The organism is Catonella massiliensis (assembly GCF_016651435.1).
Taxonomy (GTDB): Bacteria; Bacillota; Clostridia; order Lachnospirales; family Lachnospiraceae; genus Catonella; species Catonella massiliensis.
In genome coordinates this window covers 461,371-576,713 of sequence record NZ_JAEPRJ010000001.1, presented here as the reverse complement: position 1 = coordinate 576,713, position 115,343 = coordinate 461,371, and the positions used below count along the sequence as shown (strand labels likewise).

The 115,343-nt window shown below is 40.0% G+C and carries 102 protein-coding genes, 2 tRNA genes and 1 pseudogene (2 of these 105 only partly in view); 6 read left to right on the top strand and 99 right to left on the bottom strand.

Annotated elements, in window-relative coordinates; all coding sequences use genetic code 11:
* The 52 genes from JJN12_RS02475 to JJN12_RS02220 all read right to left on the bottom strand — a co-directional run.
* Positions 1-996, bottom strand: the 5' portion of a protein-coding gene (locus tag JJN12_RS02475) for a type 2 periplasmic-binding domain-containing protein (protein ID WP_208428213.1). The gene continues 801 nt to the left of window position 1, outside the view; only the first 996 of its 1,797 coding nucleotides appear in the window; its start codon is at positions 994-996; its stop codon lies beyond the left edge, outside the window.
* A gap of 190 nt (positions 997-1,186) precedes the next feature.
* On the bottom strand, positions 1,187-2,902 hold the full coding sequence (locus tag JJN12_RS02470) for a cache domain-containing sensor histidine kinase (RefSeq protein WP_208428212.1): 1,716 nt from the start codon (positions 2,900-2,902) through the stop codon (positions 1,187-1,189).
* Complete coding sequence (locus JJN12_RS02465; protein WP_208428211.1) at positions 2,899-4,035, bottom strand: response regulator transcription factor; 1,137 nt, start codon at positions 4,033-4,035, stop codon at positions 2,899-2,901. The genes JJN12_RS02470 and JJN12_RS02465 overlap by 4 nt, the downstream gene beginning before the upstream one ends.
* A gap of 294 nt (positions 4,036-4,329) precedes the next feature.
* Entirely contained in the window at positions 4,330-9,255 is a 4,926-nt protein-coding gene (locus tag JJN12_RS02460) for a S8 family serine peptidase (RefSeq protein WP_208428210.1), read from the bottom strand.
* Between the two features lie 14 nt (positions 9,256-9,269).
* Positions 9,270-10,223, bottom strand: a complete 954-nt coding sequence (locus JJN12_RS02455) for a hypothetical protein (protein WP_208428209.1) — start codon at positions 10,221-10,223, stop codon at positions 9,270-9,272.
* A 174-nt stretch (positions 10,224-10,397) separates the two neighbouring features.
* Positions 10,398-15,212, bottom strand: coding sequence for a SpaA isopeptide-forming pilin-related protein (locus JJN12_RS02450; RefSeq protein ID WP_208428208.1), 4,815 nt, complete (start codon positions 15,210-15,212; stop codon positions 10,398-10,400).
* 341 nt (positions 15,213-15,553) lie between these two features.
* Positions 15,554-19,225 carry a DNA-directed RNA polymerase subunit beta' gene (gene rpoC / locus JJN12_RS02445; RefSeq protein ID WP_208428207.1) on the bottom strand — a complete coding sequence of 1,224 codons (3,672 nt, stop codon included), beginning with the start codon at positions 19,223-19,225 and terminating at the stop codon, positions 15,554-15,556.
* Positions 19,226-19,342: 117 nt separating this feature from the next.
* Complete coding sequence (gene rpoB / locus JJN12_RS02440; protein WP_208428206.1) at positions 19,343-23,224, bottom strand: DNA-directed RNA polymerase subunit beta; 3,882 nt, start codon at positions 23,222-23,224, stop codon at positions 19,343-19,345.
* 461 nt (positions 23,225-23,685) lie between these two features.
* The gene (gene rpsR / locus JJN12_RS02435) at positions 23,686-23,964 is read right to left on the bottom strand and encodes a 30S ribosomal protein S18 (RefSeq protein ID WP_208428205.1); all 279 of its coding nucleotides are present in this window, start codon (positions 23,962-23,964) and stop codon (positions 23,686-23,688) included.
* 18 nt (positions 23,965-23,982) lie between these two features.
* Positions 23,983-24,429, bottom strand: a complete 447-nt coding sequence (locus JJN12_RS02430) for a single-stranded DNA-binding protein (RefSeq protein WP_208428204.1) — start codon at positions 24,427-24,429, stop codon at positions 23,983-23,985.
* 21 nt (positions 24,430-24,450) lie between these two features.
* Positions 24,451-24,738, bottom strand: a complete 288-nt coding sequence (gene rpsF / locus JJN12_RS02425) for a 30S ribosomal protein S6 (RefSeq protein ID WP_208428203.1) — start codon at positions 24,736-24,738, stop codon at positions 24,451-24,453.
* A 179-nt stretch (positions 24,739-24,917) separates the two neighbouring features.
* Positions 24,918-25,106, bottom strand: a complete 189-nt coding sequence (locus JJN12_RS02420; RefSeq protein WP_208428202.1) for a DUF951 domain-containing protein — start codon at positions 25,104-25,106, stop codon at positions 24,918-24,920.
* Between the two features lie 7 nt (positions 25,107-25,113).
* Positions 25,114-26,172, bottom strand: coding sequence for a type IV pilus twitching motility protein PilT (locus JJN12_RS02415; protein WP_208428201.1), 1,059 nt, complete (start codon positions 26,170-26,172; stop codon positions 25,114-25,116).
* Positions 26,173-26,198: 26 nt separating this feature from the next.
* A complete protein-coding gene (locus tag JJN12_RS02410; RefSeq protein WP_208428200.1) occupies positions 26,199-26,675 on the bottom strand; it encodes a hypothetical protein in 477 nt (158 codons plus the stop codon).
* Positions 26,675-27,160 carry a hypothetical protein gene (locus JJN12_RS02405; protein ID WP_208428199.1) on the bottom strand — a complete coding sequence of 162 codons (486 nt, stop codon included), beginning with the start codon at positions 27,158-27,160 and terminating at the stop codon, positions 26,675-26,677. Before JJN12_RS02405 ends, JJN12_RS02410 begins: the two co-directional genes overlap by 1 nt.
* Positions 27,161-27,180: 20 nt before the next feature.
* Positions 27,181-27,660, bottom strand: coding sequence for a DUF4860 domain-containing protein (locus tag JJN12_RS02400; RefSeq protein WP_208428198.1), 480 nt, complete (start codon positions 27,658-27,660; stop codon positions 27,181-27,183).
* Position 27,661: 1 nt separating this feature from the next.
* Positions 27,662-27,991, bottom strand: a complete 330-nt coding sequence (locus JJN12_RS02395; protein ID WP_208428197.1) for a hypothetical protein — start codon at positions 27,989-27,991, stop codon at positions 27,662-27,664.
* 10 nt (positions 27,992-28,001) lie between these two features.
* Positions 28,002-29,045 carry a type II secretion system F family protein gene (locus tag JJN12_RS02390; RefSeq protein WP_208428196.1) on the bottom strand — a complete coding sequence of 348 codons (1,044 nt, stop codon included), beginning with the start codon at positions 29,043-29,045 and terminating at the stop codon, positions 28,002-28,004.
* Positions 29,046-29,195: 150 nt separating this feature from the next.
* A complete protein-coding gene (locus JJN12_RS02385; RefSeq protein WP_208428195.1) occupies positions 29,196-29,435 on the bottom strand; it encodes an acyl carrier protein in 240 nt (79 codons plus the stop codon).
* A 136-nt stretch (positions 29,436-29,571) separates the two neighbouring features.
* Positions 29,572-31,353 (bottom strand): HAD-IIIC family phosphatase, encoded by a 1,782-nt coding sequence (locus JJN12_RS02380; RefSeq protein ID WP_208428194.1) that lies wholly within the window; start codon positions 31,351-31,353, stop codon positions 29,572-29,574.
* 1 nt (position 31,354) lies between these two features.
* Positions 31,355-31,642, bottom strand: coding sequence for a DUF4160 domain-containing protein (locus JJN12_RS02375; protein WP_208428193.1), 288 nt, complete (start codon positions 31,640-31,642; stop codon positions 31,355-31,357).
* Entirely contained in the window at positions 31,635-31,868 is a 234-nt protein-coding gene (locus tag JJN12_RS02370) for a DUF7723 family protein (protein WP_208428192.1), read from the bottom strand. Before JJN12_RS02370 ends, JJN12_RS02375 begins: the two co-directional genes overlap by 8 nt.
* Positions 31,858-32,130: a DUF7724 family protein gene (locus JJN12_RS02365; protein WP_208428191.1), complete on the bottom strand. Its 273-nt coding sequence runs from the start codon at positions 32,128-32,130 to the stop codon at positions 31,858-31,860. Before JJN12_RS02365 ends, JJN12_RS02370 begins: the two co-directional genes overlap by 11 nt.
* Positions 32,131-32,184: 54 nt before the next feature.
* Positions 32,185-32,922, bottom strand: coding sequence for an acyl-CoA dehydratase activase (locus tag JJN12_RS02360; protein WP_208428190.1), 738 nt, complete (start codon positions 32,920-32,922; stop codon positions 32,185-32,187).
* The gene (locus tag JJN12_RS02355; RefSeq protein ID WP_208428189.1) at positions 32,910-34,061 is read right to left on the bottom strand and encodes a 2-hydroxyacyl-CoA dehydratase family protein; all 1,152 of its coding nucleotides are present in this window, start codon (positions 34,059-34,061) and stop codon (positions 32,910-32,912) included. Before JJN12_RS02355 ends, JJN12_RS02360 begins: the two co-directional genes overlap by 13 nt.
* Before the next feature lie 12 nt (positions 34,062-34,073).
* Complete coding sequence (locus JJN12_RS02350) at positions 34,074-35,024, bottom strand: 2-hydroxyacyl-CoA dehydratase family protein (RefSeq protein WP_208428188.1); 951 nt, start codon at positions 35,022-35,024, stop codon at positions 34,074-34,076.
* Positions 35,024-35,731 (bottom strand): lipoate--protein ligase family protein, encoded by a 708-nt coding sequence (locus JJN12_RS02345; protein WP_208428187.1) that lies wholly within the window; start codon positions 35,729-35,731, stop codon positions 35,024-35,026. Before JJN12_RS02345 ends, JJN12_RS02350 begins: the two co-directional genes overlap by 1 nt.
* An 11-nt stretch (positions 35,732-35,742) precedes the next feature.
* On the bottom strand, positions 35,743-37,023 hold the full coding sequence (locus tag JJN12_RS02340) for a dihydrolipoyl dehydrogenase family protein (RefSeq protein ID WP_208428186.1): 1,281 nt from the start codon (positions 37,021-37,023) through the stop codon (positions 35,743-35,745).
* Position 37,024: 1 nt separating this feature from the next.
* The gene (locus JJN12_RS02335; RefSeq protein ID WP_208428185.1) at positions 37,025-37,387 is read right to left on the bottom strand and encodes a glycine cleavage system protein H; all 363 of its coding nucleotides are present in this window, start codon (positions 37,385-37,387) and stop codon (positions 37,025-37,027) included.
* Between the two features lie 60 nt (positions 37,388-37,447).
* A complete protein-coding gene (locus JJN12_RS02330; RefSeq protein ID WP_208430289.1) occupies positions 37,448-37,912 on the bottom strand; it encodes a DUF3990 domain-containing protein in 465 nt (154 codons plus the stop codon).
* A 58-nt stretch (positions 37,913-37,970) separates the two neighbouring features.
* Complete coding sequence (locus JJN12_RS02325; RefSeq protein WP_208428184.1) at positions 37,971-39,725, bottom strand: ABC transporter ATP-binding protein; 1,755 nt, start codon at positions 39,723-39,725, stop codon at positions 37,971-37,973.
* 19 nt (positions 39,726-39,744) lie between these two features.
* The gene (locus JJN12_RS02320) at positions 39,745-41,112 is read right to left on the bottom strand and encodes a sugar phosphate nucleotidyltransferase (RefSeq protein WP_208428183.1); all 1,368 of its coding nucleotides are present in this window, start codon (positions 41,110-41,112) and stop codon (positions 39,745-39,747) included.
* A 40-nt stretch (positions 41,113-41,152) separates the two neighbouring features.
* Positions 41,153-42,217 (bottom strand): glycosyltransferase family 10 domain-containing protein, encoded by a 1,065-nt coding sequence (locus JJN12_RS02315; RefSeq protein ID WP_208428182.1) that lies wholly within the window; start codon positions 42,215-42,217, stop codon positions 41,153-41,155.
* A complete protein-coding gene (locus tag JJN12_RS02310; RefSeq protein ID WP_208428181.1) occupies positions 42,192-42,800 on the bottom strand; it encodes an acyltransferase in 609 nt (202 codons plus the stop codon). Before JJN12_RS02310 ends, JJN12_RS02315 begins: the two co-directional genes overlap by 26 nt.
* Before the next feature lie 27 nt (positions 42,801-42,827).
* Positions 42,828-43,910, bottom strand: coding sequence for a DegT/DnrJ/EryC1/StrS family aminotransferase (locus tag JJN12_RS02305; protein ID WP_208428180.1), 1,083 nt, complete (start codon positions 43,908-43,910; stop codon positions 42,828-42,830).
* An 11-nt stretch (positions 43,911-43,921) separates the two neighbouring features.
* A complete protein-coding gene (locus JJN12_RS02300; protein WP_208428179.1) occupies positions 43,922-44,326 on the bottom strand; it encodes a cupin domain-containing protein in 405 nt (134 codons plus the stop codon).
* A gap of 9 nt (positions 44,327-44,335) precedes the next feature.
* Positions 44,336-44,833, bottom strand: coding sequence for a dTDP-4-dehydrorhamnose 3,5-epimerase (gene rfbC / locus JJN12_RS02295; RefSeq protein ID WP_208428178.1), 498 nt, complete (start codon positions 44,831-44,833; stop codon positions 44,336-44,338).
* A 23-nt stretch (positions 44,834-44,856) separates the two neighbouring features.
* Positions 44,857-45,888, bottom strand: a complete 1,032-nt coding sequence (gene gmd, locus JJN12_RS02290) for a GDP-mannose 4,6-dehydratase (RefSeq protein ID WP_208428177.1) — start codon at positions 45,886-45,888, stop codon at positions 44,857-44,859.
* 78 nt (positions 45,889-45,966) lie between these two features.
* Positions 45,967-47,067: a hypothetical protein gene (locus JJN12_RS02285; protein WP_208428176.1), complete on the bottom strand. Its 1,101-nt coding sequence runs from the start codon at positions 47,065-47,067 to the stop codon at positions 45,967-45,969.
* Between the two features lie 12 nt (positions 47,068-47,079).
* Complete coding sequence (locus tag JJN12_RS02280) at positions 47,080-47,880, bottom strand: hypothetical protein (protein WP_208428175.1); 801 nt, start codon at positions 47,878-47,880, stop codon at positions 47,080-47,082.
* Between the two features lie 15 nt (positions 47,881-47,895).
* On the bottom strand, positions 47,896-48,855 hold the full coding sequence (locus tag JJN12_RS02275) for a glycosyltransferase family 2 protein (protein ID WP_208428174.1): 960 nt from the start codon (positions 48,853-48,855) through the stop codon (positions 47,896-47,898).
* A 53-nt stretch (positions 48,856-48,908) separates the two neighbouring features.
* Entirely contained in the window at positions 48,909-50,393 is a 1,485-nt protein-coding gene (locus JJN12_RS02270; protein ID WP_208428173.1) for an MBOAT family O-acyltransferase, read from the bottom strand.
* Complete coding sequence (locus JJN12_RS02265; RefSeq protein WP_208428172.1) at positions 50,390-51,385, bottom strand: hypothetical protein; 996 nt, start codon at positions 51,383-51,385, stop codon at positions 50,390-50,392. Before JJN12_RS02265 ends, JJN12_RS02270 begins: the two co-directional genes overlap by 4 nt.
* A gap of 10 nt (positions 51,386-51,395) precedes the next feature.
* Positions 51,396-52,481: a glycosyltransferase gene (locus JJN12_RS02260; RefSeq protein ID WP_208428171.1), complete on the bottom strand. Its 1,086-nt coding sequence runs from the start codon at positions 52,479-52,481 to the stop codon at positions 51,396-51,398.
* A complete protein-coding gene (locus JJN12_RS02255) occupies positions 52,481-53,602 on the bottom strand; it encodes a glycosyltransferase family 4 protein (RefSeq protein ID WP_208428170.1) in 1,122 nt (373 codons plus the stop codon). Before JJN12_RS02255 ends, JJN12_RS02260 begins: the two co-directional genes overlap by 1 nt.
* Positions 53,586-54,620: a hypothetical protein gene (locus JJN12_RS02250; protein WP_208428169.1), complete on the bottom strand. Its 1,035-nt coding sequence runs from the start codon at positions 54,618-54,620 to the stop codon at positions 53,586-53,588. Before JJN12_RS02250 ends, JJN12_RS02255 begins: the two co-directional genes overlap by 17 nt.
* 15 nt (positions 54,621-54,635) lie before the next feature.
* On the bottom strand, positions 54,636-55,667 hold the full coding sequence (locus tag JJN12_RS02245; RefSeq protein ID WP_208428168.1) for an acyltransferase family protein: 1,032 nt from the start codon (positions 55,665-55,667) through the stop codon (positions 54,636-54,638).
* Between the two features lie 51 nt (positions 55,668-55,718).
* The gene (locus JJN12_RS02240) at positions 55,719-55,967 is read right to left on the bottom strand and encodes a hypothetical protein (protein ID WP_208428167.1); all 249 of its coding nucleotides are present in this window, start codon (positions 55,965-55,967) and stop codon (positions 55,719-55,721) included.
* A gap of 72 nt (positions 55,968-56,039) precedes the next feature.
* A complete protein-coding gene (locus tag JJN12_RS02235; RefSeq protein WP_208428166.1) occupies positions 56,040-56,249 on the bottom strand; it encodes a hypothetical protein in 210 nt (69 codons plus the stop codon).
* 95 nt (positions 56,250-56,344) lie between these two features.
* Positions 56,345-57,526 carry a non-hydrolyzing UDP-N-acetylglucosamine 2-epimerase gene (gene wecB, locus JJN12_RS02230; RefSeq protein WP_208428165.1) on the bottom strand — a complete coding sequence of 394 codons (1,182 nt, stop codon included), beginning with the start codon at positions 57,524-57,526 and terminating at the stop codon, positions 56,345-56,347.
* 137 nt (positions 57,527-57,663) lie between these two features.
* Positions 57,664-58,875, bottom strand: coding sequence for a polysaccharide biosynthesis C-terminal domain-containing protein (locus tag JJN12_RS02225; RefSeq protein ID WP_208428164.1), 1,212 nt, complete (start codon positions 58,873-58,875; stop codon positions 57,664-57,666).
* A 179-nt stretch (positions 58,876-59,054) separates the two neighbouring features.
* Complete coding sequence (locus JJN12_RS02220) at positions 59,055-60,092, bottom strand: polysaccharide biosynthesis protein (protein WP_208430288.1); 1,038 nt, start codon at positions 60,090-60,092, stop codon at positions 59,055-59,057.
* Between the two features lie 655 nt (positions 60,093-60,747).
* Between JJN12_RS02220 and JJN12_RS02215 the strand changes: the two genes are divergently transcribed.
* The gene (locus JJN12_RS02215; protein WP_208428163.1) at positions 60,748-61,908 is read left to right on the top strand and encodes a GGDEF domain-containing protein; all 1,161 of its coding nucleotides are present in this window, start codon (positions 60,748-60,750) and stop codon (positions 61,906-61,908) included.
* Positions 61,909-62,285: 377 nt separating this feature from the next.
* On the opposite strand, the gene JJN12_RS02210 is transcribed toward JJN12_RS02215, so the two are convergent.
* From JJN12_RS02210 to JJN12_RS02150, 13 genes are all read right to left on the bottom strand, one after another.
* Positions 62,286-63,455 (bottom strand): glycosyltransferase family 4 protein, encoded by a 1,170-nt coding sequence (locus JJN12_RS02210; protein ID WP_236013656.1) that lies wholly within the window; start codon positions 63,453-63,455, stop codon positions 62,286-62,288.
* A 61-nt stretch (positions 63,456-63,516) separates the two neighbouring features.
* The gene (locus JJN12_RS02205) at positions 63,517-64,182 is read right to left on the bottom strand and encodes a NeuD/PglB/VioB family sugar acetyltransferase (protein ID WP_208428161.1); all 666 of its coding nucleotides are present in this window, start codon (positions 64,180-64,182) and stop codon (positions 63,517-63,519) included.
* Positions 64,183-64,200: 18 nt separating this feature from the next.
* Positions 64,201-66,165, bottom strand: coding sequence for an NAD(+) synthase (locus JJN12_RS02200; protein WP_208428160.1), 1,965 nt, complete (start codon positions 66,163-66,165; stop codon positions 64,201-64,203).
* Positions 66,166-66,342: 177 nt separating this feature from the next.
* A complete protein-coding gene (locus tag JJN12_RS14345; RefSeq protein ID WP_208428159.1) occupies positions 66,343-70,617 on the bottom strand; it encodes a SpaA isopeptide-forming pilin-related protein in 4,275 nt (1,424 codons plus the stop codon).
* A gap of 380 nt (positions 70,618-70,997) precedes the next feature.
* The gene (locus JJN12_RS02190) at positions 70,998-72,200 is read right to left on the bottom strand and encodes an FprA family A-type flavoprotein (RefSeq protein WP_208428158.1); all 1,203 of its coding nucleotides are present in this window, start codon (positions 72,198-72,200) and stop codon (positions 70,998-71,000) included.
* 143 nt (positions 72,201-72,343) lie between these two features.
* A complete protein-coding gene (locus JJN12_RS02185; RefSeq protein ID WP_208428157.1) occupies positions 72,344-72,760 on the bottom strand; it encodes a FoF1 ATP synthase subunit delta/epsilon in 417 nt (138 codons plus the stop codon).
* The gene (gene atpD / locus JJN12_RS02180) at positions 72,761-74,161 is read right to left on the bottom strand and encodes a F0F1 ATP synthase subunit beta (protein WP_208428156.1); all 1,401 of its coding nucleotides are present in this window, start codon (positions 74,159-74,161) and stop codon (positions 72,761-72,763) included.
* A gap of 2 nt (positions 74,162-74,163) precedes the next feature.
* Positions 74,164-75,054, bottom strand: a complete 891-nt coding sequence (atpG, locus tag JJN12_RS02175) for an ATP synthase F1 subunit gamma (RefSeq protein ID WP_208428155.1) — start codon at positions 75,052-75,054, stop codon at positions 74,164-74,166.
* Positions 75,055-75,056: 2 nt separating this feature from the next.
* Positions 75,057-76,886 carry a F0F1 ATP synthase subunit alpha gene (gene atpA / locus JJN12_RS02170; protein WP_208428154.1) on the bottom strand — a complete coding sequence of 610 codons (1,830 nt, stop codon included), beginning with the start codon at positions 76,884-76,886 and terminating at the stop codon, positions 75,057-75,059.
* Positions 76,876-77,367, bottom strand: coding sequence for a F0F1 ATP synthase subunit B (gene atpF, locus JJN12_RS02165; protein ID WP_208428153.1), 492 nt, complete (start codon positions 77,365-77,367; stop codon positions 76,876-76,878). Before atpF ends, atpA begins: the two co-directional genes overlap by 11 nt.
* Before the next feature lie 20 nt (positions 77,368-77,387).
* A complete protein-coding gene (atpE, locus tag JJN12_RS02160; RefSeq protein WP_023353816.1) occupies positions 77,388-77,609 on the bottom strand; it encodes an ATP synthase F0 subunit C in 222 nt (73 codons plus the stop codon).
* A 32-nt stretch (positions 77,610-77,641) separates the two neighbouring features.
* Positions 77,642-78,322: a F0F1 ATP synthase subunit A gene (locus JJN12_RS02155; protein WP_208428152.1), complete on the bottom strand. Its 681-nt coding sequence runs from the start codon at positions 78,320-78,322 to the stop codon at positions 77,642-77,644.
* Positions 78,323-78,419: 97 nt separating this feature from the next.
* On the bottom strand, positions 78,420-79,640 hold the full coding sequence (locus JJN12_RS02150; protein ID WP_208428151.1) for an EAL and HDOD domain-containing protein: 1,221 nt from the start codon (positions 79,638-79,640) through the stop codon (positions 78,420-78,422).
* Positions 79,641-79,721: 81 nt separating this feature from the next.
* Here JJN12_RS02150 and JJN12_RS02145 point away from each other — a divergent pair.
* Positions 79,722-79,795: transfer RNA gene (locus tag JJN12_RS02145), tRNA-Arg, on the top strand.
* 29 nt (positions 79,796-79,824) lie between these two features.
* Here JJN12_RS02145 and JJN12_RS02140 read toward each other — a convergent pair.
* The 6 genes from JJN12_RS02140 to JJN12_RS02115 form a co-directional block, all read right to left on the bottom strand.
* On the bottom strand, positions 79,825-80,277 hold the full coding sequence (locus JJN12_RS02140; protein ID WP_208428150.1) for a VanZ family protein: 453 nt from the start codon (positions 80,275-80,277) through the stop codon (positions 79,825-79,827).
* A gap of 9 nt (positions 80,278-80,286) precedes the next feature.
* Positions 80,287-81,798, bottom strand: a complete 1,512-nt coding sequence (locus tag JJN12_RS02135; protein ID WP_208428149.1) for a carboxypeptidase M32 — start codon at positions 81,796-81,798, stop codon at positions 80,287-80,289.
* 70 nt (positions 81,799-81,868) lie between these two features.
* A complete protein-coding gene (pheT, locus tag JJN12_RS02130) occupies positions 81,869-84,307 on the bottom strand; it encodes a phenylalanine--tRNA ligase subunit beta (protein ID WP_208428148.1) in 2,439 nt (812 codons plus the stop codon).
* 254 nt (positions 84,308-84,561) lie between these two features.
* Positions 84,562-85,581, bottom strand: a complete 1,020-nt coding sequence (pheS, locus tag JJN12_RS02125) for a phenylalanine--tRNA ligase subunit alpha (protein WP_208428147.1) — start codon at positions 85,579-85,581, stop codon at positions 84,562-84,564.
* Between the two features lie 382 nt (positions 85,582-85,963).
* On the bottom strand, positions 85,964-87,388 hold the full coding sequence (locus JJN12_RS02120) for a diguanylate cyclase domain-containing protein (RefSeq protein ID WP_208428146.1): 1,425 nt from the start codon (positions 87,386-87,388) through the stop codon (positions 85,964-85,966).
* Between the two features lie 30 nt (positions 87,389-87,418).
* Positions 87,419-88,582, bottom strand: a complete 1,164-nt coding sequence (locus JJN12_RS02115) for a PucR family transcriptional regulator (RefSeq protein WP_208428145.1) — start codon at positions 88,580-88,582, stop codon at positions 87,419-87,421.
* 398 nt (positions 88,583-88,980) lie between these two features.
* Between JJN12_RS02115 and JJN12_RS02110 the strand changes: the two genes are divergently transcribed.
* Complete coding sequence (locus JJN12_RS02110) at positions 88,981-89,514, top strand: glutathione peroxidase (protein ID WP_208428144.1); 534 nt, start codon at positions 88,981-88,983, stop codon at positions 89,512-89,514.
* A gap of 211 nt (positions 89,515-89,725) precedes the next feature.
* On the opposite strand, the gene JJN12_RS02105 is transcribed toward JJN12_RS02110, so the two are convergent.
* Both JJN12_RS02105 and JJN12_RS02100 read right to left on the bottom strand, forming a co-directional pair.
* On the bottom strand, positions 89,726-90,934 hold the full coding sequence (locus tag JJN12_RS02105) for an NADP-dependent isocitrate dehydrogenase (RefSeq protein ID WP_208428143.1): 1,209 nt from the start codon (positions 90,932-90,934) through the stop codon (positions 89,726-89,728).
* A 157-nt stretch (positions 90,935-91,091) separates the two neighbouring features.
* Entirely contained in the window at positions 91,092-92,063 is a 972-nt protein-coding gene (locus JJN12_RS02100) for a tRNA dihydrouridine synthase (protein WP_208428142.1), read from the bottom strand.
* 110 nt (positions 92,064-92,173) lie between these two features.
* Here JJN12_RS02100 and JJN12_RS02095 point away from each other — a divergent pair.
* Positions 92,174-92,244, top strand: a tRNA-Gly gene (locus tag JJN12_RS02095).
* A gap of 117 nt (positions 92,245-92,361) precedes the next feature.
* On the opposite strand, the gene JJN12_RS02090 is transcribed toward JJN12_RS02095, so the two are convergent.
* Together JJN12_RS02090 and JJN12_RS02085 are read right to left on the bottom strand one after the other, a co-directional pair.
* A complete protein-coding gene (locus tag JJN12_RS02090) occupies positions 92,362-92,721 on the bottom strand; it encodes a response regulator (protein ID WP_208428141.1) in 360 nt (119 codons plus the stop codon).
* 106 nt (positions 92,722-92,827) lie between these two features.
* Complete coding sequence (locus JJN12_RS02085) at positions 92,828-93,622, bottom strand: esterase (protein ID WP_208428140.1); 795 nt, start codon at positions 93,620-93,622, stop codon at positions 92,828-92,830.
* Positions 93,623-93,665: 43 nt separating this feature from the next.
* On the opposite strand from JJN12_RS02085, the gene JJN12_RS02080 reads away from it, so the two are divergent.
* Positions 93,666-94,868, top strand: a complete 1,203-nt coding sequence (locus tag JJN12_RS02080) for an alanyl-tRNA editing protein (RefSeq protein ID WP_208428139.1) — start codon at positions 93,666-93,668, stop codon at positions 94,866-94,868.
* Here the strand turns inward: JJN12_RS02080 and JJN12_RS02075 are convergent.
* The 6 genes from JJN12_RS02075 to JJN12_RS02050 all read right to left on the bottom strand — a co-directional run bounded on the left by JJN12_RS02075 (position 94,861) and on the right by JJN12_RS02050 (position 99,587).
* Positions 94,861-95,346 (bottom strand): N-acetyltransferase, encoded by a 486-nt coding sequence (locus tag JJN12_RS02075; protein ID WP_208428138.1) that lies wholly within the window; start codon positions 95,344-95,346, stop codon positions 94,861-94,863. The two genes, JJN12_RS02080 and JJN12_RS02075, sit on opposite strands and share 8 nt — an antisense overlap.
* Before the next feature lie 2 nt (positions 95,347-95,348).
* Positions 95,349-97,424 carry a heavy metal translocating P-type ATPase gene (locus JJN12_RS02070; protein WP_208428137.1) on the bottom strand — a complete coding sequence of 692 codons (2,076 nt, stop codon included), beginning with the start codon at positions 97,422-97,424 and terminating at the stop codon, positions 95,349-95,351.
* Positions 97,425-97,604: 180 nt separating this feature from the next.
* The gene (locus JJN12_RS02065; RefSeq protein WP_208428136.1) at positions 97,605-97,901 is read right to left on the bottom strand and encodes a DUF6110 family protein; all 297 of its coding nucleotides are present in this window, start codon (positions 97,899-97,901) and stop codon (positions 97,605-97,607) included.
* A 264-nt stretch (positions 97,902-98,165) separates the two neighbouring features.
* Positions 98,166-98,456, bottom strand: coding sequence for a DUF2325 domain-containing protein (locus JJN12_RS02060; RefSeq protein WP_208428135.1), 291 nt, complete (start codon positions 98,454-98,456; stop codon positions 98,166-98,168).
* 25 nt (positions 98,457-98,481) lie between these two features.
* Positions 98,482-98,913, bottom strand: a complete 432-nt coding sequence (locus tag JJN12_RS02055) for a flavodoxin (protein ID WP_208428134.1) — start codon at positions 98,911-98,913, stop codon at positions 98,482-98,484.
* 35 nt (positions 98,914-98,948) lie between these two features.
* Entirely contained in the window at positions 98,949-99,587 is a 639-nt protein-coding gene (locus tag JJN12_RS02050) for a DUF3793 family protein (protein ID WP_208428133.1), read from the bottom strand.
* 175 nt (positions 99,588-99,762) lie between these two features.
* Between JJN12_RS02050 and JJN12_RS02045 the strand changes: the two genes are divergently transcribed.
* Complete coding sequence (locus JJN12_RS02045) at positions 99,763-100,134, top strand: metal-dependent transcriptional regulator (protein WP_208428132.1); 372 nt, start codon at positions 99,763-99,765, stop codon at positions 100,132-100,134.
* 163 nt (positions 100,135-100,297) lie between these two features.
* Here the strand turns inward: JJN12_RS02045 and JJN12_RS02040 are convergent, their stop codons facing one another.
* The 18 genes and pseudogenes from JJN12_RS02040 to JJN12_RS01955 form a co-directional block, all read right to left on the bottom strand.
* On the bottom strand, positions 100,298-100,738 hold the full coding sequence (locus tag JJN12_RS02040) for a MarR family winged helix-turn-helix transcriptional regulator (protein WP_208428131.1): 441 nt from the start codon (positions 100,736-100,738) through the stop codon (positions 100,298-100,300).
* Positions 100,739-100,752: 14 nt separating this feature from the next.
* A complete protein-coding gene (gene trxA / locus JJN12_RS02035) occupies positions 100,753-101,067 on the bottom strand; it encodes a thioredoxin (RefSeq protein ID WP_208428130.1) in 315 nt (104 codons plus the stop codon).
* Positions 101,068-101,130: 63 nt separating this feature from the next.
* Positions 101,131-101,991, bottom strand: a complete 861-nt coding sequence (locus JJN12_RS02030; RefSeq protein WP_236013655.1) for an NAD(P)/FAD-dependent oxidoreductase — start codon at positions 101,989-101,991, stop codon at positions 101,131-101,133.
* A 19-nt stretch (positions 101,992-102,010) separates the two neighbouring features.
* Positions 102,011-102,127 (bottom strand): annotated as a pseudogene (locus tag JJN12_RS02025) (glutathione peroxidase); the annotation flags it as partial.
* Between the two features lie 196 nt (positions 102,128-102,323).
* Positions 102,324-102,938, bottom strand: coding sequence for a bifunctional phosphoserine phosphatase/homoserine phosphotransferase ThrH (thrH, locus tag JJN12_RS02020; RefSeq protein WP_208428128.1), 615 nt, complete (start codon positions 102,936-102,938; stop codon positions 102,324-102,326).
* A gap of 102 nt (positions 102,939-103,040) precedes the next feature.
* The gene (locus tag JJN12_RS02015; RefSeq protein ID WP_208428127.1) at positions 103,041-103,757 is read right to left on the bottom strand and encodes a succinate dehydrogenase/fumarate reductase iron-sulfur subunit; all 717 of its coding nucleotides are present in this window, start codon (positions 103,755-103,757) and stop codon (positions 103,041-103,043) included.
* Entirely contained in the window at positions 103,741-105,348 is a 1,608-nt protein-coding gene (locus JJN12_RS14075; RefSeq protein ID WP_208428126.1) for an FAD-binding protein, read from the bottom strand. Before JJN12_RS14075 ends, JJN12_RS02015 begins: the two co-directional genes overlap by 17 nt.
* Before the next feature lies 1 nt (position 105,349).
* Positions 105,350-105,904 carry a pilus assembly protein PilX gene (locus JJN12_RS02005; RefSeq protein WP_208428125.1) on the bottom strand — a complete coding sequence of 185 codons (555 nt, stop codon included), beginning with the start codon at positions 105,902-105,904 and terminating at the stop codon, positions 105,350-105,352.
* Positions 105,901-106,344 carry a hypothetical protein gene (locus JJN12_RS02000; protein WP_208428124.1) on the bottom strand — a complete coding sequence of 148 codons (444 nt, stop codon included), beginning with the start codon at positions 106,342-106,344 and terminating at the stop codon, positions 105,901-105,903. Before JJN12_RS02000 ends, JJN12_RS02005 begins: the two co-directional genes overlap by 4 nt.
* A 77-nt stretch (positions 106,345-106,421) precedes the next feature.
* Positions 106,422-106,865: an FMN-binding protein gene (locus JJN12_RS01995; RefSeq protein WP_208428123.1), complete on the bottom strand. Its 444-nt coding sequence runs from the start codon at positions 106,863-106,865 to the stop codon at positions 106,422-106,424.
* Positions 106,866-106,981: 116 nt separating this feature from the next.
* Positions 106,982-107,674 (bottom strand): ABC transporter ATP-binding protein, encoded by a 693-nt coding sequence (locus tag JJN12_RS01990; protein ID WP_208428122.1) that lies wholly within the window; start codon positions 107,672-107,674, stop codon positions 106,982-106,984.
* Between the two features lie 3 nt (positions 107,675-107,677).
* The gene (locus JJN12_RS01985; protein ID WP_208428121.1) at positions 107,678-108,820 is read right to left on the bottom strand and encodes an ABC transporter permease; all 1,143 of its coding nucleotides are present in this window, start codon (positions 108,818-108,820) and stop codon (positions 107,678-107,680) included.
* A gap of 2 nt (positions 108,821-108,822) precedes the next feature.
* Entirely contained in the window at positions 108,823-110,112 is a 1,290-nt protein-coding gene (locus JJN12_RS01980) for an ABC transporter permease (RefSeq protein WP_208428120.1), read from the bottom strand.
* A gap of 11 nt (positions 110,113-110,123) precedes the next feature.
* Entirely contained in the window at positions 110,124-111,428 is a 1,305-nt protein-coding gene (locus tag JJN12_RS14440; protein WP_208428119.1) for a Fe-S-containing protein, read from the bottom strand.
* 190 nt (positions 111,429-111,618) lie between these two features.
* Positions 111,619-112,350, bottom strand: coding sequence for an iron transporter (locus JJN12_RS01970; RefSeq protein WP_208428118.1), 732 nt, complete (start codon positions 112,348-112,350; stop codon positions 111,619-111,621).
* Positions 112,351-112,493: 143 nt separating this feature from the next.
* Positions 112,494-114,026, bottom strand: coding sequence for an FTR1 family iron permease (locus tag JJN12_RS01965; RefSeq protein ID WP_208428117.1), 1,533 nt, complete (start codon positions 114,024-114,026; stop codon positions 112,494-112,496).
* A 106-nt stretch (positions 114,027-114,132) separates the two neighbouring features.
* A complete protein-coding gene (locus JJN12_RS01960; RefSeq protein WP_208428116.1) occupies positions 114,133-114,843 on the bottom strand; it encodes an ABC transporter ATP-binding protein in 711 nt (236 codons plus the stop codon).
* Positions 114,843-115,343, bottom strand: the end of a protein-coding gene (locus JJN12_RS01955) for an ABC transporter permease (RefSeq protein ID WP_208428115.1). It continues 705 nt past the right edge of the window; the window shows 501 of its 1,206 coding nt (coding positions 706-1,206); the start codon falls outside the window, past its right edge — the gene reads right to left on this strand; the stop codon is at positions 114,843-114,845. Before JJN12_RS01955 ends, JJN12_RS01960 begins: the two co-directional genes overlap by 1 nt.

The window sequence follows — 115,343 nt, the reverse complement described above, 5'->3', positions numbered from 1 at the left end:
GCCAAGATACTGTCCCTTGCTGTATTTCTCTCTGATGTCCTCACCCTTTGTGATGAATGCATCAGGATCAAGAAGTCCTTCTCTGTAGAGCTTGTTGTAGAACTTAACACCTGCCCAGAAAGGAGTAACCTTACCACCCTCATCTACATCGTAGATATCTGAAACAAGTTCATTGGTCTTTACATTCTGTACATAAAGTCCACCCTCAAGGTTAACATATCCCTCTGAGAGGCAGCCCTTGTGGAAGTAAGCGTGTAACTTAGCATCGTTGTAGATGGAGTAAGCGTAAGTCTCATCACCTGACTCTGTCTTAGGATATTTTTCCTTCATCTTCTTTAATGCTGCAATATACTCATCATCATTTGTAATCTTAGGAGCACCGATTTCCTTGTATAAATCCCATCTTACTGCATAGCCAAAAGGAAGTATAGCACCAAATGTCTCCTCAACATTGTCAGTTGTAACATGAGGTGTCACAAAGTACTGTCCCTTGCTGTCATCGCTTTTGAAGTTCTTCATTACGTTGTTTCTGAAGGTAAATGCATCAGCAAAGATATTAGGAGCAATAGCCTTATAATCCTCAAGATTAACCGCATGCTTTCCTCTTAATACGCCGTCTATGTTGTCTTCGTTAATCTGAACGATATCTGTGGTGTTCTCACCTGATAAGTCAAGGTTTAAGCTATCCTTCTGATATCCCTTGAACTTGATTGAGCAGTTAAACTTCTTCTCAAGCTCTTCAACAGTCTCGGTAGGCCAGTTAGCTTCATCAGTATCCTTGAGATTAAGTCCTCCGATAGTAATGTCAACATGCTTTGAAGTATCAGCTGCTGCCTTGGAAGCTGTGCTTGAAGCCTTTGCTGATGAGGTACCTGCCCCAGAAGCAGAACCTGCTGCTGAACCCTTAGAATCTGTCTTTGTGCCGCCACAGCCTGCAAGCAGTGTTGTAGCCATAGTCACAGCACACAATAACGATAAAACCTTTTTCCCTTTCATAAACTCTCCTCACTTTCACTACTTTATTTAAGTATTACGGTCTTATTATAAACAATTTGCACAAAGAATACTTGATGTATTTTTGTAAAACTTTGTATTTTTTTATATTTCCTTAAAACTTCTATTTATTTTTTTGACCTTAATTAATGTGATTTGACTTATTTAAAGGATAGTTAATAAATTAACATATCTAAAACCTTATTTCTACCGTCAAAGTGCCTTTATCATCTTGTTCAAGCCATATATTACCTGTATCTTTGTACAAAATATCCAGCCTTTTTTTAGCATTTGATAGTCCAATATGCTCTGAATTACCTGTATTATTCCTTAGCATATCATTGAGACTGTCAAGCTTAGACCTGTCCATATTAACACCACTGTTACTTATAGAGACCTTCATCATCTCTTCTTTTCTTATATTGACAGTTATAACTCTCTTGTCAAGAGGATCGCTTCCATAGATGAAGCAGTTCTCTATCATAGGCTGTAGTATCATCCTTGGAAAATCCTCCTTAAGAAGTGAACCATCACAGATGACCTTATACTCCATAGTATTGCCGTAACGAATATTCATCATAGATACATAGTTCTCACAAAATACCAGTTCATCCTCAAGCTTCCACAAGAAGTCAGGATTTCTAAGGATTGGAGTAAGAATCTTGGCAAGGATTTCAAGTGCGTTTGCCGCCACATTGTTGTTGGTAAGTGCCGCCATCCACCTGATAGAGTTAATGGAGCCAAGCAAGAAGTGTGGATTCATTTGATACTGAAGTGCCAAAAGTTCTTTTTTAGTATTTTCTCTTTCAACTGCTTTGATATCAGAGATGTATTTTCTTAGTTTGACAACGAGGAGGTAAAACTCGTAGTTTAGGGTGTCAAGCTCCTCCCATCCCTGATGTCCGGGCTGCTTGATGTCAAAGTTTTCTTCCTGAACAAGTTTCATCTGATCCATAAGATACTGGATAGGCCTTGTATATCTCCTGCTCCATATAAGGCCTGCTATAAGTATGAGTATACAGCTGATAAAGCCGACAACTGTACCGAATCTTCTAATGTCCTTAGTATCCTTAAGGTAACCTTCTTTGGGAACAAGATTGTAGAGTTTCCAGTCAAAGTTCTTTAGTTCGTGCTCAATAGTCTGAAAGCCGGCCTTTCTCTCAAATCTTTTGCCAAGAAGAGCTTCTCCTGTTTCCGATATTACTATACCGTCATCATTTACAAGGAGGGCAATGCTTCCATTATAGACCACTGATTCATAGGTTTTTCTGACAGATTTTTCATCCACACAGGCTACGATAAAGGCATCCTTTTCTCCCTCAGTTCCTTTTCCCAGGTACTTAATACCGATAAAGGAAGGCTTATTAGCTATAAGACTGAAGGCTTTTTCTCCGTTTTTCTGAATTTCATAACCAGATACCCAAAGCATGTATGGGTATTTATCCTCTGCTTTTTTGAGCACTGCTTTAAGGCTGCCGCTTATTACAGCTTTACCGCTTCTGCTTCTGTCTGATGCGGAAAATATGAAGCTTCCATCTGACTTTATCAAAGAAATGGCACTGATATTTGGATCTAAGAACATCATTCCATCCAGTTCCTTTATTATCTGCATTGAAACTACACTTTTATCAACATCATTTTTATAGTCGTCTCTTAAATACTCTAAAGGAAGGGTGAGGCTTCCATATCTGTTGACCTCACCTTCAACCGTACTAAGCATCTTTTTTAGTTCTTTATCAGCCTGTCTAAACGTAGCTTCAGCTACCTTCTTAGTGTTATCCTCCAGTTTCTTTTCAAAATACACATAGGTAATGCCAAAAAGAATGATAACTATAGCTATCACAGATACAAGTATTGAGAGTAGAGCTTTTATTCTCCAATTAATTTTCTTACTTTGCTTTATATTCAACTATTCTTCCTCCTCCATTTGGCAGGAGACACTCCCATTACCTTCTTAAAATATCTTGAAAAATACTCCTGACTTGGAAAGCCATGTTTTTCAGCAATAAAGGATATCTTGGCATCACTTACCTTAAACTCCTTAAGTACAGCCTTAAGTCTGACTTCGTTGAGGTATTCCACATAGTTTTTGCCTATTTCTTTCTTAAAAAGTGCAGAAAAATACGTAGGAGATACTCCTGCCACACCAGCCACCTTGGCCAGGCTTAGCTGTTCTCCGTGGTTAGCATTGATATAGTCAATCGCTGTCTTTATTGAGTTATCCCAGCTTGCTGAATTGTTTACGTCATCTCCTGATTTCTCGTGTCTTGTAAACCAGTCTGCTATCTTTTCCCTGCTTTGCCTTACACTGTTGGTATAAGAAAGTCTTATGCCAAGAAAGCTCTCCACCAGTTCATTAACCCTTTCCACCCTTTTTTCAAGATTTTCATTGTCTAGAGGGAGGAAAATGTAGAAGTTAACAGGCTTTTCAAACATAAGGACAACACCCTCTTTGAACTGATGGATGAGAAGTTCGTTGATAAATTTAACAGCTGAGTCATTGATTTTATCCCTATCCTCAGCCTTTAATGAAAACTTACAGAGATATTTCATCTTCTCATTTTCATTCCAGATAGGCTCACTGCCTTCACCAAGAAGATATTTCTTCAGCCTTTTTTCTAAGAAATTCTCATTATCAGGCTTATCTTCACCATTTCTGCCGATACTTATCAGATATTCCCTGGTTTCCTGAAGCAGTTTGTTGATTTCCTCCATGTTTAGTGTGGCTTTAAGTACATAGCCGTTTATCTTAAGAGGTACAAGCCTTCTTATAACCTCAAAATCATCTATACAGGATATTACTAAAATGGCACATTCCTTATCTATCTCACGTATTTTCCTTATAAGCTCGTGACCGTCCATCACATCCATTCTTATGTCGGTAATGACTACATCAGGCCTTATCTTCTGAAAAAGTTCAAAGGCCTGGCCGCCATCATCTGCCTGTGCCACCAGCTCCATGGAATAATCGCTCCACTTTATCGCATTTTGAAGCCCTATACGTACCAGTAGTTCATCCTCTGCGAACAAAACCTTATACATATCAAACCCCCATTAACAAATTACTTTTTTCATGATGTGAGTGTCAAAAGTATTTGGCACCCATTGATACAGGCTTGCAACAGCTGCGCTTAGCAAGGCCCTTGCAAAAACATTTGACACTCTGCTTTAAGTCTATATAAAAAGTATACTATAAATTAGATGATTTGCAAATAAAATGATGGCAGCAAAATACCCCGCTAATGTAAACGGGGTATTAAACAGTGATAATATCTTGTTTGATCTAAATCAACCTATATCCTATGCAATTGGTTTGCTACAGCCAGGGTACTCTTGTTATTTGGTTCTAAAAATGCTTATCTCCTTTTCATCCTTAAAGCCTGCCAAATCCACAGCACTGATTTTAATTTTATTTTGTCCAAGGTTCAGCGGCACTGTTATTTCTTTATCAATTACCACTCCTCCGTAAGCCATGGTTCTGTCTGTCTTATCTACAATACCTACAAGGGAGTCTCCATTATAGAGCTTAAGCCTTAAGGAATCATCTGTGGAATGGAGCTTGATAGTCACAGAATGAGAGTCAAGCTTTCTCGTTAAGACTTCATAAGTAAGCACAGGGTCTGTCAAATCATAGAAGGCACGTCTTACTATACTTGCTTTTTCTCCCTTCTTTGTAACCGCCTCTACCCTGATATTTACACAGAAGTCCTTTACGGGAAGTGTAGCGGAAAATGTGTAACCAAGGCCATTGTATGGTGAATTCCCACCGTATGAATATTTCTTAGCAAGGGCTTTAATATCATCGCCACTTAAGACCACCTTTTCACCTACTGCCTTGCCCTTATCATCAACAAGTGATACTTCTATGGTCTCTACCTTATCGTCTGATTTTACATTGCCGATGAAGCCTTCAACCTTTACGGTTTTTTCATTGTTAGAAGGTATCACATCCATAAGGGCAGGGCTTTCAAGAAAGACTACAGGATACTTGGTCTTAGTGTTATTTACACCGTTGTAGCCGTCATTATAGAGGTCATTTCCATAAGGTGTACTTTTTTTATCAGCTTCACTTCCCTCATAGATTATCTCAATCTGAGTATCATCAGTTAAATTATAGTGAATCTGAACTGAAAAGCCCTTAGCAAAGCTGTAGCCACTGGCGCCTGTATCAAGGTCAAGTGCACCCTTTAGCGGAAGAATGATATTTTCTCCGTCCTTTTTATGGAGGATGACTCCCTTAACCACAGGCTTTACTCCGTCCTTAAACCTAAGGTCAAGCTTAATATATCCGCTTCTTGTCTTAAGAATCTCATCTTCACCTATGGTAATATCCTTATTGTCAAGCTTTATTTCCTTAAAGTTGCCAAGCCCCGCCTTTTTAAGATCAACCTTTATATCCTTTTCTTCAGGCTCCTCTGGCATGGCTCCTTTAGCAAAGCTTGTCACTATCTCCTTGTTGCTCCTTAGAGGGTCTATGGTAAAGCTTAATGCCCTCTCATTCTTATCATAAGAATAGTTATATTCTTTTTTCATTCCGGGCTGAAGTCTGCTGTCTCTGATAAGATATTTTACAGAATGCCCCTCTCTTATGTATATCGTGCTTAGATGCCAGTTATCATCAGGCATTACAAGCTTTAAGTCCACCTTTTTGTCAAGTGTATCATACTTGTCATCATCAAGGAGTTTGCCATCAGCGTAAACCTTAACCCCTCTGTCTTTTATTGAATCATAGAAGTTTAAGAAGCTAACAGAATTGTAGCTTGCACTCTCTCCTGTTTTCACTGTCACATTACGCTGATTGCTAAGGTAATCCTTAACTGTAATGTAGATATGTGAAGCATCTGCAAGGAAGCTTGAATCTACCTCTATTTCCTCATTCCTGCTGCCATTTCTGTTAACATATATCTCCCTGCTCTCAGAAGGGTCTGAAGGAATCATATCATCTGAGATAACAAGCTTTCCATCTGTCACCTTAGGCAGTATTTTACCATCTTTTTCTGCCTCATCTGTAAAATTGAGAATAAGGTATTTGCCGAATTTAGGCTTGCCAAGCTTTAAGTCTTCTCCACTTATTCCATCAATTCCAGCAGACATCTTACCAGGTACAACAGGTTCATTTTCAATTGAAGAAGGCTTTTTCTTACCCGGAGGTGTAGGGTCTACACCCGGAGGGAGAGCGGGTCCGCTTTGGTTATTTCCCTCTTCTCCTACAAACTTAAGTGAATTAAGGTAAATCTGTTCTACTCCGCTGCCACCATCCTTTACCCTAAACTTTACCCTCTTTAGTCTGTTTTTCCCCTCTACACTTTTAACTTCAATATCGTCACTAAGCTCCGGCGCTGTGGAGTCTACCTTTAATTTATACCTGTATACCTGCTCATTATTACCACCACCTGAATTGCCGGTATTTAGCTTAGCCTTTATCTGATATATATAATTGACTCCTTCTGTAGCAAGTTTACCTCCTATTCTTCCATCCCACCAGGAATCAGGCATAATGTTAAAGCTTGCCTTTCTTCCGAGGCTGCTTAGCTTTCTTACCTTTAGAGACTTGCCTATTACCCTCAGTGTCTCATTGGTATCACCATCTAAGATAGAATACTCTATCTCATCCATATTTCTAAGTGGTGCTAGCCTTACTGCTACATCCTTGTGGTAAGCACCTGAAGGTGAGAAATAGAGGGTATCATTTACTACAGGAAGCCTTAGTGTAGCACTTGTAATGAACATAGATGAAGCCGCATTAACCAGCTTATTTACATAAAACTGTACATCTCTCTTTTCGTTATCAACCTCTTTTACCTGAAAAGCATCTATAGCCCTTTCACTCTCCCAGTCGCCATAAAAGCCTAAGAAAGGAATGCTAAGTGTGCTCTCATCATCCACCTCTTTAAGCTCTATAAAGCCCTCTAAGAAGTTGTTTATCTTTATTTCATCTGCAGCTGTATAGTCAAAGTCAAGTTCAATTGTATTACTTGATTTTCCTGAAACCGTAACTTCTCTTCCTTCAAAGCTCTGAGGAGCGTGGGCAGCCTCAGGAGTTTCAGTCCTATAGCCTTCAACAACAGGCTCGTATACTGCCTTCGTGCTGATACTGTAGGTCTTTTGGTCATTTCCAAAGTTCTCTAGTGTAAGTTTGGCCCTGAACTTCTTTTCTCCCACTTCCTTTATTTCTAGCTTACCGTCAGCCTTATTGTCATTTGTACCCTCAGCTTTTACTACAACAGTAGTCTCGAGTGCATTCTTAAGGTCAAGAGCACCGCTTCCCTGCTGCCTTACAAAGTAAGGAGTATCTTCTTTGTACAGTACAGGCTTTGCTGTATTCATAAGCAACAGCTTGGTAAAGTCAGAAGCATTGTCTACATTTAACTGATTTTCCCTGATATACTGTCTGATAAGTGCGCTGGCTCCTGCCACCTGAGGTGAGGCCATAGAGGTACCTGACATGTTCTGATACCTGTCATCCTCTGCGGTTGAATAAATGCTGCCGCCGGGAGCTGTAATCTCCGGCTTGATTCTAAGGTCGGGAGTAGGCCCCCAGGATGAAAAGTATGAAAGCCTTCCCGCAGAAGGATTCTCGAAAGGTATCTCATTCATAAAGATATCCACGGTAAATCTCATAGACATTTTATTAGCGATGCTTATTTTATTGAATGTACTGCGCTTAATCCTTACCACAGTTATGTTGCCTGCCTCATCACCAAGGCTTATATTTCTGCCTATCCTCTCTGCCTCTGATTCAGGATTGTAAAATACTATGGCTGATGGCTCAAGCGCTACTATCTTTTTAAGTCTTTCTACAAATGCCTGTTTGCCTTCTGTGTCATTTACAAGCTCAATTACAGCAAAATTCCCTTTTATATTTCTCTTTATAAAAGGGTCATCTTCCCTTCCTTCGGCTAGCTCTATCCATTTCCCTGTAAGCTTGTCAGCCGTTGCATTGGCTCCAGGCACTACATCAGCCTGTTCCTTAAACTCATTGGTTTTCTTTTCCTTCCAGCCTATTGCACGGGAATACTTTTTTAGATTGTCCATAGAGGCAACAGCAAATGAGCCTTCATCAAGTGCAGGATTGGCAATGAGGGCTGTATCAAAGTTTCCTTCAAGCGGTTTCACCCCATAGTAATTACCATCGGTTATAGTTCCGTCATTTCCTGCCGCTACTGTAACTACCACTCCTGCCCTTCTTGCCTTTTCAAACATCTCAGTCTCAGGATATTTCTCTCCTTCTACAGAAAAACCTGCAGATGAGCCGAGGCTCATATTGACAACATCAGCACCGAGAGAAATAGCGTCATCCATTGCTTTAAGCCATATATCCGTAAAGGTAGTAGGATACTGCAAATCATCCGAAAATACCTTAAGAGCTAGTATCTGTGCATTTGGTGCCACTCCATATAGGTTCTTCTCCTTATCATTGGCACCGACTATACCTGATACATGCATTCCATGCATCACTCCATAGCTGTCATAGAGATTGGTATTGAAGTCATAATAATTGTATCCGTAAGGAATCTTTGGTGTATAATATCTTCCACTTAAACCCTTCTCTTCAATCAGCTTGTTTACCTCTGCCTCAGAAAGCCTTGCCTTACTCTCATTATCCAGAGTAAATGCCTTATGGTTATAGTCAATACCTGAGTCTATCACCGCTACTACAGTGCCTTCACCCTTGTAGTCAAAGTTTCCTGCGTAGGTGGCTCCTGTCATTTCACTTGATGAAGTAAGCAGTGGTCTTTCAAATTCCTCTGATATGTATACATTTTTTACTCCATCCAAGTCGTCAATCTTGTCTATATCTCCTGCTTTAACATTAAGTGCTACACCGTTAAATACAGTGTCATAGTTTCTTATATCCGAAGTATCTGCCTCAATATTACTTTTTTTAATCTCAGCAATCACTTCATCCTGCTCTGATTTAAGCTCCTTTTTCTTCTCTTCCTTAAAGCTCTCGCTAAGGGTTGAGAGGCTCATATTTTTTTTGTTAGCCTCATCAAGAACTGAATCCTTATCAAGCTCCACTATGACTCTAACCTGTTTATCTTCTTCAGCTTTAAGAGTATCTGATTTAGGCTCTATGCCTTCTGCCTTACTCGTAATATCAGCCTGCTTAGCCTCTGCTGATACATTCTTTAATCTTGTAACAGCAGGATTTTTCGCTTCATCAGCTGCTTTTACATCCACTTTATAGTTAATTAAAGAAATAGCAAGGGCAGCAGATAAAACCGATGCTAGTATTCTCTTTCCGTCTTTCTTAATCATTATATCATCCTCACTTACTCTACTATGATGTAGACTAAAAACTTAAGTTTACCGTAATCCTTACCTCCGATTACCACATTTTCACTGGTAATACAGGTAAGAACATAGTTTCCTTTGATTCCTTTTTTAATACTCTCAAGGTCTTTGCCTTCCCAGGTGAGCTTATCTTCTATACCTGTATTCTCCCCAGTTGCAACAAAGCCTACATAGCCACTCTCCGGTAAGGATATGGCATTCCCCGACTTGAATCTTATTTTCCCGTCAACATCTGTATATTCGCCAAAAACCGTATACTCTCTAATGATTTTTTCTTTGTTTTCTTTGCCTGATGAGGAATTACTCCTTCCTGATTGTTCATTTACAATTCCCGCATTGCTAAAGTCTGTATTATCCACAGGCTTGTACTTATCAGTCTCTGGTATCTTACCAACCTCTTCTTCTTTAAGGTCTAAGTTCTTTTCCTCATTCACCTTCTTGTTATCTTTCTTTTTATTCTTGTTACCTTTTTTGCTCTTTTTGTTATTTTGATTTTTGTTACCTTTTTTACCCTTTTTTGCTTTGTTCTTAGAGCCTTTCTTACTGCCCTTTTTAGTCTTCTTCTTTTTATTCTTTTTTAACCTATTCTTTTTATTTCTGCCCTTACTTTTCTTCTTATTCTTTTTCTTTTTATTCTTTTTCTTCTTTTTCTTTTCCTTGTTTTCAGCTTTATCAGCTGCACTTTTATCTTGTTTGATAGGAGAAGTCAATTCTTCCTGATTTTCTTTAGGCTCTTTGTCTGACTTCTCTCCAGATGTCTCCTCAGGCTTTTCACCGGATTTTTCATCGTTCTTTGGCTCTTTATCCTTAACAACAACTGCCTCATGCCCTGGTCTTCCCTTCTTTGCTGCAAGCACCTGGGTATCTGCTGAAAATAGTGGTATTAACAGCATTCCACATAACACAAATAACAAGCTTCTCTTATTTTTCATCTCTCTTCCTTTCATGTATCAAAGTTAAACTTTTGCAACCCATTCGCAATTATAACACCATTTACAAAAATTGCAACCCATTCTCAAATCTTTTTTATTATATTTTTCTCAACAAAAAAAAGAGACCACCGTCTTAGCATAATGCCAAAACGATGATCTCTCATTAGTACTTAATTATTTATTAACTTTTTTTCTTCTTACAACAATGCCTGATGCAAGGAAGATGAGCATTGCTCCACCTAAGTAATAAACCATGGTATCTGAACCACCGGTTCTTGGGAGCCTGTTCTTACCACCCTTAGTTCCCTTAGGAGTACCGTCATCATTAACCTTCACATACTCGTTAGTTCCATCAGGTTTTTTCTTCTTTACATATCTACCCTTTGGAGTTCCGTTGTCATCAACCGAAACGAACTCATCCGGACTCTTTGGATCGTTCGGATTTGGGAAATTGTCTGATGGATAGGTAGGTGTATCATTGTTAGGTATATCTGTTGTAGGTACTGTTGGTGTAGGGTTTGGGTTAGGGCTTGGATTTGGGTTTGGGCTTGGATTTGGGTTTGGGCTTGGTGATGGATTAGGACTTGGGCTTGGACCCGGATTTGGGTTTGGGTTTGGACCCGGATTTGGATTTGGATTTGGGTTTGGATTTGGATTTGGGTTTGGGTTTGGACCCGGTACCGGATTAGGAGTTACATTCTCCTTATGATTGAGGACTACAATAGAGTCACCAACCAATCCAACATTTTCATCCTTTTCCACTACTGCTATCTCATCTACCACAGCCTTACCAGCTGCCTTATTGATTGCGGCTGTTGTCACAACCACTGTGTAAGTCTTATCAAGAGCCTTATATCCTGCCTTTGCAGAGGCTTCTTTAAGTGTGTACTTACCACTGGCAAGACCCTCAAATGTAACAATTCCTGCAGGTGTAGAGGTGGTTCCCTCTGCAATTACTGAACTTCCTGAAGTAAGTGTGAACTTCACTCCATCAAGACGTGACTTAATTTCATTGACTGTCACACCTGCCTTGGTTATTACATCCTTGTTTACATCATAATCTGCCTTAATGAGGTTAAAGCTTGTTTCATCCTTTAACTCACCTATTTTCTTGTTGGTAGCTACGATAGTTCTACCATCACTGCCACCTACAACACCGTCACCGAACTTTAACTGCTGCTCGCCTACAGGTGTGCCTTCTACTGCAAATCCACCGATGGTAAGTGTCTTGCCATTAGGAACGGTAATTCGCTCAACATTGAATACATAAGTATTTTTGTCTACTTCATAGCCTTCAGCGCTAAACTCTCTTAACTTGTAACCATTTCCTGCTTCAAGTGAAGCAAACTTAACTACACCTGTTGCATCTGTAGCTGCCTTCTTAACAGTGCCATTTGGATATGTGAGTTCAAACTCAACACCCTTGATAGGTTTTCCTGTCTCGGCATCAGTCTTTACTATCTTCGCAGTTAAATTGCCTTCTGTAACGAAGGTATCGAGTGAAACACCTGCTGAAACTGTATATGTTGCAACTTCAGCTTCTGACTTCTTTTCACCGTTAATACGAATCTGAACTGTATTCTTTATATCCTTAGGTGCATTCTTATCAAGAATGGTACTATATGAGAAAATAAACTTATTCATTCTCTCATTATTAGGTATCTTAAGTGTAAGAGCTTCCTTACCACCTTCCTTACCAAATGAAAGGAGGTCTGTTAACTTAGCAGAATATGGAACACTGTTTCCGTCTTTGTCAACCATCTCAAGGCTGTAATATCCCTTGCCAAGAATTGGCTTGTCATTTTCCTGGAATACATTAAGTCCCTTTTCAAGTATATCGTATAAGGTAATATCTTTCTTATCAGCCGCGCTGTCATCCTTTGCAGCTTCGATTTCACCCTTGGTACCAGCATCCATAATAGCTGGATTGTACTCTATGGTCCATCTTATGATTCCACCCTGCTCTACCTTATATTCCTTACTTAAGAATCTGGTATCATAATCAACAGTCTTGCTGCTTGAAAGGCTGTAATCCTTACCCTTAGTTCCATCAAAGCTTACATCGTGAAGTGTTACTGCCACATCGTTGGTCACAGCACCCTTAGAATTGATAATCTTCTTCTCGTCTCCGTTCTCTCCGTCTCTTATCTGAGCTCTAAGGAGAATAACGTAAGGAGCGTCAAGCTTCTTAAGGGTAAAGGTTGTATCAAGTTTATCTCCGTTTGCTACATTTTCACTTACTGTGAATATGTCATTTGCATCAACAGGGCTTCCCTCAGCTGTTACATAAGCATCATTGGTATAGCCTGCTCCTGTAAAAGCTGTTCTAGGTGTTCCCTTAAATACAAGGTAGTTATACTTATCATTAAGTGGAACTATCTTAAACTTACTGTCTATGCTGTCCTTTATAAATGCTTCAAGCTTGCTTGTGTCTAATTTCTTTATGTTTTCAGCATTTACGCTAAGACGGAATACTACTGACTTATAATCCTTTGCATATGCACCTGATGTACCATTTACAACATCATTTGCATTTGCTGCAGTGTAGCTGCTTTCGCCGCCTGCGATGAGCTTTTCAGCTGCATCACTTGTAAGTGCGTCCTTCTGAATCATTCTATGGTTGTAGTTTGCCCAATAATCACTAAAGCTTCCGTATTCTACGCCTTCTTCACCATTTTTACCAACCTTACCTGATCCATAAAGGTAAGCTAAGTTCATAACCTGATTGTATTTTAAGTTGCTGTCATTACCTCGTCTTGAACCGCCTGTAAGTGAATCAGCGTCAAGTATATTAGTTCTGAATGAGAAAGGATACCACTTGTCACCCTCGTTATCAAGAGTCTTGGTACAATCTTCAAAGCCTGTTACTTCTAAGATTTTACCTACAGCCTTCTTCTCTGTGCCTTTTGTATAGTAAAGAGTATGCACAGTGGCCTTCAGTGCTCCATTATTTAAGCTGTCTACAAATGAACCGTCCTCATAGCTCATTTTTGCAGTACCTGCCTGATATACAATATCAGCTACTTTCACTCCTGAAGCAAATTTCTTGTCGCCATTTTCAAGTGAGAAGTTCTCTCTGGCAGCAACCTTGTCAGCACTTGTACCATTTATAAGCTTATAGTACTCATCTGAGTTTCCAATGCTTGTATCAATCAAAGTATCGTAAACATAGGTCTTGATACCTTTAGCCTTGTTCTCATCAACGGTTCCCTTGCTGACCTTTATATTCCAGGTAGGGTTAGACTCAATATACTTACCCTCTGCCCTTTTAATTATGCTCTTTTTACCGATGTCGAAGCCTTCTGAGAGGTCTACGTACTTCTTGCTGTCCTTACCCCACATAACTCTTGCATTGTTACTGAATCTGTCAATACCCTTTAAGCCTTCTACTTCTGACCAGATTGTTAACTTTGCTACAGTGTTTAGATCGCCTATCGCGTATACACCGTCCTGTGGCTGAGTTGTGATGTATTTTACATCAGTGCCCCAGGTCTTGTTTGCATAATCAAAATAGAGCCACTTATGTCCGGTTACATCCCACTTTCTTACCATTGCCTTATCAAAGGTCATTTCTTTCTTTGAATAACGTCCGGTAAGAGGAAGTTCATCTCTAAGCTTTACATTTGTGAGATTCTTATCTGTTGCATCAAATACGATATCCCACTGTACTTTATGTTTGCCGTTTTCTACTTTAACGTCCTCATCAAGCTCAGCAAAGCTGTCTTTTGTCATTCCTTTGTCACTGAGGTGATCCTTTAAGAGTGCATCTCTTATTCCGTTTTTCTCGGAATAGCCTCCGTGATACTTAACTCCCCACATTCCGCCCCATCTGACAGTTGTGGTGTTCTCAGCGACTTTAACAGTATATTTCCCATCTGTTTCCTTCTGATACAAATACGCAGTGTTGTCTCTGGTAAAGCCATTTCTAAGATCAGTATAGTATGTATCTGAAGAATCCTTCATTAAGCTTGTACTAAACTTAACTATTGCCTTGCCCGGTGCATTCGCAGGGAACACATAGGTAAGTGCATTGTTGTTGCCTGCATCAGTTGCACCTGTTACATACTTAAAATCTGATGAAGCACTGCCGTCATCACCAAATATCCTGTTGCTGGGTGCGTTGTTTGCACCTGCTTCATAGACTGTGAAAGTCTTAGGTATATAGGCACCTACTTTTCCGATAGGATCTTCAAGTCTATAGCCTGCTAATGAAGTCTGCTCTCCAGCAGCACCTTTTTTCTCAACCTTTACAGTCCAGTTGACATTTCCATTGTCGTAGTCTATGGTTCCTGTCTTTTCTACAACAAACTTGTTGTCAAACTTGCCAAGATATATCTTCTTCTCTGCAGAATAGATATAGCTTCCCTTTGCATCTTTGCCCATGCTGTCCTGATCAACATCAAAGTCCATCTTGATATTGGCCCTTAAGTCTGTTGCATCCTGTAACTCGTTGTTGTCAACAAGTAAAGTCATAACCATGTATACGGTTTTTGTAGCATTGTCAGCTTCTACCTTTGCTGAAAACGCATTCTTAACTGTATGCTCGGTACCATTTACCATGAATTTGGCATCTAACTTGCCAAGATCTAAATTGCCTGTTAACTTTACTCCCTTTTCTATCATAGGGATGCGAATAAAGTCGTCCTTTTTCAGATATGGTCTTGCGTTGCCATCTGTAGCTACAGGCAGCTCAACACTCATATTAACTCTGAAGTTCTTATTTGGATTTATTTTGCCGGTTGGTTCGTTTGAGCCATTTTGAATAACATTACCATCCTGCATCACAGTGCGATCCAGACGGTAGCTGTCTTTCCAGGTAAGCTCTTTCGCTCCGGTTTCTGCAAGCACTCTGCTCTCACTGAATGCTGTAGTCTGTTCTCCCCCTGCTTCCTTTGCAAATACGCCAAGAGGGTTGAAACTTGTAAGCACAAGTCCTAAAGCGAGCGTCACACTTAGGGCACCTCTTTTAAGTCTGGTTTTTTCCCACATAACATTCTCCTTTACGTAAGTATTCTTAGTCCATGAATTATATCGGCATTTTACCATCAAAACTTAACCTTTTTTATAATATTTTTTTTAAAATATTTTTATATTTTTTTTATAACAAAAGACCGCAGGAAAATAATACTCCCACGGTCTTGTAGTTACCATATTACATTTACTATTAAGGCTAACACTGTAAGGGCAATGCCCCTTATTACCCGCCTTTTAACAAATCCCTCTTCCATTGTCATTCCTCCATAATTTACAGAGAAGGTTATAATTGATATTCATTATCATTTGTATTATAAGACTTTTTTTATGAAAATGCAAGGAGATTTGTAATTTAATTATTCTTCATCCTGTCCGTTATCTGTTGTCACTACTTCATCATTCTCATAGTGGTCAGCGTAGTTATCATCAAACTCGTTTAGATTGAGGTTCTCCTCACCCATCTCGTCAAATTCGTGATCGCTGTCAAGCTTAACTGAGCGGTAGAACTTCATACCTGTACCTGCCGGAATGAGCTTACCTAAGATAACATTCTCCTTAAGACCGATGAGCTTATCTACCTTGCCCTTTATTGCTGCATCAGTAAGCACCTTTGTGGTCTCCTGGAAGGAAGCTGCTGAGAGGAAGGAGTTGGTTGCAAGAGAAGCCTTGGTGATACCAAGCATGGTTCTCTCACCCTCTGCCTTCTCGAAGCCTTCCTGCTCGAGCTGCTCATTAAGCTCCTCGAACTCGATTATATCGGCATATTCGCCTGTCAGATAATCGGTGTCTCCAGGCTCGGATATCTTTATCTTCTTAAGCATCTGACGAACTATCATCTCGATATGCTTATCGTTAATCTCAACACCCTGCAAACGGTATACACGCTGTACTTCACGGATCATATAATCCTGTACTGCTCTTACACCCTTGATACTAAGGAGATCGTGTGGATTGATACTACCCTCTGTGATTTCATCACCGGCTTCAATTACATCTCCGTCAAATACCTTGATTCTTGAACCGTAGTTGATAGGATACTTTCTTTCTTCGCCGTCATCAGCTGTTACCACAACCTCACGTCTGCTCTTGGTATCCTGGATACTTACCTTACCTGCAATCTCAGAGATAATAGCAAGTCCCTTTGGCTTACGTGCCTCGAAAAGCTCCTCTACACGAGGAAGACCCTGAGTAATATCTCCACCCGCAACACCACCGGTATGGAAGGTTCTCATGGTAAGCTGTGTACCCGGCTCACCGATTGACTGAGCAGCGATAATACCAACTGCTTCACCAACCTGTACAGGATCACCTGTTGCCATGTTTGCACCATAGCACTTCGCACAGATACCCACGTGGCTGCGGCAGGTAAGAACGGTACGTATCTTTATCTTGGCAGCTGTGCCCGCCTCCATAACGGCCTTTGTCTTCATTATCCTGGCTGCACGCTTTGGAGTAATGATATGATTTGCCTTAACTATAACCTCACCGTTGTCATCATATATAGTCTCACAGGAATATCTTCCCTTGATTCTCTCTTCAAGGCTTTCTATCTCTTCTTTTCCGTCCATAAAGGCTGATACCCACATACCAGGTATCTCGCTCTTTCCTGCACGGCAGTCAGTCTCTCTGATAATAAGATCCTGAGATACGTCTACAAGTCGTCTTGTGAGGTATCCTGAATCGGCTGTACGAAGAGCTGTATCTGAAAGACCTTTTCTTGCACCGTGGGCAGAAACGAAATACTCCAGAACGTCAAGTCCCTCACGGAAGTTAGACTTGATTGGAAGTTCGATAGTATGTCCCTTTGTATCCGCCATAAGTCCACGCATACCTGCAAGCTGCTTAATCTGCTTATCAGAACCACGGGCTCCTGAGTGTGCCATCATATAAATGTTATTATATTTATCAAGACCGCTCATAAGCTTAGCAGCAATCTCATCATCGGCCTTCTTCCAGTTCTTAATAACTTCCTGATATCTCTCCTGCTCAGTAAGGAGACCTTTTCTAAAGTTCCTTGTTATAATCTCAACCTTTTTCTGTGCTTCTTTAAGAATCTCTGCTTTTTCAGGCGGAACTGTCATATCTGATACAGAAACCGTCATAGCAGCTATGGTTGAATACTTATAACCAAGACTCTTCACAGCATCCATTATCTCCGCTGTTCTGGTAGCACCGAGGTTTGCCATACACTTCTCAAGTATCTGCTTAAGCTCCTTCTTCTTAACGAGAAAGTCTATCTCAAGCTTTAAGAAATTCTCATCAAGGCTTCTGTCTACAAAGCCCAGATTCTGATCAAGTACTTCGTTGAATATGAATCTTCCGAGTGTAGACTCGATTATCCTCTCCTCCTTAACTCCCTTGGAGTTGATGCCCTCACGTCTCACCTTAATCTTAGCCTGTAAGGTAATATAGCCGTTCTCATAAGCAAGAAGTGCTTCGTTCATGTCCTTAAAGAACATTCCCTCTCCCTTGTCGCCAGGCTTGTCAAGTGTAAGGTAATAGATACCAAGCACCATATCCTGGGAAGGAACCGCAACCACACCACCGTCAGAAGGCTTAAGGAGGTTGTTAGGTGAAAGCAGGAGAAAACGGCACTCAGCCTGAGCTTCAACAGAAAGTGGGAGATGGATAGCCATCTGGTCTCCATCAAAGTCTGCGTTGAAGGCTGTACATACGAGCGGATGTAGCTTAATAGCCTTACCTTCTACAAGTACAGGCTCAAATGCCTGAATACCAAGTCTGTGAAGGGTCGGAGCACGGTTAAGCATAACAGGATGATCCTTTATTACATCTTCAAGTACATCCCACACCTGAGTCTCTACCCTCTCAACCATCTTTTTAGCTGATTTAATATTGTGTGCTATATCACGGGCAACAAGCTCCTTCATAACGAAAGGCTTGAAGAGCTCGATAGCCATTTCCTTAGGAACACCACACTGATATATCTTAAGGTCAGGACCAACTACGATAACTGAACGTCCTGAATAGTCAACACGCTTACCAAGAAGGTTCTGACGGAAACGTCCCTGCTTACCTTTAAGCATATCGGAAAGCGACTTAAGTGCTCTGTTACCAGGACCTGTAACCGGCTTTCCACGGCGTCCGTTGTCAATTAGAGCATCCACAGCTTCCTGAAGCATACGCTTTTCATTTCTCACAATGATATCAGGAGCACCTATCTCAAGAAGCTTCTTAAGACGGTTATTTCTGTTTATTATTCTTCTGTAAAGGTCATTCATATCTGAGGTAGCAAATCTTCCACCATCAAGCTGAACCATAGGACGAAGATCCGGTGGAAGTACCGGAATAGCCTTAAGAATCATCCATTCAGGACGGTTGCCTGACTCCTTAAAGGCCTCTATCACAGCAAGCTCTTTGGCAGCCTTAATCATCTTCTGGCTCTTTGAATTGCCTGCCTTCTTTAATTCCTCCTTAAGGCGCTTTGACTCTTCTTCCAGGTCAATATCTGCAAGAAGCTTATATATAGCCTCTGCTCCTACTTCCGCCTTGAAGGTATTACCATATTTTTCTTTTGCCTCTAAGTATTCTTTCTCAGAAAGAATTGTTTTTTTCTCTAAGTCACTGCTTCCCTTGTCTGTTACGATGTAAGAAGCAAAATAAAGTACTTTTTCAAGGCTTCTAGGAGGTATGGACAATATGGTACCCATACGGCTTGGAATACCTTTAAAATACCAAATATGGGATACAGGAGCCGCAAGCTCAATATGTCCCATTCTCTCACGCCTTACGGTTGCCTTTGTAACTTCAACACCACATCTGTCACAAATAACACCCTTATAGCGGATTTTCTTATATTTACCGCAATGGCACTCCCAGTCCTTACTAGGTCCGAATATCTTCTCACAGTAAAGCCCGTCCTTTTCAGGTTTGAGTGTTCTATAGTTAATTGTCTCAGGTTTTTTTACTTCTCCGTGAGACCATTCCTTTATTTTCTCTGGTGAAGCCAAGCCTATCTTTATCGCATCATAAGTAATTGGCTGAACATTTTCTATGCTCATCTCTGACATCCCGTTACTCCCTTCGTATTAAACCGGCCCTATGGGACTTAAGCCTAGGCAAAAGTCCCATAAGCCTTATATCTTTTGTAAATTCCGATAGAGAAATAAATATTTCACACAGTCAAATTAAAAGTCTTCGTTATCGTCATTACCATCGTAGTCTAAATCTAAATCCTCACCATCAAAATAATCCGGGTCTTCTTCATCCTGTATACCCTCTTCAAGCTCTTCAGGTGTACCGGTAGTGAAGCCGTTCTTTGCTGAAGCATCATCAAAAGTAAATGTATCCTCAGTCTCAATGAGTGGAGTAAGATCCTCGTCACCATACTCAACATTTTCCATCATCTTGATTTCGTTTCCGTCCTCATCAAGCACGGTAACGTCAAGAGCCAGTGACTGAAGTTCCTTAAGAAGAACCTTAAATGACTCAGGTATACCAGGCTCACTTATGTTCTCTCCCTTTATAATAGCTTCATAGGTCTTGACACGGCCAACAACATCATCAGACTTGATAGTAAGAATCTCCTGAAGGGTATATGCGGCACCATAAGCCTCAAGTGCCCAAACCTCCATCTCACCGAAACGCTGTCCACCAAACTGTGCTTTACCACCGAGTGGCTGCTGTGTAACCAGCGAGTAAGGACCTGTAGAACGGGCATGAATCTTATCGTCTACAAGGTGGTGGAGCTTAAGGTAGTTCATGAAGCCTACTGTAGCAGGTGAATCAAAGTACTGGCCTGTTCTACCGTCTTTAAGCCATACCTTACCGTCTCTTCCTATCTTTACACCCTTCCAGTCATTTCTGGAATCAAGATGTGTGAGCAGATAATCCATTACCTCATCACCAAGGTCATCTCTATATTTCTTTTCAAACTCGTCAAGAGGCATATTGATGTAGTCATTGGCAAGCTCAAGTGTATCGCCGATATCCTCCTCGTTGGCACCATCAAAGATAGGTGTGGATACCTTAAAGCCAAGTACCGTGGCAGCGAGGCTCAGGTGAATCTCAAGCACCTGTCCGATATTCATACGTGAAGGCACGCCGAGTGGGTTAAGTACTATGTCAAGAGGGCGCCCGTTAGGAAGAAAAGGCATATCCTCAACAGGGAGCACCCTTGAAACTACACCCTTATTACCGTGGCGTCCCGCCATCTTATCTCCTACCTGGATCTTTCTCTTCTGTGCAATATATACTCTTACGCTCTTCTTTACGCCGTGGGCAAGCTCATCGCCCTTTTCTCTTTCAAACTTCTTAGCATCTACTATGATTCCGTACTCACCGTGAGGAACACGAAGTGAAGTATCTCTTACCTCTCTTGCCTTCTCACCGAAGATGGCACGAAGTAAACGCTCTTCTGCAGTAAGCTCTGTCTCTCCCTTAGGAGTAACCTTTCCTACAAGAATATCTCCGGCACGGACCTCTGCACCTATTCTTATGATACCGTCTTCATTAAGGTCTTTAAGAGCATCATCACCTACACCAGGCACATCTCTTGTGATTTCCTCGTCTCCAAGCTTTGTATCTCTTGCCTCACACTCATATTCTTCTATATGAACAGAGGTGTATACATCGTCTCTTACAAGACGCTCTGAGAGAAGAACCGCATCCTCGTAGTTGTAGCCTTCCCAAGTCATAAAGCCGATAAGAGGGCTCTTGCCAAGACCAATCTCTCCACCCTTTGTAGAAGGACCATCTGCAATAACCTGCTTAGCTTCTACGTGGTCACCGTTATTAACTATAGGACGCTGGTTTATACAGGTTCCCTGATTACTTCTTGCGAATTTGAGAAGTGGGTACTCTGTTATTCTGTTGTCATCATCATTTCTGATTAAAATTCTATCTCCACAAGCGCTTACTACCACGCCTGCCTTCTCAGCAAGTACGCACACTCCTGAGTCTACTGCCACCTTTGCTTCCATACCTGTTCCAACCACTGCTGAATCAGTGAAGAGGAGAGGCACCGCCTGACGCTGCATGTTAGAGCCCATGAGTGCACGGTTCGCATCGTCGTTCTGAAGGAAAGGAATCATGGCAGTAGCTGCTGAAAATACCATCTTAGGAGATACGTCCATCAGCTCTACGTTCTTCTTGTCATAGGTAGAAGTCTCGTCCCTAAAACGGCCTGATACCGTGTTATTTATAAAATATCCATTTTCATCAAGAGGCTCATTCGCCTGTGCAACTATAAATGGGTCTTCCTCGTCAGCGGTAAGGTAAACCACCTCATCAGTTACCCTAGGATTCTCAGGATCTGACTTATCAAGCTTTCTATATGGTGCTTCAATGAAGCCGTATTCATTGATTCTTGCGTAACTTGCAAGCGAGTTAATAAGACCGATGTTAGGTCCTTCCGGCGTCTCTACAGGGCACATTCTTCCATAATGGGAATAATGTACGTCTCGAACCTCAAAGCCCGCTCTGTCTCTTGAAAGACCGCCAGGACCGAGGGCTGAAAGCCTTCTCTTATGTGTAAGCTCACCAAGAGGGTTGTGCTGATCCATGAACTGTGACAGCTGTGAGCTTCCGAAGAACTCCTTGATGGCCGCAGTTACAGGCTTACAGTTGATAAAGTCACCTGGGTTTGTATCATCTACAGCATCGCTTCCGATGCTTCCAAGCTTGTCGCGGACTGTTCTTTCCATTCTGGAAAGTCCGATACGGTATTGATTCTGAAGGAGCTCACCTACGGCACGGATACGTCTGTTACCAAGGTGGTCGATATCATCCTCTGTACCTATTCCACTCTCCAAATTGAAGACATAGTTAATAGAAGCAAATATATCTTCTCTTGTTATATGCTTTGGAATAAGGTCATTTATATGATTTTTAAGTTCACGCTTAAAGTCTTCACTCTCGAAGTCTCCGTTTGCAAGCTCCATAACTTCCACAAGCTTTGGATAGTAAACAAGCTCGGTGATTCCAACTTCTTCCTTGTCAAGTTCAGGAATGAATGCATTTATGTCAACCATGAGGTTAGATAGCACCTTTACATTTCTTTCCTCACCCTGAATAAATACGTAAGGAACTGCAGAGTTCTGAAGCTTATCAGCAAGCTCTGTAGTAATAACAGTACCTTTCTCACCGATAACCTCTCCTGTAGATCTATCCATCACATCCTCTGCAAGCGTATGTCTTACGATACGGTTGCGGAAGGCAAGCTTTTTGTTAAACTTGTAGCGGCCTACCTTTGCAAGGTCATAGCGCTTTGGATCAAAAAGCATGTTGTTTATGTAGTTTAACGCATTTTCTACAAGTAAAGGCTCACCCGGACGAAGCTTCTTATACAGCTCAAGAAGACCTTCATCAGAATTGGTAGAAACATCCTTAGCAAGGCTCGCCTGAAGCTTTGGTTCATCGCCAAAAAGCTCTTCGATATCCTTATTAAGGCTCACGCCGAGTGCCCTTATAAGTACAGTTATAGGCACCTTTCTATTTCTATCTACTTTTACATAAAATACATTGTTTGAGTCTGTCTCGTATTCAAGCCAAGCGCCACGATTAGGAATAACCTGAGAAGTATACAACTCCTTACCGGTCTTATCGTGTGCAATACTATAATAAATACCCGGGGAACGAACTAACTGGCTTACGATTACACGCTCTGCACCGTTGATAATGAAGCTTCCGGTATCTGTCATCAGAGGGAGCTCACCAAGGAAAACACCCTTCTGCTGAGAACGCACCTTCTTTTCTTTGATGTCAACCAACTCTACAACCACTTTAAGTGCTGCCGAATATGTTCCGTCTCTTTCCTTGCACACCTCGATTGTATGATTCTCCTTTGGCTCCAGGGTAAAGTCTACAAATCTTAATCCATAGCGCCCACTGTAATCCACAATCATAGAGATGTCGTCAAATACCTCTTTAAGTCCGTCAGTCAGAAGCCACTGATATGAGTTTTTCTGAACCTCAATGAGATTAGGCATTTCAAGAACTTCTTTCTGTCTGGCATAACTCATTCTAATTCCGTTTCCTGCTTTGATCGGACGAATTCTGTTTTTCTTCATTGACGTTTTCACCCCTTGATATTTTCTAAAATCTGCCGATAACCTATTATGAACTGATTCTCGGTATTTACTTCAACTACAGTTACACTTCTCTTAAGCATAGTTAAAATTATTTAAAATTCAGGATTTTAAACAAAAATCTAAGCATATTATTCAAGAAATGCAACTAAATGCTTGCACTTTTAAGTGGATTATGGTATAATAAGCATAGTTATCCATGTTCAAACATAATAGTGCATTTTTTATAATATCATTTTTTTTTCAAGGTGTCAAGCCTTGGATTTTTTCTTTTAAATTGGAATATTCATTGCAATCCCCCTAAGAGAGCTTTTATTGAACTATGAATTTAAAGAAATTTATTATTAAAATTTTATCTGCTTAGGAAATCAAAAAAAATTCTTAACCTGCAAAAAAGCTCCACCGCCTGATGTTTCAAACGATGGAGCTTACATTATACATTCTTATTCGCAAACGTATGGGATAAGAGCTAAGTGGCGAGCACGCTTAATAGCTGTTGTAAGTATTCTCTGGTGCTTAGCGCTTGTTCCTGTTATTCTTCTAGGAAGAATCTTACCTCTCTCAGAGATGAATTTCTTTAACTTAGCTGCATCCTTATAATCAAGGTTATCAAGCTCTTCAGGTGTCAAAGCACATACTTTCTTTCTTCTGTGCATTGGTCTCCTGCGTGGGAAATCACTTTTATCTTCTCTAGAACCTTTGTTGTCCTTATTGAATGACATAGTTCCTACCTCCTAATATTATTGAAATGGGAGAGTATTGTCGATACCGTCAGGGATGTTCATAAAGCCATCCTCAGGCATCATTGGTTCCTGATTACCGCCTGCAGGAGCACTCTGGAATGAACTTCCACCGCCCGCTGCGTTCTTGCTCTCAGCAAATTCTATCTCTTCTACAATAATCTGAACACTGTATACCTTCTGACCTTCTTTATTTGTATAGTTATCATTCTGGATACGTCCGGTAACTACTATCTTGGTACCCTGCTTAAGATACTTCTCTACAAATTCACCCTGCTTACCAAAAGCAGTACAGTTAAAGAAATCAGCGGTAACTGTATCTCCCTGTCTCTTAAATCTTCTGTCAACTGCAAGTGAAAATCTTGCTATAGCCATCTGGCTGTCACCCTGGGAATATCTAACCTCAGGATCTCTTGTAAGACGGCCCATTAAAATTACTTTGTTCATAAAGGAAAACCTCCTTCTTAGTTATGCTTCCTGTTTAACGCATAAAAATCTAAGAACGTTCTCCATAATACGGACACGGCTCTCAATCTCACTAGGAGCTGATGATTCAGCTTCAAAATGGATGAAATAGTAGAAACCTTCGCTCATCTTCTGAATATCATAAGCAAGTTTCTTCTTTCCCCATTCATCGATATCGGTGATAGTGCCGCCAAAACGTGTTACAAGGCCTTTAACATCTTCTACTACTTTGTTTCTTGCCTCGTCTTCGATTTTTGCATTAACAACTAAGGCTAATTCATATTTGTTCATAGTTGCTCTGCTCCTCCTTCTGGTCTTTTCCGGCCCTTTTATCTGCTAGGACGAGTAGCGTAAAAAGAGCAAGGATTTATTTTTTACATCACGAATATTTATTATGCCATAAAAAAAAGGATTTTGCAAGTACTAAAATCCTTTTTCACCAATTATTTTCTTCTAACTTAGGTTCTCCTTCAAGCATCTGACGCTTTTACCAGCTTTTTCGCACTCTTTTCGACTTGTTTTCTAGGAAGCATGACCTGTCTTCCACAGCCCAGACAGCTAAGCCTTATGTCCATGCCGGTTCTTATAACCTTCCAGTCATAAGAACCGCAGGGGTGTATTTTCTTTAGGGTAATTACATCATCAAGATTTATTTCCATAGGCCTCTTACCTATTACAAGCTCTACCAACCATCTCCTGATTGGTAGCAAAGTTGATAGCAGTCTGGCTGTCTATAAGTCCCTGTGTATAAAGCTCAAGTATACTTGAATCCATGGTTCTCATGTCTTCCTTACCTGAAGAGTAGATAACTGAATCAATCTGATGAATCTTATTATCTCTAATCATGGTCTTAATTGCACTGTTTGCCTTCATTATCTCAAAGGCAGGAAGAAGTTCATTGTTAAGCCCCGGTATCAGCTGCTGAGATACAACAGCCTGAAGCACCATAGAGAGCTGAACCCTTATCTGCTGCTGCTGTGAGGCAGGGAAGACATCTATGACTCTGTCTATAGTGTTGGCAGCCCCTATAGTATGAAGGGTTGAGAGGACAAGATGTCCAGTCTCTGCCGCTGTCATGGCTATATCAATGGTCTCATAGTCTCTCATTTCTCCTACAAGGATGACGTCAGGAGACTGTCTCATGGCTGCTCTTAGCGCAGAAGAATAGCTTTCGCTATCTATCTTTACCTCTCTCTGGCTTACTATGCTCTTCTTATGTCTGTGAAGGAACTCGATAGGGTCCTCAAGAGTGAGGATATGGCAGTTCCTGTTCTCGTTGATTCTGTCAATGATGTAGGAAATGGTTGTACTCTTGCCTGAGCCTGCTGCTCCCGTTACAAGCACGAGCCCTTTGTTAAGCTCTGACAGCTTCATTATGCTCTCAGGAATCCTCATGTCCTTATAGCTTGGCAGTTCAAAGTGAACCACTCTGATAACTGCACCGAAAGTACCTCTCTGTCTAAACACGTTACATCTAAAACGCCCAAGATTGGCAATAGATAGCGAAAAGTCATCGTCCCCCGTAGTCATGAAGTGGCTTAGGCTTCTGCCTGCCTTGTCGTAGATGCTGGTAATAATGTTCTCCGTATCAACCGGCATAAGCTTTGTCTCATCCATCTTCCTAATTGTGCCGTCAAGCTTAAAGGAAACAGCCTGTCCAACTACAAGAAAGATATCCGATGCATCTTCTTTTACCGCCCGTTCAAGGATATTCATTAACTCCATTTTAGACCTCCCATTATATCTAATAATTAATCGGTTATTTCAAGCTCGTATTGCAGGTCTTCCGATTTTGTTTTAGTACTCCATCTGTTAATTGTTGTTTCCTTGCCCGAAACACCAACCTCGACATTTAAGCTTCTCTCATCCTTAACTACACTATAACTGATAAGGAAAGGGCGGTCACCTTCGTACTTAATATCGCCAACCTCTACCAATACACCGCCATCATCCGGCTTAACATCTTTTAATTCTTTAAGCTTTGCAAGGTCCCCGGTTAGGTCTTCACTTGTTTTAATTATTTCATCAATCTTAGCATACACTCTCTCAGCCTCTGCATCCATTCTGTAATAGTTCCTTATGCTTTCGTCCGTCTTTGTCGAAAGCTTCTTTTCGTTAAGGGACGACTGGACTGCAAGTATAGCAAATATAGACATGGCAACAACAAGTATAACCAGTATAACCAAAGCCCCGCCTGAGTTTATTCTGCGTTTAATATTATTTATCATCATCTGCCGCCTTTTAGGTATTTTGCACCTTCAAGATGCACAATTACTATGTTATTATTGACGCCGTCATTTCTGTTGATAAAAGCATTTATCTCTCTAAGAGCTCCACTTCTTCTTGGTATATCCTTAAGCATAACCACAAGAGAATATCTCCAGTTAGTCTTGTAGGCCTTCTTCCAGTCCTTATCAAAATAAGCTTCTATTTGCTTTCCGGCCGCAGTCTTTACAACCTCACCTCCAAGCTCTTCTGCCGCATCCTCAGTGCTATATGCCTTGACAAGTTCTATCGCAGACTCTGCCTTTATAAGTCCTTTACTCAAATCATCTGCCTGTCTACTCATAGTATTGGCTGATGTGAAGAATCTTATTAGAAAAATGCTTATAATTGTAAATAGTCCAATCGCAATAACAAGCTCAAACACTGGAAGCATGACCCCCAGACCTGTTCTCGTATCCTTTGCGCTGTCCACGTTAAAAGAATTCATTATTCCTCCTTAAAGCCCATCTAAGCGGTTCTAAGTTTCACATACAGGGTTTCCGTACTCCCATCATCATCTATTGTAACCAGCTTAACAAGTCCGTCTTTTTCTGAAATTTCAAATGAATCTACGCTTAGTATGGAAAATCCGTCCTCAGGCTTAAACTTCATGCCTCTTGCACCTGTTATTTCATAAAGCTTTCCTTTGTAGAAATAAACTAAGGTATCAAAGATTTCCCCTTCTACATCCTCACTTAGAACCAGCGTCTTGAGGCCGTTCACTTCTTTGATTGCAATCTTTCCGACCTCGTCATACTGATTAATCTTCGTCTTAACATAAGACAGCGAAGTCCTTAGCTCGAAGCTGTCAAGATTCCTTTCAGCTATATTCTTATATACCGAAGCTCCCACACTGCCAAGCATCATAGCCGATATCCCAAACATACAGATTACGGCAAGCACGCAGACAGTATGAACCAGCCCCCTTTCACTCTTTTTATTCTCCATATTACCTCTTCTCATATACCTCTATGGTAGGCATAATATTTGACGCAAATGCATCGTAGTGGATATAATACTTGGATTTATCGTATTTTAACTTATAATTAGCTTCCATGTAGTCTACATTGGGAGGGTATATCCCCTCTATGGAGTAACACTGTACGGCAGTCCTTACAGCCGCCTCACGGGTAAGCTTTATTCCCTGCTCACTTCCAATGTTGCCCATGTAATAAATGCCCGCAACCAAAACCGCCAAAATAACCACTACAAAAGAAACTGTCTTAACTGCCACGAGCCTCTCAGCCCTTCTTGCCTTAACATTTACAAAACTCTTCATATACCGCTCCTTAGCCTATAGATGCGATTACACTCATCAAAGGCATCATAACCGATATGAGTACTGCACCGACAATAATGGAAAGTACCACTACAAGTACGGTTTCTATAATCGAAGCAAGAGAGTTTAGTCTCTGGTTAATATCTGCGTCAAATCTTCCTACAAGCTTAAAGAGAATGGAATCTCCTGAGCCGCTCATCCTAGCCACACCAAACATTTTGGAATGAAGAGAATTGAGAAGGTCTGCCTTCTTAAATGCTTCTTCAGGCTTTTCATCTGCCTCAAGCATGGCTATACATTTATCTATCTTAGCTAAAGTCTTTTTATTCTCTACTACTTTTGAAGCATTTTTAACTGCCTCTGTCATTTCCATACCTGCGGAGTTCATTACCGCAAGAGTAGCAAGGAACTTACCTATGCTTATTCTATCTGCAAGCCCTGCTGATATAGGATTGTTGTCTATTATGTTGGTAATAACTGCACTTCCACCCTTAAATCTATACCACGCAAGGCTGATAAGGAGAAGAGCAAGGAGAACAAGCACTACACCTACAATAATCTTAGAAACGAGGATACTTGTGTTCATAAGTTCTATGGTTGTACCTGTACCACCGTCAAGCTCGAGGAAAATATCCTCAAACATAGGAAGAATCTTCCCAACCAAAACCAAAAGTATGACAGCCATCATACCAAGAAGCACAGTTGGATAACTGATTACGCTTCTGATGCTGTTCTTAACGAGATTCTCTCTCTCATAGTAGTCCGATAAAGAGCGCATAATCTCTTCAAGTTTACCTGTCATCTCGCCAATTCTAACCATTTCACACATATAGGTTGGAAATGAGCCGCTTTCTTTAAGTGCTTCACTAAAAGCCATTCCTGACTTTACATTGTCAGCAACCTTCTTTAATACATCTTTAGTCTTACCTTCATCCATTTCTTCATAGAGAATGTAGGCACCCTCATATACAGGAATACCTCCATTTAGTATCATGGCAATCTGATCACAGAAAATGGATATTTCTTCCGGCGAAAATACTATTGTCTTAGACATATTATTCTCCTTAAATATTATTTGGCAAACTTCCAGATAACGTAAACATACATGCTCATTCTATAACAATCTTTAACTGAAAGCAAGGAAAAAGTGGAACTTACCTACCCAAAGGATAAGCAACTCCACTAATTCTAAGCATTTACGCGATTAATTGAGTCTGCCGATTATTATATCGACCATTTCCCCAACATTCTTCATCTTATTTACTTCACCAATATTAAATTTTATTCCGAATTTGTTCTCAACCGCCACTATAAGATTGATATGTTCAAGGCTGTCCCAATCCTCTATATCATCTGCTGTAGTAGAATCTGTGACAGTAATCTCCTCATCAAATACATCACTGAATACCTCATTTAATCCCTCAAAAATTTCTTCTCTGGTCATCTTATTTTCCTCCATTTATAAAATTTTGTTATAACTAAACCTTATAGCAAATATTTGACACCAACAGGCATGTAATAGCCCTGTGCCACATTAGGTAATCCTTACAAGGATAACCGTATTTTAAGATAATGTCAAACTAATACTGCAAAGTAATCACATTATTTTTGTTCTTGTAATCATCAGTTATGTCAAAAATCCACTCTGTATTGCCATTTTCGTCCTCAGATACCTTGGTAAAGCCCTGAAGTTCATAGAAGTCACGCACCATGTTATTCTTCGCTGTAGGGTAATAATAACCCTTAATCTGCTTCACTCCTTTTTCCTTGCACAACCTTACAAGCTCATCCATCATGGCAAACTCCATATCACGCTTAAGCACGCGGCAGCTCATAAGCCAGAGGTCAATGTGGCAGACTTCACCAACAATATGGCCAATGACAATGGATACTACTCCGTTGTCTCCAAACTTGTCCACAAGCTTTCCATAAAGAGGAATATAGGCTTCATCCTCCATTACCTCTTCAATCTCAGTCTGGGTATAGCGCTTTGTAGTTAGGTTGAACTGGTTGCTCTTGTTGGAGAGCTGTGAGATTCTAGCTGTGTATATAGGCTCAAATCTCTTAATCGTTCCAACCATTTCAAGGGAGATGAGATAATCCTCGTAGTTCTCAAAAGAAGCCTGAAGCTTAGCCCTTTTTACATTCTCCTTATACATCTCATTGCGGCTTAAATCGTCTTTTGAGAGGTTAGTTACCTCAAAGAAGCCCGAGCGGTCTAGTGTCTGGATGTAGTTATGAGCCTCACCTATCTCAGGAGCCCGCACTCCCTTAAGGTTTCCTGCAACTATCGCCCTCTCGGCAGGGTTGTCATCTACAAATACCAGACTCTCAGGAAGTAAAGTAAGGCTCTCAGCTATAGCCGCAAAGTTCCTGTCTTTTGGCTCCCAGTTAGCCCTTATCTCTATGAAGTCATCAGGTTTTAGCACTCCGTCAGGATGGTTAAGCCCTGCTATAGCATTTTCTTCTTCGTTTTTAGAAGCCACATTTAGCACAAGACCAAGGTCCTTATGCTCCTTGATATAGCTCTGAAACTCGGTGTATACCTGCCCGCCCGACTCCTCAGGCCCTATCTCAAGGTTGTCTACTCCGTCATCACCTACTATGCCTCCCCAGAGAGTATTGTCAAGGTCAAGCACAAAGCCTTTTTTGTTCTTACCAAGGAGAGACTTTATTATATTTGCCACATTGTAGGAAAGATACGGGATGGCCGCCACATTTAGGGCATACTTATACATATACCAATAAAACGGCTCCTGCCATTTCTTAAGACCGTAGTCCGCAGATATGTAGTTGATATCGCAGATATAGAAGTTATCGTGCTCCCTTGCATACTTATAAAACTCTTCGTTTAGCCTGTTGATGAAGTTGATTTTACCATGTATGTCACTGGCCTCCTTATTGCCCATAAGGCGGTAGAGAGGCATTTCAAAGTTATTTTGAATAATAGGGCAGTGATACTTCTCCTCTAATTTCTCCCACATTGAGGTGAATTTTAGCATTTCACTCTTAATAAGCTCGTCTATGGTTTCAGGAGAATCGCTTATCTTAGGATAATCTGTGATATTCCTGTTGGTGGTATGGATGTATATTATCTTAGGGGCAAAGCTTTCAAGCTCCTCATTAGGAAATACAGCATCCTGATAATAGCGGTTGTACTCAGACTCGTAGAATGAAGGCTTTATGCCGTAGTCAAGCAGGAAAAGCTCCATAACAAGCTTGATGTCGTTGGTAGTGGAGCCTCCTAAGATGGCTATCCTTGTATCCGTAAAGCCGGTACCCGCTTCAAGGAGCTCCTTTTTTATTTTCTTTTTCTTTGAGAGTATGTAGTTCTCATCAAAGGGGTAGGTAAGTTCTTTCATATCATTCTCCTTTCTCACCGTAAAAACCAGTATCAGACATTTCTCTCCACTTGAGGTACATTTCCTTATAGTGGTGTTTGATAAACAATCTGATTTCTCTAATTTCTATTTCAGTTAGATGCCCCCTGTTCTCTACAGTTGTATCTCCATTATTTTTTACAAAAAACTTCGCAGACCCTGTTCTTGTTAACTTCCTATCGCTAGCATGCACATGCATAGCCTCGATTACGCAGTGTGCAGTATAATATAGATAGTAGCCACAAATTTTAAACTCATAGTATTTAGGCATATGCTTTTTCCTCAATAAATTCTTTATCCTGAAAATAATAATCAAGCACAATTTGGCTTTCAATGTCATCCATATTTGTCTCAACAATTTTGTCGTTATAGATTACCGCAGCATGGCTTAAATTATTTAAGTTTATTACACGAATATAGCCCTTATCTTTAGTATAGGCATATCCATTAACTATCAAGTCTGCTTTATCTGCTATTCCTTTAATATCAAGATGCATATTCAATTCTAACCTCCTTTATAGGCTCTAAAAACTTGTCTACATCATAGTATAGATTTTCCAATATAGGTACCAAGTCAATATATTCCTCTACTTCACCAACCCCTTTATATTCTGCATTAACCACGATGTAACCATGATCCCATTCCATAATTTTAGTATATCTCTTAAGTCTATCTGATGTTGCAAATTTAATTCTATCTTTGTTAAATTCAAATATAGTATATTCGCCTTCGCTTGTTAATATAGCATAATCGTTCATAACCAAGTCCTTTCCCTGAAAAGTTATTTATTTTCCATATTAAGCTTTTGTCACTTACCTTTCCATCAAGGCACAGCCAATTGCTGAAAGATAGGAACAATTAGGTGCGACAACACAGTCACATTCTAGGGCGTTTTCTGCGTAGTTACTAAATCCCGGAATCTTTGTGAAGCCACCGGAGAGTAAAATTTTGCTTCGTTTAACCTTTTTTAGAAGTAACTTTGCCTGAATAAGGATATGCCATATTACTCCCCTAACAATGTCATCTTCATCCACATTATCTGCTAGAAGTGTTACTATCTCACTACTAGCAAATACAGCACATACAGATGAGAGTTTAAGAGGGGTTGTGTCTATTCCGGTAAGGTCTATTTCCGAAAAGTCCTTTTCCAGCATTCTAAGCACATTTGCCAAAAACATTCCACTTCCTGCAGCACATTTACCATTGATAAAGAACTCTTTTAGTCTTCCGTTTTCCTGCCTTATTATCTTGGTATCCTGACCACCTATATCAAGGATAATATCAGAGTCAGGGACAAGGAAATGCCCTCCAAGAGCCAGCGCTGTAAGTTCATTTATGTTCTTAAGCGCCTGTATATTTTTCTTTCCATATCCGCAGGAGACTATATTGGATGATGGATAGCTTTCTGTAAGCTCATCTAACTTTGCCTCAAAGTATTCTTTTTGTCTTATAGGCGTTTTTTCAGAAAAAAGCTTAGTTATATCATTTTTCTCATTCATAATACAGTACTTAGTATATGTAGAACCTATATCTATACCTATTTTATGCATAAATTTTCCCTTAATATATCTATCCTAAGCTCTGCCCCATCAATCCTTAAAAACTCCCTATCCACCATATCCATCTCTATCTCTGCCTGTGGAACTTCTATATTTCTGGCTGAAATATAGTCACACTTACAGCTTTTATTGTGTAAGGTGATGGTGCATACTGCACCCGACTCCTCTATAAGAGACTTAAGCCTTGAATTTCTAGTCTTCTGGCTTAAGTTCAAAAATGTATAATTATATGCGTTAAAGAGTTTTTCAAAGGCATTGTCACCTGAATATTCAAGAATCCACCAAGTAATATAGTTGGAGCCGGTTATTCTAATGTTATCCAGTGCCTCATCAAAGTATCTGTTTGGATGATACCAAAGCGGATACCCTGTCCAAAATGCCTTGATTTTGTTATCCTCAGGCTGGCTCTCTTCACTTTTTAAGTCTTCCAGCAATACCCTGTACAGTTCCTCAGTCTCAGGCTTGCAGCGTGAAGTGATAAGAAATGAAATATCATCAAAAAGCGTGGTTATAGGAAGATTTTTCTCCATCCTAACCTTTATTATCTCTTTCCACACCTCAGTACATCTTACGCTATTATCTATTAGTTTTAATAAAATATCCATATCAAGCTTATTACCACTTAGGTCTTCCAGTACCCCAATAAGCTCTTTGTGCTGTTTGGCCACATAAGTGCAGGCGGTCTCTTTATCACAGGTCTCACCTGGATAATCAATGACAACAAGCGGAACATTAAATCTCTTTGCCAGTATATTCCACCAATTTGGCAGGGTATTACACTGATTGTTGGTTGCTATGAGTATATCAGGAGTTGGCGGGACTCCTCTTGGTCCCTTTTCCGTAACGAGGCAGCCCTCTATGCAACACGAATAAGAACAACAATCTCTTGAAAGCCCTTCATTTTCACTTTCTTCAAGCAGAGGCTGTTCTTTTCCACTTGCTGCTATAACCGCCGCATAGCTTTCAGGATAATAGTAATAAATATCTAGCGCCTCAAGAATTTCAACAGGTGCAAATGAAGTTACCCAAGCAACCTTTTTATCCGGTTTTTTACCTTTGGCGTACTTTGAAAACCATTTATAATAATCTCTAAGCAATCCTGCCTGGAGTGCCGCTATTGACTGTTCCATACACTCTCCAATCTATAACAAATCTGAAAATGCCTCAAGCTCTAATTCCGACTTCCCACTGTCTTTAGAGTCAGCAAGGCTTATTCTAACAATATTTATACCTCTTTCATCAGCCATCTTTTTATACACTGAAAACAAGTAATCATAGGGTTCACAATACTTTTGTGATATGTAGATTATCCCCTTTACTCCCTTATTCTCCATCTCGCTAAAGTCATTTTCAAGTATTGCAGAAAAATTATCCTGAGTAGGGGAGAGCCTGTTCTTTAATATACTGTCCGCTATACAGTTATATATATCATCACCATTAGGACAGACAGGCTTCATAGACGCAAGTCTGCCTGATTCAGGAAGATTGTCTCCAACTACTTTCATCCCAAGTCTTTCAATAGTTTCTGCTATCTTTTCATTAGCAAGAAATGAACCAACAACATATACCTTTTTGTCTGTAGATTCCCTCTCAGTAAACTCTATATCTTCTGCCTGTTTTTCAAGTGGCTCTGAAAGTAATTGATGTATCTTACTCAAATACTCGTGATAAGAAATCCTGTCAAGCTTATCATAAGCCACTTTAATCCAAACATTTCGCTTATTGATAAGCTCTATACGCCTCTCTATACTATCTGTAGTTAAGCTAACCTTGTAATGCTCTTTAAGAGCTTTAGTATAACTTTTCAATATTTCAGCAAAGTACCGTATGGCTAAATCATCCTGTCTGGCAGGAATATTAATCTGATAGATAAATTTATTAGTTTCACTTAGGTATGAGCCTATTATTCTGCTGCTATCACAACTTTTGGGAAATACTGCTCCATCGATACTGTCGTCTTTTATTACCTGCGATATGTAATCAGCAGCATAACCACAGTACTGAGCAATATTATACTCACCATCAAAACCTGTAAATCTAACAACATCGCATATATGCTCAGGAACAAATCCCGATAAAGCAAGTATCCTCATTACAGCCCCTTTCCTTCCAAAATCCACTCATCATTTTCAAAAATCTTCTTATATTCTTCCACTTTACTTCCTTCCGGAATTTCATCTATACTAACCGCATTTGTAGCCTTTATCATAGCTTCCTTCATGCTCTCTACCGTTATTTTATCTGAGATTTCGGAAAGATTGACTACTCTTGATTCCACACTTTTTACATGGTTTCTCTCAAGCTTGCTTATATCAGGAGTCAGGTATTTTGACAATTCCTTAAAATCTGAATTTATCAAAATAGTTCCATGCTGACACAGTACATCATCTTTTACATAAAAAGCATTGCCACTGAACTTTTTATCATCTACTGTCAGGTCATTTCTTCCGTTAAACTCTGAAACTATGCCAAAATAACCAAGTGCCTCCTTAACAATCCTCTGATAAGTATGTTCTTTAGCTATACTCTCTTTACAAATGATTGAAAAATTTAAGTTGCCCAAGTCGTGATAAACCGCACCTCCGCCTGATGGTCTCCTTGCAAGAGTACCTCCATCCTTGATAAACTCATCAACCTTACACTCGGCATAAGCATTCTGATTCTTCCCAATGACTATGGTGTGGGAGTTCTGCCAAAGATATAGAATTACCGTATCCTCATCCACAAAATCAAATAAGCTTCTTTCAAGTGCCAGATTATAATACGGACTTGTATTTTCTGAACAAATATACTTATACACCTTGTTTACCTCTAGTTTCTTATTAGTTTAGCCAAAGCTTCTGTTACTGCCTCATAAAAGGTAGGATGAGCTCTTGTAGAGCCTTCAAGTTCAGACACTGTAATACCATTGTTTATCGCCAGAGCTAATTCTCCAACCATATCACTTGCTCTTTCGCACATAAGCTCTGCACCTATTATCTTCTCAGTATTTTTATCAGCTATTATCTTGATAAATCCCCTGTCTGTTGAACCTATGACAGTCCTGGCATTGGAATACATCGTCTGCTTTGAACTTATGTAATCTATCCCCGCTTCCTTTGCTTCACTTTCAGACAGACCAACTACAGCTACTTCAGGCATAGTATATATACACTGAACCACTGCACTTTTTTTGGTAGTTTCTCCTGCTATAAACCTTACCACCTGCTTTGCTTCTTCCATAGCAACATGGGCTAGCTGTGAGCTATGCCAGATAACATCACCTACAGCAAATATATTTTTAGTTTTGGTTCTGTAGTATTCATCAACTACTATTCCCCCATCATCGGCTATGCTTACAAGGCCTTCATCTACGCCTTCTAGATTAGGCTTTCTTCCAAGCACTGATAAAACGGTAGCTGAGGTCAGGTCAATGTCAGCAAAATCAGCCTCTGTATGTATCTTAACTCCATTTTTCTTTAATACACTGCTGACTGAGGTTGCTATCTCCTTGCTCCACTTGCGAAGAATACGCTTCCCCCTTATGTATATATCCACCTGTGTGCCTAAGCTACTAAAAATATCAGCAAATTCTACTGCAGATACTCCACCTCCAAGGATTATAAGCTTATCAGGCAAATGCTTGAGGCTAAGGAGTTCATCTGTATTTATACAGTGAACAAAGGGCTTGTCCGTATTCTTTGAGCCAGTTGCAATAATTATATGTTCTGCTTCAAACACTTCGCCATTACAGCTAATATGAGTCTCATCAAGAAGCTTAGCCTTTCCTTTTACAATGGTTATCTTACTTTGTAAGAGATTATTTGTGAGGTCCTCTCTTAGCTTTGATACTATATTTTCAGATTCATCCACAGTTTTTTCATAGTCTAAGCCTGTAGGCTCTACGCCAATCCCATAGCGCTTTGATTCATTTATATTGCTGTAAAGTTCTGCTACATGAGAAAGATACTTTGTCGGTACACAGCCTCTATTTAGACAGGTCCCACCAAGCATATCCATCTCAAACAGCAATACGCTAAAACCATATCTGACAGCTTCAAAAGCAGCACTATAGCCTGCAGGTCCTCCACCTATGATAGCAATTTTATACATTTTATAATCCCTTTACATATTCTAAATACTCTTCTTCTGTCATTAAATCTTCCGGTTCTTCTTCTACCTTTACCTTAAACAACCAAGCTTCCTCACGCTTAAGGGTTATCTTTTCAGGATGATCTGCTACTTCTTCATTTACTTCTACAACCTCTCCTGATATCGGACAGATTATATCAGTTACAGTTTTAATGCTTTCTACGTCTCCCACAGCATCACCTGACTGAACCTCATCCCCTTCTTCAGGGAGATTAAGAAACATAATATTGCCAAGCTTTGTGATGGCATAGTCTGAAAAGCTTATGGTGTAGATACCATCCGCTACAGTAAGCTTTAGGTGGGTTGTAGTGTAGTATGTTGTCATTTTGATTCCTCCTGTTTCTTGGTGGTAATGTACAAGTATTGTGTGTAATTTTTATTGATATTATTCTTCATTAGTTACTTCTCTTCCACTTATAAAGGTCAATGTAGCAAGTGCTCGTGCGGAATGAAAACTAATCTGATGAGTTGGTCTATTAAGTTTCGCTAGAGTCCAAAACGCCTCTCTGCTTATCTTTTTATCAGCAAAATCCTGAACATAGTTAAATATCGTATCATTTGCCATAGGTCCTTCCACAATGTCAAAATTATGAGGTTTTCCCAGTCTGCAATCTACTATAAAATCAAGCCACTCTTCACTCATATCGGTGAATTGCTTAATATTTAACTCATTATTAGGGACATAGTCATATTCACTTATAAATCCTTTTCCATCAAATCTTGTAGCCCACCTTATAGCCTGACTTTCAATATTGGTACAATAAAATCCAAAATAGAAGTCTTTATTGTACCTTTGTAGTCTAATCTCTGGAAATTCTACTATTTGCTGGCTACTATGGTAAAGTATCAGTTTGTTTTCCATCTTATCTCCTATCACGGTTGCTAGGTTTCACTCCATCATTTTTGTCTCATAAATTCTCTTCAACTATCTTTCCATCTCCAACCCTGTAAACCATATCACACTCTTTTATTGTCTGTAGTCTATGTGCAATAATTATCATTGTTTTCTTACCATGTAAGCCGTTAATGGATGACATAACAGCAGCTTCCGTTTCACTATCAAGTGCAGAAGTTGCCTCATCAAATACAAGAACTGCTGGGTTTGAGTACAATGCCCTTGCTATACCAATTCTTTGTTTCTGTCCACCGGATAGGCGCATTCCCCTTTCACCAATCTGGGTATGAATTCCATCTTTTAGCCCTCTAACAAAGTCTTCAAGCTGAGCCTCTCTAAGAGCCTCCCAAACCCTCTCTTCATCCTGTTCTTCTTTTTTTACACCAAAAGCCACATTACTTTTAATATCGTCATCTAACATAAATATACTTTGTGGGATATAGCCTATGTTAGATAGCCACTCTGAATAATGCTCCATTACATTGACGCCATCTGCAAGTACTTCGCCTTCATTGGCAAGCAAAAGCCCTAGCAATATATCAACTGCTGTGGTTTTACCAGATCCTGATGCCCCCACTATACCAATTGATTTACCTACCGGGATTATCATATTAGCCTTATCTAAGATTAGTTTATCTGAATTCTGGTAGTGATATACTATATCTTTCAGTTCTATTTTATCATTAAAAGTCAAGACTTTTACAGTCTTATTTGAATTATTTTTTCTATAAGATGAATATTTTTTCTCATCCTCTTCAAACATCTCAATATCTTCTAGTAACTTGTTCAATGAAGGCAACTGAAATACCACCTGATTGATGCCTGCAACTATCCTATTTGCACTTGGCATAAGCTTCATAGCTGCCATCGCAAAGGCCCCTAGTGTAGGAACCAAAGTTTCTATTTCTCTTCCCTTATATATCATAAATGCTATAAATGCTAAAGTTGAGCATACAGAAACCATTTCTATCATAAGTCTCGGAATATTGGAAAACACAGTTCTCCATTTTTCTGCACTTATATATTTTTTACCGCTTATTTCAAAATTAACCCTAAAGAAATCTTCTTTTCCACCAACCTTAATTTCTTTTATTCCCGTTATGCCTTGTATTAACCACTTATACATAAGAGAATTATTAATTAACTGTTCTTCTCCCTTCTTTTTAAGCACGGGTTTTACTAGCTTTGCTATGGCAATCACAACAACAGACATCATTACTATTACAAATGTAGTCATAAGCGGATCAATTATAAAAATAGTTATAGATATAGCCACTGCTACTACTGCCTCGGTAAACATCCCAAGTACTGTGGTCAATAGTGCATAGGTTGCAACAACATCTGATTGTATGACTCTAAGGATTTCTCCTGATTCAGCACTTAGAAAAAATTCATAAGGACGGTTAAGAAAACCACTCAACATTTTCTGCTGCATAGCGAATTGATTGTTACATACAAATCTAGCCTGAATATAGTACTGCATCATTAAGAAGAAATCCTTAAAGATAAACACACAAATAACCACAATTATGCAAACAATCACGAATGTCCTATGTGAATGTAAATCTAAAATATTGCATATATATGCAATATACTTGTTGCTGGTTATTATATCAGGTTGCATTATAGCAGTAATAAGAGGTAACATGAGCGAAACTCCGATTACCTCTAAAAATGCGCCTATTACAGTTACTAATCCTAGTACTGCTAAGCGGCTTTTTTGCTTAGCATTTAACAGTTTGTTAAATTTTCCTAATACAGAAAACATATTCACTCCATTCAAGCTCTTATGATAATTTCTTGTTTACATCAAAATAATTCTGCATAATATCTTCCCAATTAAATAAGGCTCTTTCAACATCATCTCTTTCCAAATTGCCTAGAAGAACCTCGATATACACAAGTTCTTTACTTCCCTTTATTGCGTGAAACCTTCCGGCTTCAAGTGTAACCGAAACTCCAGGGGTGAGTTTCAAGATACAGTCTTCAGTTACAAGTAACCCCTCACCTGAAAGTACTGTTATAATCTCATCATGTTCAGTATGCCTATGATACGAGGTATGCTTACCTGATGACACCTTCACCTTATTTGTGCATACTCCTCTTCCACCTTCTTCTGACCTATCTATAGTTTTGATTGTGCCCCATATTCTTTCCTCGTACCTAGGGGATATCTTTATTCTATTCAAACTGTCCTTTAGGTATGAACTTCTTTCTTTATCGGCTACAAGAATTCCATCATAGGTTGCTGACACTATCAGATTATCTGCTCCCATGACAATTAGTGGAATATCCAAAGTATTAACTACATGTGTAGCACTTGAAGTATCATCAATGTATACGTCGCCTATGCTATCTACATCCATTTCTTCAGTGAGTGTATTCCAAGTTCCTATGTCTTTCCATATGCCACTATACTCTATAGCTATTTTACTGCCACTTTTTTCAAGTACCTCATAGTCAAAGCTGATTTTAGGTAATTTCTCATAGCTTGCTTTTACATCAGAATAGGAGAAATTTATACCATATTTTAAGCAGTACGCCTTAATCAGTCCAAGCTTAAAGCAAAACACTCCGCAATTCCATAAAGCCTTCTGTGCTAGTAACTTTTTAGCTTCCTCTAGTTGTGGCTTTTCCTTAAAGCCTTTTATATCAAAATAACCATCTTTCTGGTCTCCTGGAATTATGTATCCATATTTTTCGGATGGATAGGTCGGGATTGCTCCCATCAAAGCGATATCACTTCCACTTTCGTTTAGTTTTTTTGCAAGCAATTCGAAGTTCTCAAAATAATCCCTTTCAACATAAGGATCTACAGGCATTACAATTACTACTTCATCCTCATTAGAGCCCTGTTCATATAGCCAGGAACAACCTAGTAGAATGGCAGGGAATGTGTCTTTCCTAGATGGTTCTACAGCAATCTTTGTCTTGCTTCCAAGCTGACTGTAAATAATGTCCTTCTGCGCCTCACTTGCTATAATTACTGCATCATCTGATTTCCCGACAGATTTAAGCTGGGAAAACACTCTCTGCAACATAGACTGTCTACCATCTTCTCCAGAAAGCACCTTAATATACTGCTTTGAGCAAAAGTCATTTGACAGAGGCCATAGCCTCTGTCCTGAACCACCAGATAAAAGTAATATTTTCAACGCTTACTCTCCTATAAAACAATAATGTAATTTTAAAAAATCACTTAAATAACTTGTATAGTAAATATTTTATATCGAATATAAAGTATTCAATCATAAATTCTACTATACCTTTAGGCTTTATTTCGAATACTTCAGAATTTTCATTTTTAGCACTCAAGTAATCAAAACACTCTATCCATTTTGAGGGACTAAAAATTTCAATCTCCTCAGTATTTAGTATAAACTGTTTTATATTGTTAATATACTCCTTATACATTGTATTAGGCATATTCTCAAGATAAGCATATAAATCATCATAACTATTAAACTTATTGTAGTTAATAAAACACGATTGCGGAATATAATCTGTTATATTAGGGGCACCCTTATATATCGGTACAACTCCCGAAGTGAGACAATCCATTATTTTTTCAGATAAGCAATCTACCACTGAGGCATTTTCAATACACAGCGCAAATTTAAATTCTTGATAAACATCCTTCTTATTTCCACAGGTTCCGCCATATGTTATATATTTATTTTTTTCCCACCCATTTCCATAAAACATAAATTTATCCGGATGATTATTCTCAAACCATTTAATTATTTTCTCCCTCTCTGTATACAGTTCTCCCTCAACAAGTGATGTTTTATTAGCTGTAATATTAGTTAATAATTTATGCTTATCTGCAGTATTATAAAACACATTGGAATCAACATCAATTTTCCAGTTATACGGAATATTCAACCAAAATACTCTGTTATCGTCAACAAGATTTTTATTCCAAGTCATTATATATTTAAATCTTCTTAAAATTCTCTCAACACCTTCTTTATTATGTTGTGGGTTTACTACCTCAGGTTCAAGCATCCAATATACTGATTTATTAATCAGTTTATTTTTTAATACTAAACCATACCATTTATATGACCAAGCATACCATCCAATAAATATGATCCAATCAGCATTTAGCAAATCATTTTCATCGGAAATTAGTTTAATTATGGAGCCGTCATTTCGTCCATTAAGTACAGTTTCAATATCTTTTAAGCTAATCCATTTATCAGGATATCTTCTTTCTTCATTCCATCTTAAATCAGGTGGTAAAATTACTATTTTCAATCTTTACCCCCATATTAGAAATTTTACTCTTTAAAAAGAGCTCTTCGTATTCTAAAGTCTTACGATTTCTTTCATCAATCCTTCGTGCCGGACTTCCAAAATAAACTGACCATGGTTTCGCCTTTTTATTCAAGAGACTCATTGCTCCTAGTACAGAACCTTCATACATATACGCCTTAGGTAATAAAACACTTTTTATGCCAACGAGGCAATGTTTTTCCATTACCACATTTCCAGAGATTATCTTACAATATTCCTTAGGTACTGTAGGATTCGTCAATGTACCGCCATTGAAATCATCACTTCCTGCATATATGGTTGCGTAACTTCCAAGCCCTGTGAAGTCCTTCATAGTTACACTTCCTCCTCCTGTACCATGGATACTGGCAAAAGGAGATATGTGTATATAGTTTCCAAGTGTAATATCACCAACTAAAATACAAAAATCATCTATTCTAACATTACTTCCGATTGAGATTTTTTCAGGCATATAAATGCAGGCTTTTTCACTTATAAGAACATTTTCTCCCACACTCTTTAGCCCTAATCTCTCTATTCCTGCCGTATCCAAATATCCATTCATATTGCTCTCCTAATACAAGTTTACGAACTAATTATAGTACTCTCTTATCTTACCACAAACATATGTTATTTGTTCGTCAGTTAATGTTATTGCAGACGGCAGCCATAAACCTTTTTTAGAAATTTCTTCTGTAATAGGATAATGCCCTTCATATCCATAAGCTGGTTCTGCATGAAGTGGTGGATAAAAGATTCTTGACCCTATACCATTATCCTTTAAGAATTCAAGCAGCTTTTCTCTATCATCTGCCAAAATGTCATAAAACCAAGGTGATGTCTCTTCCAAATCAGTTGGTATTAATTCCACTCCTGTAATACCTGATAACAGTTTTTCATAGAGTTTACCCATCTCTTTTTTACGCATAACTCTAGAGTGGAGCTTTTTCATCTGCTCAATTCCAATGACCGCCTGAACATCTGTAAACTTAAAATTCCAACCCTTAGTTAAGTAATGGTCACTTCCGCCTTTGTCCCTGCCGAAGTCCCTTATTTTCACTATTTTATTATAAAGCTCTTCATCATCTGTGATAAGAGCTCCTCCCTGCCCTGTAGTTATTATCTTAGGTACACTGAAAGAAAAGCTGCCTATCTCGCCAAATCTACCAAGATGTTTGCCATTGCAAAAGCTTCCTAGAGACTGCGCTGCATCTTCTAAAAAGTGGATTCCACGGGACTTACAAAACTCGACATACTTGTCAATGTCCTTAGGGCATCTTCCATTGATAGAAACAAAAAATACAGCCTTAGTCTTCTCTGTAACTGCATTTACCATAGCATCATAGTCCATGCATAGAGTATCCCTATCAATGTCTACAAATACTGCCTTTGCACCAATAAGTTCTACCGCATTAGGAGTAGCTACCATGGTATAATCAGGTACTATAACTTCGTCACCAACACCTATGCCGCAAGCTATAAGTGCAACTGACAGGCTGACAGTTCCATTAGGCATAATGGAACAATACTTAGCTCCTGTGTAGTCCGCTATCATGCTTTCAAGCTCTCTAGTCTTCTTAAATTCCATCAACCAGCCGCCTGATTCCATATACTCATTCAAAGCATTTTTTTCATTATGATCGTAAGATGGTTCCATCTGAATGATAAAGTCCATTGTTTTTCTCCTTAATTTTCTATCCTTCTTCTATCAACATCTGCTCCCAAATAAGGGCCGTTTTTAATTTCAATTACCTTTGTATCATCTGAGAGTATTGTATAACCATGCCCACATTCAAGGAGCACTAAAATCTCGCCCTGTCCAACTACAAAAGTTTCTAGAAGGTTTTCCGACAAATCATATATTCTAGCTTCTAAACTTCCCTTAATAACATACAGGACTTCACAGGTTCTATTGACATTTCTATCCACCTCATTATGAATATGTCCAAGTAATCTTTTGCCGTTATCATAGTTCCAAGCTCCTACCTGAATGAACTCGTCATCATTTGAATAGAAATTTAGCCCTTCCTTTATATCGCTTTCAAGAATGTGTCTGGCAACTACTTTACCGTCTTTTATTATCTCTTTCATTTTTCTCTCCTATCTATCCCTTGCAGATAATATTGGGTTATTATCAGGCCACACTATGCCAAATTCCGGATCATTCCACTTAACAGTGAACTGTTTTGCATCTCCGTATACGGTTGTCTGTTTATAATTATAAACTGCAACATCACTAAGTACATAAAATCCATTGCCAAACATTGGAGGAATGTACACCTGATGTCTGTTCTCAGAAGTAAGTATGAATGCCTGCCACTTACCATATTCATCTGAGTTTTTATCATTGTTAAGTACAACCTGATATATCCTTCCATAAGCACACTGAACCAGCTTTGCTGTCTTAGGATCACCATGCATACCTCTAAGCACACCCTTATATGTAGTAGATAAATCATCCTGAATAAACTTATCTGTTATACCCATCTCAGCGTATAATTTTTCATTATACACCTCAGTATAGTTTCCTCTAAAATCCTCAAAAATATCAGGCTTAATAAGCAGCACACCTTTAAGATTAGTCTTCTCAACTACCATAATATCTCCTTTTTGATAATAACTTATTTTGTCTTTTCAACCAGTTTAATATCACTATCTACCATAATGTTTACAAGCTCATCAAAACTCGTTTTCCTAGGATTCCAGCCTAACTTTTCTTTAGCCTTAGCAGGATTGCCTAAGAGAGTCACTACATCTGTAGGCCTGAAGAATTCAGGAGACACTTCTACAACTATCTTACCTGTACTCACATCAATACCCTTCTCCTCTACTCCCTCACCTTCCCATCTAAGTTCAATCCCTGCCCTCTTAAATGCTCTGGTACAGAAATCCCTTACTGAATACTGTTCTCCTGTTGCCACTACAAAGTCATCAGGCTCATTATGCTGTAGCATAAGCCACATGCACTCAACATAGTCCTTTGCATATCCCCAGTCTCTGAGCGCATCGAGATTACCCAGATATAGTTTATCCTGTACACCAGCTGCTATCTTTGCTGCTGCCAAAGTAATCTTTCTGGTGACAAAGGTCTCACCTCTTCTTTCAGACTCATGGTTGAAAAGTATACCATTGGTAGCAAACATACCATAGCCTTCTCTATAATTCCTTACTACCCAGTAGGCATACTGCTTTGCAGCCGCATAAGGAGAATAAGGATAAAAAGGTGTTGTCTCACTTTGTGGTATCTCCTGTACCTTTCCAAATAGTTCTGAGGTTGATGCCTGATAGAATCTACACTTCTTTTCAAGTCTGCAGGTTCTTATAGCTTCAAGCAGCCTTATAACTCCTGTACCCGTAGCATCCGCAGTGTACTCCGGCACCTCAAACGAAACAGCTACATGGCTCTGCGCCGCAAGGTTATATATTTCATCAGGTTCAACCTTAGAAATGATTTTAACCAAACTCAAAGAATCAGTTAAGTCTCCATAGTGTAAATGAAAATTAGGATTGCCCTCAAGATGGTCTATCCTTTCCTTTTTCTCGGTAGAAGCTCTTCTCACTATGCCATGAACTTCGTACTCTTTTTCTAATAAAAGCTCAGCCAAGTATGAACCATCCTGCCCTGTAACGCCTGTAATAAGTGCTTTTTTCATGTTTTCACTCCCAACCTATGTTATATAAACTTTACATTACAATACAATATAATATATATATATATGTTCAAACATTTATCACCATCCATTAAACTTTACGCCATCAATCTTTATCAGTTCCTCAATACTTACACTATTTTTTTTGTCTGAAAATATCCCATTATCCATGATAATATCGTCAACAAACTGCTCATTTCGAGCAAGCTTCCATATTCTTGCACAAATTGATACTTGAGACATACCTGTAATAATCCCTTTACATTCCGACAAAGACATCATATCCAACATAACATCTTTAGCTAAGCAATATTTAGGATTTTCTCTCGTCTTAAATGTATCACTCTTTCCTAAAGCAGGATTATCTATTGTAGATGACCTCTCTATATCTGTGTGATATACTAACTTATCACCATATTTGTCAATGAATCTTTCCAAATTATTATTATCTTCAGTTGCCAAAAATATATAATCATATTTATCAATAATCTTGTCAATTTGTTTAAAATAGTCTTCCGGCAAAATAGGCTTAGGATGGTTATAATATCCTCTATTAAAATCTGTTCCCCTTGCCTGCACTCCTAGAACTCTTGAATCTTTTCCAAAAATTTCATCTATTTTACTTTGTAATTCAAGTTCAAGTTCTTTTCGTACTCTAATATATTTCCTCCAAATTTTTCCTGTATCTTCAAAATACTCCTTACTTAATCTATAGCCATCATTCTTGTAGCGTTCAGCCAACATAGCTAAATCATCCCTACTCATTGAAGTTGTCCGAAATCCCTGATTATATATATTCATATCAATTCCAACCGGCTGTTCAAAATAACACTCCCAAGGATTATCTTTTCCTAAAAACCCTTTCTTCTCAGCATATAATGACTCTTCAGACATAGAGACAACAGGATAAAATCCCAATTCATCTGCTACCAAGCAACCCTCAATTACTTCTCTTAAAATAGCACAAAACCCATAGTATGCATACTTTTCGTTTATAAGGTAAAGCACTTTCCCTTTTTCCTTATCACCCTTTTGCACTATCTTATATAGCGTCCTATTGTTATAGAGATTATTTACATCCTTAATAAACTCCATATTATTAAAATTTTTCAAAAACTTTGCTAGGAATCTTATTCTCTCATGTTTTGCTATTTTTGTTATTATATCAGCCTTTAAGCTCATGCCATTTCTCCTTTATATCCCGAAATATTTCGCCGCAATATACATAAGCCTTTCCTTAACTTTCTTCAAAAATGGTCTTTGGGTAAGATCAACAGCAAAAGGGTTTTCCTCAACTCCTCTTACAGTTAAGTCAATATCAATATTATGTTTATGAAACAACGGTTCTACCACTTTTCTCACCCATTTTCCTCTGTATATACCTGACCAGTCTTTAAGCGAATATTCAAATGGACCTTCAACTCCACCAATAAGTGAATAAAAGGCTTTTTCACATCTTCTTGTTCTTGCATTGCCAATAACCTCCCAGTCCCAAGGATTTTCCCATGGTCTGGTGTATTTAAGCAGTATTTCTTTTCTCCACAGTGCAGCCTGACAATTCAATCTATAATCTCCATCCTGAGGCCTCTTCTCAAAGCCTTCAAACCTGCCATCTTTTATATTTTCACCGTATGCGGGCATAAAGCAAAAAACAGCTACATCATCATTTTTATCCAACCACTCTATGCACTGATCTAACATATTTTGATTCACAGGTCTGGTTAGAAAAAAATCGTCCAAATACATTAACACATACTCAGTATCTATTCTTTTAAGTGTCTCAATAAGCCTCTTTCCCCATTTATCTTTAACACCATGCTGATACAGTCTAAATGTCTTTATCCCCATATCTTCATAATCAAAGGTTTTTGACTCTGTATTAAGTACAATAGGCCACTTCCTATCCTTCCACTCAGCCTTCATTATCTTAAATAGAGGATACCACGTGTCCTCGTATTTATCACAGCTATTTACCAAAATAGTACACTTTTCCATTATACCTCATACCTCTCAATATTTATACTTCTTTTTAATAATTTTTATCCATAGCCGTGGAAAACACTTAAATATCAGTAAGGCAATATTAGTTTTGGTATCTGCTATGAATCCACACTTTCTTAAGTCAACTTTATACTTTCTTATATATTCACTAAAATTATCCTTTGATAAACTCATAAATGCATAGTATAGGAGCTTATCATGTATAACCACTGCCTCTGCATCTCTCGCAAGCTTTATTTCATTATTTCTCTTAAAAAACTCAACTCTTTCTTCTTTGAATTTCATTTCAAACTCTATAGTTTTTCTTTGAAATCCCTTTGATATGATACTCCCTTCTCTATTTATCCTGTAATTATACAGGCACTTATTTACATATGCTATTTTATTAGCCCTGTACATTGACTCTGCATTGTACATTATATCTTCATAAACTCTGCTCTTAAACCACAATTCAGAAATAATCTCTCTTTTATACAATTTATTCCAAACAGAAATGTTGAACCAATATTTACTATTTGCTGTCATTGTATAATGTAATATTTCTTTACCTGTAGTGATAAAGCAGTCATCATACTTTACTTTAGGTGTCTTACCATCCTTAAGGCACTCATTATATCCGCATATTGCAATGTCAGAATTAGTCCTTTCAGCAGCCTGTACTAATTCTTTGCAATAGTCTTCTTCTATCCAGTCGTCACTATCCACAAAACAGATATAATCTCCTGAAGCTATCCTCAATCCCCTGTTTCTCGCTTCTCCAAGTCCTGCGTTCTCTTCATGAATAACCTTGATCCTGCTATCTTTAAGAGCGTATCTGTCACATATCTCTCCGCTCTTATCTGTTGAACCATCATCTACAAGGATAATCTCAAGGTTTAGATAAGACTGATTTATAACAGAGTTCAAGCATCTCTCCACATATTGCTCAACATTATATACCGGAATGATAACACTTATTAACTCATTCATATTTTTCCCCTTAATGTTTTAATTATCAAACCTCAATACACTCAATCATTAAGTTAAAATTGCATATATATAAAGTTAATTGAGTCGCCATATCCGCCATTTTGCAAAATGAAACTTGCAAAAATAATAATTATTACTACCGCATAATTCAGCCATCTTACTGCCATATTTCTCTTTCTTAGTTTTTCTCCAAGTTTAACATCAAATGCAGAAATTACCAAGAAAACAACCATACACATTATTCCAATCAATACTTTCAGTTTTTCATTACCTAACAAACTTGAGAAAAACGCATGATTGCTAATGTTGGTTGCAAAATTAGTAACCATTCTACCAAGGACTTTAACTGTCGTAGTGGTTGAATCAAGGTTTAAGAACATATTTCCTATACAGAATATAAGAAAAGTCCTTGTCCTCTGGAAATATTCGTAAGGTTTACTCTCAGTATTTATTTTAAGAATAGCAATTATTTTGATAAATACAGGTGTAAGTATCTCTCCCAGTATGATGGTACATGCGTACAGCATACCATTACCTATCCAATACTTCAAATCAGCACCATGCCAAAGTCCAACTATACTCCATAAAATCACAAGAGCTATATAAGTTGATAGCTTTTTAAAACTTTTCTTACCTATTTTTTCTACAAATTTTTTAGATGTCTTTCTATTCATCCAAAGTAAAATAGGGTAAAATACATAGTCTTTCACCCATGTACCAAGGGTTATATGCCATCTGCGCCAAAGTTCAGAGACATTTTTTGCTGTAAATGGTTTATTAAAATTCTCGACTACTTCAATTCCAAAAAGCCCTGCAGCACCAATTGCTATGTCCATACAACCTGCAAAGTCACAATAAAGCTGCACAACAAAAAGCATTGCATTTATAGTAAGTAAAGCTCCTGATACATTTTCATAATCAGAATAAATTGCAGATACAAGCACTGCTAGGTTGTTAGCCACAACGATTTTCTTGAAAAATCCCCAGGTCATCCTATATAGAGATGCAATCACTCTTTCATAGTCGAAGCTTTTTTCTTTTAAGAATTCTCCGCCCAGTTGGTTTTTCCTAGAAATTGGCCCCGTTACCATCTGAGGTATAAAACATAAAAATAGTATATGATTCCAAATATTCTTTTCTCTTTCACAGTTTCCATTTCTAATATCTATACAATACCCCAATGCTTGAAATGTATAGAACGATAGTCCCATCGGCACCCAAAAATTTAGCCCTTTAGCTAATATTAGTCCATTATATTTAAGCACCAATAATATTCCCAAATTCACTCCTATACCAATAAACCATGCAAATACATGTGCCGATTTTGAATCCTGATATTTCTCGTATAAATATCCATAAATCCAAGTAGTCACAATCGTTGCAAGTAAATAAAGTGCACTCCATTCAGCATATCTAACATACCAGATTATACTAAACAATACTAATATCACATTCTTAGTATTTATAGATTTCACTTTATAATATATCGGTAATATTGCCAGCATAGCCATCCAAAAAAACGGATTTAAAAATATCATTTGACTATTCCTCCATTTTCATATATTCTCATATATTTTTGATTTTTTCCAGCTAAGTTATTTTCTATGATTCTACATATTCCTTCACCATAATGCCATGCATCTTCCCATTCATCTTTCATATATGACAAATCGGATATGTACTGCATATCATAAACAGTTGCATAATATGACAGCTTCTTTTTTAATTCATCTGCCTGCTTTAATATTTCAAAATTCTTGGGCACCTCATCGTATAATCTGCCATTTATAGGAGGCGAGAAGAAGATTAGTTTAATACCATTTTCCTTACAATACTTTGCAATTTCTATTAAACTATCTACATCTTTACTGTTCATTTTATATACATCAGTAGCTTGTCTATCTGCCTCGATAGTTTCGTTATAGAAATTTTGTTGCTCTTTTTCATTTTTAATGCCATTTTCACTAATTATCTTCTTTTTCACATAATTTATAGTTGATTCCAAAGCCATCCTATTATTATAATAATCAAAAATATAACTTTTATACAGTTCCCATCCGCTTAAATCTACGATTCTACTCAGCCTGTCCATATTATAATATGTATTTAGAGCTTTACTATCTAACTCAAAAATAACTTTGTCCAGTTTTACCCTCTTAGTAGTATAATAAAACTCTAATATACTTTCTTCCGGCGGGCACCCTCCGTAAGAAAGATTTAGCCATTTTGTATCTTTATTTCCTTCAATTCGAGCCAAATTTCTGACATCAATCCTATCTATCTTTGAATCTCCAAAAATAACACTATATGTTTTGTCATCAGATAAGCAGTTTATATATTTTATTGTTGGGTAAGGATTATATTTTGTAACTCTATTCCCACTTTCATCCACTATAAAAGTATTCTCTATCTCGTTAAAATACTTTACACGAACACCAAAAAAATCATACAAATCAAACCGTATAAAAACAGCATAGTAAACTACAAAAAATAAACAAATAATTCCTAACCTTTTATATAGTCTTATCATTTAATCTTCCTCAGTTTTTATGGCATCCACACTTTTCTCTATAAGCTTGACTCAGCTCCTTTAGCACATTCTTTATATCAAACTTGTATATATCATCACATAAAACATCTGACTTCATATTTTCGCATTCAGCTACAGCCTCACACCACTTGTCTATGTTATCATCCAATGATAGTCGTTTAACATTAGGTACTACACATACGTTTTCAGGAACTTTATCTGAAACAACAACAGGTAGTCCTGATGCTTCTGCCTCCAAAACAGCTATTCCAAAGCCTTCATACAGCGATGGAAATACAAACACATCACTTGATTTAAGCACATTATATATATCGGAGCGTCTGCCTAAAAATAAAACCTTTCCATCTAAACCTTCATCAGCAACCAGCTTTCTGATACTGTTTTCCAATACACCACCACCTACCAGAGCTAGGCAGGCATTAGGTTTGTAAGAAAGAACTTTTTTAAATACTTTAATTAGAAATTCATGGTTTTTAGGCTTTGAAAAGCTTCCTACATGGCATAATACAAAGGATTCTTCATCTATTCCAAGTTCATCCCTTATACTAACTCCATTCTTAAATTTATCCACATCTATCCCATTGCTCACTACAACCGTATTTGTACAGCCATAATATCTATTGACAGCTCTCCTTAATTCTTCGTGCAAAGCAATTGGTGTAACTTTATACTTTTTGAAGAGAAATCTGTTTACAAATCTATCATATATTCCCGCATCTGTAAGCACTTCGCTATGTATAGTATGAAATATCGGTTTTCCTAAAGTACCTGCCATCACAACATATTTAAGCGCGGACATATGTGTATGTATCACATCAGGGTTAAAGCTCTCAATCTCCGCTTTCAGCTGTTTCACAAATGAAATATCCAAAGGCCCTTTTTTATTTAAGTAGGTAACATGTAGCTTTTCAGCCTTTATTATCTCATCATAAATAGAGCCACTTGGCGCATAAAATGATACAGCCTTCATCTCCATACAGCTTCTATCAAAATTTCGCAGATAAGTAAGCACCAGGCCTTCTGCTCCTCCTACATTAAAGCTAGGAACAACCTGTAAAACTCTTATTTTCTTCATCAGCTTCTCTTCTCTATTATCTCCTTAACCATATATAAGATTTTAGCGGAAATCCTGCTTATATCGTATTCACTTTTTGCTTTTTCATAAGCAGCTTCTCTCAGATTGTCATATCGATCAGCCTGAGTAATTACCTCTTTAAGATGCTTTTTTAGTTCTTCTACATTTTGTACATCAATCAAAATACCGCAATTGTCACCTAGCATCTCAGGTATGTTTCCAACTCTGGTTCCAATAATTATCTTCTTAAGAGCCATAGCTTCCATTATAACATATGGGCAACCTTCTGTATAGCTTGGCAGGACAAATACTGATGCCCTGTTAAGCAGTTCCATAGCCTCTTTGTGAGATTTTTCTTCAATAAGCTCAACGTTTTCAAAACTATACTTTTTTCTTAACTCATCTATGTATTCTATCTTGTAAGGTCCAACAATCTGCAATTTCCAGTCCTTGACCACAGTTTGAATACTTTTCCAAGACGCTATAAGTTCTTCTATGCCTTTTTGCTTAATTACCCATCCCAGATACATAACTGTCTTCTCAGTTGATTCACTGGGAACAGGCAACGCCTTCAAATCAATCGGATTTGGGATATATTCTATCTTATCACGAAAGTAAGCACTTAATTCATCTTTGGTACTTTTGTCAATAGCAATAGTTCTAGCTGACAATGTAATTACTTTTTTAATTAGCCTCCATTCAATTGTATTTTTCCTAATGATCTCAGGAATCCTGCCAAAATGTATATGATAAATAAAGGGGATATTTTCCCTCCTAAGCAGGTTTGCTACCATAAGATCCCTAATAGCCGCTAATGAACCACTTGTCGCTATATGGACACAGTCCATTTTATCAGTTTTTATTTTATCCCTTATTTCAGAGACTATCCCAAACATAGCAAATCCACTTACAAATACTCTTTTAAGGATTCCTCTTCCTTCCGTCACCCTTCCCTTAGGCGCAGTATTTACAAGAGAAATGTCTGCCAAATTATTCTTTGATAAATACTCTGTAAATACTCTTGTCCAATTCGCAATCCCACCATATGGAGGCGGTAATGGGGCAACGAAGCAGATCTTTATTTGCTTATGTTCATTTTCCATATTATTTAGATTTGTCATATTGACCATTCTCCCAGATTTTCATATATTTACGGCTAATCCCCGCAAGATTGTCCTCAACCTGCCTCATTATGCCTCCCGTAAAATGTGATGAGTCTAGCCAATCCGATTCCATATATGATAATTCTGACTTATCTTGCATATCGTATACTACTGCATCTTTCGATAATTCGCTCTTAATCTCGTGTAATTCTTCCACCAAATCTTTCTTTTCTTCGACAAGGTCACTTATTTTGTGATATAACGGTGGCGAAAAAAATATCAATTTGATATCATTCTCTTTACAGTATTTAGATATTTCTTTTAAATTCTCTACCGCTTCCTCATTTATTGTATAGGTTTTTAACACCTTAATCTTATCCTCTATTCCTTTTTTTACTAATTCAGTCTTACTCGTATTCTCCTCATTAGTTATCCCCCTAATTTTTTTATACGCTTCTTCCAACATAGTTTTATTGTTGTAGTAATCAAAATAATATGCCTTAATCATATCAAGATAAGACATGTCAAAATATTTACTAATTCTATCCATTCGCCAGTTGTTATTGAGTGCATGAAAATCCAATTCAAAAATTACTTTTTTTAGCTTTAACCTTTTCACTGTATACCAAAATTCAAGTATACTCTCTTCAAGGGCTGCACCACCGTACGAAATATTGAGATATTTTTCTCCTGAAATTGAAGATAGCCTTATTACATCTAAAAATGCAAACTTTGAATCCCCAAGAATTATACTATACTCATTGTTTTTATCAATATCATTTATATACTTCATCAATGGATAAGGACTATTAAGAAACGTCTTATCACCATTATACGAAACAACTTTTGTATCAGTGATATTATGCAGATAATCAGCTCTTATTCTTGAAAAATCATTTGTATCAAAAGCTAGAAACAATAAAAAATACGAAACAAAAAACAATAATATTCCAGTAAATTTCAGGTATAGTTTACGCATTTTTAATCTCCTAACACATTGTTTAATAATATTTATGTTTAAAGTCAATCCTCTCATCACCTCATCCAAGGTTTATGCTCTTTTTATAATATATGGTATAGCTTTATTAAACCTTGAGGACATAAGCCCCAGCAACAAACTTACAACTATTCCAATCCCCATAACCACATAGTTTATCTCTACACCGAGCGCAATTATAGCATTTACTACAACCATGTGATACAAGTATGTTCCATAGGTTATATCAATCTTAGCTCTAAGCTTTATCTTAAATAAATATCCAAATATAATAGTCATGGCTGCAAGGGCAATCCCGCTAAGCAGTGGGAGGTATGAACCAGATATCAACCCATCCCCCACAAAGTACATTGCTACAAAGAATAAGCCGGCTATTGCAATCAATCTATTATCGCAATTAAAAATTTTCTCTCTAAATCTGTAAAAGAAACAGCCAATCATAAACATGTACAAGTATGGAATTATGCTGCAGTTCAATAACTTTATGGCAATCATTTCACCATCGCCAGCTATAGCAGTCAGATAATTCAGGCCGGCAAAGCAGGCAATAAGAATACTCCAAGTAATAATTCCTTTATTTTTAAGCCATTTCCATATAAGTAATATTATAACATAAAACTCCAGTTCTACAAGTATAGTCCATAGGCTCCCATTAGGAGCACCTACACCACAGCCTCTCAGCCACTCACCGGTGTAGAAGTTTAGACAACCAAACTGAGTAATAACATATATCAATCCTTCCTTCAAGTTAGGCTTCGGGCTATATAGCACGAAAATCACAACAGTATTTATAAGCACACAGAGCCAGTATTCTGGAAATATTCTAAAGAATCTCTTTTTAAGAAACTTTGGCTTGTCTATGTCTCCATTCATACTATCTCTATCAAGTGAAGCAGCCGTTAGATAGCCGCTTAAGGCAAAGAGGATTACAACTCCCTGAAACTTAATTAAAGCTTGTAATACCGCAGGAAGCTGAAGTTTAAAATGCTCTGCCATGTGATTTATCATTACTTGCAGCATAGCATAATATCTTATTATGTCAAAAATGTTATTCTCAAATGAAAATTTAGTTACAGGCTTATTCACCCTACTTCCTCCACACCATCTTATTCACAACCCACGAACCCCCTATTAAATCTATGCAACTTCCAAGAACTTATATAGTTCTTCCGCACCATATTCTAATTCTTTTTCGCAGCATGCAATAAGGAATTCATTCTGCTCCAAATACATCCCAGAGTCTGTATCCATTAACAGGTCAAACATTTCCATTTGCATAAATTTAGCGTAGGCTTCATCCGCACTAAGCCCTAATTTAGTCATGATAAATTTAGTTATATTTACCACGCATAGGCCTTTAATTGTTTCAATTTTATTCTCAAGCATGAGCTCTCCCCTTCGTCACGTCAACTTTGCTTTATTTCAGAGACGGTTCCATGGTAAAGGATGTATTCACAATCAGCTTGCAACATAGTTATCAATCTCCTCCACCATTTCTTCTTCTGTAAGGCTATCGAAAATGTCTGGGCATTCCACAATATAATTTAGTATTTCATACTTTTTGTCCAGCTTTTCAAAGTCTCCCTTTGTCATTTTATGAGCCTTCATATAATTGATTGACGCAAGATACATAAGAAATATGCTGTTATTTAATCTTCTCTCTGACATTCGCATACCTCCTTCATTCTAGTTCTATTCTACCTAATTTTTTCTCTATTTGTCCAAAACTTTACCTTTTACTCATTTCCCCATTAAAGTTACCCCTATTTCCTCCACACCATCTTATTCACAACCCCGGTATACCCTTGGATTATCCTTACCACCTTATCGCTTACATTCTCATCCATATAGTCCGGTGTAGGGAGGCCGTAGTCTCCGTTTAGCTTCAGGTTTACAGCTGTGTCTGCTGCCTGCAAGAGGCTCTTTTCATCTATGCCTGCAAGGATGAAGTCTCCTTTGTCAAGGGCTTCAGGTCTTTCGGTAGAGGTTCTTATGCAGACTGCCGGGAATGGACTGCCCTCGCTTATGTAGAAAGAGCTCTCCTCAGGGAGGGTACCGCTGTCTGATACCACCAAAAATGCAGACATCTGTAGCTTATTGTAGTCGTGAAAGCCTAGAGGCTCCTGTCTTATAACTCTGCTGTCAAGCTTAAAGCCTGATTCTTCCAGGCGTTTCCTGCTCCTTGGGTGGCAGGAGTACAGCACAGGCATATCGTATTTTTCTGCCAGCTTATTTACCGCGGTAAAAAGGGAGGTAAAATTCTCCTCAGTGTCGATGTTTTCTTCTCTGTGAGCAGATAAAAGGATGTATTTGCCCTCTTTTAGACTTAGCCTTGTAAGTACGTCACTTGCCTTAATATCGGCAAGATTGGCTCTTAGCACCTCAGCCATAGGGGAGCCCGTCACATAGGTTCTCTCCTTTGGAAGACCGCATTCCGCAAGGTATCTCCTCGCATGCTCAGAATAAGCCAGATTCACATCTGAGATTATATCCACTATCCTGCGGTTTGTCTCCTCGGGCAGGCATTCATCCTTACATCTGTTGCCCGCTTCCATATGAAATATAGGTATGTGGAGCCTTTTTGCTGATATAGCAGAGAGACAGCTGTTGGTATCACCGAGTATAAGAAGGGCATCTGGCTTAATGCTTACCATCAGCTTATATGAAGCAGCTATAATATTGCCAACTGTCTCTCCAAGGTCAGCTCCTACCGCATCCATATATACTTCAGCGTCTTTTAGCTTTAAGTCCTTAAAAAAGATTCCGTTTAGGTTGTAATCATAGTTCTGACCCGTATGGGCTAAGATACAGTCAAAATACAGCCTGCACTTCTTTATAACCTCTGAAAGCCTTATTATCTCAGGTCTTGTGCCAACTATTATAAGTAACTTCAATTTACCGTTATTTACAAAACTCACATCCGTGTAATCTGTCTTCATCTTCATACCTCATTATTTCAAACACTCATTTTTATCAATATTCATAGCTTTTATACTATCAATTCTTCGTTTTCCACTTACTAATTTGCTTTAATTCGCTGATTTTTTCATTAACTCATCATTTGTTATTACTTTATCATTCTTTAATTATCTGCTTCCACCTTCTCAAAAAAGGTGTCAGGTCTGTTCTTATCAAAGCTTTCATTCGCCCACATAAGAGTAATCAAATCCTCTGTATCTGAGAGATTGATGATGTTATGTGTGTATCCCGGCAACATATGTACTGCCTCAATCTTCTCGCCGCTTACATAAAACTCTAAGATTTCATCAGTTCCTATCTTTCTCTCCTGTATGAGAGCCTTGCCGGACACCACTATAAAGAATTCCCACTTGGTATTGTGCCAGTGTTCTCCCTTTGTGATACCGGGCTTGCTTATATTTACCGAGAACTGCCCGCAGGAGGCGGTCTTAAGAAGCTCTGTGAAGCTCCCTCTGTTATCCATATTCATCTTAAGCGGAAAGCTTACCTTTTCTTTTGGTAAATATGATAAATATGTGGAATAGAGCTTCTTAGCAAAGCTTCCTGCCGGTATCTCAGGCATAATAAGGCTCTCAGGCTGAGTCTTAAATTCCTCTAAAGTATCAGCTATTTCCCCAAGAGTCACCTTGTGAGTCACAGGAATGTAGGCATACCTGCCATCTTTCTCTCCTTTTGCCTCTACTCCCTCATATTCGCAGTATTGTGCCTTACCTTCAAGCGCATCCAGAAGACCTTCTACAAGGTCATCTATGTACAAGAGCTCTAGCACAGTATTTCTGTCATTTATCGTAAGCGGCAGGTCGTTGGCTGTATTATAGCAAAAGGTGGCGACTGCTGAGTTATAATTTGGCATGCACCACTTACCAAAGAGGTTTGGAAACCTGTATACCAGCACCTTCGCCCCTGTCTCCTTACTGTAGTCAAAGAAAAGCTCCTCGCCTGCAAGCTTAGACTTTCCGTATTCCGAGGTCTGAAATCTCCCTGCAAGTGTTGCCTGTACTGAAGAAGATAGCATTACAGGGCAGGTATTTTCACATTTTTTAAGTGTTTCTAAAAGTTCTGAAGCAAAGCCGAAGTTTCCCTTCATAAACTCCCCCTCATCCTTAGGGCGGTTCACTCCTGCCAGATTAAATACAAAGTCAGCCCTCTCACAATAGTAAAAGAGCTGCTTCTTGTCTGATTCTACATCATATTCATATATTTCATCTATCTTAAGGGCAGGTCTTGTGGTATTTTTCCCGTCTTTTATACACCTAAGGTTCTCCACAAGATTCTTTCCTACAAATCCTTTTGCACCGGTAACAAGTATATTCATATCTTAATCCAATCCTGTTCTTGCCTCATTCAGGCATTTTATTAGCCCATACCACTATTTTCGTAATCGGTGTGTCAAAAGTATTTGACACACATTGATACAGAATTGCTACAGCTACGCTTAGCAGGGTCCTTGCAAAAATATTCGTAATTCGCTCATTTTTTTGCAAAAAATGGTGGCTACTTCTCAAGTTCTTCCTTTATGTAGCTAAGCTCCATAAGCTTTGACTTTACTTCCTCCACGTCAAGAAGCTCGGTATTGTTTGAGTTAAACTCAGTTAGCTTGGCTCTTTCAATATTTCCCTGTGTGAAATATTTGTCATAGTTTAGATTTCTGCTGTCACAAGGCACCCTGTAGAACTTGCCAAGGTCGATAGCTCTTTCGCACTCCTCATTGGTAAGCAGAGTTTCATACATCTTTTCACCATGTCTTATACCTATCTGTCTTATGGCAGCCTTGTCACCGTTAAACAAATCACAAACCGCCTCCGCCTGAACCTTTATAGTGCAGGCAGGCGCCTTCTGTACCAGTATATCTCCTGTTTCCCCATGTTCAAATGCAAAGAGAACGAGGTCAACTGCTTCTTCAAGCGACATTATAAATCTTGTCATAGCAGGCTCTGTGACTGTAATAGGGTTCCCCGCCCTTATCTGGTCTATCCAAAGCGGAATAACTGAGCCACGAGAGCACATAACATTGCCATACCTTGTACAGCATATCTTGGTCTTTGACTGGTCTACGGTACGTGACTTAGCCACTATTACCTTTTCCATCATAGCCTTACTGGTTCCCATGGCATTTACAGGATAGGCAGCCTTGTCTGTGGAAAGACAGATTATACTCTTTACTCCTGCTTCTATGGCCGCGTTCAACACATTTTCAGTACCAAGCACGTTGGTCTTTACCGCCTCTATAGGGAAGAATTCGCAAGAAGGTACCTGCTTGAGTGCTGCCGCATGGAAGATATAGTCAACTCCATTCATGGCATTTTTAACGGAATTGATATCCCTCACATCTCCTATGTAGAACTTAATCTTTTCAGCCACCTCAGGCATCTTCGCCTGATACTCGTGTCTCATGTCATCCTGTTTCTTCTCATCCCTTGAGAATATCCTTATTTCGCCGATATCTGTAGAAAGAAACCTGTCCATAACCGCATGTCCAAATGAACCGGTTCCACCTGTAATAAGCAGGGTTTTACCTGTAAATATACCCATGATAATTGCCTTTCTGTAAGCTAATATATTAAAAATTATTGCTTGATACGCTGTAAGTGTCAAAAGACAATATATTCTCCTAAAAGTAACCCAACAGAGTATTATCCCTTTGACACCTGTATCATAATATGCTATAGTTATGGAGAAGAGAGTATCCACGTATATGGTACTCCCTAAGCTTGGTAAATCTTTTAACAGACTACTTCGCTTGTTTGCGGCAAGCAGGTAATCTACTTTCTCTTATCGAGAAAAGTAAAAATGGCGATAAGAAAACCGCCGAAGGATATTAGCAGACCTAATATCCCTATGAAGATCATGATGATTTCATAAGCAGTCATCAGCACCACCTCCCTTCGTATGATTCCGATTGCTCGGTTTGTACTTAGGGAGTTTCCTTTTTGTCGCAGATACTCTCCACAAAAATATTTTAACATAGTGGGCTGACATTTTCAATCAAATTAACTCTTTATATATTGCAGAATCTTGATTTCATGCACTTTCCCTATTGAAGTTAGAAAAAAAATGTGTAATAATTAAACTTGGTGTATACAAATACAGCAACTGCTTTTGATAATGAACTTTTAGTTTAATATTATATAAGTTTCAAATACTTTTGACACCCGCTTAGTTTAACAGAAATTTATGAGGTACAAATATGGGACTCACACATATATATGTCGCAAGTGCGGTAGGTATAGCACTGGTTATATCTATCATGTCCTGCAATCAGTCTATACTAAAGAGTGATAAGGTTGATTACAACATGCTTAGATACATGCTGATGATAGTAGGTGTATCCTGCTTTTTTGATGCTGTAGTTTTTACAGCAGACGGCAGACCCGGTGCACTTTGTAGGATAGCTAATATGGTCGGTAATACTGTCGCGTACATGGCAACCATATCGCTGTGCCTGCTATGGGATATATTCGTTATCTTCCACCTGTACGGCAATACATCAAGGGCAAGAAAATGGTCTGGAATCATCTCCATACCTGCTATTATCCTTTTCATAAGTGCCCTTATCAACTTGTTCTATCCTATAGTTTTTATCATAGATGAAAACAACGTGTATAAGAGGACGCCTTTTTCCTATGTTTATGTCCTCATATCTTTTTGCTACATCCTGTACAGTGCATACATACACACTACTTTTAAGAATAAAAAGCATGTAAGATTCTTCCCGATATGGGTGTTTTTGTTTCCTGTATTTATAGGCTTTATTGCACAGATTCTTTTCTATGGTCTTGCTACGGGCTGGGTAGGTGCAGCTATAGGGCTCTCCAGTGCATTCATGAGCATACAAAAGGAAAGTGCCTTCATCGACAGCCTTACAGGCCTTTTAAACAGAGCCTATCTCTTTAGCAGCAGACTTTATGAATCAATGCACGGTGGCATGATGCTGGATATCAACCGTTTTAAGTCAATAAATGACACCTTTGGCCACGACACAGGTGATATTGCCCTAAAAGAGGTTGCAAATATCCTATCTGAGGCTACAAGCGAGCGTGGAGTTGCTATCAGATACGCAGGGGATGAATTCCTCATCTTTGTTGCAGAAGCAGACAATGCGGTATTGTTAGAAATCAAAGATAAGATAATACAAGAACTTAGCAAGCTCAACCGTCAACATGACAGAAAGTATCAGTTGTCTCTTTCTTTTGGAATTGGCTTATATGACCCATCTTCTGAGAGCTTTGATGAATTTGTAAAGAAGCTTGATACGAATATGTATTACGATAAAGAGCAGTACTACCGAAGCCACGAGAGGCTTAGCAGAAGAAAGTCAGAGAGAACCGAAACCAACGTATTTATATAACTTGAATTTACCCCATATATATGATATAGTTATGGAGAAGAGAGTATCCATTACAAAATGAATGCTCCCTAAGCTTTAATTAGTGTCCAATTGGACTACCAAGCTTGTTTGGCGACAAGCTGGTTATTACTTTCTCTTGTTGAGATAAGTAAGAATGGCTATGAGGAGACCACCAAAGGATATTAATAAAGCTACTATCCCAAGGAAAATCATGATGATTTCGTAGGTCGTCATCGATACCACCTCCCTTCGTATTATTCCGAATAATCGGTTTATACTTAGGGAGTTTACCATTTTATCGCGAATACTCTCCAACATCAATCTTAACATACTTTGTAGTTAATATCAAGAAATGCAGATTCTATAATTTCATTAGACTAATTAAAATGCCTCATAATTATCTCGTAACTTCTCTCCACCGTATAATTCTCAAGTAAATATCTATATCCGTTCTCTCCCAAGCGTAGTCTTAGCCCTTTATCCGTAAGCTTACTTACATTTGAGATAAAGTCTTCCACGTTATCACTTGTAGAGCTAAGCCCGAAGTCATTATCCTCTGCAATCCTTCCGATATCAGTGTTTTTATCGGTGCAGACAAGAACAGGGATACCTTCTTTAAGGTAGGACAGGAGCCTTGAAGGGAAGTTTGGTATACTAAATCTATGGTCAAGAAATATCATCCCGACATCAGAGACTCTTACAAGCCTGTCATAATCAGCCTTAGGGAGGGATTTAATCAGAGTGAGATTGCTTGGCTTATACTCACTTACAAATGCCAGAAGCTTTCCGTATTCGGTCCCGTCACCGCAGACTACAAAGTAAGCCTCCTCTACCGTGGAAGCCTTCTTGATGCACTCTATGATGAAAGGTATGTCCTGAGGCTTGCCAAGATTTCCTCCGTAGAGAAATATGGTCTTATCTACCGGGATATCGTATTTAGCAAACAGCTCTTCTCTATCATTTTCCCTTGATTTAGCGATACTATCAGCACTTAATGCTACACTGATATCCACCTCAACCTTTATAGAATTAGGGCAGACTTCCACCTTGTTACTGTCGATTTCATTATGCTTAAGCAGGTAGTCTACATTGGCAGGTGACATACAGCCTATATAGTCAGATATCTCATAGAGCTTTTTTTCTTTGCTTCTAAATAGTGCTTTCGCCATAAATGGCTTTAATATACCTATATCCACAGCATTCTGTGGGAAGATATCCTTTAGTAAAAGATAGGTAGCCGCTCCGGTACTCCTTTTTATCTTCTCTACTACCGTAGCCAGGCTGATGGGAGGAGTTGAGTATAATATAAGGTCAAACTTAGTCTCCGGAAAATATTTATAGACAGCTTTTAAGTACTGCGAAGCAAGCCTCATCTGGGATATCCCCTTTTCAAGCATACCCACTCCAAAGAGGTTTCCTGTTCTACACCTTACAAGGCTTATATTCGGGGCACTTATAACCTCTTCCTCTCCCGCCTCCTTCTTCTCAAGCGGCGATATTATGGAGACTTTATGGCCTTTCTCTGCAAAGCATTTCATCAAATCCATATATATCCCCTCATCTGAGGGAGAGTATATTTTCATAAGTGTTAGAAACAATATCTGCATGTTATTTACCTTTTCTAATGTCGTAAAATGCCCTTACATCGCCCATCTTTATCTTCCTTGCAGGATTGCCCACTACCATTACTCTGTCATCTACATCCTTTATAACCACAGAGCCCATGCCAACCACAGAGCCGTCACCAATGCCTACTCCCTGCTTCACACAAGCATTTAGCCCGATGAAGGAATTCTCCCCAAGGCTTGAGCCACCGCCCATAGCCACGAAGCTGGACACAACTGAGTTCCTTCCGACACTGCACTCGTGGTCAATCGCCGCAAGGGGCTGTATGAGTACATTTTCCTGCAAATGCGTCTTCACCGAGATAAAGGCATTAGAGCCTATCATCACCCCTTCTTCAAGCCTTGCACTGCCTGCAATGACCGCCGATGGGTGGATGAGGGTGGCAAAGCTATAGCCTGCCTCTTTTACCTTCTTGTATATCTTATCTCTCACTACAGGCTCCCCTATACCTGTCATAAACTCAATCTCTGAAGCACTGTATTTGCTTTTTGCCTCAGTAAAGGTGATAATCCTCTCTCCGTCTGTCTTTTCGGTGGCATCATCAATAAATATGACCTTTTCCCACCTGTTCTCTTTTTCGTTAATCACCATTGCAAGCTCTTCTACCTCGAGCCCGTGTCCGCCGTATCCATATATTCCAAGTACCATATCCCCTCCTTATAGTGCTTATTTTAGCCACAAATCTCCTACAGCATCTGAAGGCATCCTGAAGTCTCCCCTAGGAGACAGTGTTACCGAGCCTACCTTTGGTCCGTCAGGAAGACAGGACCTCTTGTACTGCTGTGCGAAGAATCTGCGGTAAAAGCTCTTTAGCCACTTCTCTATCTCTTCTTTTGTATACTCATCTGCAAATGTAAGACAGGCAATTCTATATAGCTTGTCAGGCTCCATTCCCCATCTTACCATGTTGTAGAGGAAGAAGTCATTTAATTCATAAGGACCCACTATAGCCTCTGTCTTCTGCTCGGTCTCACCGTCATCATTGGTTGGAAGAAGCTCAGGGCTTACCGGTGTCTCAACTATGTCGGTAAGTACATCTGACAGTTCCTTCTTTCCGTCTTCAAGAGCAAGTTCAGCAGCATGTCTTACTAACTGCCTTACAAGCGTCTTAGGAATGGATGCATTTACACCGTACATAGACATATGGTCCCCATTGTATGTAGCAAAGCCAAGTGCCAGCTCGCTCATGTCGCCTGTTCCTATAACGAGGCCTCCGTACTCATTGGCCAGGTCCATAAGTACCTGTGTACGCTCACGAGCCTGTGCATTTTCAAATGTTACATTGTGGTCATTTACATCGTGGCCTATGTCCTTTAAGTGGGAAAGCACAGACTCTTTGATGTTTATTTCACGAAGTGTGATGCCAAGCTCCTTTGCAAGCTTTATGGCATTGTGGTAGGTCCTTCCTGTAGTTCCAAAGCAAGGCATGGTTACTGCTATCACATTTTCCCTGCTAAGACCTAACATGTTCATAGTCCTACATATAACGATGGCAGCAAGGGTCGAGTCAAGTCCTCCGGAGAGGCCAACTATAGCGTATTTACAGCCTGTATGAGCCATTCTCTTCTTAAGTCCAAGTGCCTGAATGGTAATAACATCCTCTGAACTGCTGTCTCTTTCTTCCTTACACTCAGGTATGAAGGGAGACTTTGGAAAGGTTCTAAGAAGAGGTGTCTCTATGAGCTTTTTCTCAGACTTACCTTCACTGTTTTTCTCTGTGGTATATACATTTTCGTAAGAGAAGTCTATAAAGTCATAGCTCTCCCAGCCCATTATTTCACAGGTATTCATCTTTCTTCTCTCGTAGGCAAGCTTGTTTATGTCTATCTCTGTAATGATGGTACCATTCTTAAATCTCGGCTTTTCCGCAAGGATGATGCCATCTTCACATATCAGATTGTGCCCTCCAAATACTAGGTCTGTAGTAGACTCACCTTCTCCTGTTGTAGCGTAGATGTAGCCGGCATTAAGCCTTGCTGACTGTCCCTGAACGAGATTTCTTCTATACTCCTGCTTACCCATAATCTCAGGGCTTGCTGAGAGGTTAGCTATAATGGTTGCACCTGCCATAGCGTGATGGTTGCTTGGAGGAATGACTACCCAAAGATCCTCACAGATTTCAGCAGCTACTTTTAGATTTTTAATATCTTTATTTTCAAATATCAGCTTATTGCCAAAGTAAGTATAGCCGGTCTTGTTTTCTTTCCAGTCTAAGAGCCTGTTCTCCCCTACACAAGGCGCAAAATGTCTCGCCTCGTATAGCTCTGAGTAGTTAGGGATGAATCTCTTTGGCACCAGGCCTAGGAGTTCTCCGTCCTTAAATACAGCAGCAACATTGTAAAGCTTTCCGTCAGTCTCAAATGGCAGTCCCACAAAAGTAAGCATATCAAGACCTACGCTTGCCTTAATTATCTCCTTAAGGGTATCAAGGGCCGCACTTAAGAGCCTCTCCTGAAGAAAAAGCTCGCCACAGGTATAGCCTGTAATCGTAAGCTCTGGGAAGACCGCTATCTTTGCTCCCATCTCTGCACAGTATTTCATTTCTTTAATTATGCTCTCTCCGTTAAAATTACAGTCTGCAACCCTTATATCAGGAGTAACTGCGGCAACCTTTACAAATCCATGTCTCATATCTATGTCACAAGTCCTTTCAATAATGTTTTATATTATCTTTCTATTTTACCGCTTTTATGGCATTTTTACAATAATAAAAATAGTTGGTACAATCAAGACAAAGGCCCGCCCTGTCACCTGCTTAGGTGGAGGGCGGGCTTATCTTGTGTTTATCTTTATAAACCGTACTTTATTTTAGATTTCTTCCTCTTTACGCTTCCTAAAGGTAAAACCTGCCATAAGTACAAGGCCAAGACCTGCTGCGTAATACCAAACTGTGGCAGCGCCACCGGTTCTAGGAAGAGCCTTCTTCTGCTTAGCCTTAAATCCTGCTAAAGGAGTACCATCCTTTTCAAATACATACTCTTTTTCTCCGTTTGGCCTGGTCTTCTTTATAACCTTACCCTGAGGAGTTCCATCTTCACCAATAACCTCGAATTCATCAGGGCTGTTTGGCTCATTTGGATCAGGTGTATCATTTATAGGATATGAAGGCACGAGAGGTGTTGGGCTTGGTGTAACCGGAATTACAGGTACCGGATTAGGTGTGTCCGGCGTTTTAGGGATGACCGGAACAGAAGGTACCGGATTCTCAGGTGCAGGAGGTGTCACCACACCAGGGGTTACAACTGCACCTGGGGTTGATACCGCTCCCGGAGTTACAACCGCGCTAGGAGTTACTACTGCACCAGGAGTTGTTATCGTACCTGGAGTTACAACTGCGCTAGGAGTTACTACTGCACCTGGAGTTACTACTGCACTTGGTGTCAATACTGCACCAGGAGTTGTTATCGTGCTAGGAGTTACTACCGCACTTGGCGTTACAACCGCGCTTGGAGTCACAATTGCACTTGGAGTAATCACTGTAGGAGGAAGTTCTCCCTTCTTCTTGTTGATTACCTTAATCTCATTCTGCAAAAGTGTAGCCTTGCCTTCATAATCTCCGACCAGTTCTACCTTAAAGCCGCTTTCAAGTTCTACGACCTTTATGTTATATGGTTCACTGTTTAGTACATACCCTTCCGGAGCCTTTGTTTCAACAAGCTCATAATATCCTGCTGAAAGCTCTTCTATCTTGATAGCTCCATCAGTTCCTGTCTTAAATGTTCCAAGATTTATCTTAGCAGCACTTCCGCTTGCAATCTTCTTAAAGCTAAACTCAGCTCCAGATAGCTTTGCTCCCTCTGCATCAGTCTTTACTATGTTCAGGCGCTGATATATCTTGTTTCGTATGCGGGCAAATGCATTGGCAGTAACAGTGTGCTTAACACTTATGCGGCTTCCCTTAAGAACAGAGTTTTCGTAAAGAGCTACCGAGTTGCTAAGACCATCTCCACGCTTTGTATCGTCTGCAAAATCTGTAATATAAGATATCTTATAGGTACTGTTTCTATCAGGTATTTTAACAACAAGCTGACCTTCCTTTACGTCATAGGAGAATATCTTATCAAGGTTTTCTGTTATTTCTTTCTCTGCCACAAAATTGCCCTTTTCATCAAATGTACCCTTAGCTATCTTGTAGTTGTCGCCCTCTAAGATGAGCTTATCACTACCCTTTTCTTTTCTAAGGACAACGCCTGCACCAAGCTTGTCTACAAGCGATACCTCGGTATTGTCACTGTTTTCGTACACTCTATATGGTCTGTAATATACATTCCAGTTGATAAATCCCTGTTCATCTAAGTAGACCTTATCTGTGTCCTGCTGGCCATCGTAGTTCTTCCAGAGGTATCTGTTATCATAGTTTGCATAAGCAAGACTCATATATACCTTCTGGTTCTGCCTTAGATTGGTTCCAAAGGTTGAATACCCTTCAAGACCAAGGTAAGCATTGTTTCTGGACAAGAATCTCTCATTGATGTTTACATCCTTGAGTCTTAGCTTAACAAATATAGCGTAAGGAGCGTCAAGCTTGTCAAAGTTAATCTGAAGGGCAAGCTTCTCTGAACCTCTTGTGATATACTCAGAGCTAATGCCCTTAGCCTTAAGTTCATCATCAGTAAGGTATTTGCCATAAGCATTTACCTCTTCAACCTTAGATCCTGCATCACCCACAGTCTCACCAGGCTCTTTAACAGCCGGTGTTCCCTTGTACATAACAAAGTATTTATCATTGGCAGGATTATCCTTGTCCTCGGCTATAGGAACAAGCATGAACCTGTCATCCGGCACAACTTCTCTTAATATGAACTTACCTACATCTCCATCTACGTCCTTTAATTCAGCTGCATTTACACTGATTTTATATACTATGGACTTAGTCTTTCTGTCAAAAGCTGTAGCCTGGTTGTTGATAAGCTCATTTGCTGAGTTGATTACATCATCATTTACTGCCTCAGCATTGTAATCAGCCAATAACTTATTAGCTGCCTCTGCTGAAAGTGTCTGCTTTAAGAGCATCTTTCCATAATATCTGTACTCAGCCTTGTCAGAAAGTACAGGATGAGCTCCCTTGGTGAGAACAGCGTAGTTATCTACCTTTGAATCAGGAGTCATAATTACTTCGCGGTCAGTTATTCTTGACTTGAACTTTACAAAGTTTACCTTATCATTTACAAGCTTAGTCTCAAGTACGTGGCCTACTACCTTACCATCCTTAACGATCTCATACACATTGCTTGTAACGCCTTCTGTAGCTGATGTAAGAGGCTTGGCAAGATTTAACAGTCTCTGATGTTTTCCCTTATCGGGCATTATATCCTTAAGCTTAGCACCACTAGCAAGAGAGGTAACTGAATTCTCTCCTACCTTTCTTACAGAGTAGCCATTTCCTTCATTTACAACATCTCTGCTCACCTCAGTATTGTTATCAAATATAAATACATCATAGAGATTATATGTGCCAGGTGAACTAACTGCGTTTCTATCAACATTTATTACCCACTCAGGCTCATTTCCTACGAACTTTCCAACTTTTTGGCTAAACTTAGCCTCCTCAAGAGATACATTTCTGTAGTCCGCTTCTTTTCTTATTGTACCATAAGGCTTGTCACCGACAGCTCTTGTGTATACATAAGCATGGAGCTTTACCTTGTTCTTAGTGTTATTGTTCCACCAGGCATAAGCATCATTATCAAAGATTGCAAGGTAGTTATCAGGCTCGATGGTGCTCTCTATTACAAGCTCTCTCTTTTCTTTTACATTAGGAATATTGAAGGTTAACTTCTTTCCTGACTGTGTAGGTACAATTGTAGCAGGCTCACCTTTCCACTTGTTCCCAGCAGTATCCCAGGTTCTAATTGTTGCCTTTACGAAGGTCTGTGCAAGCCTTCCTGTTCTGTCATTTTGTAATTCGTCTTCTACTACCAGGTCGCCCAGGTCATAGCCAGGCTCATTTAATGTAACTCTCCAGGTAATCTTCTTTCCTGTATTGTCAAGATCTCCTCTTTTTTCACCAAACTTTTTCACTTGAACAGCTGCAGTGTCGTAGGCCGCACCTGATGAACTATTTGAATTCTCAGGGAACTTTACTACTCTTGCAGTATTCTGATAGGTAACAAATTTATCACCAGGCTTATAAAATCCTGCAGCATTTACTCTAGTACTTACAGTCGCAACTGCAACTCCAGGGTTAGCTGGATTTAAGTCTGATGCCTGTAACTTATACCTAAACATCTTTTCATTGATGTGGCTGTCAAGGTACTCCTCGAAGTCACCCACATTTTTGTTATTTATCCTAAGTGAGCCCGGTATATAATCACCGCCGAGAGCAGGATGGATGGTAGGTCCTTCCACAAGGCTGAAGCCCTCAAGACTTATATACTTAACAGGATTTGTGTCCTTGATATATCTTTCAAACTTTATAGTCCAGTCAACTTTGCTGTTCTTCGGATCAAAAACACCTTCTTTTTTGACTCTGACAGCACTGTCTATCTTACCTATTTCATATTCTTTACCTAATAGGGTTATTTTTAGTACATTTTTTTCAAAGTTGATTTTACTTGCATCTGCTTTAAGCTCCATAGATGCTCCAATTCTAGCATCTTTTTGCTTAAATACCTTGTCATCTGTGTCTGAAAAGTCAAATCTTGCTATAAGCCTTCCTGCTGCATTCTTTGTAAAGATTGCATCACAGACCTTTAGTTTGCTGTCCTTATCTATTACAGGCACAACTGTTTTATTGGTACCTGCTGCAAGCTTTATATTGTCTCCCAAGTCAAACTCAACAAAATCATTTTTCTTAATACGGTTTTCTGAGTCTTCCTCACCCTCAAATACGGCTGTAAAGCCGATATTCACCAGGATGTTTCTTGATAAGTCAATTAAAGATGAATCCGTGATAACATCTTCGTAGTTGTTACCACCATTTTTCCCCTGCTTAAACTCGATAGACGTAGTTGGCATATCCTTTACCAGACTAGTCTTGTCACTTCCTGCCGCGAATACATTGCCTGGAAGCCTTACCCCTGTAAGGAAAAGCGCTGCCGTAAGCACCAGTGCAAGTATAGCAGAACCATGTTTTTTCCACATATTTTTCTCCTTCTTCTTAGGCTCCAACTCCTTTTGAGCCATTTTTAGTTGATTGTTGTAAAGAGAATCGTCATCCTCCTTAGTTTCTCTAAAACATAATACTGTTGTACTCACATATTATATCGACACACCTTCCTCCTCTCATAATAGATGAAATGAATGTTTCGATAAAAACAATATTTTGTCTTTAGATATTTATATCAACAAGTTATACATTTTGCAAGTAGAAAATTATGTAAAAATTTGCTTATTTTTGTTACTTATTTACGATTTTGTGTATTTTTAAATTTTTTTGTCAAAAAAAGAAAGAAAGACACTAATTTATAATGTCTTTCTTCCGATATATACTTATTAGTCTTTTACTTTTTAGCCTTTTACTTTTAGTCTTCTACTTCCTCAGCTATAAGTCTTGCCAGCTCATCAAGCTTTTCTTCTTGTTCTTCCATTATAGCTGACTTGATGGTAAGTGTCTCTCCTATCTGTCTCATATCCTTTAGGCCGTCTACAGTGGCCTTGATGGTCTTGCCGGCACTAGGTGCCCACGAACCGTTCTCTATCACGGCATACGCCCTGTTCCTTACAGTGAGTTCCCTCATCTCTGTAAGCAGCTCATTCATCTTAGGATGAACTGACATGTTGTAGGATGCGGATGCAAATACAACCACACTGTACTTAAATATATCGCTGATATGGGAGGAGTAGTGATGTGCAGAAACATCAACCACCTTCATGTTTGTTATTCCACGCTCTGCAAGCTTGGTAGAAAGCAGGTGTGCGGCAAGCTCTGTATTGCCATACATAGACGCGTATGCTATGAATACTCCGTTTTCCTCAGGAGTATAGGTACTCCAAGCCTGATATTTCTCAAGGAAGAAAGGTATGTCTTTTCTCCATACAGGACCATGGAGAGAGCAGATATAAGCTATCTCAGCAGGGAGCTTCTTAAATACAGCCTGCACCTGTACTCCGTATTTGCCTACTATATTGGCATAGTATCTTCTTGCCTCATCCATGAAGCTATTCCTATAGTCAAGCTCATCATTAAATATCCTACCGTCAAGTGCCCCAAAGGTGCCGAAGGCATCTGCGGAGAAGAGCACCTTGTCAGTCTCATCATAGGTAAGCATAACCTCAGGCCAGTGAACCATAGGTGCCATAATGAACTTAAGGTTGTGCTTTCCTGTGGATATAGTGTCACCTTCGTTCACAAATATAAAGTGCTCAGTCATATCCACGTGGTAGAACTGGGATATAAGCCCCGCTGTCTTTTTGTTGCCTACTATCTTTAACTCAGGATAAAGGGAAATAAGCTGTGTAATAAGGGAACAATGGTCAGGCTCCATATGGTGAACTACCAGGTAGTCAAGCTTCCTGTTGTCAAGAAGTGAGGTAACGTTGTCTATGAACTGCCTTCCTATTGCATAATCTACCGTATCAAACAGTACTGTCTTTTCATCGATTAAAAGATAAGAATTGTATGCCATTCCATCAGATAATGGGAAGCAGTTCTCAAATAGTGTGATTCTTCTGTCGCTGCTGCCAACATAGTATAAATCATCTGTAATCTGTCTGGTACACTTCATTAGGTTATCCCCTTTCGTAGCACTTTTGTTATTGTATTCAAATCAGGTGCCAAGTACTATTGACACTCGTATCATATTATACAGCAAAAACATGGGAAACTAAAGTCTAAGTTTAGTTTCTCATGTTTTTTATTTAATCCAAGCTAAGCATTGTACTTTGAACTCTCTTTAAGCCTTGTGAGGGCTCTTGCAAGCGATGCCTGGCTCATCCTGTGCTCTTGGATACTCTGCTTCTGCCTTAGCTGTTCCTTCGCTCTTTCAAGTGCGTCTCCCGCCCTCTTTGAGTCTATTTCATCAGGAAGCTCAGCAGTGTCAACAAGCATTATGGCTCTGTTATGGAATATCTGAACCATGCCGCTTCCGACCACCACATAGGTAACAGTTCCGTCTTCCTCGACTATATGAGCCTCACCTATGTCTACAGCAAGCACCATATCCTCGTGATGCGCCTGTATAGCTCTTAGTCCGTCACTCTGTGGGATGACTAAGGTCTGGCACTGTCCTTCAAAGAAGATTCTGTCACTTGCATATACTTTAAGATAAAATGTTCTATTTGCCACTTATACGGCCTCCTGCTCCATAGCTTCGGCTTTTGCCTTAACTTCATCAATTGTTCCTACGTTGAAGAAAGCTCCTTCAGGATATTCATCCATTTCACCATCTATTATAGCCTTAAAGCCCTTTATTGTCTCAGCAAGAGGCACATACTTGCCCTGAACACCTGTAAATGTCTCTGCCACAAAGAAAGGCTGTGAAAGGAAACGCTGTATCTTTCTTGCTCTGTTAACTGTCTGTTTGTCAGCCTCTGAGAGCTCTTCCATACCAAGGATGGCGATTATATCCTGAAGCTCTCTATACTTTTGAAGCATCTCCTGTACTTTTCTTGCTGTATTATAATGCTCCTCTCCTACTACATCCGCCTCAAGGACACGAGAGGAGGACTCAAGAGGGTCTACGGCAGGATAAATACCCTGCTCAACAATCTTTCTTGAAAGCACTGTGGTCGCATCAAGATGTGTAAATGTAGTCGCAGGAGCAGGATCGGTGATATCATCCGCAGGCACATATACCGCCTGAACAGAAGTAACTGAGCCTGACTTGGTAGAAGCGATTCTCTCCTGAAGCTCACCTACATCAGTAGCAAGAGTTGGCTGATAACCAACCGCTGAAGGCATACGCCCAAGCAGGGCTGATACCTCCGAGCCAGCCTGTACATAACGGAAGATGTTATCGATGAAAAGAAGCACGTCAGCGTTTTTCTCATCTCTAAAATACTCCGCCATTGTAAGTCCTGTCTCAGCGACCCTCATTCTGGCTCCCGGTGGCTCGTTCATCTGACCGAACACCAAGGCAGTCTTAGCTATAACGCCTGATTCCTTCATTTCTGTCCAGAGGTCATTTCCTTCTCTTGAACGCTCACCTACACCGGTAAATATAGAATATCCACCGTGCTCTGTAGCTATATTTCTTATAAGCTCCTGAATAAGTACTGTCTTACCTACACCTGCACCGCCAAACAGACCTATCTTTCCACCCTTTGCATAAGGTGCAAGGAGGTCAATAACCTTAATGCCTGTCTCAAGTATCTCTACCGCAGGACTCTGTTCGTCAAACTTAGGCGGCTCTCTGTGTATAGTCCAGTGCTCTTCATTCTCAAGGCTTGCTCCTCCGTCGATGGTATCACCGAATACATTGAAGAGCCTGCCAAGCGTAGCTTCGCCTACAGGAACTTTGATACCTGCACCTGTGGCCACTACCTCCATGTCTCTGCTAAGTCCTTCTGAGGCTGTGAGCATGATACATCTGACTATGTTCCCACCCTGGTGTGAAGAAACCTCCATAAGACACTTTTTACCATGGTTATCTACGTATAGAGCATCTTTAATCTTTGGTACGTCTTCATCCGGAAACAGGACGTCTACAACCGGTCCCATTACCTGTATTATCTTACCATTCTTCATTCTCATTTCCTCAAATGCTGTGCCTTAGCACCCGCTACAACTTCGGTTATTTCCTGAGTTATCGCAGCCTGCCTTACACGATTGTATTGTATTGATAAATCTCTTATTATGTCATCTGCATTGTCATTTGCCGCCTGCATCGCCATCATTCTTGCATTCTGCTCTGAACAAAATGACTCTACAAGCGCTCCGTATACAAAGCCTACCAGATAGTTCGGTATAACTGTATCAAGCACTTCCTTTGGTGAAGGAAGCATGGTTATGTCCTGCTCTGTGATAAAGCCTGCAGGGATGTTACCCATAATCTTTTTCTTGTCAAGAGGAAGTAGGGGCACTACCTCAGCCTGTGTGACCATGCTGTTTACCATTCTGGTGTAGACTATGGTTATCTCGTCTAGCTCTCCTGCCTGGTACTTGTCTACGACAGCACCGATTATCTTACGTGCTCTGTGTAAAGACGGATTCTGAGTGGTATAACGGAAATGTGCATCTATCTCCATTCCCTTATTCATAAAATAACTTCTTCCAAGCTCTCCTACAACAAACAGGGAGTGAATCCCCGGCTCACTAAGCCACTTTTCGGTACACTTTATTACGTTGTGGTTATATGCTCCCGCGAGTCCCTTGTCTGCAGTAACTATGATAAGGCCTCTCCTCCTCTTTTCAGGAGGTATCTCGTCAAGATTCTTAAGGAAGATATGGTGCATATCCGGCATGTGCCTTAAGAGTCTTGCGATTGCCATCTGGAGATTGTAAAAATACGGCTCGGTATCCCCCAGATTCTTCTTGGCTTTTCTAAGCTTAGTGGAGGATATGAGGTACATAGCCTTGGTTATCTTAGCCGTATCTTTAACGCTTGAGATTCTATTTTTTATCTCTCTTGCACTAGCCATATTTATTTACCCTCTTTTGCGCCAAGATAAAAGTTACGAAACTGTGTTGCCGCATCTACTATTCGCTGTGTAAGATCTTCTGAAAGCGCCTTCTGATTCTCGATTTCTCTGATTATCTCAGGATGATGTGCTTCAAAATAATCAAGCATCTGCATCTGGAAGTCCTTAATCTGCTCATTTTCAACAAGCATCATGACCTTCTTTGTAGCCACAACAAGTGTAATGACCTGTTCGTGGAGTGAAAGCGGTCTGCAGAGAGGCTGCTTAAGAAGCTCCATAAGACCTTTACCGTATGTAAGCTGATTCTTGGTTACCTGGTCAAGGTCAGATGAAAACTGTGTAAACACTTCCATCTCACGATACTGTGCCAGGTCAATTCTTATAGATCCTGATGCCTTCTTCATAGCTTTACTCTGAGCCGCACCGCCTACACGGGATACGGAAAGACCTACGTTGACCGCAGGACGCTGGCCTGAGAAGAAAAGGCTGCTCTCTAAGAATATCTGTCCATCTGTGATGGAGATTACATTGGTAGGGATGTAGGCAGATACGTCTCCTGCCTGTGTTTCTATGATTGGGAGTGCTGTAATCGAACCTCCACCCGCCTCATCGGAAAGGCGGCTGCTTCTCTCAAGAAGTCTTGAATGAAGGTAGAATACATCTCCCGGATAAGCCTCACGTCCCGGCGAACGCTCAAGTAGCAGGGACAAGGCTCTGTATGCAACAGCATGCTTACTAAGGTCATCATATACAATGAGTACATCTTTTCCTTTGTACATAAAGTACTCAGCCATAGAGGTAGCTGCGTAAGGGGCGATGTACTGAAGCGCAGATGAGTCTGAAGCTGTTGCCGCCATAATAATGGTGTATGGAAGTGCTCCGTGTTTATCTAAGGTATTAACTAATTTTGCAACTGTAGAAGCCTTCTGGCCTATGGCTACATAGACGCAGATAACTCCCTTGTCTTTTTGGTTGATGATAGTATCTACTGCTATGGCAGTCTTACCTGTCTGCCTGTCACCGATTATAAGCTCTCTCTGTCCTCTTCCTATAGGGAACATAGAGTCGATTGCAAGTATACCGGTCTCAAGCGGTACAGATACCGACTTTCTATCAATTATACCCGGTGCTTCATGTTCTACAGGCCTAAAGTCTGATGCGATGATATCTCCGCCACCGTCAATAGGAGTGCCGAGTGCGTCTACAACTCTGCCGAGGAAGCCTTCACCTACAGGTACACCTGTCTTCTTGCCTGTACGGTTGACTCTGTCTCCCTCTGCTACTGTGTCCGCTTTGTTGAAAAGGATACATCCTATGCTGTCAGACTTGATATCCTGCACCATACCTTTGGCACCTGATTCAAACTCTATAATCTCGCCGTACATAGCGTGATCGATGCCCTGAATCTTGGCGATACCATCACCTACAGCTACGACAAAGCCCACTTCCTGCTCTTTGGTATTAGGCGTGAAGCTCTCTATACTGCTTCTAAGCTTTGAGAGTCTGTCTTTTGCAATCTGAGCGGCATCAAGCCCATCGTCAAGATAGTTTACATCCGACTTCTCGGAGCTGCCATCATCTGAACTTAGAAGCTCAGACATAAGCTGGTCAAGTCTTCCCTTTGTACTCCAGTCATACTCGTGAGTTCCAACACGAAGCACAAAGCCGCCTACCAGGTCCTTTTTCTCTACGAGATCTATCTTGACCTCATCTTTATTTACACCCTCTTTAGCTGCGACAAAGTCTTTTATTTTGTCAAGCTGGGAGTCAACCGGCGGCGTAACATAAAAAAGGCTCACCTTTAGTTCTTTTTTATTGTTATCAAGATTCACTGTGTTTACCCTCTTTTGTTATAAATTCATCATAAAGATTCTTGTCGGCTGCACCGTTGCTGTTGTCATGCATTATCTTACTTGTAGCATCCATGACAAGACGTGCAATCTCCATGTCAGCTTCTCTGATTATCTTCTGATGTTCATCCTTTGCCTGTTCTTTAGCCTTATCAACTATTGTTCCCGCCTTCACATCAGCCTCTTCAAGAATACGCTTGTATTCCTCATCAGCACTTGCTCTGGCCTTGTCGATTATATCCTGTCTTTCATTTGAAGCATTGCTTATAGCCTCTTCATACTTAGCTTTAAGCGCATAAGCATCCTGTTTGGCTGACTCTGCTTCATTAAATTTACCGTTTATAGCATCTCTTCTCTTGTCAATGACATTGTTGATTGGCTTAAACAAAAACAATTTGATTATTATATACCAACCCACAATGTTAATAGCCGTAAAGAGGAGATTCCAGTCTACTTTAAGCATTATTCCTCCTTAAGTGAACCTTACTTAAGCATCATTATTATAAGAACTGCGATAACGAAACCATAAATAGCTGTTGCCTCTGCAAGTGCCGCACCAAGGATGAGCACGCTACGAATCTTTTCTGCAGCCTCAGGCTGTCTAGCTGTAGCATCTGCTGCCTTACCTGTTGCAATACCGATACCGATACCTGCTCCTAAACCTGCCAAAACTGCAATACCAGCGCCAATTCCTAATAAATTCATAATTTTTCTCCTTATCTTATTATTAAACTGACCTACTCAAGCTGTTCGCCTATGAATAAGCCTGTCAAGAACACAAATACATAAGCCTGAATCAGACCATCAAATATATCAAAATAAAAACTAAATGCAATTGGAAGTCCTACAGGAAGCACGAACTCTATGAGCTTCATTACAACGAAGGCTCCAAGAACATTACCAAAGAGTCGCATACATAGAGACAACGGTGTTGTAAATACCTCGAGAATCTTAATAGGGGTAATAACCACCATAGGCTCTGTAAAGCTCTTCAACCATTTGCCTACACCTTTTTTGTGTATGCCTGCAAACTCGATAATAAAAATACTAAATGCCGCCAGTGCTATGGTCACATTCAAGTCCTTTGTAGGGGGCTTAAATCCCAGTATACCGACCACATTTGCAATACCTATGTAGATAAGAATGCTCGTCAGATACGGGGCATAGGCCCTGCCATGCTCTCCGACGATGTTAACTACCACGCCCTGAAGCTTGGTAACCACCTCTTCCACCATCAGCTGTCTCCTGGTAGGATTCTCAACTTTTAGGTTTCTGGTAAGTAATATAGAAGCAACAAGAACGACGGCCATAATTATCCAAGTTACAACAACTGACTCTGATATGCCTCCAAAAAACGGGACATCAAACACCGTTTCGACATTCAGCTCTTCCGCCAGCCGCTCAGCCAAATCTCCCATTACCGCTCCTTTCTTCAAAATATACTACTTTTACAACTTACGTATTATAATCCTCTTAACTATCATAGTCAATAGAAAGAATTATATCTCTACTTATTTACAGGAACATATCCCTATACCATACCAAGGCATCGATATAGGCTGTACTTACAGGCTTTACATCTATGTTAAGCACAGTCATTATCCTGCTTACCTCCTGCCAGTCAGCGTTCTCATAGTGAAGCATAAAGTTAAGAAGCGGAGCGAGCCTTCCCTTTCTCTGAAGAAGAGCAAGACTGATATCCTCAGCTATGTTTACCATCTCGAGTGCCTGTTTCATAGGTATCTCGAGGATAACATCGATAACGGAAAAGAGTCCCATAAGGAAGAGTTCTGAAGTAAGTGCTCCTAAGTCAAAGCAATAAGCAAGGTTTTCTGCAAATTTTGCACGGATGAGCGATAACCTCATTATTTCACTTGGCTTATCTACACAAAGTGACTTAGTAACAGCGGTACTGGCCCACCTTCTTATCTCCTTCTGTCCAAGCATGGCTGTAGCGGCTCTTATAGAGGTTATCTTTGAATTTCTTGCAAGCTTGTTGACTATCTCAAGCATATTTACCGCAAGTACGGTGTCCTTTGAGATAACATCAGCCACCTCAGTAAGGTCAAAGTCAGGCTGATTTACGAGGTTAAGAAGCTCGATATAGGTCATCTTAAGAGGTGCAATCTCTCCCGTCTTTGAGATAGCAGGCATCCTGAAGAATTCACCCTCAAAAAGGTAGTAGCCTCCATCCTCTGCAAGCCTGTCATAATCCTCCTTTGAGTCCACATTGACTGCACAGAGCTTGATGTGAGGATATACCTGCCCGAAGTAGAGCTTAGCCTTATCTATCTTAATCTTCTTGTGGTCAAGAAGGATATAGTCCATAAGGCTAAGTACAGGCCTGTACTCTTCAAACTGGTCTATATTTAACTTCCTCATAGCAAGCTTATAGCCCTTAGCCTTAAGCTCTGTGAGTCTATCCACATACATCTGCTCAGGATTTATCCTGTAGTCTATGAGTAATACTACCCTTTCCGCAGGCGCACTGCACTTATTCTCTATATCGGAAAAGAGAGAGATATTGTTTACCTCTATGAACACTTCTTTATCACCGGCTAAGGTACCGATGCCCATGCTTTCCACGATATCAAGTCCCAATATGCCTGCCGCAGCATCTAAACTGCCCGTTCCAAGAAGGGATGGATGAAGCAGAAAATTTTCTCTCTGCGCAAAGACTGAATACGCGCAGACTTCCATTTTACTGTCAAATAAAGGTATTAATGTTGCTAGCATTTTTATATTTCCTTTCAAAATGATTTTTTTACTTTACAAATAAGAATCATTGTGCTACAATATTACTCGTTCGACAATTTTGTATGTGTAGCTCAGCTGGATAGAGCGTCTGACTACGGATCAGAAGGTCGCGAGTTCGAATCTTGTCACATACATATCAGGTACCGTTTATCGGTACCTTTTTTTATTTTTTAGTTCTAAAAATAAACTTAGCAGCCACCGCACCTATCACAACTCCGGCAGTATTTAATACCACATCATCTATGTCACAGATGCCTACCTTCGTCACCAGCTGAATCCCCTCTATAAGCACTGTAAAGGCAAGGCCAAGCAGGGCTGTTTTTATAAATGTAAACTTATTTTTTCTTAAAAAATAACCCACCAACAATCCAAACGGTACAAATGCAAATACATTCCCTGCAAGATTTAATATAACCAGTCTTGCACCTATAACATTGATGTTCTCAATGTATCTGGTTATCTCCTTAAACAGGGTAAAGTTGTACCTGTAGATATCTGATATTTCCCTCTTGCCCAGGCTGTCACTAAGGAATAAGTGATAGCCTAGGGCAAGCAGGTAAACAATAAAAACTATGCCTATAAGCAGGTTTTTGTTCTTCTCAATGAATTTTCTCATTATACATCCTTATAGTCCGTATTCCTTAGTGAACTTTTCAGTGAGATAATCAATATAATAATCTGCGTTGAATTCCTCACCCGTAGCTAAAAGAAGTATCTCGTTTGTATTCTTAAGTTTTCCGTATTTATGAACCTTTTCTTTTAGCCAGTTCATAATCTTTGACACCTCACCCCTTCTTAACAGGCCGTCAAAGTCAAGCTCCTTCTTCATCTGGTGGTAAAGCTCTGCACCGATTGCATTGCCAAGGGCGTAACTGGAAAAGTAGCCGAAGCTTCCACCTGACCAGTGTACATCCTGAAGGATGCCGTCCTTATATGTGTCAGGGCGTATGCCAAGGTATTCTTCGTATAAATCATTCCAAAGCTCCGGCAGTTTTTCTACAGGGTAGTCCTCATTAAATATCTTCTTTTCTACCTCGTAGCGTACAAGCACGTGTAAGCTGTAAGTCAGCTCATCTGCCTCTGTACGGATAAGTCCGGGCTCTGTACGGTTAATGGCTGTTATAAACTTATCAAGGTCCACATCCTTTAGCTGCTCTGGGAAGGTAGAGACAAGCTTCCCATAGATAGGCTCCCAAAAAGCCTTGCTTCTTCCGATAATGTTCTCACAGAATCTTGACTGTGACTCATGAAGCCCCATTGATGAGCCTTCCCCGACAATGGTCTGGGTAAGTTCATCAGGTATATTCATCTCATATATGCCATGTCCTGCTTCGTGGATAATCGAAAAGATAGCGCTTTCCAGATTGTTCTCATAATAATGGTTCGTTATTCTTACATCCTTATTGTGAAGGCTGTTTGTAAAAGGATGCTCACTTTCAGCAATCACTCCCTTATCCGGAGCAAATCCCACATATTCAGCTAAGAACCTGCTAAACTCCCTCTGTTTACCCACAGGGTAGTCCTTAAAAAGGAATTCATACTCAACCTGTGGTTTTTCCTTTATCTTCTTAAGCAGAGGAACTATAGCCTCCTTAAGCTTACCGAAGAATTTGTCAAGTATCTCCTGGTTAAAGCCCTCCTCGTAGTCATTTAAGAGCACATCATAAGGCTTTTCGCCAGGCTTAACTCTATAGCCCGCAAACTTTCTTGAATATTCTATAAGTGATTTAAGGGTAGGAAGGAACTTATCAAAATCATCAGCTTTCTTGGCCTCTGCCCATCTTGACGCTCCTACAGCCTGAAGCTCGGAAAATGCCTGATACTCGTTAGCAGGTATCTTTTCAAGCATCTCATAATCCTTTTTAAGCTGTTTAACTATTCCCTTTTCTACCTTGCTAAGTCCTTCGTCTTTTCCTTCTTCAACGTCCTTTGATAGCCTGTATACGATATCCTTTACTTCATCATTCATAACGGCATTGTAGGACTCTCCTGCAAGCACTCCTAAGACCTTGGCAGTCTGGTCAACAGCCGCCTTTGGTGCAAGAGTTTCTGTATCCCACTCAAAGAGTGCCATAGCAGTATTCATAGCCATAGCTTTGTCAAGATATGGCTTAAGCGCTTTAAAATCATTATTCATGCCTTCTTCTCCCTATGCTATTAATCTAATCACATTATCCACTATTTTGGCATGATTTGCAACCATAAACTTAGCTTCTAAGTACTGCTCCTATAGTCTGAAGGCCCTTAAGAATCTTCTCCATAACAGCGCTTATCTCTGATTCTTCAAGGGTTTTCTCTTTATTTCTGAAGGTGATTGAATAAGCCATTGACTTCTTGTCAGCACCAATTCTCTCTCCCTCATATATATCGAAGAGTTCGAGGCTTTCCAATATAGCTCCGCTCTCAGATCTGATAATTTTTTCTATCTCTCCCGCTGTAAGGCTCTTATCCATCACAAGACTTATGTCACGTACAACTGATGGGAATTTGGCTATACCTTCGTATTTTACGGTAAAATTAGCCTTTTTACAGATGACACTAAGGTCTATGTTGGCTACATAGGTTCTCTCAGCTATACCGTAGGCCTCCTGAACAAGAGGGTGTACCTCTCCAAAATATCCAACCACCGCATCCTCATAGATAATCAGAGCCTGTCTGCCAGGATGGAGGAAGGTCTTGCCTGCATCAGCGTTGTAGGAAGGTAGCTTCTTCATGCCTACCTTGTATAAAAACTCCTCTATCACTCCCTTAAGCACGAAGAAATCGCCTTCTCCGTACATACCTAGGCAGAACTGCTTTCTCTCCTCAGGATAGTCTTCTAGAGGAAGTTTCTTTGCGAGGTAAATATTGGATATCTCATAAAGCCTTACATTCTTATTTCTTCTTGCTGAGTTGGTTCCAAGTGACGTGAGCATACCGTTTATTATCTGAGTACGCATAATGGAATAGTCCTCACCAAGAGGGTTCTTTATCTCTATGGCCTCTCTTTCCTTTGCATCTAAAGGAAGCAAAAGCCTGTCAAATACCTTAGGGCTCTCAAAGGAGAAGGTCATACCCTCGCAGAAGCCGAACTGCTCTGCAAGCTCCCTTGCCTTACCCTCTATTTCCATGCCAAAGGTCTCTCCGCCTGCCGTGGACTCGCCACTTGGAAGGGTGGTAGGTATCTTGTCATAGCCAAAGAATCTTGCAAGCTCCTCTGCCAGGTCTGCATTACGCAGTAAATCCTGCCTAAAGTAAGGTACTACTACACTCTTTAAGTCATCATTTATCTTGATACCAAGCCTGTCAAAATACTCTCTCGCCATATCAAGGCTAATACTTGTTCCAAGCAGACGGTTGCAGGCATCAAGGTCAAATTCTACCTCTCTGTCGCCCTCTTTTACAGGGTATACATCAACTACGCCGCAGGCGACCTCTCCGGCACCTATCTCCTCTATGAGGGTGCAGGCGCGGTTCATGGCAAGAAGGGCTGTCTCAGGATGAAGCCCCTTTTCAAACTTACCTGAGGCATCAGTTCTAAGGCCTATTTTCTTGCTTGAAAGGCGGATATTGGTGCCATCAAAGCAGGCAGCCTCTAAGAGAACAGTATTAAGGCCTTCATTTATCTTGGAATTCTCTCCACCCATTATTCCTGCTATGCCTACCGCCTTCTTGCCGTCCTTTATAAGCAAAACTGTATCGTCAAGCTCTCTTTCTACTCCGTCAAGTGTAGTGAATTTCTCTCCGTTTGCTGCCCTTTCCACCACTATCTTCCTCTCATCGATAGTGTCAATGTCATAGGCATGCATAGGCTGGCTAAGCTCAGTCATCACATAGTTGGTTATGTCTACTATGTTGTTGATAGGGCGGATACCTACTGCGGAGAGCTTTCTCTGCATCCAAAGAGGGGATGGGGCTATCTTTACATTCTTAACCACCCTCGCAACATAACGCTTGCAAAGTTCATTATCTTTTATTTCAACTGAAATATAGTCTTCTGCCTTTTCATTGTTACCTGTTTCTTTAATCACAGGAGGCTTAAACTCCTTACGGAAGGTGGCTGCGGCCTCTCTTGCTATACCTTCCATACCAAAGCAGTCCACTCTGTTGCTGGTTACTTCGTATTCTACAAGAGCGTCTCTAAGTCCAAGTGGGATAAGGGCATCGCTTCCAAGCTTAAGCTTACTCCCGCCCTCGATTTTGTTGAAAATGTAAAGCCCTTCCTCGTCTGCCTCAGGGTAATAGGTCTTATCCCTGCCAAGCTCGTCTATAGAGCACATCATGCCCGCTGAGTCTACTCCTCTTAGCTTTCCTGCCTTTATAACAAAGCCTTCCCCCGGCTTATTTCCTGAATGGTCACAGGCTACCCTTCCTCCATCAAGCACTACGGGAACTACAGCACCTTCAAAGGCATTAGGTGCACCTGTAACTATCTGTATTTCTTTCCCATCCTCATCAATCTGAACCTGGCATATAACTAACTTATCCGCATCAGGGTGTCTTTCTATCTTGTTGATTCTTCCTACTACTATCTTGTCAAGATTCTTATCAAAATACTGGGCGCTTTCAGCCTTGGTACCGCTAAGAGTCATTGCATCCATATATTCTGCCGGTGTGCAGTCAAGCCCCGGCACCATTTCTTTTATCCATGATAAAGGTGTATTCATGTTATTCTCCTCTTCCTACCTGTTTTAAGCCGTATCCGCACATCCTAAAGCTGTAGAATCACGCTGTGCAGAATTCCGGCTTTTTACTTTTAGACTTTATCCTAAATAATGATTATTCATAAGCATAGTATCATACAGATATAATAGTCTTTTAATAATCATCTTTATTGTTTCCTGTTTTATAATTAAAGCTCTTTTCTATATAGCATTAATAGCCTAAGCTTTCACTCTTACTGTTCCAGCTTAGACTGAGCTTAGAACTGCCTTAAGAAGCGCACATCATTCTCATAGAGAAGACGCATATCGTCTACCTCGTACTTAAGGAGGGCTATTCTTTCAAGACCGATACCAAAGGCAAAGCCCTGGTATTCCTTAGGATCTATCCCACGCATCTCAAGCACGTGAGGATGTACCATACCGCAGCCAAGAATCTCTATCCAGCCTTCATTTTTACAGAAGCGGCAGCCTTTTCCTCCACACTTAAAGCAGGACACATCCATTTCTGCAGAAGGCTCAGTGAAAGGAAAGTGGTGTGGTCTGAATTTAACCTTGGTATTTTCTCCAAATATTCTTCTTGCGAACTCAGCAAGAGTTCCCTTAAGGTCTGCAAAGGTAACATTTTTATCAATGACAAGGCCCTCTACCTGGTGGAAGGAAGGAGAATGTGTCGCATCCACCTCGTCTGAACGAAACACCCTGCCAGGTGCTATTATCCTGATAGGAGGTTTCTGTTTTTCCATAACATGTACCTGAACTGATGAAGTCTGGGTACGGAGTAAGAGCTTGTCATTGATATAGAAGGTGTCCTGTTCATCCTTTGCAGGGTGGTTAGCAGGAATGTTAAGAGCCTCAAAGTTATAATAATCAAACTCTATTTCAGGGCCGTCAACTACCTGATAACCCATACCTATAAAGATTTTTTTAACCTCATCGAGGGCTATGGTGTTTGGATGTCTATGGCCTATCATAGGCTTTTTGGCAGGAAGGGTAACATCTATAGTCTCTGTGGCAAGCTTAAGGTCTAACATCTTCTTTTCAAACTCTTTTTTACGCTCTTCAAGTCTCTTTTCTATAGCCTCTCTTGCCTCATTAACGAGCTGTCCTACCTTCGGCCTGTCCTCAGGAGCTACATCCTTGAGACTTTTTAATACCTGTGTAAGTTCACCCTTTTTACCAAGGAAGTAAACTCTGGCGTCATTTAACTTATCGCCGTCCACAGCCTCTTCTATCTGCTTAAGGGCAGACTCCATAATTTCCTGTAATTTCTCTTTCATGTTATCCTCCATATCGTGTTATAAACTGTGGCATCCTCGGAGAGTTATTATTTAATAGGAAATTCCGTAGGAATTTCCTATTAAATAATAAAAGCCCCTGCTTAAAGCAGGGGCGAATTATCCGTGTTACCACCCTGGTTCCTATCCTAAGATAAGCACTCTTTTGCAGATAACGGCTGCTGCCGATGAAGCCTACTCTCTATGATTTAAGCCTCACAACTCGGGTGTGAATGTCAGAATCGGGGTTGCATAAGAAAACTTCCAGCAAGCGTTTCCTCTCTCTGTATGACTCCCTTTCCCTGTGCCAAAAGGCTGCACCTTCAAAGTCTTTATTATTTGATAAAGTAAATGATATATGTTTATGAAAGGAATGTCAAGTCTTTTAGAGCTGTACTATCCTATAACTGTTTCTTCTAATCTTCTTTTCCTCATAGAGTGCATCATCCGCTCTCTTAAGGAAATCCGAGATAGAAGCATAAGGTGAAAATATATCAAAGCAAACTCCCTGTGTAATTGTAACGACATCTGAAGCTTTTGAATGCTTGTGCTCCATAGCCATCTTCTGCACATTCTTCTTTAATTCTTTCACCATGGTCTCTATTTCACTGTGCAATGAGCCAGGGTAGATGATAACGAACTCATCCCCTCCGTACCTGGCTGCATACACCTTAGGATGCTCCTGGGTGAGTTTTAGCAGAACTCCTGCAATCATACGTATGCACTCATCTCCCATTTGGTGTCCGTAGTTGTCGTTAAACTGTTTAAAATAATCTATATCGAGTATTTCAACACCAAGAGATCTTGGATTGGCACGAAGATATTTCTCAAGGTCTTCCGAGTATTGGTCGTATGACATCCTGTTTGGAAGCTCTGTAAGGGCATCCATTTCTGATTTTCTCTGTAAGTCACTGTTTTCCCTCATATACCTCACGAGGTTGTTGATACTCTCAGCTACAAGGTTCATCTCTGCAAACGACTTTATCTCAAGCCTGTTGTCAGGTATTATCCCTACCTCAAGCTGCTTTAGATAATAGGCTATGCTCTTTATTGTATTTAAGAATTGATAAATGACGATGAAAATGATACCAATGATGATGGCAATGACAAAAAGTGTAAATAAAGCTACCTTCACAACAGCCTTACCAACTTCCCTGTTCATATCATCTACATTACGTCCGACAACCATTGCACCTATGACCTTATCGTCACTATCCTTAAGTACTCTGTAAAGGCAGTATATCGCACTACCTGCAACATTTGCCTCACCTTTATACTCACCGGATCTGTCAAGTCCTTCAGCAACATTTTTTGTTATAAATGTACCTAGAATAGAAACACCATCTTCACCAAGGGTACTACCTGCAACTCTAAAATAATGCGCCGGTTCGTATGGAAGCTTTTGTTTCCTTGCAGCGAACAGCCTCGGGTCGTCATCCCTTACCTTAAGGAAGACATACGAAAGTATTCCTGTCTTTGAGTAATGCTCTAAGAAAGGCTCCAGGTTGGCTTTTTCTCTTGTTCCATCACCGATTTCAGTATCTCCGAAGTAAATGGTATCTCCTTTTACATTCCATCTTGCAGTATCATCATGATTTGAAATCAAATCCTTTACATAGTTCATATCAGCTTCAAGTCGGCTTCCTATGAGCTTTTCTTCAAGATTTCTGATAGTGCCCGATACTATAAAACTAACGAAAAATACAATAATAATTGAAATAAGAATTCCTGCAACAACAACCTTCGTGCTGATTGTACTTACATTCCAGCCTTTGTCAGTCTTTTTCCCGACTTTCTTATATTTTCCCATTATTATCTCCACAAAAGCAGAACTACCTGCTTATACCATATTTTTTAATTCATACAGCCTAAGGGCAAGCTCTAACTTAAATCTGGCGTTGGCACCGTCAGTCTGAAGCTCCATAATCTCTTCTGTCTTTTTAAGTCTGTATTTTGCAGTGTTATAATGGATGTAGTTGTTTTCTGAAGCCCTCGTAAGACTCCAGTTTGCATTGATAAGCTCCTTAAGGAAGATATAATACTCTGTCTCATTTTCTCTGTCATACTCTATAAGTTTTCGGATAGGGCGCATAAGCTCACCCGCCAATATATCCTTATTTACAGCGTTATTAAGAAGCGAGAACAACTCCAAATCCTTGTATTCGTGTATCATTCCAAGTCCAAGCATACTACGGCCAATTTTTACTGCTTCTCTTGCCTCTGTATAAGATATCGGCGTATCGAAGATATTATTTATAGTCCTTCCTATACCAATTGTATAAGTAAATCCGTAATTTTCTTTAGAATCCTCCATAACACGCTTAAATACGCTATCTTTGTTATGCAGATAATTATTGTCAAATTCAAATATAAATATAATGCTGTCGCTGTTTTGATAATAGTAGAATGTCATGCCCACGTTCAGAAAATTATTTCTGAGGTCCCTAAACATCTTTTCCTTGACTACTTCGATTTTCCCACTTGACTCCTTTAGGTCAACAGTTTTCTTCTTGTATTCGTCAAGGTCAAAGATAACCACCACCACATTGTCCTTCATATCCCAGCCGTTTAATTTACATCTGATATTGAACTCTTCGCGGGACTTGATATTGCCGGTACATATATCAAGCACCAGTTCCTGCTTCAGGTCCTTATCCACCCTATCCTCGGAGAATTTCTCCTTATGCATAAGAATATACAAATCACCCACGTATACAAGTGCTTTCTTTTGCGTATCTGTGATGTCCTTCTCTAATATGTTCATAGAAAACTTACCAAGCACTTCTGCATTTAAGCTAATCTGATACTCATAACAGTTTGAGAGGTCTACATTTTTCTCCTCACCCATTATTACTCTCGTGTTATTTATGTAATTAAAAAATATAAAGTCGCAGGCAAAAAGAGAGTGCATATATTCCAAGACCGCCTCTTCATTTCTGCTTTCCATACTTAAGCTTATCAGTTTTTTTAACATTTCAAGTTCTTTTATTATATCTTCGCTCATAATCCACCATCCTTAAGTCATATTATATAGTATCACTGATAAAGAATTGCTGATGTTATTTCCCGCAATACCTAAAAATACTGTTATCTCTTAGGGCACAAAACTACCTAATAACATTATAGGGGCATTTTAGGAGTTTAGCAAGCCTAATCATATAAACAGCTGTTTAATTATATTATGCAATCCTTTCAAAAGTGGCTGCTTACACATATTAACAAATATATCGGCTGTCTGTACTATCTACAGTCTACCACAGATTATGTGTATTTAAAAATAAACAAAGCATTCAATTAAATTGCACACAATTTTAGTTATTTTACATGTAGAATTAATCCTCTAAAAATGTTATCATCATCCTATCAAGTTTAGTTTTGCCAAATGGCAAGAAGGAGGACAAAATGAGTGTATATGATTTTAGCGTAAAGAACGTTGAGGGCGGTACTACTTCACTCTCAGAGTATAAAGGAAAGGTGCTTCTCATAGTAAATATAGCAACAGGATGTGGTCTTACTCCACAGCTTGAGGATCTTGAGAAGTTATATCAGAAGTACAACAAGGACGGATTTGAAATCATCGGCTTCCCTTGCGGACAGTTCCTTGATCAAAATCCTGAGGACGGAAAAGAAACTGTTAAGTTCTGTATGGTAAACTACGGTGTTACCTTTGAGAACTTTGAGAAGCTTGAGGTAAACGGACCTAATGCAGACCCTCTCTTTAAGTATCTTAAGGAGCAGAAGCCTGAGGAGGTTACCAACTCCGCTTCAGCAGGACTTCTTGAGAAGCTTGCAAGCCTCGGACAGGTATTTCCTGGAGCAGAAATCAACTGGAACTTCACCAAGTTCTTAGTTGACAGGGAAGGAAACGTAGTAGAGAGATTCTCTCCAACTGTAACAAGTGAGGATATGGATTCTTACGTTAAGAAACTTTTGTAATTTTGCTTTTTCATTACTCCTATACATAAATATATATAAGTACCAGGAACTCCCACTAATAAATCATACAGGTTTATTAGTGGGAGTTCTTTTTTATACTTCTAGTAGGCTGCATATAGGCGTTATTCCCGAGCCTTTATCATGGCTTATTATGTCTTGTATATGCTTTATTTATGTGTTACAGAGGCCTAATAGATTCCTTATAGAATTCTTACAGGCTCTTTTCTAGTCTTTCTCTTACAGCCTTTATGAAATCCTCGGTGCCTGCTGTCTTTACTTCTTTAAGAGTAGTTATCTCAGTTAAGTCCTTTGTCATAATGCCGCTTTCTACTGTGTCTATAACTGCCTTTTCAAGCTTGCCTGCAAAGGCTGCAAGGTCACTTAGGCCGTCAAGCTCTCCTCTTTTTCTAAGAGCTCCACTCCAGGCAAATATAGTAGCTATGGAGTTGGTCGAGGTAGGCTCACCTTCAAGGTACTTGTAATAATGCCTCTGAACCGTTCCATGGGCAGCCTCATACTCCCATACCCCCTTAGGAGATACCAGTACGGAAGTCATCATAGAAAGAGAGCCAAAGGCAGTAGCAAGCATATCGCTCATAACATCTCCGTCATAGTTCTTGCAAGCCCAAAGGAAGCCTCCATCACTCCTTATTACCCTTGCCACAGCATCATCTATCAGGGTATAAAAATAAGTGATTCCCTTGTTCTTAAATTTTACCTTATAGTCTTTTTCGTAGATTTCTGCAAATATGTCCTTGAAGGTATGGTCATACTTCTTTGATATGGTGTCCTTTGTAGAAAACCACAAATCAACCTTAAGTTCAAGAGCGTACTCAAAGCAGGCTCTTGCAAAGCTCTCTATGGAAGAGTTCAGGTTGTGCATACCCTGGATGACACCGGGTGACTTAAACTCGTGTATAAGTTCCTTTGTCACGCTTCCATCCTCAGCTGTAAATACCAGTTCAGCCTTACCGGGACAATTCACCTTGATTTCAGCATTTTTATACACATCTCCGTAAGCGTGTCTGGCTATGGTAATAGGAGATTTCCAGGTGCGCACATAAGGCTCAATTCCCTTTACAAGAATAGGAGTTCTAAATACTGTTCCATCAAGCATGGCCCTGATAGTACCGTTTGGACTCTTCCACATCTCTTTAAGGTTATATTCCTTTACTCTTGCGGCATTAGGTGTAATGGTTGCACATTTAACTGCAACCCCGTATTTTAGGGTAGCCTTTGCAGACTCCGCGGTCACCTTATCGTCGGTCTCATTGCGGTACTTAAGGCCCAAATCATAGTATTCTGACTTAAGCTCTATAAAAGGATGGATAAGCTCATCCTTTATTATCTGCCATATGACTCTGGTCATCTCATCTCCGTCCATTTCCACAAGCGGAGTTTTCATCGCTATCTTTGCCATAGTATGCCTCCTATATCTAAACTTGTAATACCACGTTTTTATAAGGTTATCACAATTAGTGAGCGATGGCAAATACTTTGTAAACAAGCTTATATAGAAATACAATGCTGCGGGCATCTATGATAAAGGACTACACACCTTTGCCTCTTACAATCTTCTACACTACCTTAGAGTTAAACAAAAGCACATTTACCGCAGCCTTATATTCAGCCACTCCCTTAGCTTTTCTTATATCTTTCACATAGCCCTCACTTCCTTCAAAGCTATCCTGCAGGTAAAACCAGAGCTCTTTTAGCTTAAGTACTGCCGCAGCCCCACCATTAAATTCCTCAAGGTAGGTTCCAAGGAGTTCTTCAAGGAAGTTTCTTATCCTGCCTTGCCTGTCTGTGACCACCACTCCTGCCATATCTTCCAGCAAAAATGGGTATCTTAATAGTCCCCTCCCTATCATAATATGTTCTATATCCGGGAATTCCTTTTCTATAGCAAGTACATCATCTACACCTTTAAGCTCTCCATTAAAGCAGAGTTTACCTGCTTCGCCTGCTTTGGAGTATTCGTCTACTGCCTGCTTAAAGCACTCTTTATGTACTCTGCCCCGGTAAAACTCTGTCCTGGTTCTTGGATGAATGATTAGCTTTTCAATCGGAAACTGCCTATAAAGCGAAATGATATTATGGAACTCAGAAGCTTCCTCATAGCCGATTCTTGTCTTTATGGATATTTTAAGTCCTGTATGTTCTGCCTCGTTAAAGATACCTGTTAATAGCTCCTTAAGACTATCAAGATTCTTCAAGGCACCTGAGCCTCTCCCCTTATTTACCACAGTTCCGGAAGGACAGCCAAGGTTAAGGTTTATCTCCTTATAGCCCATTTCCATAAGCTTAAAAGCAGTCAGGTTGAAGGCATCTTTACTGCTTGTAAGTATCTGGGGTACTATCTTTATTCCTTCATTGTGCGCGGGAAGAAGCTCTTTTATATCTTTTTTATCAATCCCCCTCTTTTCCTTGGGCGTAATAAACGGGGTGTAATAGTCAGTTACACCCTTAAAGTGCTTATCAAATACCCTTCTAAATATCCTCCCTGTAATCCCCTCCATAGGGGCAAAGCTTACAATGTAGTTTTTCATTTCACTTCCTTTATAATCACTTCATAGTAAAAAATCATATATTATGACTTTTCTTTTTAATTTTAGCTTTACATACTAAATGAGTGGGAGTATAATTGTGTTGTAGTTAAGCAGATGTAGTTCATCGGTAGAATGCGACCTTCCCAAGGTTGAGAGGCGGGTTCGATTCCCGTCATCTGCTTTTTATTTTTAGGCAATTTATCCCCGTTAAGACAACAAACTAAGACCATTCTCATTTTCAGAAAACAGTCTTAGTTTATTTTATTTGTGTATTTAAAATCATATAGATTGATAAGTCTTATTTAATCTTTGCAAGTGACTCCAATACTCTGTCCTGCTGGAAAGGTTTAACGATGAAGTCCTTTGCTCCACTCTGGATAGATTCGATAACCATAGCCTGCTGTCCCATAGCTGAACACATGACTACATTAGCAGCGGCATCGAACTCCTTAATCTTCTTCAAGCACTGTAATCCATCACATTCAGGCATTGTAATATCAAGAGTAACGATGTCTGGCTTTAACTCTTTATACTTTTCAAATCCATCATTACCGTTAACACCCTCACCTACAACCTCATATCCGTTCTTAGATAGGATGTCCTTAAGCATCATTCTCATGAAAGCCGCATCATCTACTACCAACACTTTCTTAGCCATTATTATACTCCCTTTCACGCATTATTTTAAAGATTTGAATTCAGAAGACTATTCCAACAACTCACTGTATATTTTACTAGGAATTGCTGATTTTAGCAACCATGTTTTAAATATTATTCAAAACCCAGCTAAAACCACGAGCCATACGAAGCGGAACCTCCACAAAGTGATTTCCTTCATTCCATTCCAAAATATGCTTTATGTGGTTTTTCTCTGAAAACTCATTATACTGCATTTTGATACAATTTTCAACCTCAGACAGCCTTTTATTTGAAGTTCTTGATTCTTTAAGACCAAGGCTTAGATAAACTGCCGAAGACTTCATCCCTTTCCCACGGATGTATTCTCTCCAGCCCTTAAACCACACCGAAGGAGAAGCTGCCGCTATCCCGCTAAATATGGAGCTTTCATAGCCTGCCCATAGCGCAAACAGCCCTGCAAGTGAATAACCGCCAAGAATAACAGGTTGGCCTACATCAAGACTGCAAGTTTTCTTGATACCGCCTACATTATCCCTAAGATAATCCAGGTTCTTATTCGCTTCTCCACCAAAACCCTGCCTGCCAAACACAGGCTCTGCCTTCCAGGGGGATAGTTCATCATTCCATCGTTTTGTCCTAATTCCCACGAAAGCAAAGGGTTTATCGGTAAAGGCCTTAATGAGTTTTATCTCCTCTTCAAGTCCCCCCTCATCATTTCCATCAATGAATTGTATCAAGATATATTTCGGATTGGTTTCACAATATCTTAATATCTCTTTACCATTTATTTTTAATTCTTCAAACATTTTCCCTCCAAAATATACTGGCTTTTTAGCCATTATACCATTATAATTGCTTTTAGCAACTGTAGATACATTACAGTTCAAATCCTTTACCTGCTCTTCACGGCCTTTGCACAATTGCCCTGCTTAATCTATATTATTATCAAAATAAGGAGAAACTATGTCAACTTTCGAGCTATATTACTCTCACCCATATAAAACTGACTTTGAGGCAGATATTATAAGCATAGATGCCTGTGATACTAAAGAAAACACTTATAAAGTAATACTTAATCAAACTCTCTTCTTTCCTGAGGCAGGAGGACAGTCCTCAGATAAAGGAGAGATTATGTTGAGAGATATTACTACTATTGTAGAAAATGTGCAGATAGACAAAGAGGGAACCATCACTCACTATATACATTCTTCTTCACCGCTTGATACCAAAAGACTTGTGAATGCTGAAATAAAAGGAAGGATTGACTGGGAACAACGTTTTTCAAATATGCAGCAGCATAGCGGAGAGCATATATTTTCAGGAATAGTCCACGAAAAATACGGCTATGACAACGTAGGCTTCCATCTCTCAGACAATAGCGTAACCATGGACTATAACGGCTATCTTACCCCTGATGAGGCATACGAAATCGAAGCCATCGTCAATAAAGTCATAGCAGATAATGTAGATGTAATCTGCTCTTTCCCTAGTGATACTGAGCTTGAAAATATTGATTATAGATGTAAGGGGGAGCTTTCAGGTGACGTAAGGATAGTGGAAATAGCCGGAGTAGATACCTGTGCCTGCTGTTGTCCTCATGTCGCTAAAACAGGTGAAATAGGCCTGCTTAAGGTAATCTCCTCCATAAAGTATAAGGGAGGAACCAGGCTGTCCATCCTCTGTGGCTTCAGGGCTCTTAAGTATTTTAGCTCCCTGCAGGCAGATATGAATGAGCTAAGAACCCTGCTTTCCTCAGAACTAAGTGAAGTGGTAAACAACGTAGCTGCCATAAAGAACGAAAGAGATGAGCTTAAGATAAAACTACGAGAAGCTAATAAAGCTAAACTGATAAATGAAATCGACCATCTATCCGATTCTGCCGGGGCTCTTATCTTTACCGATGAAGTAGATGCAAAGAGCCAGAGGGAGGCTCTTAACTACCTCATAGAGAGAAGGGATAATTACTGTGGTATATTGGTTGGAGACGACAAAAAAGGCTATTCCTACCTTATAGGCAGCAACAGCCTTAATTCTACTTTAATTGGAGAAAGACTTAAAGAAAGCTTTGGAGCCAAGGGCGGTGGCAAAAAAGAAATGATACAGGGCTTTGTAGAGGCAAAAGCCTGTGACATCAAAGCCCTGCTTGATAGCTTTCCGTTTATTTAGCCACATACTGATAGGCTATCCTCTCGCCCTCTCTAAGCCTAACAAGTCCACATCTTACAAAACCTTGCCTGGTAAGAGCCTTCTGCATGGTAAGGTTTTTTTCGTGGGTATCTATCCTGATATTTGAAAGTCCCGCTTCCTTCATCTTCATAAGGCTGTATTCAAATACCTTAGAGAATACTCCCTTAACCTTTCCGTTGCCTGCAACCCTGTGCAGGGTGAGGTATGGTTTGTCATTTAACCAACTACCCTCATATATCCCCTTATAGGCTTCTTCTTTACCCATAAGCACGAAGGCAAAGTTAAAGCTTTCATCTGTGTAGAGCACACCGTTTGCTATGTCGTTTAGCAAAATATCTTCACCGGGATAGTCCATACCCCACTGGTCAGGATTGCCACTCTCTCTCATATACTGCCTTGCGGCTTCATAAATCATATCAAGCTTTGCCAGGTCTTTTTCTTTTGCTTTTATTATCATAGCTACTCCATCAGATTGGTGGTAGACGAAAGACCTATGGCAAGAGTTGAGAGATTGTGCACAAGAGCCGATGTAGCAGGTTTAACTACTCCAAGTACACCAAGACCTATAAGACCTCCGTTGATACCTACTATCTTCCTGTAGTTGCTGTTTATCCTCTTCATAAGAAGGTTGGAAAGAGTTTTAAGCTTTACGAGCTCGTTTAGATTGTCAGCAACTATGGTAATATCCGCTATTTCCCTGGCCAGTTCTGCCCCACCGCTGATAGCAATACCGCAGTCAGCCGCAGAGAGCGCAGGAGAATCATTGATGCCATCACCTACCATGATGACCTTTCTTCCCTTTTCTTTTTCTTTCTCCACAAATCTTGCCTTATCCTCAGGCAGAACCTCGGCATAATACCTGTCTACTCCGATTTTATCTGCAACAGCCTTTGCTGTACGCTCATTATCACCTGTCATCATCACAACCTTCCTGATGCCAAGCTCCTTTAGCTTCTTAAGTACTTCCCTTGCTTCTTCTCTTACAGGATCCGAGATACATATAACCGCCGAGAGCTGTCCATCAATTGCCATATAAAGGTGGGATGAGTCCTCAGGAATATTGTCAAATTTCTCTTCAAGTCCTGCAGGAACTACAACTCCCTCATCTTCAAATACAAAATGATAGCTTCCTATGACTACCTTTTTCTCACCTATACTGCTGCTGATTCCGTGGGCAACTATATAGTTAACCTTAGAATGCATCTCCTTGTGCTTAAGCCCCTTCTTCCTTGCAGCCTCTACAACTGCATTTGCCATGGAATGAGGGAAATGCTCCTCAAGACAGGCTGCTATTCTAAGCAGCTCATCCTCTCCCCTGTCTTCAAAGGAGATAACAGAAGTAACCACCGGCTCCGCCTTGGTAAGTGTACCTGTTTTGTCAAAAACTATGGTATCTGCAGCCGCAACTGCCTCTAAGAACTTGCCTCCCTTTACTGTAATACCATTTTCAGAAGCCTCCCTTATGGCAGACAGCACTGATACAGGCATGGCAAGCTTTAGCGCACAGGAGAAGTCCACCATAAGCACGGAAAGTGCCTTGGTTACATTGCGGGTTAAGAGATATACAAGTCCCGTACCGGCTAAAGTATAAGGCACAAGCCTATCTGCAAGCTTAAGAGCAGAGCTTTCTGCACCGGACTTTAGCTTTTCGGTCTCTTCTATCATCCTTACTATTTTCTCAAACTTGGAGTTACCTCCTGTTCTCTTTACCCTAAAGGTAAGCTCGCCCTCCTCGATAACAGTACCTGCGAATACAGTGCTTTCCTCTTCCTTCTTTACAGGCTCACTCTCGCCCGTCATCGAAGCCTGATTGACCATAGCTTCACCACTTACAACTACTCCGTCAAAAGGAATAACGCCGCTTAGGTGCACTACTACCTCATCATCTTCTTTTACCGTATTGTAATCAACAAGAAGCTCTGTACCATCCTTTTTAAGCCATACCTTGCTTATATTTAACGAAAGTATGCCTGCAAGGTCTGCTGTGGTCTTCTTCTCAGTCCACTCCTCAAGGAGCTCTCCTACTCCAAGCAAGAACATAACAGAGCTGGCAGTATTAAAGTCTCTTCTTAGCACCGATACTCCTACAGCCACACCGTCAAGCAAAGCAACCTCTATCTTCCCGCTCACAAGGCTCTTTATACCGGCTTTTATGTACTTAAGTGACTTTGCTATGGTAAGCGCAACCCTTACCGGTATAGGAGTAACAGTCACTGTAACCAGCCTTTTTGCGATAGCTATAAATAGCTTGTCCTGATAGGCAGCATTAAGGCGCCTGCTGGAATTGGCTATAAATTCTTCCGGAGCAGCAAACCTCTCATAGTCAAACTTCTGTATGGCATCTACTATATCCCATTTGTCTCCAATAAATTTGATTGTAAGCGTGCAGGTTCTATCGGATACCTTTGCAAATGTAACTCCAGGCAGATGCCTCACATAGTAAAACAAAGTGTCGGCCTGTTCATAGCTCATATATCTTTGTAACAGCTGTATCCTAAGCCTGCCGTTTGATTCTGACATAATCTTAAACTTCATTATCCTACCTCTAATTATCTGATGATGCAGTTGTCAAAAGAAAAAATCCATTGTTAGCATACCCGAAAGGGATTTATCATCTTTTAACACCCACACAGTCTTATACGATTGACTTCACTAAGAAAAGAAAGAGCCCGCGGGGAGTGTGGCTAAGCCTTTACTCCCTGCAGGCTAAGAATATTATTCTTCAGTACTTTCTACTTCTTTGTAACTTTTGGAAGTATCTTCAAACACAGCTTCTTCTGCTGCCTTTCTATCCTCGTTAATATCCTTAGCATCCTCATAGATATCCTCGCAGTTCTCTTTGAGTGTCTCGGTACGCTTAAGCGTATAATCCTTAACTCTAAGAGCCGCAGCAGTTACGTGTGTGTAGCATTTCTTAGCATCCTTGCTAAACAGAGCCTTAAGGCCTACTGTTCCAAATGCAAAGCCTCCAAAAAATATTCCAACTTTTTTCCAATTAATCTTATCCCACATCTCAGGACCTCCTTTTAATAAAATAATAAGATATTCTAAGATGTCAAACTGCCTTCTAAACTTCATAATAAGCAATCGGCTTTGAGTTATACCTGTTTCACATCAATTACGTACTGATTATAACAATAGGCAAAACCGATTTCAATTATTTTTTGCAGTTTTTGAGAAATTTTTGCAATAAAATGGCTCTAATAAAGACTGACTTTCATTATTGTAGGATATTAGCTTCCATTATCATTAAAACAGATAAATTTCACGTCAAGGTTATGCCATAGCAGGCATCATATTGTCAAGAATCTCATTTAATGCAGTGCTGCTGCTTGTATGGCTTCTTACAATATTGGCCTTGCATTTTTCAGCTTCGGCAAGGGCTGTGCGCACCATTTTGTGTGATACAGTGTTTGTAAACAGTATCAACAAGTCAGGTGAACCTATCTGTCCACTGAGGTTAGCAGACATCTGTGTAAATATTTTTGCTTTACATTTATGTTCCTTACATATTTTCTTGTACATACAAACCATACGGTCGTGACCGCCGACTATAACCACACTCATAATGCACCCCTTATATTATCCAGTTTTAAGCCTGTGCAAGCTTCTTTCCAAGCTCTTTGCATTTCTCAAGACCTTCAGCGTCAGGCTCAAGATTGCAGATAACGCCTTCATCTCCAATAACTGTAGCACCTGCTGCCTTCATCCTGTCTACCCAGTCACGCATCCATTCGCCATCGCCCCAGTCATAAGAGCCAAAAAGTGCAATAACCTTGCCTGATACGTGTGGCTCAAGCTCTGCTACAAAAGGCTCCATCTCGCTCTCTTCAAGTACCTCAGCTCCCATTGCAGGACATCCAAGTGCAAATGCCTTTTCTCCCTTAAGTGCGTCTACAGAAGCAGCTCCAACCTCAAGTAACTCTGCCTCAGCTCCTGCTACCTTGATGCCCTCTGCAACAGCCTCTGCCATTGTCTGGGTATTTCCTGTCTGTGACCAGTACACTACGCTAATCTTGCTCATAATAATGACCTCTTTCTGTGTGTATACACTGTTTTCTATGCACAAATCACACGTTTAGAATACTCTTCTTTACTGTGATCTATGTTGCTGTAATTTGTGATAATGTCCATTATATCAAGTCCCTCATATAACAGTCTCACTATCTCTGTCTGAACCCTCTCGTAATCCTTAAAGAGCCTTATCTTAAGCTCTGTATCCTTATATACCTTCCAGTATCCGCTGTAGAGATAGTTCTTACCGTTCTCTTTTATGAAGCCCTCCACATCCTCGATAGGATAGCCAAGGAAGAGTCCCAGTTCGTGCGGAAAATCCTGCTTTAGCTCCATATATCTCATATAGCGTTTGACAAACACGGGAAAGATTTTACTTATGTCGGAGGTTTCATAGCCACGCTTGTAAATGAATGCCATAACCTCTTCTCTTGCCAGATACTCCCTAAGCTTTGCCTCTCTGAAAATAAGTATTACAAGCCTTTCCCTGCCGGGATATAAAATTCTAAAGGAGAGCTCGGTTTTCTTTAGAACCACCGACAACTCCCTGAGGCTTTTCGCCGGTATTGTGAGTAAATTGGATATTTTAATCCCTGAAATAACAGGAGCACACTGAAGTGCCAGCTGAAGCGGAATCGAATGCACATCCATCTCCTTTATGATGTCAACAATATCAAAACTCATATCGCCTCTCCGAATTTTATTAAGTTAGTTAGTTCTAACTTAATATGATGATAATAAACTTTTAATGATTTGTCAATAGATTTTGATAATTATTATTATTTTCATTTTACTCACCCTTGCGTACCCTTGCAATCTTTGCTATACTGAAGACAAATAAAGCTTGGAGGTGGCGTTAATGAAAATACATGAATCTGCTGAGGATTATTTGGAGACAATACTTATGCTTACCGAAAGAATTGGAAATGTGCGTTCTGTAGATGTTTCCAATGAAATGGGCTTTAAGAAATCAAGTGTAAGCGTGGCGATGAAGAATCTGAGAACCACAGGGCATATAACTGTCGATGAAAATGGCTACATCAAACTTACTCCGCTTGGAAAAGAGGTAGCTGATATGATATATGAAAGGCATAAGTTTTTTTCTTCCTGGCTTACAAGCCTTGGTGTCGATAAAGAGACAGCACTGGAAGATGCCTGTAGAATCGAGCATGTTATAAGCAAAGAAAGTTTTGCCGCAATTAAGAAGTTTTTGAACGAAAAAGAAGACTAGGTGTATATACCTAAGATTACTCATATATTTTAAACGCAAAAAAGGGTTGAACACATAAGCTGTTCAGCCCTTATTATGCGAAGCCATCTATCTAAGTTCTTTCTCCCCAGTTAAATGACACTCATATCATTTAATTAAAGAGAAGTATCAGCTAAATGCAAAATTAAAACTCTTTCAGCATCTTATCAAGCATCCCGTGAAGAGTTGTCATCTCTTCATCCGTAAGCCTAAGACAGGCGCCCATCTTCTTTGGCACGTCAATAGCTTTGTCTTTAAGCTCTCTTCCAAGGTCTGTAAGAGTTACATTAAGCACTCTCTCATCATCCTTATCCCTGCTTCTGTCAATAAACTTCTTTTGTTCAAGCTTCTTAAGAACAGGTGTAAGAGTTCCCGAATCTAAGTATAGAATCTCCCCGAGTTCTTTTACATTTACTTTCTCATTTTCCCACATTACCATCATAGTGATATACTGTGTGTATGTGAGGTCTAGTTCATCAAGAAAAGGCTTATATTTTTTAACTATCTCCTTAGCGCAAGCATAAAGAGGGAAACAAAGCTGGCTTGAAAGCCTCAACATTTTATACTTGTCTTCTTTTTGCATCATTTCACCCTTTATGATTAACCTATGTTTTTATTTATAAATTCAACTAACTGTGGCTTTGGTACAAAACCAATCTGTCTGTCAACAGGCTCTCCATCCTTAAATACTACAATTGCAGGTATACTCTGAATCTTGTTCTTGATTGCAAGCCTCTGGTTTTCATCTACGTCAACTGCGAAAAAATCAGCCTTACCGGCGAGTTCTTCTGATACCTCTTCAAGTACAGGGCCTAACATCTTGCAAGGTCCACACCAGGTAGCATTAAAATCTACAACTGCATACTTACTCTTACTAACCTCTGCAAATTCTGCTTCATTAATCTTCTTTACCATAATATCCTCTTTCCCGGTGATAACACCAAATTTATCATAACTACAAGAGTTACTAACTATAATTTATCTCTTTACCGTCAGGTAGGAAATCGCAGACAACGCAGCTACATTTCCTTCACCCGCAGCCTTTATATACTGATAAGGCTTGCCTGTCACGTCACCACAGGCAAAAACCCCTTCAATGTTGGTACTCATATCCCTTCCTACTGCAATATGACCATCCTCCATAAGGAGTCCCGGAACCAGCTTTTCTGCTGATAGAACATCTCTTAATATGAATATTCCATCTGCGGTAAACCTATCCTTGTTGGTTACAAGGGTCATCTTGTCGCCTTCTCTTATTATTTCTTTTGGAACATTGCCCGTAATAACCTCTATATTATCCGCAAGCTCTGAAACATCCTTGTATAGTGCTACATAAGTCACCTTGTCAGCATTTTCAGCTAGGAAAAGTGCATCTTCCTCTTTACTTTTAGAGTAACCTATGACTACTGCTTCTTTCCCCTTGTACAGAGCAGCATCGCAGGTAGCACAGTAGCTTACTCCACTTCCAAGGTTCTCATCCTCGCCGGGGAAAGGCCTACCGGCTACAACTCCTGTGGAGATAATAATTGTCTTTGCTTCATACATCTCTCCTGATGCCTGAAGAGCAAAATAATCTCCCATCGCATATACTGCACTAATTCTTGCTTCATTTATCTTTATGTCCATAGCCTCTAGGTGGTCAGTATATGCCTTGGCAAGCCCATCACCTGAAATACTTGGCAAGCCCAGGTAATTTCTTATCTCGACTGCCTTTGTTATCTTGGGACTTAGCTCTTTAGTTCCAAAGAGTATAATGTCTTTATTCCTAAGTTTTGCCGTAATAGCGGCTTCAAGTCCTCCGGGACCCGTTCCTATTATCGCAATGTCATATCTGCTCATAATTCCTCTTTTCTAATAACTACAAAAGTTTTGTTATGTAGTCTTCAATTGACTCAGGCTTGGTTATTGGAGCAAAACGCTTGACTACATTGCCGTTTTTATCAATCAAAAACTTTGTAAAATTCCATTTGATATTGTTACCCAATATTCCTCCGGCCCTCTCTTTAAGGAAGTTGAATAATGTAAACATAAGCTATTGATTTACGTATGATTATATTGCATACAATTAGATTTGTCAAGTAGTTAACGAAGATTTATTTCAACATAATTATATTTTGTTGGTTTTATTGCAAAATGTAACCAGTTAGTTTAATTTATTATCTATATTTAAGTTACTTTGCTTCACTTATAGCATTCTTAATCTCGTTAAGTAATTCCTCATAGGTCTCTAGGGTCTTTACGTCCTTGTTTTCATTCTTAATCTTCTCAGGGCTTCTAAATAAAAACCCTGCTTTACTCGCTCTTATCATACCCAGGTCGTTGTAGCTGTCTCCTGCAGCTATAGTATCAAAGCCTATACTCTGTAAGGCTCTTACAGTCTCAAGCTTAGTTCCGTTCTTTCTAAGCTTGTAGTCTGTTATCTCACCGTTGTCAGCTATCTCAAGTTCATGGCAAAAAAGAGTCGGATAACCTAACTTTTTCATCACAGGAAGTCCAAACTCCCTATAGGTGTCACTTAGTATTATCACCTGTGTGAAGCTTCTAAGCTCGTCTAAGAACTCCTTTGCTCCCTCGTAGGGCTCGACCTTATCTATCACCTTTTGGATTGCTTTGATGCCGTAGTTATGCTCCTTTAAGAGTCTGATACGCATTTTCATAAGCTTATCATAATCAGGCTCATCCTTAGTGGTAAGCCTAAGCTCTTTTATCCCTGTTTCATGAGCAAATTCTATCCATATCTCAGGAATCAACACCCCTTCCATATCTAAACAGACTATACTATTCATAATGCCTCCCCCAAAACAATTCACACTTGTTCACTACCTCTTTTTTTCATTTTAAATCAGCATCTGGTATACACACTGCATAAAATTTTATTGACAGTCATATCAACGTTTGAACAGACTCTTCCACACTGCCACTTCATTTGACTTGCTTAGCATCTTATCCATATCTATCCCTGCAGGACATATATCCTTACAGGCAAGGGACTTGCCACAGCCCTTATAAATATGTTCCCTATACTCTCTCTTAAGTTCCTCTGTCCCACCTCTACCTGCGGCAGTTATTAACCTTGTAGCTGGCACAAAGGACGCTGCGCCATAGAAGTCTCCTCCTACATAAAAATTCGGACATACTTCCAGGCAGCAGCCACACATCAGACATCTTGAAGCCTCATAAGCTGTATCCGTGTTCTTGTCAGTAAGCCTTACTTCTTCTTCAAGATAGTTCTTGATGTCACGCAGGTTATTATACAATATACTTCTGTCAACAATCAAATCTTTTATAATAGGGAACTTACTAAGTGGGGCAAGTGTAAGCCTGTCCTTCTTCATATAATCCCTTATAAATGTATCACAGGCAAGCCTTGGCCTTCCATTTACAAGAATAGCACAGGCTCCGCATTTTTTCTGGAGACAGCTGCACTCCCAGCTTATGTAGGGCACGGGCTCTCCCTCTATATCTCTTATGTCAGGATTAGCATTTATCTCACGAAGCAGGCTTGCCACCGTCAGATTTTCTTTTTCAGGAGTAAGCCTGATGCTTTGAAAATAGGCACTGCTTTTTACATCCTCCTGCCTTTTAATCTCAATTATTACTTCCATTGGTTCTCCATAATTCTATGTTTATATTTTCCCCGCTTATATGAGCCTTAGTTAAGCCCTTATACTCATCACTTCTATCGGGGTAGTCTTCCCTATAGTTTGCTCCCCTGCTTTCTTTCCTGTACAGCGCACTTAGTATGAGTGCCTTTGCAAGGCTAAGCCTGTCTTTTTCCCTTTCATTTAACTGCCTGTTAGATAGCTTGGCGATTGCAGTAAGTCCCTCATTAAGCAGTGCTTCATTTCTCACTATCCCTAGTGCAGAGAGTAAAATATCTCTTAGCTCTATTATAAAGCTATCTCTTGCATTTTCAAATTCACTCTCTTTATATTCTACATCCGTAGTAATATCTTTAATGTCATAGTCTGCATCCACTGTACCTGCAGAATTAGAGTCTTTTATCACACTCTGACCTGCCTTCCTTCCTCCGTATATTGCACCTAGAAGGGAATTGCCTCCAAGTCTGTTCGCCCCGTGATAGGCCGAGCAGGCCTCTCCTGCCGCATAGAGGTTTACTATATTGGTCTTGTGGTCTATGTCTACATCTATTCCACCCATAAAGTAGTGGATGCCTGGCCTTACAGGGATAGGCTCATTTTTAGGATCTATACTTAGGTAGTGGATAATCTCTTCTCTTAGATCCGGCAGTCTCTCCTCCCAGACTTCCTCTTTAAGTTCGGTCATATCAAGATAGACCTGAGCACCTTTATTTTCCCTGCTTACAAAATACATTTCCCTTGAAACCACATCTCTTGGCATAAGGTTCTTAAGCTCTGGATACCTCTCCTCCATAAAGTAGTATTTTTCATTATCCTTATAAACGAAAAGACGTCCGCCTTCTCCCCTCGCAGCCTCGGACACAAGACAGACCTTGTCGGCTATTTCTATAGTTGTAGGATGATACTGTATCATCTCAAGATTGCTAAGCCTGACCCCTTGGGAAAATACCTTGGCAGTCACATCTCCAGTGTTGGCAGTTGTACCTGTGGTAACTCCCCTAAATATACCTGCGAACCCCCCAGTTGCAAGGATTACGCTTCCTCTTAGATAATACACCCTGCCAGTGTAATTATCCCTTATTTCTACTCCCTTACAGACCCCTCCATCATTATCAAGCCTAAGCTCTAAGAACTCGTGATGGCTATACCTTTTTATAAGTCCTATGGCCTCATACTTCCTTACTTCATCTATCAGGGCAGTCATAAGAACCTTGCCTGTACTGCTTTTTGCATAGGCTGTTCTTTTCTTCTTCTGTCCTCCAAAGTTTCTTAGCTGTATAAGATTGTCTTTTAGGTTAAATGGCACACCTAGACTTGCAAGATACCTGATTATATCGGGAGCGGCATTCGTTAGTCCACGAACTGCGGCCTCATCAGCTATGTCTCCTCCCGCCTTCATTGTATCTGCAAAATGATTCTCTACGTTATCTCCCTCTCCCATAGTATCTAAGGCTCCGTTTATGCCACCCTCTGCCATAACCGACTGAGCCCTCTCAGATGGATAGTTAGAAACGAGGTTACAGCTTATTCCTTTTTCAGCAAGGGTAATTGCTGCAGAGAGCCCTGCAAGCCCGGCTCCTATTATATTTACCACTTTAGTACCTCCACATTACATTCCATCTAAGGAAATAAATCACAAAAGCTACTGTTGACATAAGAAGAATAAACGCAAGCACAAGCAGTATGTCTTTGACATAGGCTCTAAAGCCCGCTATACCGAAGCTAATGAGCAAAGGCCTTATATTGGATAGTATATGTACCACGAGTGTAAGAACAAGAAGAATAGAAAAAATGAGTTGAATTTCGTTAAATTCTTTCAGCCTAAATACATCTTTCTTACTTGAGAATAGGATTATGTGGCAGGCAATAAGGAGAATCATAGCAAAGCCTGTTATCCTTCTTATCCAAAATACCGCATTCTCCCTAAGGTAAAACTTTCCGCTCTTTTTACCTGCAATGAGCGAATCTATGGTAAGCTTGGTTCCTATCACTATATGGGCTATCAAAAACGCCATTAAAATATAGGAGAGAGTTTTCATCAAGACATTACCGCCGGGTATTATCTTCATAAGCTGAAATGAGCCTGCCACAGCATGAATCAAAAACAGTATTATTAAAATAAGGCTGATAATAGTATTCCACTTTCTCATCCGGACTTCTTCTCCTCGCTTATAGTTATATCCTCTATGTAAGCCTTGTTCTTTTCTTTGAGCTTATATGAGTCTGCAAATTCTTTCGACATCAGTAGAACGTCAAATTTGCCTTCTTCTGCCCTTGACACAACCAAAACTGCTTCTTCTTTTTTTATCTTCATCTGATTTTCCGGAAGCTTTGAGCGGAAGCTCTCTGCCATTTCCAGCCCCATTGTATCACCCTCAGCCACAGTACAGGCTATGTCTTCAAAGATAATGTCAGTTTCTTTTCCATCAAAGAAATCTATCCACTGGTTTAACTTCTCCTTATCCGTATGAAGCCTGGTGTTTATTAGCACTATGTAGTTGCCTGAGGGCTTATCTATGACAACCGAAGGGCTTGATACCGCATCTGCCTCATCTGAAGATAGGAGCCCCCTCCAATAATCTGTCATCATCAAAGGGACTCCTACCAATATAAACAACGCACCTGTCACTATAAGAAGATGCTTTAATATTTTAATTATTCTCATCATTATTTTGCTTTTGCTGAGTCAAGAGCTATCTTTGCTGCCTCAACAAACTGGTCATGATTTATGGTTGCACCTGATATCGCATCAATATCATCAGGATTGCCGCTCTGAACAAGGAGCTTTGCATACTCATCGCAAGCCTTAACAGCCTTCTGCGCCTTGTTGTAGAAATCTCTATTTGCTACGCTTCCCTGCTTCTTACCGTAGTCAGCACCCTTCTCAGTGCCGTCAGGCTCGTAGGTCGTAAAGCTGCACTCGGTAATTGCATTATCCTTTACGGTAATCTTAACCACGCCATAGCCATTTCCTGCATCTGAGCCATCAGGATTAGTATAAACTGAGCTGGTTCCCTCGTAGCTTCCATCAGCAAGCTTCACACTGCCGCCACAGGCAGTAAGCATAGCGACTATAGACGCAAAGCTCACAATTCTCATATACTTTTTCATCATTTTACTCCTTATAATTTCCACGCTAAGTTACGCCTTCGCTGATAAATGTCCAGACTTGCTTAGCCATTATCAGCTCAGGCTATCCAACTAAATTTAGTATCATAAAAGCTTAATTACTCATGAAACCTTATATGTCCTGTAAAGTTACTGTTTACACTTTCCTTTGATATCTTGCCGTTACGAAGCACTATCATCCTCTGAGCGACCTCAGCTACCTCAATGTCGTGAGTAACCACAATGAGGGTGGTGCCTTCGCTGTGGAGCTTCCTAAAGAGTTCTACTACCACCTCTTCGTTGGCATCATCAAGGTTACCTGTAGGCTCATCTGCAAGGATGATTTCCGGCTGGTTGATAAGAGCTCTTGCTACGCATACTCTCTGCTGCTCTCCACCTGAGAGCTGGCTTGGAAGGTGCTTAGCCCTGTCTGCAAGACCCACCCTGTCAAGAGCTTCCATAGCCTCTTTTTCATCTGTAATGCTGTGATAATACTGTGCAAGCATAACATTTTCAAGGGCTGTAAGATAGTTTACAAGATGGAACTGCTGGAAGATTAGTCCTATCTTATCTCTACGGATATTAGTAAGGTTCTTTGCACTTTCCTTTGCTATATCTACTCCGTCTAAGAGGACTGAACCCTTGGTAGGCTTATCCATACAGCCTATTATATTCATCATAGTACTCTTACCTGAGCCTGAAGGCCCCATTATAGACACCCACTCGCCCTTTTCCACCTTGAAGTTAACATTGTCAAGGGCGTGAAGGTCACCATATATTTTGTATACATCTTTCAACTCTAACAAGCTCATTTTTTATTCTCCTTTTAACACTAAAGCAGGATCTATCTTGGTTGTTGTCCTTATAGGTATGAGGCAGGCAATACCTGTAACTGCTATAGATACAATGATGGTTATAGGCACAAGCAATGGCCTAAAGGATATCGAACTGCCAAATACATTGACACTGACGGTCTGTGCAAAGGCAAAACCGATAACTGAGCCTACAACTCCGCCAAGACCTCCAAGCAGTATGCCTTCTCCCATAAATTCTTTGATTATGCTTGAATCCGATGCACCTATTGCCTTTCTAAGTCCTATCTCTTTCCTTCTCTCAGTAACTACAGCTGTCATAGTTGTTGCAACACATATCATCGTTAGTGCAAGAACTATAGCTGTAACAAGAAATACAAGAGCCTGGAGCTTTGAGAGTACTGTGGTTTCAGAAGCTGTAACCCTCTTAACCAGGCTTGCACTCACTGTATCCACCTTCTTGTTTATCTCAGCAACGTACTTGTTAAGACCTTCACCTGAGGTCGATATACTTACCTCAGCTAAATCAATGTTGCCTTTTGCCCCTGCAAGGGTCTCAAGGTCCTCCATAGACATATATACATAGTCCTCTTCTCTTCCACCTGTGTTTAGTATGCCTGTTACCTTGAAGTCAAGGGTATTGTCCTGTTGATCTTTGGCTACATTTTCAGGAGTGAAGCTGACTGTAACGCTATCTCCTACCTTTAGCTCAAGACTGTCTGATATATTCTTGCCAAGCAAGAGTTCTCCACTTTGCTTAGGCCAGTTGCCATCTACGAGCCAATAAGGACTGGTTTTCTTTACGTCATCCATTATGGTTCCCGCAGCAAGTATAGGCTGCTCGTGCATTCTTACCGTCTCGTAGCGGAAAGGTGTGGCACCTACAAGTTCGTTTGATTTTATAACGTCTGTAGCCTTTTTTAAATCGCTCTGTGTAAATCTCCTGTCCGTAGGTGTAAGTACCATATTGGCACCGTAGTTTCTAAACTCTGCCCCCATCTGACGGGGTACATCATAGTAAATGGTTACAAGCCCCGATAGGATGGCTGCTCCTATGGCTATAGCTAAGAGCGCTATAATCATTCTGGACTTACGCCTCATAAGTGAGGCTGTAATCATTCTTAAAAACATTTTTCTATTTTTCATCATTATCTCCCGTGTAACACTGCCTCAGGCTCAAGTTTAAGAAGCATTCTTATGGCAGGTATGCTTCCGATAAGAGTTACTATAACCACAAGCACTCCAACTATAGGTATAACCATAGGCCTTAGTGTGATAAGTGAGCCAAATACGGTCTTACCGATAATCTGTGCAAAGCCTATACCGCAGGCAAAGCCAACAGTTCCGCCTATAATGGCAGTGATGATAATCTCTGTTAATACAAGCCCTGTAATAGCAGAGTTATGAGCGCCTATTGCCTTCATAAGTCCTATCTCACTGCTTCTTTCCATAACTGAGGCGGTAACAAGGTTACATATACCAAGGGCAGAGCCGATGAGGCTTAATATGGTTATAAGGAGCATCAAAAGCTGAGTCTTGTCAAGGATGGCACCCTCGGAGTCAGCTACCTGTCTTACAGGGGTAGCTACTGAGTCTGTGATAACCTCCTGTATCTGGTAGCAGATAGAGCTTACATAGGCTGTACAGTACCAGATTTCATATTGGGCTACGGTTAGAGACTGAGGATCCTTGGCAGCCTTAACTGCAAGCTCATTATCAGGAGTAGTAAGGGCACTTACTTCAATGGTGTCAACCTTTCCTTCAAGCCCATCAAGTGCCTGAGCTGCCTTAAGTCCTGTAAATATACGGTCATCTTCATCTCCTCCTGATGAAAATACTCCTACTATGTCTAACTCTCTCTCTTCCTTACTTCCTTTTACCTTTATCTTGTCACCTGACCTTAGCTTAAGCTTCTCAGCCAGATTATCACCTATCATGCAGGCATTTTCATCGGAATTGGTCTGCTCATCTATCCATTTTCCGTCTTTTATCTCCCACCAGCTTCTAAGGCTGGCTAGACCGGCATCAAGCTTCTCACCTGTAGGTAACTCCATATGGTGGTTAAACCAGCTTCCCACCACTAGCACATCAGAGCCATCAGGAAGCTTTGCACTGCTATTTATAAAAGGAGTGTAGTCAACTATGTTGAATGCCCAGAATATAGTCTTAATCTTACCTAATTCATCTTCTTTTAGGTAAGCTCCGCCTGATTTACCGCCTTTTAAGTCATAAAGGTCACTTACCACGCTCTGCCTCTTAGGCATAACTGTAATGTTGGCACCGAAGGTCTTAAGCTCTTTGTTTACCTTATCGCCTACATCCAATACCACACATAGCATGGCTGTAGCAAGGGACGCTCCAAGGCCTATAGTAAAGGCAATAAGAATCATTTTTTTCCATTGGCGGATAAGAGTCCCTTTTACCATTCTAAAAAACATATTTATCTCCCTTACTTAAAAATATCCTCGTGTTTCACAAGCTCAGCTATAGGCACTATTATATTGCCGTCCTGAATCTTATAATCTATAACTATAGGGTTACATCCACCCTTAAAGCCGATTGTATTGATGTTCATAACTACGTTACAGAGGTTGCAGACTACCTGCCCTTCTCTCTCATAGTATCCTGTCTCACCACAGATATCACAGGCATCAAGACCAATACCGTAGGCACTTGAGTTAGGCTTTTTGATTACTATGAATCTAACTGTCTTACCTTTATCTGTGGTGTAGCCAAATCTATGAAGATGTCCGTCTGAGACCTGATCAAATGTAACTATAACGCTGTCTTTAGTTACCTTTGCATCTTCTACAGGAGATATCTCTATTTCCTGATTTGCATACACCCTAAGCGCGGTAAGTGTTACAAATGAAAATACTGCACACACCACTGCTGTAAAGCTCCAACGCTTGATATTTTTCCATTTTGCCTTGATTTTTCTATGCTCAGCATTGTTCTCATAAGGCTCATTTACGTGGCGGCTCTTAACAAAGAGTACCGCAGGAACAGCTAAACAAGCCAAAACAATGGCAAATGTGAACATAATCTTATTGTTTGAAGTAAATACTGCAATTGTAAATATGGTATGATTGGTCTTTATTACCCTCTTTGCCAGAAATACACCCAAGGTATCGCCCAGCTCATTTGCCATATTGATAAGTATGGCTATAAACATAACTGCAAAGCCAAGCTTTGGACTAAGCCTTACATTTCCCTTATATACAGCAAGTCCCGCAACAAAGCTAAGGATAAGGCCGAAACACATCCCTACTATGCTGTAGAGGAAAGTGGCCGAGAGCACACTCTGCTCAGCGAATAATATCGTGTGTGGATTTTCTAAAAATGGCGGCAGGAAGTACAAAAGCATAGCTACAGCCATAAGCGAGAGCATAACTGACTGAAGTATGCCTCTTATCTTAGTCTGTTTCCTTATAATGAGACTTATAAGCACAAAAAGAATCAGGGCTGCCAAGTTTAGTGCATATATCCTCACATTCCACATAGCTGTATCAACTTTGTTGGTGGTTGTTTTAAATACAGTCATTACTACAGCACTGATAAGACCGATAACAACCGCTGCCCATTGAAACCTCTTATAGATATCTCCGCCCACAAACTTAACGCCTGCAAGTAACAGCCCGGTAAGCAGCATCATTGGAAGTAATTGTTCAGTAGACAATACAAAATATTTAAGCACTTCTTTCTCCTTATCTATAATCCAAACTTCATCCGCCATCTGTATATAGCAAAACACAATACTCTCGTGTTGTCCTATATACAGATGTAGAATATGTGAAGTTAGTATTTACTACAAAAAAACTCTCTTGTAAAAAGCTTACATCGAATTTTTATGCTTTTGATACTTGTATTATACATCACAACAGCTGCACTGGGCTGTTACCCCCAATGCAGCAAATTGTAAGCTTAATAATATTAGTTTTTAATTACCAGCTCTGCTTTACGTAATCCCAGTCTTTCTCAACTGTAAGATTGCCATCCTTAAAGTAGTCTTCAAGAACTGCTCCCGGGCCTGTCTCAGCGTCACTATGGATTAAGTAGCCTTTTTCAGCAGGGCTGTGGATAGTGAATTTAAGCTTGTAGGAGCCTGACTCACCCATCTTAATATTAGCACCGTAGTGAGGACCATCAGAAGCACTCATAGGCATGAAGGTTCCCTTAGCTACCTCTTTACCGTCCTTATCAGATATTAAATAATCAATAGTAAGATATGGAACCCAGTCACCTGTACCAAATCCAAGCTTATTCTCAAGAGCTGAGATATCTGCCTCAAGGTGAACCTCATTCTCCTTGTCTATCTTCTCCTGACCCGGAGCCATAGGAACAGGCTGGAAATATACTGCAGATACGTTGAGGAAGCCTACCTTCTCATCTTCAAAGATAGGAATCTCAGTAAATCCTGCTGCATCTCCAGGTGCAGTAGTGCTTGCTGAACCCTTATCTGCAACAACACTTGATGTCTTGCTTGAAGCTGTACTAGATGTCTTGCTTGCTGTACTGGTAGTGCTTGTAGCAGCGCTAGATGTCTTACTTGCTGTGCTAGCTGTGCTTGTAGCCTTACTTGTTGTAGAACTTGTTGTAGTCTTCTGACCACAGCCTGTTATAGCTGTTACTACAAATGTACCTGCAATAGCAAGTGATAATAATTTCTTTTTCATGTTCTCCTCCTATAAAGAAAAATTAATATATATGATAACGAAAGCGTACGCCCTCATTTATCAACTAGTTTACCTCTCACGTTGTGGCTATCTACGTAAGAGTCAAGCAATAGTACTCATTTATACCATCTTTTAGGCAATTTTTATGCCTTACTTGCAGCGTTCTCCTGTAACACTTCCTTAACCACGCTCTTGATGATTTCTCTAAGCTTCTTTTCTTCCTCTTCCTTAGCAAGGGCTTCCTTCTTAGCCGCCTCTTCAGCACGCTTTTTGTCAGCCTCTCTTCGGATTGCAAGATTTTTCTTTCTCCAGTGGAGGTATACAATTATTGTAATCACAAGAAGAATAATCTGAGGAATCAGTGTCTCAAGGATAGGATATATGCCAAGTACATCTAAAATCTCGGTTGAAGGTATGATGCTTGCAAGCCAGTCAGGTGAAGTCATTACTATCACATCACCCTCGATGAGCTCTTTTATACCTGCACCAAGGAAGGATATTGACATTATAAACATCAGTATACTGGTTGCAGTAAAGAATGGCCTTAAAGGTATTCTCAGACTGAATGCGTGTATTGCGTAGTATACAAAGATGAGGGCTATAAAGCCAACTATAAGTCCCGCCCAAACCATGCCTATATTTTCATCCTTAAGCATAGGCTGGAAGAAAAGAACAACCTCAGCACCTTCTCTAAATACAGCGAGGAAGGCTGTAAAGGCAAGTGCCATTGTGCTTCCGGTCTTGGCACTGCTCTCTGTCTTGCTCTTTATGTAGTTTGTCCAGGCATCGCTTTCTGACTTAGATAGCATCCAGTTACTTACATAGTATAGTACTGCCACCGCTGTAAGGGCTGTAACGCCTTCGATGATTTCCTGTGAAGCACTGTTTGCCAGTGTAAGTGCCTCTAAGAGCCAGGCTAGTACAAAGCTTGCGCCTATACCAACTAAAGAACCCACATACACAGGCCTAACAAGCTTCTTTCTTCTTTCTGCGTCACCACCCGAAGACTTGGCAAGGTAGGCTATGATAGCACCAACTATAAGTATTGCCTCAAATCCCTCTCTAAGGATAATAGAGAAGCAGGCTATAAATGTAGCTGTAGCAGCACTTCTGCCGCCACCTGACTGCTCTGCAAGCACTTCTTCAACCACCTGTCTTATGGTAGCTGTATCGGCACTTCCTGCTTTTGCGTTTCCCTTTGCGGATGAAGCAGGCTGCTTGCCATCAAGAATGTTTGCATCGTTATGAATCATCGACTGAAGCTTATCTACTTCTTTGTTGAATTCATCAACGGAGCCGCCATTTTTAGTCATAGCCTTGCAGGCTGCAAACTGAAGCTCTATCTCAGACTTTCTTGAACCTGATATCTTACCTAAGGTAAGCCTCTCAAATCCTGTTGTCTCATAGTAACCATAGTAGCCATGGTTTATAGTATCATAGGCTCCTTTAGAGTCTCCTGACTTATAAACCTCTTTTGCATGTTCAAACACCTTGTCCATAGCATTTGCTACATCATTCCAGGAGTTTGAAGGTGCACCGCTTGCCTTATATTCTTTCCAGGTAGCATAGTATGCATCATCAGCCTTTGCTATGGAGGTAAAACCAAAGCCTGCTAAAAATACAAACAAGACCACGAAAACTCTTGCAAGCAACATTCTTCTCTTACTGTTATACATTAGCTCCGCCTTCCTTCTTTTCTTTTGACCCTTTTGTCATAGAGGTGCTTAACCATCCCTTAACCGCAACCTTTACAACAATTAGGTCTCACTAACCACATATAACTTATCCCAAAATTTTATCTTTGTCAAGTATGATTCCCAATTTCATTTCAAATATTTTATCAGCATACTTAAACACATCCTTATCGTGGGTAATGACCAGGACTGATTTACCACTTTCTGCAAGCCTCTTAAATATCTTAAGCACCGTCTCAGTGTTTTCATCATCAAGGTCGGATGTAGGCTCATCAGCAAGGATGAATTCAGGTTCATTGATAAGAGCCCTGGATATAGCCATCCTTCTTAGTTCTCCTCCTGAAAGCTCAGTAGGCATAACTGAGGCAAGTTCCTCTATCCCGGTTTCTTTAAGCAGTGCTTTTGCTCTTTCTTGTGCCTTCCTTAGCTCTTCCTTATCTTTTGCGCCATTTCCATACAGATTGTAAGGAAGCAGTACATTTTCAAGTACTGTAAGTGTATTGATGGCGGACTGCCCCTGAAGTACTATCCCAAAGTGTTTATTCCTAAACTTTGACAGGCTTACATCGTCAAGCTTGTGAAGGTCAGTATCTCCTACCACCACCGTTCCTGTACTTGGCGTAAGAAGACCTGTAAGGATATTTAAGAGTGTACTCTTGCCGCTTCCTGACTGCCCGTAGAGTACCACGAGTTCTCCTTCATTAAGACTAAAGTCATTTTCACCTAAGGCAAAGAACTTGTTAGAGCCGCCCCTCTCTCTTAGAAACCATTTACTTATTTTATTTGCCGTAAGCTTCATCAGTTACCCTCCCTTAGGATAAGTGCTGTGTCTATTTTAGATGTCTTAAGCGCACTTAAGGATGATGCCAGGCAGCCTGCAGCCACCGAAGCAGCTACGGTTATAAGAGCAAGCAGTGCTACCTTATCTGCCCCGGGAAGTAAAAACGGAAGGTCAAAGGTAGTAAGGCTTACCTCTCCTACCAGTAAAACCGCCACTATCGCAGCAAACGCACCTGCTACACTTCCAATGAAGTTTACCATAAGGGCTTCTTTAAGGATGATGCCTGCGACCATTTTCCTTGAAGAACCAAGGACTCTAAGGATAGCAAACTCCTTCTTTCTCTCATTCGCTATCATGGTAAAGGCAAGTATTAGAATAAGTATAGCAAGGAGCCAGATTGCTATGATAAGAACGCTTATTATCCTTGAAGCGGATTCAAGCTGTCCTGCAACCCCTGATATCATATCCTGTGTCTGTATAGCCTCTACACCTCTGGTCTTTATATTTATCTCACTCAT

What these genes read in the sequence shown, in the direction of transcription:
- JJN12_RS02465 (WP_208428211.1), bottom strand. Translation starts at nt 4,035, where the DNA reads ATGTATAAGGTTTTGTTCGCAGAGGATGAACTACTGGTACGTATAGGG.
- JJN12_RS02460 (WP_208428210.1), bottom strand. Translation starts at nt 9,255, where the DNA reads ATGATTAAGAAAGACGGAAAGAGAATACTAGCATCGGTTTTATCTGCT.
- JJN12_RS02455 (WP_208428209.1), bottom strand. Translation starts at nt 10,223, where the DNA reads ATGAAAAATAAGAGAAGCTTGTTATTTGTGTTATGTGGAATGCTGTTA.
- JJN12_RS02450 (WP_208428208.1), bottom strand. Translation starts at nt 15,212, where the DNA reads ATGTGGGAAAAAACCAGACTTAAAAGAGGTGCCCTAAGTGTGACGCTC.
- rpoC (WP_208428207.1), bottom strand. Translation starts at nt 19,225, where the DNA reads ATGTCAGAGATGAGCATAGAAAATGTTCAGCCAATTACTTATGATGCG.
- rpoB (WP_208428206.1), bottom strand. Translation starts at nt 23,224, where the DNA reads ATGAAGAAAAACAGAATTCGTCCGATCAAAGCAGGAAACGGAATTAGA.
- rpsR (WP_208428205.1), bottom strand. Translation starts at nt 23,964, where the DNA reads ATGTCATTCAATAAGGACAACAAAGGTTCTAGAGAAGATAAAAGTGAT.
- JJN12_RS02430 (WP_208428204.1), bottom strand. Translation starts at nt 24,429, where the DNA reads ATGAACAAAGTAATTTTAATGGGCCGTCTTACAAGAGATCCTGAGGTT.
- rpsF (WP_208428203.1), bottom strand. Translation starts at nt 24,738, where the DNA reads ATGAACAAATATGAATTAGCCTTAGTTGTTAATGCAAAAATCGAAGAC.
- JJN12_RS02420 (WP_208428202.1), bottom strand. Translation starts at nt 25,106, where the DNA reads ATGGAAATAAATCTTGATGATGTAATTACCCTAAAGAAAATACACCCC.
- JJN12_RS02415 (WP_208428201.1), bottom strand. Translation starts at nt 26,172, where the DNA reads ATGGAGTTAATGAATATCCTTGAACGGGCGGTAAAAGAAGATGCATCG.
- JJN12_RS02410 (WP_208428200.1), bottom strand. Translation starts at nt 26,675, where the DNA reads ATGATAAATAATATTAAACGCAGAATAAACTCAGGCGGGGCTTTGGTT.
- JJN12_RS02405 (WP_208428199.1), bottom strand. Translation starts at nt 27,160, where the DNA reads ATGAATTCTTTTAACGTGGACAGCGCAAAGGATACGAGAACAGGTCTG.
- JJN12_RS02400 (WP_208428198.1), bottom strand. Translation starts at nt 27,660, where the DNA reads ATGGAGAATAAAAAGAGTGAAAGGGGGCTGGTTCATACTGTCTGCGTG.
- JJN12_RS02395 (WP_208428197.1), bottom strand. Translation starts at nt 27,991, where the DNA reads ATGAAGAGTTTTGTAAATGTTAAGGCAAGAAGGGCTGAGAGGCTCGTG.
- JJN12_RS02390 (WP_208428196.1), bottom strand. Translation starts at nt 29,045, where the DNA reads ATGTCTAAGACAATAGTATTTTCGCCGGAAGAAATATCCATTTTCTGT.
- JJN12_RS02385 (WP_208428195.1), bottom strand. Translation starts at nt 29,435, where the DNA reads ATGACCAGAGAAGAAATTTTTGAGGGATTAAATGAGGTATTCAGTGAT.
- JJN12_RS02380 (WP_208428194.1), bottom strand. Translation starts at nt 31,353, where the DNA reads ATGAAAGAACTTACCTACCCCTTTGATGAGAACTACATACTCTCAAAG.
- JJN12_RS02375 (WP_208428193.1), bottom strand. Translation starts at nt 31,642, where the DNA reads ATGCCTAAATACTATGAGTTTAAAATTTGTGGCTACTATCTATATTAT.
- JJN12_RS02370 (WP_208428192.1), bottom strand. Translation starts at nt 31,868, where the DNA reads ATGCATCTTGATATTAAAGGAATAGCAGATAAAGCAGACTTGATAGTT.
- JJN12_RS02365 (WP_208428191.1), bottom strand. Translation starts at nt 32,130, where the DNA reads ATGAACGATTATGCTATATTAACAAGCGAAGGCGAATATACTATATTT.
- JJN12_RS02360 (WP_208428190.1), bottom strand. Translation starts at nt 32,922, where the DNA reads ATGCATAAAATAGGTATAGATATAGGTTCTACATATACTAAGTACTGT.
- JJN12_RS02355 (WP_208428189.1), bottom strand. Translation starts at nt 34,061, where the DNA reads ATGGAACAGTCAATAGCGGCACTCCAGGCAGGATTGCTTAGAGATTAT.
- JJN12_RS02350 (WP_208428188.1), bottom strand. Translation starts at nt 35,024, where the DNA reads ATGAGGATACTTGCTTTATCGGGATTTGTTCCTGAGCATATATGCGAT.
- JJN12_RS02340 (WP_208428186.1), bottom strand. Translation starts at nt 37,023, where the DNA reads ATGTATAAAATTGCTATCATAGGTGGAGGACCTGCAGGCTATAGTGCT.
- JJN12_RS02335 (WP_208428185.1), bottom strand. Translation starts at nt 37,387, where the DNA reads ATGACAACATACTACACTACAACCCACCTAAAGCTTACTGTAGCGGAT.
- JJN12_RS02325 (WP_208428184.1), bottom strand. Translation starts at nt 39,725, where the DNA reads ATGTTTTCTGTATTAGGAAAATTTAACAAACTGTTAAATGCTAAGCAA.
- JJN12_RS02310 (WP_208428181.1), bottom strand. Translation starts at nt 42,800, where the DNA reads ATGAATGGATATTTGGATACGGCAGGAATAGAGAGATTAGGGCTAAAG.
- JJN12_RS02305 (WP_208428180.1), bottom strand. Translation starts at nt 43,910, where the DNA reads ATGGACTTTATCATTCAGATGGAACCATCTTACGATCATAATGAAAAA.
- JJN12_RS02300 (WP_208428179.1), bottom strand. Translation starts at nt 44,326, where the DNA reads ATGAAAGAGATAATAAAAGACGGTAAAGTAGTTGCCAGACACATTCTT.
- rfbC (WP_208428178.1), bottom strand. Translation starts at nt 44,833, where the DNA reads ATGGTAGTTGAGAAGACTAATCTTAAAGGTGTGCTGCTTATTAAGCCT.
- gmd (WP_208428177.1), bottom strand. Translation starts at nt 45,888, where the DNA reads ATGAAAAAAGCACTTATTACAGGCGTTACAGGGCAGGATGGTTCATAC.
- JJN12_RS02285 (WP_208428176.1), bottom strand. Translation starts at nt 47,067, where the DNA reads ATGAGCTTAAAGGCTGATATAATAACAAAAATAGCAAAACATGAGAGA.
- JJN12_RS02280 (WP_208428175.1), bottom strand. Translation starts at nt 47,880, where the DNA reads ATGGAAAAGTGTACTATTTTGGTAAATAGCTGTGATAAATACGAGGAC.
- JJN12_RS02275 (WP_208428174.1), bottom strand. Translation starts at nt 48,855, where the DNA reads ATGAATGAGTTAATAAGTGTTATCATTCCGGTATATAATGTTGAGCAA.
- JJN12_RS02270 (WP_208428173.1), bottom strand. Translation starts at nt 50,393, where the DNA reads ATGATATTTTTAAATCCGTTTTTTTGGATGGCTATGCTGGCAATATTA.
- JJN12_RS02265 (WP_208428172.1), bottom strand. Translation starts at nt 51,385, where the DNA reads ATGATAAGACTATATAAAAGGTTAGGAATTATTTGTTTATTTTTTGTA.
- JJN12_RS02260 (WP_208428171.1), bottom strand. Translation starts at nt 52,481, where the DNA reads ATGAAGAAAATAAGAGTTTTACAGGTTGTTCCTAGCTTTAATGTAGGA.
- JJN12_RS02255 (WP_208428170.1), bottom strand. Translation starts at nt 53,602, where the DNA reads ATGACAAATCTAAATAATATGGAAAATGAACATAAGCAAATAAAGATC.
- JJN12_RS02250 (WP_208428169.1), bottom strand. Translation starts at nt 54,620, where the DNA reads ATGAGAGGATTGACTTTAAACATAAATATTATTAAACAATGTGTTAGG.
- JJN12_RS02240 (WP_208428167.1), bottom strand. Translation starts at nt 55,967, where the DNA reads ATGCTTGAGAATAAAATTGAAACAATTAAAGGCCTATGCGTGGTAAAT.
- JJN12_RS02235 (WP_208428166.1), bottom strand. Translation starts at nt 56,249, where the DNA reads ATGTCAGAGAGAAGATTAAATAACAGCATATTTCTTATGTATCTTGCG.
- wecB (WP_208428165.1), bottom strand. Translation starts at nt 57,526, where the DNA reads ATGAAGATGAAGACAGATTACACGGATGTGAGTTTTGTAAATAACGGT.
- JJN12_RS02225 (WP_208428164.1), bottom strand. Translation starts at nt 58,875, where the DNA reads ATGAATATACTTGTTACCGGTGCAAAAGGATTTGTAGGAAAGAATCTT.
- JJN12_RS02220 (WP_208430288.1), bottom strand. Translation starts at nt 60,092, where the DNA reads ATGGGTATATTTACAGGTAAAACCCTGCTTATTACAGGTGGAACCGGT.
- JJN12_RS02215 (WP_208428163.1), top strand. Translation starts at nt 60,748, where the DNA reads ATGGGACTCACACATATATATGTCGCAAGTGCGGTAGGTATAGCACTG.
- JJN12_RS02210 (WP_236013656.1), bottom strand. Translation starts at nt 63,455, where the DNA reads ATGGATTTGATGAAATGCTTTGCAGAGAAAGGCCATAAAGTCTCCATA.
- JJN12_RS02205 (WP_208428161.1), bottom strand. Translation starts at nt 64,182, where the DNA reads ATGGTACTTGGAATATATGGATACGGCGGACACGGGCTCGAGGTAGAA.
- JJN12_RS02200 (WP_208428160.1), bottom strand. Translation starts at nt 66,165, where the DNA reads ATGAGACATGGATTTGTAAAGGTTGCCGCAGTTACTCCTGATATAAGG.
- JJN12_RS14345 (WP_208428159.1), bottom strand. Translation starts at nt 70,617, where the DNA reads ATGTGGAAAAAACATGGTTCTGCTATACTTGCACTGGTGCTTACGGCA.
- JJN12_RS02190 (WP_208428158.1), bottom strand. Translation starts at nt 72,200, where the DNA reads ATGAAGTGTACCAGACAGATTACAGATGATTTATACTATGTTGGCAGC.
- atpD (WP_208428156.1), bottom strand. Translation starts at nt 74,161, where the DNA reads ATGAAGAATGGTAAGATAATACAGGTAATGGGACCGGTTGTAGACGTC.
- atpG (WP_208428155.1), bottom strand. Translation starts at nt 75,054, where the DNA reads ATGGCTAGTGCAAGAGAGATAAAAAATAGAATCTCAAGCGTTAAAGAT.
- atpF (WP_208428153.1), bottom strand. Translation starts at nt 77,367, where the DNA reads ATGCTTAAAGTAGACTGGAATCTCCTCTTTACGGCTATTAACATTGTG.
- atpE (WP_023353816.1), bottom strand. Translation starts at nt 77,609, where the DNA reads ATGAATTTATTAGGAATTGGCGCTGGTATTGCAGTTTTGGCAGGTTTA.
- JJN12_RS02155 (WP_208428152.1), bottom strand. Translation starts at nt 78,322, where the DNA reads ATGGGAGATTTGGCTGAGCGGCTGGCGGAAGAGCTGAATGTCGAAACG.
- JJN12_RS02150 (WP_208428151.1), bottom strand. Translation starts at nt 79,640, where the DNA reads ATGCTAGCAACATTAATACCTTTATTTGACAGTAAAATGGAAGTCTGC.
- JJN12_RS02140 (WP_208428150.1), bottom strand. Translation starts at nt 80,277, where the DNA reads ATGAGAAAATTCATTGAGAAGAACAAAAACCTGCTTATAGGCATAGTT.
- JJN12_RS02135 (WP_208428149.1), bottom strand. Translation starts at nt 81,798, where the DNA reads ATGAATAATGATTTTAAAGCGCTTAAGCCATATCTTGACAAAGCTATG.
- pheT (WP_208428148.1), bottom strand. Translation starts at nt 84,307, where the DNA reads ATGAATACACCTTTATCATGGATAAAAGAAATGGTGCCGGGGCTTGAC.
- pheS (WP_208428147.1), bottom strand. Translation starts at nt 85,581, where the DNA reads ATGAAAGAGAAATTACAGGAAATTATGGAGTCTGCCCTTAAGCAGATA.
- JJN12_RS02120 (WP_208428146.1), bottom strand. Translation starts at nt 87,388, where the DNA reads ATGGGAAAATATAAGAAAGTCGGGAAAAAGACTGACAAAGGCTGGAAT.
- JJN12_RS02115 (WP_208428145.1), bottom strand. Translation starts at nt 88,582, where the DNA reads ATGAGCGAAGATATAATAAAAGAACTTGAAATGTTAAAAAAACTGATA.
- JJN12_RS02110 (WP_208428144.1), top strand. Translation starts at nt 88,981, where the DNA reads ATGAGTGTATATGATTTTAGCGTAAAGAACGTTGAGGGCGGTACTACT.
- JJN12_RS02105 (WP_208428143.1), bottom strand. Translation starts at nt 90,934, where the DNA reads ATGGCAAAGATAGCGATGAAAACTCCGCTTGTGGAAATGGACGGAGAT.
- JJN12_RS02100 (WP_208428142.1), bottom strand. Translation starts at nt 92,063, where the DNA reads ATGAAAAACTACATTGTAAGCTTTGCCCCTATGGAGGGGATTACAGGG.
- JJN12_RS02090 (WP_208428141.1), bottom strand. Translation starts at nt 92,721, where the DNA reads ATGGCTAAGAAAGTGTTGGTAGTAGATGATGCGGCTTTCATGAGAATG.
- JJN12_RS02080 (WP_208428139.1), top strand. Translation starts at nt 93,666, where the DNA reads ATGTCAACTTTCGAGCTATATTACTCTCACCCATATAAAACTGACTTT.
- JJN12_RS02075 (WP_208428138.1), bottom strand. Translation starts at nt 95,346, where the DNA reads ATGATAATAAAAGCAAAAGAAAAAGACCTGGCAAAGCTTGATATGATT.
- JJN12_RS02070 (WP_208428137.1), bottom strand. Translation starts at nt 97,424, where the DNA reads ATGAAGTTTAAGATTATGTCAGAATCAAACGGCAGGCTTAGGATACAG.
- JJN12_RS02065 (WP_208428136.1), bottom strand. Translation starts at nt 97,901, where the DNA reads ATGTGGGATAAGATTAATTGGAAAAAAGTTGGAATATTTTTTGGAGGC.
- JJN12_RS02060 (WP_208428135.1), bottom strand. Translation starts at nt 98,456, where the DNA reads ATGAGTGTGGTTATAGTCGGCGGTCACGACCGTATGGTTTGTATGTAC.
- JJN12_RS02055 (WP_208428134.1), bottom strand. Translation starts at nt 98,913, where the DNA reads ATGAGCAAGATTAGCGTAGTGTACTGGTCACAGACAGGAAATACCCAG.
- JJN12_RS02050 (WP_208428133.1), bottom strand. Translation starts at nt 99,587, where the DNA reads ATGAGTTTTGATATTGTTGACATCATAAAGGAGATGGATGTGCATTCG.
- JJN12_RS02045 (WP_208428132.1), top strand. Translation starts at nt 99,763, where the DNA reads ATGAAAATACATGAATCTGCTGAGGATTATTTGGAGACAATACTTATG.
- JJN12_RS02040 (WP_208428131.1), bottom strand. Translation starts at nt 100,738, where the DNA reads ATGATGCAAAAAGAAGACAAGTATAAAATGTTGAGGCTTTCAAGCCAG.
- trxA (WP_208428130.1), bottom strand. Translation starts at nt 101,067, where the DNA reads ATGGTAAAGAAGATTAATGAAGCAGAATTTGCAGAGGTTAGTAAGAGT.
- JJN12_RS02030 (WP_236013655.1), bottom strand. Translation starts at nt 101,991, where the DNA reads ATGAGCAGATATGACATTGCGATAATAGGAACGGGTCCCGGAGGACTT.
- thrH (WP_208428128.1), bottom strand. Translation starts at nt 102,938, where the DNA reads ATGAATAGTATAGTCTGTTTAGATATGGAAGGGGTGTTGATTCCTGAG.
- JJN12_RS02015 (WP_208428127.1), bottom strand. Translation starts at nt 103,757, where the DNA reads ATGGAAGTAATAATTGAGATTAAAAGGCAGGAGGATGTAAAAAGCAGT.
- JJN12_RS02005 (WP_208428125.1), bottom strand. Translation starts at nt 105,904, where the DNA reads ATGAGAAAGTGGAATACTATTATCAGCCTTATTTTAATAATACTGTTT.
- JJN12_RS02000 (WP_208428124.1), bottom strand. Translation starts at nt 106,344, where the DNA reads ATGATGACAGATTATTGGAGGGGGCTCCTATCTTCAGATGAGGCAGAT.
- JJN12_RS01995 (WP_208428123.1), bottom strand. Translation starts at nt 106,865, where the DNA reads ATGAAAAAGTATATGAGAATTGTGAGCTTTGCGTCTATAGTCGCTATG.
- JJN12_RS01990 (WP_208428122.1), bottom strand. Translation starts at nt 107,674, where the DNA reads ATGAGCTTGTTAGAGTTGAAAGATGTATACAAAATATATGGTGACCTT.
- JJN12_RS01985 (WP_208428121.1), bottom strand. Translation starts at nt 108,820, where the DNA reads ATGAAAAATAGAAAAATGTTTTTAAGAATGATTACAGCCTCACTTATG.
- JJN12_RS01980 (WP_208428120.1), bottom strand. Translation starts at nt 110,112, where the DNA reads ATGTTTTTTAGAATGGTAAAAGGGACTCTTATCCGCCAATGGAAAAAA.
- JJN12_RS01970 (WP_208428118.1), bottom strand. Translation starts at nt 112,350, where the DNA reads ATGAAAAAGAAATTATTATCACTTGCTATTGCAGGTACATTTGTAGTA.
- JJN12_RS01965 (WP_208428117.1), bottom strand. Translation starts at nt 114,026, where the DNA reads ATGTATAACAGTAAGAGAAGAATGTTGCTTGCAAGAGTTTTCGTGGTC.
- JJN12_RS01960 (WP_208428116.1), bottom strand. Translation starts at nt 114,843, where the DNA reads ATGAAGCTTACGGCAAATAAAATAAGTAAATGGTTTCTAAGAGAGAGG.